Source organism: Terrabacter sp. R4-6, assembly GCF_057529065.1.
Genome location: NZ_CP197224.1, coordinates 1,025,357 through 1,140,699, shown reverse-complemented (window position 1 = coordinate 1,140,699; position 115,343 = coordinate 1,025,357). Strand labels below are relative to the sequence as shown.

At 71.5% G+C, this 115,343-nt stretch carries 97 protein-coding genes and 1 pseudogene (2 of these 98 running past the window's edge); 52 read left to right on the top strand and 46 right to left on the bottom strand.

From position 1 onward, the window contains the following. Together pulA and ACSSS0_RS05275 are read left to right on the top strand one after the other, a co-directional pair. Positions 1-4,795: the 3' portion of a pullulanase-type alpha-1,6-glucosidase gene (pulA, locus tag ACSSS0_RS05280; RefSeq protein ID WP_487230318.1), read on the top strand. It extends 1,001 nt beyond the left edge of the window; the window shows 4,795 of its 5,796 coding nt (coding positions 1,002-5,796); its start codon lies beyond the left edge, outside the window; its stop codon occupies positions 4,793-4,795. 120 nt (positions 4,796-4,915) lie between these two features. After that, entirely contained in the window at positions 4,916-5,857 is a 942-nt protein-coding gene (locus tag ACSSS0_RS05275) for an aldo/keto reductase (RefSeq protein ID WP_487231189.1), read from the top strand. Positions 5,858-6,106: 249 nt separating this feature from the next. Here ACSSS0_RS05275 and ACSSS0_RS05270 read toward each other — a convergent pair whose 3' ends face one another. Together ACSSS0_RS05270 and ACSSS0_RS05265 are read right to left on the bottom strand one after the other, a co-directional pair. Continuing rightward, the gene (locus ACSSS0_RS05270) at positions 6,107-7,450 is read right to left on the bottom strand and encodes an MFS transporter (RefSeq protein WP_487230317.1); all 1,344 of its coding nucleotides are present in this window, start codon (positions 7,448-7,450) and stop codon (positions 6,107-6,109) included. 5 nt (positions 7,451-7,455) lie between these two features. Further along, positions 7,456-8,091, bottom strand: a complete 636-nt coding sequence (locus tag ACSSS0_RS05265) for a winged helix-turn-helix domain-containing protein (protein WP_487230316.1) — start codon at positions 8,089-8,091, stop codon at positions 7,456-7,458. 285 nt (positions 8,092-8,376) lie between these two features. On the opposite strand from ACSSS0_RS05265, the gene rplM reads away from it, so the two are divergent. Together rplM and rpsI are read left to right on the top strand one after the other, a co-directional pair. Next, positions 8,377-8,820 carry a 50S ribosomal protein L13 gene (gene rplM, locus ACSSS0_RS05260; RefSeq protein WP_020143191.1) on the top strand — a complete coding sequence of 148 codons (444 nt, stop codon included), beginning with the start codon at positions 8,377-8,379 and terminating at the stop codon, positions 8,818-8,820. 35 nt (positions 8,821-8,855) lie between these two features. Next, positions 8,856-9,359 carry a 30S ribosomal protein S9 gene (gene rpsI / locus ACSSS0_RS05255; protein WP_020143190.1) on the top strand — a complete coding sequence of 168 codons (504 nt, stop codon included), beginning with the start codon at positions 8,856-8,858 and terminating at the stop codon, positions 9,357-9,359. Between the two features lie 191 nt (positions 9,360-9,550). Here rpsI and ACSSS0_RS05250 read toward each other — a convergent pair whose 3' ends face one another. Then, positions 9,551-10,702 (bottom strand): hypothetical protein, encoded by a 1,152-nt coding sequence (locus ACSSS0_RS05250; RefSeq protein ID WP_487230315.1) that lies wholly within the window; start codon positions 10,700-10,702, stop codon positions 9,551-9,553. A gap of 283 nt (positions 10,703-10,985) precedes the next feature. On the opposite strand from ACSSS0_RS05250, the gene glmM reads away from it, so the two are divergent. From glmM to ACSSS0_RS05235, 3 genes are all read left to right on the top strand, one after another. After that, positions 10,986-12,332 carry a phosphoglucosamine mutase gene (gene glmM, locus ACSSS0_RS05245; RefSeq protein WP_435984979.1) on the top strand — a complete coding sequence of 449 codons (1,347 nt, stop codon included), beginning with the start codon at positions 10,986-10,988 and terminating at the stop codon, positions 12,330-12,332. 81 nt (positions 12,333-12,413) lie between these two features. Further along, on the top strand, positions 12,414-14,465 hold the full coding sequence (locus ACSSS0_RS05240; RefSeq protein ID WP_487230314.1) for a M3 family metallopeptidase: 2,052 nt from the start codon (positions 12,414-12,416) through the stop codon (positions 14,463-14,465). 39 nt (positions 14,466-14,504) lie between these two features. Further along, positions 14,505-15,674 (top strand): low temperature requirement protein A, encoded by a 1,170-nt coding sequence (locus ACSSS0_RS05235; protein ID WP_487230313.1) that lies wholly within the window; start codon positions 14,505-14,507, stop codon positions 15,672-15,674. Positions 15,675-15,770: 96 nt separating this feature from the next. Here ACSSS0_RS05235 and ACSSS0_RS05230 read toward each other — a convergent pair whose 3' ends face one another. The 8 genes from ACSSS0_RS05230 to glpX form a co-directional block, all read right to left on the bottom strand. Beyond that, on the bottom strand, positions 15,771-16,286 hold the full coding sequence (locus tag ACSSS0_RS05230) for a beta-class carbonic anhydrase (RefSeq protein ID WP_487230312.1): 516 nt from the start codon (positions 16,284-16,286) through the stop codon (positions 15,771-15,773). Between the two features lie 31 nt (positions 16,287-16,317). Continuing rightward, on the bottom strand, positions 16,318-18,030 hold the full coding sequence (locus tag ACSSS0_RS05225) for a fumarate hydratase (protein WP_487230311.1): 1,713 nt from the start codon (positions 18,028-18,030) through the stop codon (positions 16,318-16,320). Positions 18,031-18,177: 147 nt separating this feature from the next. Further along, complete coding sequence (locus tag ACSSS0_RS05220) at positions 18,178-19,041, bottom strand: carbohydrate ABC transporter permease (protein ID WP_435984984.1); 864 nt, start codon at positions 19,039-19,041, stop codon at positions 18,178-18,180. After that, positions 19,038-20,198: a carbohydrate ABC transporter permease gene (locus ACSSS0_RS05215; RefSeq protein WP_435984985.1), complete on the bottom strand. Its 1,161-nt coding sequence runs from the start codon at positions 20,196-20,198 to the stop codon at positions 19,038-19,040. Before ACSSS0_RS05215 ends, ACSSS0_RS05220 begins: the two co-directional genes overlap by 4 nt. Then, on the bottom strand, positions 20,195-21,517 hold the full coding sequence (locus ACSSS0_RS05210; RefSeq protein ID WP_487230310.1) for an ABC transporter substrate-binding protein: 1,323 nt from the start codon (positions 21,515-21,517) through the stop codon (positions 20,195-20,197). Before ACSSS0_RS05210 ends, ACSSS0_RS05215 begins: the two co-directional genes overlap by 4 nt. A gap of 278 nt (positions 21,518-21,795) precedes the next feature. Further along, positions 21,796-23,523, bottom strand: a complete 1,728-nt coding sequence (locus tag ACSSS0_RS05205; RefSeq protein ID WP_487230309.1) for a substrate-binding and VWA domain-containing protein — start codon at positions 23,521-23,523, stop codon at positions 21,796-21,798. Positions 23,524-23,650: 127 nt separating this feature from the next. After that, the gene (locus ACSSS0_RS05200; protein WP_487230308.1) at positions 23,651-24,598 is read right to left on the bottom strand and encodes a carbohydrate kinase family protein; all 948 of its coding nucleotides are present in this window, start codon (positions 24,596-24,598) and stop codon (positions 23,651-23,653) included. Positions 24,599-24,609: 11 nt separating this feature from the next. Then, entirely contained in the window at positions 24,610-25,602 is a 993-nt protein-coding gene (gene glpX / locus ACSSS0_RS05195) for a class II fructose-bisphosphatase (protein ID WP_435984989.1), read from the bottom strand. 97 nt (positions 25,603-25,699) lie between these two features. Between glpX and ACSSS0_RS05190 the strand changes: the two genes are divergently transcribed. Further along, positions 25,700-26,512 (top strand): DUF4245 domain-containing protein, encoded by an 813-nt coding sequence (locus ACSSS0_RS05190; RefSeq protein WP_487230307.1) that lies wholly within the window; start codon positions 25,700-25,702, stop codon positions 26,510-26,512. Between the two features lie 27 nt (positions 26,513-26,539). On the opposite strand, the gene ACSSS0_RS05185 is transcribed toward ACSSS0_RS05190, so the two are convergent. Beyond that, positions 26,540-26,833, bottom strand: a complete 294-nt coding sequence (locus tag ACSSS0_RS05185; protein ID WP_435984991.1) for an exodeoxyribonuclease VII small subunit — start codon at positions 26,831-26,833, stop codon at positions 26,540-26,542. A 10-nt stretch (positions 26,834-26,843) separates the two neighbouring features. Next, on the bottom strand, positions 26,844-28,283 hold the full coding sequence (gene xseA / locus ACSSS0_RS05180) for an exodeoxyribonuclease VII large subunit (protein ID WP_487230306.1): 1,440 nt from the start codon (positions 28,281-28,283) through the stop codon (positions 26,844-26,846). A gap of 55 nt (positions 28,284-28,338) precedes the next feature. Between xseA and ACSSS0_RS05175 the strand changes: the two genes are divergently transcribed. Then, positions 28,339-29,361 (top strand): phosphotransferase, encoded by a 1,023-nt coding sequence (locus ACSSS0_RS05175; protein ID WP_487230305.1) that lies wholly within the window; start codon positions 28,339-28,341, stop codon positions 29,359-29,361. Continuing rightward, positions 29,358-30,392, top strand: coding sequence for a 4-hydroxy-3-methylbut-2-enyl diphosphate reductase (locus ACSSS0_RS05170; protein ID WP_487230304.1), 1,035 nt, complete (start codon positions 29,358-29,360; stop codon positions 30,390-30,392). The genes ACSSS0_RS05175 and ACSSS0_RS05170 overlap by 4 nt, the downstream gene beginning before the upstream one ends. Positions 30,393-30,422: 30 nt before the next feature. Here the strand turns inward: ACSSS0_RS05170 and ACSSS0_RS05165 are convergent, their stop codons facing one another. Together ACSSS0_RS05165 and ACSSS0_RS05160 are read right to left on the bottom strand one after the other, a co-directional pair. Next, entirely contained in the window at positions 30,423-32,129 is a 1,707-nt protein-coding gene (locus ACSSS0_RS05165) for a substrate-binding domain-containing protein (protein WP_487230303.1), read from the bottom strand. A gap of 119 nt (positions 32,130-32,248) precedes the next feature. Continuing rightward, a complete protein-coding gene (locus ACSSS0_RS05160) occupies positions 32,249-33,517 on the bottom strand; it encodes a DNA recombination protein RmuC (RefSeq protein ID WP_487230302.1) in 1,269 nt (422 codons plus the stop codon). Positions 33,518-33,658: 141 nt separating this feature from the next. On the opposite strand from ACSSS0_RS05160, the gene ACSSS0_RS05155 reads away from it, so the two are divergent. The 3 genes from ACSSS0_RS05155 to ychF all read left to right on the top strand — a co-directional run bounded on the left by ACSSS0_RS05155 (position 33,659) and on the right by ychF (position 36,196). Next, entirely contained in the window at positions 33,659-34,507 is an 849-nt protein-coding gene (locus ACSSS0_RS05155; protein ID WP_487230301.1) for a thioesterase family protein, read from the top strand. Beyond that, a complete protein-coding gene (locus tag ACSSS0_RS05150; protein ID WP_487230300.1) occupies positions 34,504-35,043 on the top strand; it encodes a histidine phosphatase family protein in 540 nt (179 codons plus the stop codon). Before ACSSS0_RS05155 ends, ACSSS0_RS05150 begins: the two co-directional genes overlap by 4 nt. Positions 35,044-35,110: 67 nt before the next feature. Then, the gene (gene ychF / locus ACSSS0_RS05145; protein WP_487230299.1) at positions 35,111-36,196 is read left to right on the top strand and encodes a redox-regulated ATPase YchF; all 1,086 of its coding nucleotides are present in this window, start codon (positions 35,111-35,113) and stop codon (positions 36,194-36,196) included. Positions 36,197-36,233: 37 nt separating this feature from the next. Here the strand turns inward: ychF and ACSSS0_RS05140 are convergent, their stop codons facing one another. The 3 genes from ACSSS0_RS05140 to ACSSS0_RS05130 all read right to left on the bottom strand — a co-directional run bounded on the left by ACSSS0_RS05140 (position 36,234) and on the right by ACSSS0_RS05130 (position 40,194). Beyond that, positions 36,234-38,891: an ATP-binding protein gene (locus ACSSS0_RS05140; RefSeq protein WP_487230298.1), complete on the bottom strand. Its 2,658-nt coding sequence runs from the start codon at positions 38,889-38,891 to the stop codon at positions 36,234-36,236. A gap of 199 nt (positions 38,892-39,090) precedes the next feature. Then, positions 39,091-39,294 (bottom strand): cold-shock protein, encoded by a 204-nt coding sequence (locus ACSSS0_RS05135; RefSeq protein WP_009777120.1) that lies wholly within the window; start codon positions 39,292-39,294, stop codon positions 39,091-39,093. A gap of 336 nt (positions 39,295-39,630) precedes the next feature. Continuing rightward, positions 39,631-40,194 (bottom strand): hypothetical protein, encoded by a 564-nt coding sequence (locus ACSSS0_RS05130; RefSeq protein WP_487230297.1) that lies wholly within the window; start codon positions 40,192-40,194, stop codon positions 39,631-39,633. A 136-nt stretch (positions 40,195-40,330) separates the two neighbouring features. On the opposite strand from ACSSS0_RS05130, the gene arsC reads away from it, so the two are divergent. Then, positions 40,331-40,687, top strand: coding sequence for an arsenate reductase (glutaredoxin) (gene arsC / locus ACSSS0_RS05125; RefSeq protein ID WP_487230296.1), 357 nt, complete (start codon positions 40,331-40,333; stop codon positions 40,685-40,687). 2 nt (positions 40,688-40,689) lie between these two features. Here the strand turns inward: arsC and ACSSS0_RS05120 are convergent, their stop codons facing one another. Then, positions 40,690-41,982 carry a DUF1479 domain-containing protein gene (locus ACSSS0_RS05120; protein WP_487230295.1) on the bottom strand — a complete coding sequence of 431 codons (1,293 nt, stop codon included), beginning with the start codon at positions 41,980-41,982 and terminating at the stop codon, positions 40,690-40,692. Between the two features lie 89 nt (positions 41,983-42,071). Here ACSSS0_RS05120 and ACSSS0_RS05115 point away from each other — a divergent pair, with 89 nt between their 5' ends. Both ACSSS0_RS05115 and ACSSS0_RS05110 read left to right on the top strand, forming a co-directional pair. Then, a complete protein-coding gene (locus ACSSS0_RS05115; RefSeq protein ID WP_487230294.1) occupies positions 42,072-43,226 on the top strand; it encodes an ROK family transcriptional regulator in 1,155 nt (384 codons plus the stop codon). Next, complete coding sequence (locus tag ACSSS0_RS05110) at positions 43,189-43,572, top strand: hypothetical protein (RefSeq protein ID WP_487230293.1); 384 nt, start codon at positions 43,189-43,191, stop codon at positions 43,570-43,572. The genes ACSSS0_RS05115 and ACSSS0_RS05110 overlap by 38 nt, the downstream gene beginning before the upstream one ends. On the opposite strand, the gene ACSSS0_RS05105 is transcribed toward ACSSS0_RS05110, so the two are convergent. From ACSSS0_RS05105 to ACSSS0_RS05095, 3 genes and pseudogenes are all read right to left on the bottom strand, one after another. Next, the gene (locus ACSSS0_RS05105) at positions 43,485-43,958 is read right to left on the bottom strand and encodes a methylglyoxal synthase (protein WP_487230292.1); all 474 of its coding nucleotides are present in this window, start codon (positions 43,956-43,958) and stop codon (positions 43,485-43,487) included. The genes ACSSS0_RS05110 and ACSSS0_RS05105 overlap by 88 nt on opposite strands. A 308-nt stretch (positions 43,959-44,266) precedes the next feature. Then, positions 44,267-46,309 (bottom strand): ATP-binding protein, encoded by a 2,043-nt coding sequence (locus ACSSS0_RS05100; RefSeq protein WP_487231188.1) that lies wholly within the window; start codon positions 46,307-46,309, stop codon positions 44,267-44,269. 129 nt (positions 46,310-46,438) lie between these two features. Further along, positions 46,439-46,606 (bottom strand): annotated as a pseudogene (locus tag ACSSS0_RS05095) (helix-turn-helix transcriptional regulator); the annotation flags it as partial. Between the two features lie 202 nt (positions 46,607-46,808). Between ACSSS0_RS05095 and ACSSS0_RS05090 the strand changes: the two are divergent. Beyond that, on the top strand, positions 46,809-47,225 hold the full coding sequence (locus ACSSS0_RS05090; protein ID WP_487230291.1) for a hypothetical protein: 417 nt from the start codon (positions 46,809-46,811) through the stop codon (positions 47,223-47,225). Positions 47,226-47,420: 195 nt separating this feature from the next. On the opposite strand, the gene ACSSS0_RS05085 is transcribed toward ACSSS0_RS05090, so the two are convergent. The 10 genes from ACSSS0_RS05085 to ACSSS0_RS05040 form a co-directional block, all read right to left on the bottom strand. Beyond that, positions 47,421-48,140, bottom strand: coding sequence for a DsbA family oxidoreductase (locus ACSSS0_RS05085; protein WP_487230290.1), 720 nt, complete (start codon positions 48,138-48,140; stop codon positions 47,421-47,423). A gap of 41 nt (positions 48,141-48,181) precedes the next feature. Next, the gene (locus ACSSS0_RS05080; RefSeq protein WP_487230289.1) at positions 48,182-49,348 is read right to left on the bottom strand and encodes an ABC transporter ATP-binding protein; all 1,167 of its coding nucleotides are present in this window, start codon (positions 49,346-49,348) and stop codon (positions 48,182-48,184) included. Positions 49,349-49,415: 67 nt separating this feature from the next. Further along, a complete protein-coding gene (locus ACSSS0_RS05075) occupies positions 49,416-50,552 on the bottom strand; it encodes an ABC transporter ATP-binding protein (protein ID WP_435985011.1) in 1,137 nt (378 codons plus the stop codon). Continuing rightward, a complete protein-coding gene (locus tag ACSSS0_RS05070; protein ID WP_435985012.1) occupies positions 50,549-51,562 on the bottom strand; it encodes an ABC transporter permease in 1,014 nt (337 codons plus the stop codon). The genes ACSSS0_RS05075 and ACSSS0_RS05070 overlap by 4 nt, the downstream gene beginning before the upstream one ends. Positions 51,563-51,678: 116 nt before the next feature. Then, a complete protein-coding gene (locus ACSSS0_RS05065) occupies positions 51,679-53,460 on the bottom strand; it encodes an ABC transporter substrate-binding protein (protein ID WP_487230288.1) in 1,782 nt (593 codons plus the stop codon). 45 nt (positions 53,461-53,505) lie between these two features. Continuing rightward, entirely contained in the window at positions 53,506-54,498 is a 993-nt protein-coding gene (locus tag ACSSS0_RS05060; protein WP_435985014.1) for an ABC transporter permease, read from the bottom strand. Between the two features lie 418 nt (positions 54,499-54,916). Continuing rightward, entirely contained in the window at positions 54,917-55,873 is a 957-nt protein-coding gene (locus ACSSS0_RS05055; RefSeq protein ID WP_487228131.1) for an IS481 family transposase, read from the bottom strand. A 104-nt stretch (positions 55,874-55,977) separates the two neighbouring features. After that, positions 55,978-56,991, bottom strand: coding sequence for a hemolysin family protein (locus ACSSS0_RS05050; protein ID WP_487230287.1), 1,014 nt, complete (start codon positions 56,989-56,991; stop codon positions 55,978-55,980). Continuing rightward, on the bottom strand, positions 56,988-58,628 hold the full coding sequence (locus tag ACSSS0_RS05045) for a hemolysin family protein (protein ID WP_487230286.1): 1,641 nt from the start codon (positions 58,626-58,628) through the stop codon (positions 56,988-56,990). Before ACSSS0_RS05045 ends, ACSSS0_RS05050 begins: the two co-directional genes overlap by 4 nt. A gap of 238 nt (positions 58,629-58,866) precedes the next feature. Beyond that, complete coding sequence (locus ACSSS0_RS05040) at positions 58,867-59,175, bottom strand: 4a-hydroxytetrahydrobiopterin dehydratase (protein ID WP_435985017.1); 309 nt, start codon at positions 59,173-59,175, stop codon at positions 58,867-58,869. An 82-nt stretch (positions 59,176-59,257) separates the two neighbouring features. Here ACSSS0_RS05040 and ACSSS0_RS05035 point away from each other — a divergent pair, with 82 nt between their 5' ends. The 5 genes from ACSSS0_RS05035 to ACSSS0_RS05015 all read left to right on the top strand — a co-directional run bounded on the left by ACSSS0_RS05035 (position 59,258) and on the right by ACSSS0_RS05015 (position 66,310). Beyond that, positions 59,258-59,737, top strand: a complete 480-nt coding sequence (locus ACSSS0_RS05035; protein ID WP_487230285.1) for a (deoxy)nucleoside triphosphate pyrophosphohydrolase — start codon at positions 59,258-59,260, stop codon at positions 59,735-59,737. Between the two features lie 67 nt (positions 59,738-59,804). Next, positions 59,805-61,703: a translational GTPase TypA gene (typA, locus tag ACSSS0_RS05030; protein ID WP_487230284.1), complete on the top strand. Its 1,899-nt coding sequence runs from the start codon at positions 59,805-59,807 to the stop codon at positions 61,701-61,703. A gap of 7 nt (positions 61,704-61,710) precedes the next feature. Beyond that, a complete protein-coding gene (locus ACSSS0_RS05025) occupies positions 61,711-63,483 on the top strand; it encodes an ABC transporter substrate-binding protein (protein ID WP_487230283.1) in 1,773 nt (590 codons plus the stop codon). A 54-nt stretch (positions 63,484-63,537) separates the two neighbouring features. Continuing rightward, positions 63,538-64,473 carry an N-acetyl-1-D-myo-inositol-2-amino-2-deoxy-alpha-D-glucopyranoside deacetylase gene (mshB, locus tag ACSSS0_RS05020; RefSeq protein WP_487230282.1) on the top strand — a complete coding sequence of 312 codons (936 nt, stop codon included), beginning with the start codon at positions 63,538-63,540 and terminating at the stop codon, positions 64,471-64,473. Positions 64,474-64,582: 109 nt separating this feature from the next. Further along, positions 64,583-66,310 (top strand): VanW family protein, encoded by a 1,728-nt coding sequence (locus tag ACSSS0_RS05015; protein WP_487230281.1) that lies wholly within the window; start codon positions 64,583-64,585, stop codon positions 66,308-66,310. 40 nt (positions 66,311-66,350) lie between these two features. On the opposite strand, the gene ACSSS0_RS05010 is transcribed toward ACSSS0_RS05015, so the two are convergent. Next, entirely contained in the window at positions 66,351-67,481 is a 1,131-nt protein-coding gene (locus ACSSS0_RS05010; RefSeq protein ID WP_487230280.1) for a GNAT family N-acetyltransferase, read from the bottom strand. 64 nt (positions 67,482-67,545) lie between these two features. Between ACSSS0_RS05010 and fdxA the strand changes: the two genes are divergently transcribed. From fdxA to ACSSS0_RS04990, 4 genes are all read left to right on the top strand, one after another. Further along, positions 67,546-67,872, top strand: coding sequence for a ferredoxin (gene fdxA, locus ACSSS0_RS05005; protein WP_020143133.1), 327 nt, complete (start codon positions 67,546-67,548; stop codon positions 67,870-67,872). 2 nt (positions 67,873-67,874) lie between these two features. Continuing rightward, on the top strand, positions 67,875-69,011 hold the full coding sequence (dapC, locus tag ACSSS0_RS05000) for a succinyldiaminopimelate transaminase (RefSeq protein WP_487230279.1): 1,137 nt from the start codon (positions 67,875-67,877) through the stop codon (positions 69,009-69,011). 147 nt (positions 69,012-69,158) lie between these two features. Further along, the gene (locus ACSSS0_RS04995) at positions 69,159-70,439 is read left to right on the top strand and encodes a citrate synthase (protein WP_487230278.1); all 1,281 of its coding nucleotides are present in this window, start codon (positions 69,159-69,161) and stop codon (positions 70,437-70,439) included. A gap of 78 nt (positions 70,440-70,517) precedes the next feature. Further along, entirely contained in the window at positions 70,518-70,868 is a 351-nt protein-coding gene (locus ACSSS0_RS04990; protein ID WP_487230277.1) for a hypothetical protein, read from the top strand. Positions 70,869-70,926: 58 nt separating this feature from the next. Here the strand turns inward: ACSSS0_RS04990 and ACSSS0_RS04985 are convergent, their stop codons facing one another. Both ACSSS0_RS04985 and dapD read right to left on the bottom strand, forming a co-directional pair. Next, the gene (locus tag ACSSS0_RS04985) at positions 70,927-71,799 is read right to left on the bottom strand and encodes a hypothetical protein (RefSeq protein ID WP_487230276.1); all 873 of its coding nucleotides are present in this window, start codon (positions 71,797-71,799) and stop codon (positions 70,927-70,929) included. 52 nt (positions 71,800-71,851) lie between these two features. After that, positions 71,852-72,784: a 2,3,4,5-tetrahydropyridine-2,6-dicarboxylate N-succinyltransferase gene (gene dapD / locus ACSSS0_RS04980; RefSeq protein WP_487230275.1), complete on the bottom strand. Its 933-nt coding sequence runs from the start codon at positions 72,782-72,784 to the stop codon at positions 71,852-71,854. A gap of 125 nt (positions 72,785-72,909) precedes the next feature. Between dapD and dapE the strand changes: the two genes are divergently transcribed. The 5 genes from dapE to ACSSS0_RS04955 all read left to right on the top strand — a co-directional run bounded on the left by dapE (position 72,910) and on the right by ACSSS0_RS04955 (position 77,754). After that, positions 72,910-74,034, top strand: a complete 1,125-nt coding sequence (gene dapE / locus ACSSS0_RS04975; RefSeq protein ID WP_435985029.1) for a succinyl-diaminopimelate desuccinylase — start codon at positions 72,910-72,912, stop codon at positions 74,032-74,034. Between the two features lie 22 nt (positions 74,035-74,056). After that, complete coding sequence (locus tag ACSSS0_RS04970; protein WP_487230274.1) at positions 74,057-74,830, top strand: LOG family protein; 774 nt, start codon at positions 74,057-74,059, stop codon at positions 74,828-74,830. Further along, on the top strand, positions 74,827-75,315 hold the full coding sequence (locus ACSSS0_RS04965) for a cell division protein DivIVA (protein ID WP_487230273.1): 489 nt from the start codon (positions 74,827-74,829) through the stop codon (positions 75,313-75,315). The genes ACSSS0_RS04970 and ACSSS0_RS04965 overlap by 4 nt, the downstream gene beginning before the upstream one ends. Beyond that, positions 75,312-76,526 carry a hypothetical protein gene (locus ACSSS0_RS04960; protein WP_487230272.1) on the top strand — a complete coding sequence of 405 codons (1,215 nt, stop codon included), beginning with the start codon at positions 75,312-75,314 and terminating at the stop codon, positions 76,524-76,526. The genes ACSSS0_RS04965 and ACSSS0_RS04960 overlap by 4 nt, the downstream gene beginning before the upstream one ends. A gap of 253 nt (positions 76,527-76,779) precedes the next feature. Next, positions 76,780-77,754 carry a type IV toxin-antitoxin system AbiEi family antitoxin domain-containing protein gene (locus tag ACSSS0_RS04955; RefSeq protein ID WP_487230271.1) on the top strand — a complete coding sequence of 325 codons (975 nt, stop codon included), beginning with the start codon at positions 76,780-76,782 and terminating at the stop codon, positions 77,752-77,754. 123 nt (positions 77,755-77,877) lie between these two features. Here ACSSS0_RS04955 and ACSSS0_RS04950 read toward each other — a convergent pair whose 3' ends face one another. Continuing rightward, positions 77,878-78,699 (bottom strand): enoyl-CoA hydratase/isomerase family protein, encoded by an 822-nt coding sequence (locus ACSSS0_RS04950; RefSeq protein WP_487230270.1) that lies wholly within the window; start codon positions 78,697-78,699, stop codon positions 77,878-77,880. A 152-nt stretch (positions 78,700-78,851) separates the two neighbouring features. On the opposite strand from ACSSS0_RS04950, the gene ACSSS0_RS04945 reads away from it, so the two are divergent. Further along, the gene (locus ACSSS0_RS04945; protein WP_076262632.1) at positions 78,852-79,025 is read left to right on the top strand and encodes a DUF3117 domain-containing protein; all 174 of its coding nucleotides are present in this window, start codon (positions 78,852-78,854) and stop codon (positions 79,023-79,025) included. Positions 79,026-79,136: 111 nt separating this feature from the next. On the opposite strand, the gene ACSSS0_RS04940 is transcribed toward ACSSS0_RS04945, so the two are convergent. Further along, positions 79,137-79,760 carry an O-methyltransferase gene (locus tag ACSSS0_RS04940; protein WP_487230269.1) on the bottom strand — a complete coding sequence of 208 codons (624 nt, stop codon included), beginning with the start codon at positions 79,758-79,760 and terminating at the stop codon, positions 79,137-79,139. Positions 79,761-79,832: 72 nt separating this feature from the next. Here ACSSS0_RS04940 and ACSSS0_RS04935 point away from each other — a divergent pair, with 72 nt between their 5' ends. From ACSSS0_RS04935 to ACSSS0_RS04905, 7 genes are all read left to right on the top strand, one after another. Continuing rightward, positions 79,833-80,291 carry a hypothetical protein gene (locus ACSSS0_RS04935; RefSeq protein ID WP_487230268.1) on the top strand — a complete coding sequence of 153 codons (459 nt, stop codon included), beginning with the start codon at positions 79,833-79,835 and terminating at the stop codon, positions 80,289-80,291. Positions 80,292-80,457: 166 nt separating this feature from the next. Beyond that, positions 80,458-81,105, top strand: a complete 648-nt coding sequence (gene sigE, locus ACSSS0_RS04930) for an RNA polymerase sigma factor SigE (RefSeq protein WP_156415385.1) — start codon at positions 80,458-80,460, stop codon at positions 81,103-81,105. 19 nt (positions 81,106-81,124) lie between these two features. After that, positions 81,125-81,844 (top strand): hypothetical protein, encoded by a 720-nt coding sequence (locus ACSSS0_RS04925; RefSeq protein ID WP_487230267.1) that lies wholly within the window; start codon positions 81,125-81,127, stop codon positions 81,842-81,844. Further along, positions 81,841-83,472, top strand: a complete 1,632-nt coding sequence (locus tag ACSSS0_RS04920) for a S1C family serine protease (protein ID WP_487230266.1) — start codon at positions 81,841-81,843, stop codon at positions 83,470-83,472. Before ACSSS0_RS04925 ends, ACSSS0_RS04920 begins: the two co-directional genes overlap by 4 nt. A 55-nt stretch (positions 83,473-83,527) precedes the next feature. Beyond that, positions 83,528-83,884 carry a twin-arginine translocase TatA/TatE family subunit gene (locus ACSSS0_RS04915; protein ID WP_020143116.1) on the top strand — a complete coding sequence of 119 codons (357 nt, stop codon included), beginning with the start codon at positions 83,528-83,530 and terminating at the stop codon, positions 83,882-83,884. Between the two features lie 53 nt (positions 83,885-83,937). Continuing rightward, positions 83,938-85,758 (top strand): ABC transporter ATP-binding protein, encoded by a 1,821-nt coding sequence (locus ACSSS0_RS04910; protein WP_487230265.1) that lies wholly within the window; start codon positions 83,938-83,940, stop codon positions 85,756-85,758. Next, positions 85,755-87,584 carry an ABC transporter ATP-binding protein gene (locus ACSSS0_RS04905; protein ID WP_487230264.1) on the top strand — a complete coding sequence of 610 codons (1,830 nt, stop codon included), beginning with the start codon at positions 85,755-85,757 and terminating at the stop codon, positions 87,582-87,584. Before ACSSS0_RS04910 ends, ACSSS0_RS04905 begins: the two co-directional genes overlap by 4 nt. Before the next feature lie 38 nt (positions 87,585-87,622). Here the strand turns inward: ACSSS0_RS04905 and ACSSS0_RS04900 are convergent, their stop codons facing one another. The 4 genes from ACSSS0_RS04900 to ACSSS0_RS04885 all read right to left on the bottom strand — a co-directional run bounded on the left by ACSSS0_RS04900 (position 87,623) and on the right by ACSSS0_RS04885 (position 91,424). Continuing rightward, the gene (locus ACSSS0_RS04900) at positions 87,623-88,765 is read right to left on the bottom strand and encodes an Mrp/NBP35 family ATP-binding protein (RefSeq protein WP_435985041.1); all 1,143 of its coding nucleotides are present in this window, start codon (positions 88,763-88,765) and stop codon (positions 87,623-87,625) included. A gap of 63 nt (positions 88,766-88,828) precedes the next feature. Continuing rightward, entirely contained in the window at positions 88,829-89,383 is a 555-nt protein-coding gene (locus tag ACSSS0_RS04895) for a DUF1003 domain-containing protein (RefSeq protein WP_435985042.1), read from the bottom strand. Further along, positions 89,380-90,687 (bottom strand): magnesium transporter MgtE N-terminal domain-containing protein, encoded by a 1,308-nt coding sequence (locus ACSSS0_RS04890; RefSeq protein ID WP_435985043.1) that lies wholly within the window; start codon positions 90,685-90,687, stop codon positions 89,380-89,382. The genes ACSSS0_RS04895 and ACSSS0_RS04890 overlap by 4 nt, the downstream gene beginning before the upstream one ends. Positions 90,688-90,704: 17 nt before the next feature. Then, positions 90,705-91,424, bottom strand: a complete 720-nt coding sequence (locus tag ACSSS0_RS04885; RefSeq protein ID WP_435985044.1) for a hypothetical protein — start codon at positions 91,422-91,424, stop codon at positions 90,705-90,707. A gap of 89 nt (positions 91,425-91,513) precedes the next feature. Between ACSSS0_RS04885 and ACSSS0_RS04880 the strand changes: the two genes are divergently transcribed. From ACSSS0_RS04880 to ACSSS0_RS04870, 3 genes are all read left to right on the top strand, one after another. Continuing rightward, a complete protein-coding gene (locus ACSSS0_RS04880) occupies positions 91,514-92,587 on the top strand; it encodes an HpcH/HpaI aldolase/citrate lyase family protein (RefSeq protein WP_487230263.1) in 1,074 nt (357 codons plus the stop codon). Positions 92,588-92,592: 5 nt separating this feature from the next. Then, positions 92,593-93,474 (top strand): HpcH/HpaI aldolase/citrate lyase family protein, encoded by an 882-nt coding sequence (locus ACSSS0_RS04875; protein ID WP_487230262.1) that lies wholly within the window; start codon positions 92,593-92,595, stop codon positions 93,472-93,474. A gap of 74 nt (positions 93,475-93,548) precedes the next feature. Then, positions 93,549-94,427 (top strand): GNAT family N-acetyltransferase, encoded by an 879-nt coding sequence (locus tag ACSSS0_RS04870; RefSeq protein ID WP_487230261.1) that lies wholly within the window; start codon positions 93,549-93,551, stop codon positions 94,425-94,427. A 63-nt stretch (positions 94,428-94,490) separates the two neighbouring features. On the opposite strand, the gene ACSSS0_RS04865 is transcribed toward ACSSS0_RS04870, so the two are convergent. After that, positions 94,491-95,276, bottom strand: coding sequence for an alpha/beta hydrolase-fold protein (locus ACSSS0_RS04865; RefSeq protein ID WP_487230260.1), 786 nt, complete (start codon positions 95,274-95,276; stop codon positions 94,491-94,493). A gap of 139 nt (positions 95,277-95,415) precedes the next feature. Next, complete coding sequence (locus tag ACSSS0_RS04860) at positions 95,416-97,851, bottom strand: FdhF/YdeP family oxidoreductase (RefSeq protein ID WP_487230259.1); 2,436 nt, start codon at positions 97,849-97,851, stop codon at positions 95,416-95,418. 153 nt (positions 97,852-98,004) lie between these two features. On the opposite strand from ACSSS0_RS04860, the gene ACSSS0_RS04855 reads away from it, so the two are divergent. From ACSSS0_RS04855 to ACSSS0_RS04845, 3 genes are all read left to right on the top strand, one after another. Then, positions 98,005-98,928 (top strand): extensin family protein, encoded by a 924-nt coding sequence (locus ACSSS0_RS04855; RefSeq protein WP_487230258.1) that lies wholly within the window; start codon positions 98,005-98,007, stop codon positions 98,926-98,928. A 48-nt stretch (positions 98,929-98,976) separates the two neighbouring features. Beyond that, positions 98,977-100,386 (top strand): proline--tRNA ligase, encoded by a 1,410-nt coding sequence (gene proS / locus ACSSS0_RS04850; RefSeq protein ID WP_487230257.1) that lies wholly within the window; start codon positions 98,977-98,979, stop codon positions 100,384-100,386. 87 nt (positions 100,387-100,473) lie between these two features. Next, on the top strand, positions 100,474-101,130 hold the full coding sequence (locus tag ACSSS0_RS04845; RefSeq protein ID WP_487230256.1) for a nitroreductase family protein: 657 nt from the start codon (positions 100,474-100,476) through the stop codon (positions 101,128-101,130). Positions 101,131-101,288: 158 nt separating this feature from the next. Here the strand turns inward: ACSSS0_RS04845 and ACSSS0_RS04840 are convergent, their stop codons facing one another. Beyond that, positions 101,289-102,197 carry a serine protein kinase RIO gene (locus ACSSS0_RS04840; RefSeq protein WP_435985053.1) on the bottom strand — a complete coding sequence of 303 codons (909 nt, stop codon included), beginning with the start codon at positions 102,195-102,197 and terminating at the stop codon, positions 101,289-101,291. Positions 102,198-102,448: 251 nt separating this feature from the next. Between ACSSS0_RS04840 and ACSSS0_RS04835 the strand changes: the two genes are divergently transcribed. The 5 genes from ACSSS0_RS04835 (at position 102,449) to ACSSS0_RS04815 (ending at position 110,264) form a co-directional block, all read left to right on the top strand. Next, complete coding sequence (locus ACSSS0_RS04835; protein ID WP_487230255.1) at positions 102,449-105,946, top strand: CHAT domain-containing protein; 3,498 nt, start codon at positions 102,449-102,451, stop codon at positions 105,944-105,946. A 62-nt stretch (positions 105,947-106,008) separates the two neighbouring features. Continuing rightward, positions 106,009-106,884 (top strand): caspase family protein, encoded by an 876-nt coding sequence (locus tag ACSSS0_RS04830; protein ID WP_435985055.1) that lies wholly within the window; start codon positions 106,009-106,011, stop codon positions 106,882-106,884. A 161-nt stretch (positions 106,885-107,045) separates the two neighbouring features. Beyond that, entirely contained in the window at positions 107,046-108,245 is a 1,200-nt protein-coding gene (locus ACSSS0_RS04825) for an acyl-CoA dehydrogenase family protein (RefSeq protein ID WP_435985056.1), read from the top strand. A 40-nt stretch (positions 108,246-108,285) separates the two neighbouring features. Next, positions 108,286-108,984, top strand: a complete 699-nt coding sequence (locus tag ACSSS0_RS04820) for a YflT domain-containing protein (RefSeq protein WP_487230254.1) — start codon at positions 108,286-108,288, stop codon at positions 108,982-108,984. A 122-nt stretch (positions 108,985-109,106) separates the two neighbouring features. Next, complete coding sequence (locus ACSSS0_RS04815) at positions 109,107-110,264, top strand: hypothetical protein (protein ID WP_487230253.1); 1,158 nt, start codon at positions 109,107-109,109, stop codon at positions 110,262-110,264. A gap of 115 nt (positions 110,265-110,379) precedes the next feature. Here the strand turns inward: ACSSS0_RS04815 and ACSSS0_RS04810 are convergent, their stop codons facing one another. Continuing rightward, positions 110,380-111,924 (bottom strand): aminopeptidase P family protein, encoded by a 1,545-nt coding sequence (locus ACSSS0_RS04810; RefSeq protein WP_487230252.1) that lies wholly within the window; start codon positions 111,922-111,924, stop codon positions 110,380-110,382. 192 nt (positions 111,925-112,116) lie between these two features. On the opposite strand from ACSSS0_RS04810, the gene ACSSS0_RS04805 reads away from it, so the two are divergent. Both ACSSS0_RS04805 and ACSSS0_RS04800 read left to right on the top strand, forming a co-directional pair. Further along, on the top strand, positions 112,117-113,580 hold the full coding sequence (locus tag ACSSS0_RS04805; protein WP_487230251.1) for a threonine/serine exporter family protein: 1,464 nt from the start codon (positions 112,117-112,119) through the stop codon (positions 113,578-113,580). A 29-nt stretch (positions 113,581-113,609) separates the two neighbouring features. After that, entirely contained in the window at positions 113,610-114,239 is a 630-nt protein-coding gene (locus ACSSS0_RS04800) for a MaoC family dehydratase (protein ID WP_487231187.1), read from the top strand. A gap of 68 nt (positions 114,240-114,307) precedes the next feature. Here ACSSS0_RS04800 and ACSSS0_RS04795 read toward each other — a convergent pair whose 3' ends face one another. Continuing rightward, positions 114,308-115,343 carry the 3' portion of a hypothetical protein gene (locus tag ACSSS0_RS04795; RefSeq protein ID WP_487230250.1) on the bottom strand. Its footprint extends 95 nt past the window's final position, so only the last 1,036 of its 1,131 coding nucleotides appear in the window; the start codon falls outside the window, past its right edge; its stop codon occupies positions 114,308-114,310.

The following is a 115,343-nucleotide window of genomic DNA, read 5'->3' as shown; positions in this document are numbered from 1 at the left end:
GATGGCGGCGGGCACGTCCTTCCCGTACGTCCCGAAGGTCGCCGACGCCGACGAGGACGTCAAGGTCCCGGCGTGGCTCAACGACACGACGCTCTACCACAACCGCGGCGACTCGACGTATGCCGGCGAGTCCTCGACGTACGGCGACTTCTCCGGTCTCGACGACCTCTTCACCGAGAACCCGAAGGTCGTCACGGGCATGGAGGACATCTACAAGTCCTGGGTCGACTTCGGCGTCGACGGCTTCCGCATCGACACCGTCAAGCACGTCAACATGCAGTTCTGGCAGGCCTTCTCGCCGTCGATCCTGAAGCACGCCAAGGCGATCGGCAACGACGACTTCTTCATGTTCGGTGAGGTCTACGACGGCAACCCGGCCTACACGAGCCAGTTCACGACGAAGGGCGCGCTGCCGGCGACCCTCGACTTCGGCTTCCAGGGTGCGGCACTCGGCTTCGCCCAGGGCAAGGCGACGACGGGCATCCGCGACCTCTTCGCCGGCGACGACTACTACACCGACACCGACTCCAACGCCTACGAGCTGCCGACCTTCCTCGGCAACCACGACATGGGCCGCGTCGGCGCGATGCTGCTCGCCGGCGGCGCCACGGGTGACGACCTGCTGGCCAGGGACCGTCTCGCGACGTCCCTGATGTTCCTGACCCGCGGCAACCCGGTCGTCTACTACGGCGACGAGCAGGGTTTCACCGGCCCGACGAGCGACTTCGGCGACAAGCGCGCGCGACAGGACATGTTCGCCACGCAGACGCCGATCTACCAGGACGACCTCGTCGTCGGCAGCGGCAAGCCCGCGGGCACCGGTGCGCACTACGACACGTCCGCCCCGCTCTACCGTGAGATCAAGGCGCTCTCCGCCCTGCGCGCGGCCAACCCCGCTCTCGCGGACGGCGCGCAGGTGCACCGCTACGCCTCCGACGCGGCCGGCATCTACGCGATCAGCCGCATCGACAAGGCAGCCAGGCGCGAGTACGTCGTCGTCGCCAACAACGCCACGACCGCCAAGACCGCGACGTTCTCGACCTACTCCGCCGGCTCGAAGCTCGTGCCGCTCCTCGGTGCCACCTCCGACCTGCGCGCGGCGGCCGACGGGCGCGTCACGGTGACGGTCCCGCCGCTGTCGGTGGCGGTCTACCGGGCGAACTCCACCATGGCGCAGCCGACGTCCGCCCCCGCGATCTACCCGACGTCGCCCAGCGCGGGCGGTGTCGTGGGTGGTCGTGCCGAGATCGGTGCGGCTCTGCCCGGCAACACGTTCGCGGAGGTCTCCTTCCTCCAGCGGCCGGTCGGCACCTCCACCTGGACGCCGCTGGGCACCGACGACAACGCGCCCTACCGCGTCTTCCACGACGTGTCCGGCCTCGCCAAGGGCACGCTCGTCGAGTACCGCATCGTGGCCAAGGACCTCGCCGGCCACGTCTCGGCGACCTCCACCTACGGCACCGTGGGCGAGCCCGAGACCTCCGGGGGAGGCGGTGGCGGCGGCGTCGGTCCGGTCACGCAGCCCGACAACGTCAGCGTCCCCGGCAACCACAACTCCGAGATGGGCTGCTCGGGCGACTGGCAGCCCGACTGCGCCCAGGCGCAGCTCGCCCTCGACGCCAAGGACGACATCTGGAAGGGCACCTTCGACTCCATCCCGGCCGGCGACTACGAGTACAAGGCCGCGATCAACAAGTCGTGGGACGAGAACTACGGCGCCGGAGCGGTCAAGGGTGGCGGCAACATCGCCTACACCGCCGCAGGCAAGCCCGTCACCTTCTACTACGACCACCGCACCCACTGGGTGACCAACGACGCGACCGGCCCGGTCATCACGGCCCCGGGCAGCTTCCAGAGTGAGCTCGGCTGCCCCGGCGACTGGGCGCCCGACTGCATGCGCTCGTGGCTGCAGGACCCCGACGGCGACGGCACGTACGTCTTCACGACCGACCAGATCCCCGCCGGCTCCTACGAGTTCAAGGTCGCCGTCGGTCTGTCCTGGTCCGAGGCCTACCCCGGCAACAACGTCGCGTTCTCGGTCCCGGCCGACGGCGTGCTGACGACCATCACGTACACGTCCTCGACGCACGAGGTCACGGTCAAGACCTCCAAGGCGGGCGCTGCGCCCGACCTGACGAAGTCCAAGGCCTACGTCGTGGGTCCCGACCTCGTCGCCTGGCCGGCGTCGGCCCTGCCGGCCGGCACCGACCCCGCGACCCTCGACTGGCGCCTGCACTGGTCGGCCGACGGTGGTCTCGCCGTCGACGCGGAGGCCGTCACCGGCGGCTCCGTGGCGAGCCTCACGCGTGACCCGGCGGGGCTGCCGGCCTCTCTCGTCGCCGCCCACCCCGAGCTCAAGGGCGCCGTGGCCCTGCGCCTCGACAAGGCCACCGCCAAGCTGATGCCCGAGATCCTCAAGGGCCAGGTCGCCGTCGCGATGTACGGCTCGACGGGTCAGCTCCTCGACGCGACCGGCGCCCAGACGGCCATCGCCCTCGACGCGATCTACGCCGCCAAGGCGGCCGGCCGCACCTACGGCGTGGCGTTCACGCGCGGCCGGGCCACGTTCAGCCTCTGGGCCCCCACGGCCCGGCAGGTCACCCTGCTCACCTGGCCGGCCCGGTCGGCAGACCGTCCCGTCGACACCGCACGCCGGACGCCGATGACGCGGTCGGCCGACGGGGCGTGGACGACGGGTCTCAGCACCTCGACGGCGCTCAACGCCCGCTACCTCTACGAGGTGAAGGTGTGGGCGCCGACGACGGGCAAGGTCGAGACCAACGTCGTCACCGACCCCAGCTCGGTCGCGTTGACCGTGAACTCGACCCGCTCCGTCGCGGTCGACCTCACGAGCCCGGCCCTCATGCCGTCGGTGTGGAGCCGCACCCCGTCACCGAAGCTCGCCCAGGACGTCGACTCGACGATCTACGAGCTGCACATCCGCGACTACTCCATGTCCGACGCCAAGGTTCCGGCCGCCCTGCGCGGCAGCTACCTCGCCTTCGCCGCCGACGGTGACGGCCGGGCCCACCTCAAGGCGCTCGCCAAGGCCGGTCTCAACACCGTCCACCTGCTCCCCAGCTTCGACATCGCCTCGATCGAGGAGGACAAGGCCAAGCAGCAGACGCCGCAGTGCGACCTCGCCTCCTACGCCCCCGACAGCGAGGAGCAGCAGAAGTGCGTCGGGGCCGTCGCGGCCAAGGACGCCTTCAACTGGGGCTACGACCCCTACCACTACAGCGTCCCGGACGGCTCGTACGCGTCGAGCACCACGTCGGCGGACGGCGGCGCCCGTGTGGCCGAGTTCCGCACGATGGTCGGGGCCCTGCACCAGGACGGCCTCCGGGTCGTGCTCGACCAGGTCTTCAACCACACGGCGCAGTCCGGTCAGGCAGAGAAGTCGGTGCTCGACAAGGTCGTGCCCGGCTACTACCACCGCCTCAACGCGAGCGGCGCCGTCGAGACCTCGACGTGCTGCCAGAACGTCGCGACCGAGCACGCCATGGGTCAGAAGCTCATGGTCGACTCCGTCGTGTCGTGGGCCCGCAACTACCGGGTCGACGGCTTCCGTTTCGACCTCATGGGCCACCACAGCAAGGCCAACATGCTGGCGGTGCGCGCGGCGCTCGACGCCCTGACGCTCTCGAAGGACGGCGTCGACGGGAAGGCGATCTACCTCTACGGCGAGGGCTGGAACTTCGGCGAGGTGGCCGACAACAAGCTCTTCGTCCAGGCGACCCAGGGCCAGCTCGGCGGCACCGGCATCGGCACCTTCTCCGACCGCCTGCGTGACGGCGTGCGCGGCGGCGGACCGTTCGACGAGGACCCGCGGCGCCAGGGCTTCGGCTCGGGCGAGGCCACCGACCCCAACGGTGCGGCGGTCAACGCCGACGCGGCGACCCGCCTCGGCAGCGACACCGACCTCGTCCAGCTCGGGCTGGCCGGCAACCTCAAGACGTTCACCTTCCGCAGCCAGAGGTCCGGCACGGTCGTCAACGGCACGCAGGTCGACTACAACGGGTCCCCGGCCGGCTACGCCGACCAGCCCGACGAGGTCGTCAGCTACGTCGACGCCCACGACAACGAGACGCTCTTCGACTCGCTGACGTACAAGCTGCCGGTCGCGACCTCGATGCAGGACCGGGTGCGGATGAACACCCTGTCGCTCGCGACGACCGCTCTGGCGCAGACACCGTCGTTCTGGCACGCCGGCGCCGACCTGCTCCGCAGCAAGTCGCTCAACCGCGACTCCTACGACAGCGGTGACTGGTTCAACCGTCTCGACTGGACGGGCGCCGACAACGGTTTCGGTCACGGCCTGCCGCCGCAGGAGCAGAACTCCGCCAAGTGGCCGTTCATGAAGCCGCTGCTCGCCAACCCGGCGCTCAAGCCGACGGCTGCCGACGTGCGCAACGCCGACGCGATGGCGCAGGACCTGCTGCGACTTCGCTTCAGCACCAAGCTGTTCCGTCTCGGCAACGCCGCCGCGATCAACGCCAAGGTGTCGTTCCCGGTGTCGGGCACCGCCGATGCGAAGCAGGGCGTCATCGTCATGCGGATCGACGACACGAAGGGCGCCGACGTCGACCCGGCCCTGCGGGGTGCGGTCGTCGTCTTCAACGCGAGCCCCGACGCCGTGACGCAGAAGGTGCCCGGTCTCTCCGGCAGGGCGACGCTGAGCCCGGTCCAGGCGAACGGCGCCGACAGCGTCGTCAAGCAGGCGGCATACGACCCGGGCAGCAGCTCCTTCTCGGTGCCCGCGCGCACGGTCGCGGTGTTCGTCCAGCCGAGCTGATCGCGCCGACTCCTCGGAGGCCGGTCCCCACATCGCGGGGGCCGGCCTTCGTCGGCAGGTGCGGACCTGCCGACCGGGCCGGCGCGGGCATAGGTTGGTCGGGTGACTGCGACTCCTGACATGACCTACCGGCAGCTCGGCGACAGCGGCCTCACCGTCTCCACCGTCGGCATCGGCTGCAACAACTTCGGCCGACGCCTCGACCAGGACGGCACGAACGCCGTGGTGCGCCAGGCCCTCGACAGCGGCATCACCCTCTTCGACACGGCCGACATCTACGGCCAAGGCGCGAGCGAGGAGATGCTCGGTCTCGCGTTGGGCTCCGAGCGCGAGAACGTCGTGGTGGCAACGAAGTTCGGCATGGACATGCAGGGTGCCAACGGACCCGACTGGGGCGTGCGGGGGTCGCGCCGCTACATCCGCAAGGCGGTCGAGTCGAGCCTGCGACGCCTCGGCACCGACTGGATCGACCTCTACCAGCTGCACCGGCCCGACCCGCAGACCCCGGTCGACGAGACGCTCGCGGCACTGGACGAGCTCGTCCGCGAGGGCAAGGTGCGCTACCTCGGCAGCAGCAACTTCTCCGGGTGGCAGGTCGTCGACGCCGACTGGACGGCGCGCGCCGCGGGCACCGCTCGGTTCGTCTCGGCGCAGAACGAGTACTCCCTGCTCGAGCGCGACGTCGAGGACGAGCTCGTGCCCGCGTGCGAGCACGTCGGGGTCGGGCTGCTCCCCTTCTTCCCCCTCGCCTCCGGCCTGCTGACCGGCAAGTACCGTCGCGGTGAGCCCGCCCCCGAGGGAACGCGCCTCGCCGGGATGGCCGACCGGCTCGAGAGTGCCGACTGGGACACGATCGAGGCCCTCGAGGCGTATGCCGCCCAGCGCGGTCTGCGCCCCATCGACGTCGCGATCGGCGGGCTCGCGGCCCAGCCGGCGGTCGCTTCGGTGATCGCGGGTGCGACCCGCCCGGAGCAGGTCCTCGACAACGTCCGGGCCGGCCTGTGGGAGCCCACCGCCGAGGACCTCGCCGAGCTCGACGAGATCACCACCCCGCCCGCCTGAGGAGCCAAGCGTCGAGTGAGCGCCCGGCCCCACTCGAGTGAGCGCCCGGTCCCACCCCTCCCGTCGAGTGGCCCCGTCGTCCCACCGCGCCCACGCCCGCGATCGTCGAGTGGCCCCGTCGTCACACGCCACTGGGGCTGGAGTGACGGCGGGGCCACTCGACTGTGGGGCTCGTGTGACGGCGGGGCCACTCGACTGTGGTGGGGCTCGTGTGACGGCGAGGCCACTCGACTGTGGTGGGTGGGGGGATCAGTCGACGGCGGGGTGGAGCGTCGTCTCGCTGGGCTCGCTGGGCGCGCCTGTCTTGCTCGTCACGCCTGCATCGGCCGCGCGGGCCTTCTCGGCGCGGAGCGCGTGGCGGTAGAACCACGCGCCGAGGATGCTGACGGCTCCCGCGGCCACCATGGCCACCTGCGTCGACGTGCGTTCGGCGAGCAGGCCCAGGAGTGGGGCCGCGATGCCGAAGGCCGCGGAGGCGACCATCGAGTTGATCGAGAGCACCGTCGCCCGGTTGCGGGCCTTGGCCTCCCGGTGGAGCAGTGCGGAGTGGGCCGGGCCGGCGGCGCCGTGCAGGAGGTACGTCACGCCGTAGGCCGCGATGAGCGCCGCGGGCCCCGCGACGAGCCCCATGACGACCGCGCCGATGCCGTTGAGCACACGGGCTGCGATCGCGGTGCGGGTGACGCCGATGCGACGGCTCGACCATCCGGAAAGGGCCGCGCCGAGGGCGAAGACGGCCCACCCGGCGGCCGCCACGGGGCCCATGATGGCGCCGGCGCGCTCCTCACCACCGACGAGCTCGGCGAGACGGATCGGCTGGAAGGTCTCGAAGACGATCATCGCGACCGACCAGAACACCTCCACGCAGACGATGCCGCGCAGCGCGCGGTTGCTCCGCAGCAGGCCGAGGCCGTCACGCACGACGACGGGAGCCTCCTTCGCGGACGCGAGCGCGCGTCGGGCTCCCGAGGCGTCGAGGTGCTCGGCCCCGCGGGGCTCGCGCAGCAGCACGAGGACCGCGACGAGGTGGACGACGTTGAGGACGACGAAGACCGCGACCGGAAGGACGAGCGCCGACGCGCCCGCGAACGGGTGCCACCAGACGAGGCCACCGGACACGAGGGCGCCGGCCGCGATCGCTCCGCCGAGCACCGTGCCCTGCGCAGCGAGCGCCCCGTCGACGTCGGAGCCGGGAGTGGTGGCGTGCACCGTGTCGACGAACCACGCCTCGAGGGGCCCGGAGTCGAGCGCCCGGAAGATCCCGGTGAGCACGGCGGCGGCGAAGAAGGCCCAGAAGGAGTGCGCCACGAGCAGGATGCCGCTCGCGAGGACGTTGACGACGGCCGAGACGACGAAGACCGGGCGGCGGCCGAAGGCGTCCGCGAAGCCACTCGTCGGCAGCTCGAGCGCGAAGATCGTCAGGCCGGCGGCGGACGAGATGGTCATCGCCTGCGCGACGGTGAGGCCGCGCTCGAGCTGCCAGAGGGTGAGGAGGCCGACGACGAGCCCGACCGGGAACCACCGGGTGAAGCTCAGGGTGAGGAAGACGCGGCGGGCCGCGGTGGGGGAGAGCAGGGTGTCGCGAGGGCTCATCGGGCTCACTCCTTCGTCGTCGTCGGGGGGCGGTCGAGGTCGAGCGGGTAGGCGAAGGCGTACACGGCGATGCGTCGGGCCTGCGGGTTGCCCTGGCCGACGCGTCTGTAGCGCTCGATGAGGTCCCACATCTCCTCACGCATCGCCTCGAGCGACTCGGCGGTGACGAGGACGGCCGCGTCGCTCGAGCCGCAGGCGTCCTGCCACGCGGTGGGCCACGTCGTCGAGACGTCGAGCCACTTGTCGTACTGCTCGCTGAAGTGGCGGGCGTAGTCGCGGGTCAGCCAGTTGAGGGCGGTCTCTGAGTCCTCGTCACCCTCGAAGTCGCTCGGGTGCCAGGAGTGGTACTCCGAGCTCGCTCGCCAGAGTCGTCGCTTGCCCTCGCCCTCCCCGGTATCGTGGACGAGCCCGACCGACTCGAGCTTGCGCAGGTGGTAGCTCGTGGCGCCGGAGTTGGTGCCGAGGAGGGTGGCGAGGTCGGTCGCGGTCGACGGCCCGCCGCGGCGCAGGGCCCCGAGCAGGCGCGACCGGAGCGGGTGGGCGAGGACGCGCACGCTCTCGGGCGTGAGCCAGACGTTCTCGTCGTCGGAGGGTCCGGACGATGTCCGAGGGGAGGGGGTCGTCGAGTCCTGTGCAGCCATACTGTGCACAATACCTCTGCACACTTCATATGCACAAGATGCTTGCACGATGAGCCCAAAGAGGCATCGGTGCAGGTCAGGCCCCGTTTTCGGTCCGGGTGCACATGATTTGGGCACGAGTGCCCGACCCCGTAACATGGATGAAGTTGTGCACCGGGCCGTCAGGCGAACCCATCATCCCCACGAATGGACTCCACGAGGATCCACGAGGGCGAGGCTGGGCGACGCGGACCGAGCCCAGCGGCATTCACTGCTCCACCATTTCAGAAGCGAAGGCAGACTCCATTGCGCACGTACACCCCGAAGCCCGGCGAGGTCACTCGCACGTGGCACGTCATCGACGCGACCGACGTCGTGCTCGGCCGTCTCGCGAGCCAGGCCGCTGTCCTGCTCCGGGGCAAGCACAAGCCGCAGTTCGCGCCGCACGTCGACACCGGTGACTTCGTCATCATCATCAACGCCGACAAGGTCGCCCTGACCGGCGCCAAGCTCGAGCAGAAGAAGGCCTACCGCCACTCGGGCTTCCCGGGCGGCCTGCGATCGACCTCCTACACCGAGCTGCTCGCCAAGAGCCCCGAGAAGGCCGTCGAGAAGGCCATCCGCGGCATGCTCCCGAAGAACTCGCTGGCCCGCCAGCAGCTCTCCAAGCTCAAGGTCTACCGCGGTGCCGAGCACCCGCACGCGGCCCAGCAGCCCGTCCCCTTCGAGATCACCCAGGTTGCGCAGTAAGCCCCCCGGCTGCTGCGTAGAAAGCGACAAGACACGTGACTGACATCGTGAACGAGGAAGTCCTCGACACCGACGAGCCCGAGCTGACCGAGTACACCTCGGAGTCCGACGGCTCCGTCGCCGGCGAGCCGAAGCGCGCCCGTGAGGTCTCGACCCCCGGCGCTGCCACCGGTCGCCGCAAGCAGGCCATCGCCCGCGTGCGCATCGTCCCCGGCACCGGCGAGTGGAAGATCAACGGCCGCACCCTCGACGCCTACTTCCCCAACAAGGTGCACCAGCAGATCGTCAAGGAGCCCCTGACGCTGCTCGAGCTCGACGGCTCCTACGACGTGCTCGTCCGCGTGCACGGTGGTGGCCCCTCCGGCCAGGCCGGCGCGGTGCGCCTCGGCGTCGCCCGCTCGCTCAACGGCATCGACGAGGAGCTCAACCGTCCCGCCCTCAAGAAGGCCGGCTTCCTCACCCGTGACCCCCGCGTCCCGGAGCGCAAGAAGGCCGGTCTCAAGAAGGCCCGCAAGGCTCCCCAGTACTCCAAGCGCTGATGCTTCGGCTGGCGCCGAGCATCACCGCTTGGCTCCAGTCGCGCTGATGCCTGGCGCCGAGCATCACCGCTTGGCTCCAGTCGCGCTGATCTGGCTGGCCTCAGCTGGTTGCACGAAGGCCCCCGAGCTCTGCTCGGGGGCCTTCGTCGTCCTCCGACGGCGTATGCCGTCAGGCGGGCGTCGCCGTCCCGTCAGCCCACCGTGGGGTGGCTGAGGTCGCACCGGTTGGTGTCGTTGGACCACGTCGCCTGCATCGCGAAGCTGCCGGCCGTCGTCGAGACGTTGCCCGCGCCGCCCGCGCTGCCGGGTGCGATCCACGCGCACTCGTCGGCGTTCTCCTGGCCGGAGTAGGTCCGCGACGTCGTGTTGGTCCAGCCGCCGGCGGGGTTCTGGTCGGTGATGGTCTCGGCGTACTCGTGGCCCTCGACCATCGAGTAGCCGTCGTCGGCCCCGGCGCTGCCGGCGTTGACGAAGCTCTGCCCGCAGCTCGTGCCCATGTCCATGACGTAGGGCATGTTCGTGAAGGCGATGTCGCCGTATGCGCTGCTCGACCCGACGTAGGGGTCACCGTTGTAGTCGTGCCACGCACAGAACTGGCCGGACGAGGTGTTGAAGCCGTCCGGGTGGGTGCCGGTCGGGGAGAGGATGACGTACTGCGCGTCGCGGTTGCTCGCAGCGGTCGTGTTGCCGAAATGCGCTGCGGCGCGGACGGCTTCGTCGCCGAGCTGCTTGGCCGTCGCGTTCGACGGGGCGGCGACCGACGGGTCGAACCACACGCCCGCGAGCGCCCCGCCGGTCGGGTAGGGCACGTGCGCAGAGCCCGCGGGGCAGGAGGTCGCGCCCTTGGCGACGAGCGGACCGTCGCAGTACTGCGTCATGACTCCCGACCAGGCCTCCCCGCCGGTGCCCAGGCCCTTGAAGAGCTTCTGCACGACCGGCGCCCCCGCCTTGGGGTCGCCGCTGAAGGTGAGGTTGCCGCCGGCGTCGGTGCCCTGGGTGCCCCACTGGCTGCCGTAGAAGACGAGGTAGACCTTCTCGGCGCCGCCGCTCGTGACGCCGATCCCGTCGACGCCGCCGCCGTAGGAGAGCGTCTTGGACTGGGTGGGCCGCGCGCCCTTGGTCTGGGCCTCCCACCGGTGCATCTGGGTGTTGAGCTCGCGGGTCGGCACCGCGCCGTGGCGGTAGGGGTGGCCGTAGGCCGGCGAGTACGGGTTGGTGACCCCACCGCCCCCGGTCGCGCCGGCGGCGGGCGCCGTCGGCGCCGCGCTGGGTGCCGCGGCGGACGCGCCGAACGCCGTCGCCACGCCGAGGATGGTGGCGGCCGTGGCGGTGGCTGCGGCCACGCGCCGTGAACGTCGAGTGCTCATCGAGTTCCTCTCTGGAAGGACCCGGGAAAGGCCCACTGGTGTCGGGCCCCGGGATGGGCACATCGTGGCGGTGCGCGTCTGGGAAGTGGATGGGTGCCACCTGCCAGTTCCCTGCCACTTTCTCGACCCGATCCGCCGGGTATGTCCCGTGGTGGCCCATCTGAGGCCGGTCGGATGGCCGTATGCCGCCGGGGCGGTATCGTCGTGCGAGCACATCACCCGGCCCGGGGGGCCGGACCCATCGGGAAGGCACACAAGCGTGGCTCGACTCTTCGGCACGGACGGCGTCCGTGGTGTGGCGAACAAGGACATCACCGCCGAGCTCGCGCTCGACCTCTCCGTCGCGGCGGCGCACGTCCTCGGCGAGGTCGGGGCCTTCAACGGGCACCGCCCGGTCGCCGTCGTCGGCCGCGACCCTCGCGCCTCCGGCGAGTTCCTCGCCGCCGCCACGGTGGCCGGGCTCGCCTCGGCGGGCATCGACGTGCGTGACGCGGGCGTGCTTCCGACGCCGGCGATCGCCTACCTCGTGGCCGAGCAGGACGCCGACCTCGGTGCGATGCTCTCGGCGTCGCACAACCCCATGCCCGACAACGGCATCAAGTTCTTCGCCCGGGGCGGGCACAAGCTCGCCGACGACCTCGAGGACCGCATCGAAGCCCGGCTGCGTGACGAGTGGCAGCGCCCCACGGGGGGCGACGTCGGCCGTATCACGCCCCTCGTCGACGGCGCGGACCGCTACGTCTCGCACCTGCTCTCGGTGCTGCCCCACCGGCTCGAGGGCCTGCACGTCGTCGTCGACGCTGCGCACGGCGCCGCGTCGGAGGTCGCCCCTCGCGCCTTCCGTGAGGCGGGGGCCCAGGTCACCGTCATCGGCGGCGAGCCCGACGGGCTCAACATCAACGACGGCTACGGCTCCACGCACCTCGAGCACCTCAAGGAGACCGTCGTCGCCGTCGGTGCCGACCTCGGCATCGCCCTCGACGGCGACGCCGACCGCTGCCTCGCCGTGGACGCGACCGGCCACGAGGTCGACGGCGACCAGATCATGGCGATCCTCGCGCTCGCCATGAAGGAGCAGGGCGTGCTGCGCGGCGACACGCTCGTCGCGACCGTCATGTCCAACCTCGGCATGATCCAGGCGCTCGGCGGCGCCGGCATCAAGGTGCTGCAGACCGCCGTCGGCGACCGCTACGTCCTCGAGGGGATGAAGTCCGGCGGCTTCGCCCTCGGCGGTGAGCAGTCCGGCCACGTCGTGATGCTCGACCACGGCACGACGGGCGACGGCACCCTGACGGGGCTCATGCTCGCCTCCAGGGTCGCCGCGACCGGCCGCACGCTGGCCGACCTCGCCGGCATCATGACCCACTTCCCGCAGGTGCTCGTCAACGTCAAGGACGTCGACAAGTCGGCGCTCGAGGCCAACACCGCCGTCGCCGACGCCGTGCGCGCCGCCGAGGGCGAGCTCGGCGAGAGCGGGCGGGTCCTGCTGCGCAAGTCCGGCACCGAGCCGGTCGTCCGCGTCATGGTCGAGGCCGCCGACGGCGACCAGGCCCGCAGCCTCGCGGACCGCCTCGTCGGGGTCGTCAGGGCCGAGCTGTCGCTCTGAGCCGGCCGGACGGCATACGCCCTCGGTGGGACGGACGAAACCGGGTCGAGGGCGGCGCCGCTGCTGCGTAGGGTTCGGTCCATGCCCGATGAGACCCCGGCCGCCAACCCGCTGCTCGCACCGAGCCCGCTGCCCCACGGGCTGCCGCCCTTCGCCCTGATCCGCGACGAGCACTACCGCGAGGCGTTCGACCGGGGAATGGCCGAGCACCTCGCCGAGGTCGAGGCGATCGCGGCCGATCTCGCGGCCCCGACGTTCGAGAACACCCTCGTCGCGCTCGAACGCTCGGGGCAGACGCTCAGCCGCACGAGCCTCGCGTTCTTCGGGACGTCGAGCTCGCTCGCCACGGACGCCGTCCAGGCGATCGAGGAGGAGTACGCCCCGCTCCTCACCGCGCACGCCGACGCCGTCCGGCTCGACCAGCGCCTCTACGCCCGGATCCGGGCCGTCCACGACGACGAGGCGGCGATGGCCGCCCTCGACCCTGAGTCGCGACGTCTCGTCGAGCGGCACCTCACCGAGATGAGCGTCGCCGGGGCCGGGCTCGACGAGAGCGCCAAGGACCGTCTGCGCGAGCTCAACGGCCGGCTCGCGAGCCTCGGCACCCAGTTCGAGAAGCGGCTGCTCGCCGACTCCAACGACCTCGCCGTCCTGGTCGACGACGTGACGCAGCTCGACGGCCTCACGGCGGGGGAGATCTCGGCGGCCGCCGCGGCTGCTGCCGAGCACGGCCACGAGGGGGCGTGGCTCCTCACGCTCGTCCTGCCGACCGGGCATCCCCACCTCGCCTCGCTCACCGACCGCGACGTGCGCCGGCGCCTCCACGAGGCGCAGGGCTCCCGCGGCAACCGCGACAACGCCAACGACACCAAGGCCCTCGTGCTCGAGACCGTCCGGCTCCGGGCCGAGCGGGCGCGTCTCCTCGGCTACGACACGCACGCCGCCGCAGCGCTCGCCGACTCCACGGCGCGCACCCCCGAGCGCGTCATGGACCTGCTGGGGCGCCTCGCTCCCGCGGCGGCCCGCAACATCGAGGCCGAGCGGGCGCTGCTCGAGGAGGAGGCGGGACACCCGGTCGAGGCGCACGACTGGGCCTTCTGGGCCGAGAAGGTCCGAGCGTCGAGGTATGCCGTCGACCTCGCGGCGATGCGGCCCTACTTCGAGGCCGAGCGGGTCCTCCACGACGGGATCTTCCACGCCGCCGGGATGCTCTACGGCCTGACCTTCCACGAGCGCGTCGACCTCGATGGCTACCACCCCGACGTCCGCGTCTTCGAGGTGCACGACGTCGACGGGACGCCCTTCGGCCTCTACCTGCTCGACCTGCACACCCGTGACACGAAGAAGGGCGGGGCGTGGATGAACAGCCTCGTCCACGAGAACACCCTGCTCGGCCAGTCGAGCGCCGTCGTGTGCAACAACCTCAACGTGCCCAAGCCCGGGGCGGGCGAGCCGACGCTGCTCACCTACGACGAGACCCGCACGTTCTTCCACGAGTTCGGCCACGCGATCCACGGCCTGCTCGCGCGGGTCACCTACCCGCACTTCGCCGGGACCCGCGTCTTCCGCGACTTCGTCGAGTACCCGAGCCAGGTCAACGAGATGTGGATGCTCTGGCCCGAGGTCCTCAGGAGCTACGCCGTCCACCACGAGACGGGCGAGCCCCTGCCGCAGGAGCTCGTCGACCGGCTCGTCGCGGCGCAGTCGTTCGGTGAGGGCTTCGCGACGGGCGAGTACCTCGCGGCCGCCCTGCTCGACCAGGCGTGGCACGCCATCGGCGTCGAGGAGGCCGCGGCCGTCACCGACGTCGAGGCCTTCGAGGCGTCCGCGCTGGCCGCGGTCGGCCTCGCCCACCCCCTCGTGCCGCCGCGCTACCGGTCGACGTACTTCGCGCACACCTTCTCGTACGCCTACGACGCGCAGTACTACGCCTACATCTGGAGCGAGGTGCTCGACGCCGACACCGTGGCGTGGTTCCGCGAGAACGGCGGTTTGACCCGCGCCAACGGCGACCGCTACCGCCGCCACGTCGTCGGGATCGGTGGCGCTGCCGACCCGCTCGAGTCCTACCGCGAGTTCCGGGGCGCCGACGCCGACATCCGGCACCTGCTCGATCGGCGCGGGCTCGGCTGACGGGGAGACCGGCAGACGCGCTGCTGGCAGACTCGGCCCGTGAGCCACGTCAACGTCGTGCCCCTGTCACGGCGCATGCAGCCCCGTGACCCCCACGAGCCGCATCGCGTCGCGACCCCGCTCGAGCTGCTCTTCGACCTCGTCTTCGTCGTCGCGATCGCGAGCGCCGCCGCGCAGTGGCACCACGGCCTCGCCGAGGGGCACCTCGGTGACCTCGTCAACTTCGTCATGGTCTTCTTCGCCATCTGGTGGGCGTGGATGAACTACACGTGGTTCGCCTCCTCGTACGACTGCGACGACGTGACGTACCGCCTGCTGACCTTCACGATCATGGCGGGCTCGCTCATGCTCGCCGCCGGCATCCCCGAGCTCTTCGGCAGCGGGCAGTCAGGGCTCGTCGTCGGCGGCTACGCCGTGATGCGCTTCGCCATGGTGGCCATGTGGCTGAGGGCGGCGGCCGGGCACCCGGAGGGGCGGCGCACCGCGCTGACGTATGCGGTGGGCATCGCGGTCGTGCAGCTGCTGTGGATCGCCAGGCTCCTTCTCCAGGAGCGCACGGCGCTGCTCGTGTCGTTCTTCGCCCTCGTCGTCCTCGAGCTGCTCGTGCCCATCGTGGCCGAGCGGCACGGCATCACGCCGTTCCACCCGCACCACATCGCCGAGCGCTACGCGCTGCTGACGATCATCGTGCTCGGCGAGGTCATCCTCGCCTCGGTGCAGGCGGTCCAGGGGGCGCTGGGGCAGGGCGCGGAGGTCGGGCTGCTCGCCATCGTCGTCGGCGGCCTGCTCATCGTCTTCGCGATGTGGTGGCTCTACTTCAAGCGCGAGCACGCCGGGCTCTTCGAGGGCGGCATCCGGAGCACGTTCGTCACCGGCTACGGCCACTACCTCGTCTTCGTGTCGGTGGCGGCGACGGGGGCGGCGCTCGCGGCCGCCGTCGACCTCGTCCAGGGCGAGGCGCGCACGACGGACCGGGTCGTCGGGCTCGCGCTCGCCGGTGCGGTGGCCGTCTACGTGTGGTGCCTGACGGCCATGCACGCGATGGCGGGGGCGCCGGTCGTCGAGACCCGGGTGGGCGTCGTCGTCGGGCTCGTCCTGCTGGCCGTCGCAGCCGTGGCCCCACCCGTCGGCGTGACGGTGCTGACCACGGGGCTCGTGCTGGCCGCCGCCGTCGCTCATCACGTGTGGACCACCCGCGCCGTCGTGTGACCGACCCGACAGGCCCACCCGGCGTTGTCGTCGAGCGGGCCAGTCGGGTCCGGCGGTCCGTCGGTCCGTCGGTCCGTCGGTCCGGCGGTCGGGCGGTCAGTCGACGGGCTGGAGCAGCCCGGAGTCGACGTCGTAGATGAAGCCGCCGACGAGCGTCCCGTCGGCGATGAGCGGGTGGCTACGGACCCGCGCGACGTCGGCGCGCAGCGTGCGCACCTGGTCCTCGACGACGCCGAAGCTCATCCACGACGCGTCCTTGCCGGCGCTCGCACCGACCCTCTCGCGCAGCTCGTCCTCGGAGTTCGAGGCGACGGCGCACCGCGTGTGCGGCACGACGAGGACTCGCTCGACATTGAGCAGGTGGGTGCCGAGGACGAGCGCCTCGAGGGCCGCATCGGTGACGCGTCCGCCGGGGTTGCGGAAGATCTTCGCGTCGCCGGGGGCGAGCCCGAGCATGCGCAGCGGGTCGATGCGCGAGTCCATGCACGTCACGACGGCCACACCTCGGTGGGCCACACCGTCGAAGCCGCTCAGGGCGAAGTCCTCTGCCCACGTGCGGTTGGCGGCAAGGAGGTCGTCGAATCCCGCTGTCGTAGAGGCGTTCTCGCTCATGTCTGTCCTTTCGCTCACTGGAGTATGTCGGTCACTGGAGTCCGGGTCGCTTGGAGATGGTGAAGGCCATCGGCTTGCTCACCTCGGCGAAGAAGTCGTTGCCCTTGTCGTCGACGACGATGAAGGCCGGGAAGTCCTCGACGTCGATCTTCCAGACCGCCTCCATGCCGAGCTCTTCGTACTCGAGCACCTCGACGTGCTTGATGCAGTCCTGGGCCAGCCGGGCCGCGGGGCCGCCGATCGACCCGAGGTAGAAGCCGCCGTGCGCGTCGCACGCGTCGGTGACCTGCTTGCTGCGGTTGCCCTTGGCGAGCATGACCTTCGACCCGCCGGCGGCCTGGAACTGGTCGACGTAGGAGTCCATGCGCCCGGCGGTCGTCGGGCCGAACGATCCGGACGGCATACCTTCGGGCGTCTTGGCCGGACCGGCGTAGTAGACGGGGTGGTCCTTGAGGTACTGCGGCATCTCCTCGCCCGCGTCGAGCCGCTCCTTGATCTTGGCGTGCGCGATGTCGCGCGCCACGACGAGCGGGCCGGTGAGCGAGAGCCGTGTCTTGACCGGGTGCCTGGAGAGCTCGGCGAGGATGTCGTCCATCGGCTGCGTCAGGTCGACCTTGACGACGACGTTCCTGCTGATGGAGCTGACGCCCACGGCGTCGTCCTCGTGCTCGCCGAGGTCGACGGCGCCGGCGTCGGGCAGGAAGCGCGCCGGGTCGGTCTCGAGCTGCTCGATGAAGACCCCGTCAGCGGTGATCTTGCCGAGCACCTGCCGGTCGGCCGAGCACGAGACGGCGATGGCGACCGGGAGGCTCGCGCCGTGGCGGGGGAGGCGCACCACGCGCACGTCGTGGCAGAAGTACTTGCCACCGAACTGGGCGCCGATACCGAACTGGCGGGTCAGCTCGAGCACCTTCTCCTCGAGCTCGGTGTCGCGGAACCCGTGGGCCGTCATCGATCCCGACGTGGGCAGGGTGTCGAGGTACTTCGCCGACGCGTACTTCGCTGTCTTCAGGGCGAACTCGGCGCTCGTGCCACCGATGACGATGGCGAGGTGGTAGGGCGGACAGGCGGCCGTGCCGAGCGAGCGGAGCTTCTCGTCGAGGAAGCGCATCATGGCCTCCTCGTTGAGGATGGCCTTCGTCTCCTGGTAGAGGTAGCTCTTGTTGGCCGAGCCGCCGCCCTTGGCCATGAAGAGGAACTTGTACTGCGCCTCGTGGCCCGGGAGCGTGTCGGCGTAGAGCTCGACCTGGGCCGGCAGGTTGGAGCCGGTGTTCTTCTCCTCCCACGTCGTGATGGGCGCCATCTGCGAGTAGCGCAGGTTGAGGCGGGTGTAGGCGTCGTAGACGCCCTCGCTGATCGCCTGCTCGTCGGTGCCCGGCGTCAGCACGTGCTGGCCGCGCTTGCCCATGACGATCGCCGTGCCGGTGTCCTGGCACATCGGCAGCACGCCGCCGGCCGCGATGTTGGCGTTCTTGAGCAGGTCGAGCGCGACGAACTTGTCGTTGTTGCTCGCCTCGTCGTCATCGAGGATGTTGCGCAGCTGCTGGAGGTGCGCCGGCCGCAGGTAGTGCGCGATGTCGTGCATCGCCGTCTCGGTGAGCAGCCGCAGCGCCTCCGGGTCGACCTCGAGGAAGGTGCGCCCCCCCGGCCCGTCGACGGCGCGCACGCCCTCGGTCGTCAGCAGCCGGTAGGGCGTCTCGTCGGCGCCGATCGGCAGCAGGTCCTCGTAGGCGAAGTCGGCCACGAAACGCTCCTTGCGATCACAGGTGGGCTCGAGCTGTTCGGGCGTATGCCGCCGAGCCCCACGGCATACGACAGTCCCCTCCCAGCCTAGTGACGGCCGGGAGGGGACTGGCGAGCAGGTCGGAGCGGCGGTGCGAAGGCGGGTGCCTCAGCCCTTGACCGCACCGGACGTCATGCCGCGGACCATGAACCGCTGCAGGGTGAAGAACACGATCATCGGGACGACGATCGAGATGAAGGCGCCCGCCGTCAGGAGCTCCTGGCCCTGTCCCTGCGTGCCGAGCAGCTGCTGGAGCTTGACGATGACGGTCGTGTTCTCGCTCTTGAGGAAGAGCTTGGCGATGAGCAGGTCGTTCCACACCCAGAGGAACTGGAGCGTGGCGAACGCGGCGATGGCCGGGATGGACATCGGCGCGACGAGCCTCCAGAAGGTCTGGAAGTGGCTGCAGCCGTCGATCTTGGCCGACTCGACGACGCTGCGCGGCAGGGTGCTCATGTAGTTGCGCAGCGTGTAGATGCACAGCGGCATGCCGAAGCCCGTGTGCAGCAGCCACACCGAGATGTACTCCCCGCTGATGCCGAGCCCGCGCGGCCCGAGCAGGTTGAGCATCGGCTGGAAGGCCACCTGGATGGGGACCACCATGACCGCGATGATGAGCAGGAAGAAGAACTCCTTGAACCGGAAGTCCATGAAGGTGAAGGCGTAGGCGGCGAAGGCCGCGAACATGATCGGGATCACCGTCGCCGGGATGGCGACGACGATGCTGTTGATGAAGCCCGAGCTGAGGTCGGCCCCGGTCCACGCCCCGGAGTAGTTGCTCGTCGTCCAGTCGGCGCCGAACGGGTTGAAGAGCGCCGTCCACCATCCCGAGCTGGCGGCGTCGTCGCGGGTCCGGAAGGAGGTGACGAGCAGGCCGATGGTCGGGACCGTCCACAGCAGCGCGAGGATCCCCATCGTGACCATCGAGAACGGGCTGCGGGGGCGCCCGTCCTTCATGAGTGAGCGGCTCATCGGTTGGCCTCCTCGTCGCGGAAGTGCTTGATCTGGTACCAGATGAGCGGCGTCACCGCGAGGAGCAGGACGACGACGATGGCCGTCGCCTGTCCGGCCTCGCTCGCTGCGAACAGCTTGTTGAAGAAGAGGTTCGCGATGACGTTGGTCCCGTAGGCGCCGTTGGTCGTGACGTAGACGATGTCGAAGACCTTGAGCACCGTGATGAAGACCGTGACGAAGACGGTGATGATCGTGCCGCGGATCTGCGGGATGACGACCCGCCAGAAGATCTGCAGCTCGCCCGCGCCGTCGATGCGCGCCGCCTCGATCGTGTCCTCCGGGACACCCTTGATGGCCGAGGAGAGCAGCACCATGGCGAAACCGACCTGCAGCCAGATGAGGATCACCATGAGCAGGATCGAGTTGAGCTTGGCGGTCGAGATCGCGAGCCACGTCTGCGGCTCGCCTCCGAGACCGGTCCAGATCGCGTTGAGCAGTCCGGTCTGTGCCTGGCCCGGGTTGTTGTAGGCGTAGACGAGGCCCCAGATCGCCGAGGCGCCGACGAAGGAGATCGCCATCGGCAGGAAGACGAGGCTCTTGGCGGTCTTCTCACCGGTCGCGGAGAGCTTGTCGGCGAGGACCGCGACGATGACGCCGAAGGAGACGACGATCGCCGGCACGATGAGCAGCCACAGGACGTTGTTGCCGATCGAGCTCCAGAACTCCGGGTCGGCGAAGATCGTCTTGTAGTTCTGCAGCCCGACGTAGGCCGTGCTGTCGGCGTTGGCGAACGAGTAGTTGATCGTCTGGAACGTCGGGTAGATGAGCATGAGCGCGACGAGGAGCAGCCCGGGCAGCAGGAAGGCGTAGGGGATCGCGCCCTCGGAGAGCCGCCGCGGCAGCGCCTCGACGAACATGTTGAGGAAGTAGAAGAGCAGAGCGGCGCCGCCGACCCCGCCGATGATGGCGAGCACGCCGATGATGAACTTGTTGTTCCCGAACCACTGCGGGTAGTAGGCGAAGGCGAGGAAGAGGTTCGCCAGGAACCAGACGATCGCGATCATCCCCACGAGGCCGATCCCGAGCTTGACCGGGTTGGTCCGAAGGTGTGCGTCGGGGTCGTCCCCGGTGCGCATCCGCTGTCGCGGCGCTGCCGCGCTGGTGTCGGCGGTCATGACTTGGGCCAAGCCGCTTCGATGTTGTCAGCCGTCTGCTTCGACGACTGACCGTTCTCCCACTTGACCATTTCCTTCCAGAAGACGTCCGAGCCGATGGACTTGGGCATGAGGTCCGAGCCGTCGAAGCGCAGCACGCTCGCCTTGTTGGCGATGTCGGCGATCTTCCTCGTCGTCTCGTTGGGGTAGTTGCTCACGTCGAAGGTCTTGTGCGGCGAGAGCCAGCCGCCGGCCTTGGCCCACGGTCCGCCGAACTGGTCGGACGTGAGGAACTGCATGACCTTCTGGGCGTCCGGGTCGTTGCCGTTGAAGAGCGACGCGAGGTCGCCGCCGCCGAGGATCGCCTGGCCGTCGTAGCCGCCCTCGAACTTGGGGAAGACGTAGATGCCGACCTGGTTGTCGAGGTCTGCCTGGACGTTCTTCGGGTAGAACGTCGTGGCGAAGTTGCCCTGGCGGTGGAGCATGCACTTCGGCGGGTTGGCGAAGGCCGGGGTCATCGCGTCGCCGAAGGCGGTGTTGAGCACGCCCTTCGTGCCACCGAGGACCATCTTCGGGTCCTTGTTGAACTTCGCCGCCTCGTCGAGGGCCTTGACGACCTTCGGGTCGTTGAAGGGCATGCGGTGGGAGGTCCAGTCGTCGTAGACGGTGGGTCCGTACATGCGGAGCATGAGCTCCTCGACCCAGTCGGTGCCGACCCAGCCGGTGGCCTGGTCGGACTCCCAGCCGATGCACCAGGGCGTGATGCCGGTGGCGGCGATCTTGTCGGCGACGTCCGTCTGCAGCGCCTGGATGCTGTCGGGCGCCTTGTTGTAGCCGCCCTTGTCGTAGGCGGCCTTCGGGTACCAGACGATGCTCTTGACGGCGTTGCGCATCGGGGCGCCGTAGACGCGGCCCTTGTAGCGGCCGGCGTCGAGGAAGCCGGGAAGCAGCGTGCCCTGGATCTTGTCGTAGTCGAGGTAGGTGTCGATCGGCTGGACCTTGCCCTGGGCGGCCATCTCGAGCATGCCGCCCGGCTGGGGGAAGAGGCCGATGTCGGGCGAGTCGCCCGAGCTGACCTTCTGCTTGATCGTCGTCGTGAAGTCCTGGTCGGAGGTGTACTTGACGTCGATGCCGCTCGTCTTCTCGAACTCGGCGAGCGAGGCGTTGAAGTTCTTCTCCTCGTCACCACCGAACGCGCCGAGGATCGTGACGACCTTGTCACCGTCGGCCGATCCGCCGTCGGCGAACCCACCACCGGTGCCGCCTGCACCCCCGCCACCACCGGAGGCGTTGGGGTTCTGCAGGCAGCCGGTCAGCACGAGTGCGGCGGCTGCGACCACCCCGCCAGCCCTCAGTGCACGTCTTGGGATACCGCTCATGGTCGCTCCTCGTCGTTGAGTTGTGCGTCGATCCCCACCGATCAACGTGACCATCGTCACGTGGACTACCTCATTCCTACCGCGTCGTAGCAGGTGGGTCTAGTGCGAGTGATCACCCCGTGACCTACCCCGGATCGGGCCGGACGAGACGCCCGCGAACGACAGCGACCCCCGGATGACCGGGGGTCGCTGCTGTTTCTGGTGTGAAAGGAGGGACGAACGCGTCCGGCTCGTCGGGGTCAGACGCAGCGGCCGTTCTTGCACTCGTGGTCGAAGAGCGCCCGTGCGAGGACGGTCGTCATGTCGGCCGGGGACGGCGCGGCGTAGAAGTCGGAGTAGGTCATCTTCGAGATCTGCGACAGCGCCTTGGGGTCGACGTCGGGCCCGATGCCGATGGTCGTGATGGCGATCGGCTTGGTCGGGTCGCTCGCGGCGCGCAGGTTGGCCTTGAGCTGCTCGAGCGAGATGCCCTTGGGGTCCTCGTTGCGACCGTCCGTGAGGATGACGACGGCGTTGACCCGGTTGGGGTCGTACTGCTTCTTGACCTTCTGGTAGGCCGCCCAGATGGTGTCGTAGAGGCCGGTGCCGCCGCCGACGTTCTTGGCGAGGTTGGTCGCGGCCGTGGCGACGACGGCCCGGTGGGAGTCGTCGTCGAGGCGCCCGATGGGTGCGAGCTCGCGCCAGTCCTGGCCCTTGCCTCCCTTGTCGATCGAGAAGACCCAGAGCCCGAGCTTCGTCGTCTTGGGCAGGGCGGCGAGGGCGATGCCCGCTGCCTCCTGGGTGATGGCGACGCGCGTCGTGTCGCCGACCTTCTCGTTCATCGAGCCGGAGACGTCGAAGACGGACAGGATCGAGAAGTCGGTCGTCGCCGACTGCCACACGTTGGTGGCCGCGGTGACCGTCTCGGCGTCGGGGCTCGGTCCGATCTTGACCTCGCCCACGCTGCCCTGCGGCGTCGGCATCGTGACGGGGACGGCCGTCGAGCGGATGCCGTACTGCGCGAAGATCTTGGCCGCCTTGGGCGTCATGAGGTAGGCGCGGAGCAGCTCGACCGCCTGGTCGCGGACCGGGTCGGTCGCGACGTTGACGAGGGAGAACTCGAAGGCCGGGGTGCCCTCGCTCGGCGTCACCGACACCATCTTGTGGTCGGGGTAGAGGCGGTTGTGGTCGATGAGGTCTGCCTCGGACACCGGGAAGGCGGCCGCGGTCGTGGGGTCGGCGTTGTAGGCGCTGAAGAGGTCGTCGACCGAGGGAGCCGCACCCTTGGCGAGCTTGGGGATGACGACGCGTCCCTGCTCGTTGGACAGCTCCGGCAGGGCCGAGGCCAGCGTCAGCATGCCGGCCGTGGTCGAGCGGGGGTCGCTCATCCGGATCGGGCTGTCGGACGCGACGAGCTCGAGCCACTTCGGCTGGTCCCCGAGCTTGTCGGCCTGCGCGGGGTCCATCGCGATGACGAGCGGGCTCTTGGCGAAGGCGCCCGCCGGCTTGGCGTTGAGCTTGGCGGCCTCGTTGACGCGCTCGACCCAGCGCGGGGAGTCGGAGATCCAGGCGTCGGGCCGGTCCGGCTGACCCTGACCCAGACCGATCATGGCCTCGATCGGCGCCTTGCCCTTGACGACGTAGTCGACGCACGGGGAGTCGGGGTCGGCCTGATACTCCTTGGCGAGCGCGAGGACGGCCGGCTGCGCCGCCTCGGACGCCCAAACGCTGACCGGGGTGCGGTCGGGGCACGACTTGCCCGGGGTCGCCGTGAGGGCGGCGACGGGCGCCACCTCGCGGCCCTTCCACCAGACGAAGCCGCCGACTCCGGCTCCGGCGAGCAGCACGACGCCGAGCACGGCCGCGATGACGCGGTTGCGCCGCGCCGCGGCGATCCGGGCCTCGAGAGCCTTACGGTTGGCGCGGCTCTCGATGAGACTCTGCTCGTACGGGCCGACGGGGCGTTGTGGAGGGGTGGGGTTGGACACGAGGTTTCCTCACATGAGGACGCCCCGGCACCGGGGCGTCAGGGTGAACCACCGGCCAAAACTACCCGGCGAGTCGCGCAGAATGGTGCCCGACTGCTTGCCTTCTTGTCGAATGCCCGATTTGTCCTCAGGCCAGGTCGTTTCGCGTCGGGGCATGGGCTCCGGCGCGCTCCACCGTGAGCGCTCCGGTGCGCAGCGCGCGCTCCACGGCGGGCACGACGTCGCCGAGGGAGGCCGCCTGCAGACGGGTCCTCGCGGACGGGCCGCCGAGCAGCCCGGCGTCGAGCAGGCCCGAGACGAGGCCGGCCATGAACGAGTCGCCGGCGCCGACGGTGTCGACGACGGTGACGGTGGGCGCCGGGAGCGTCTCCTGCTCGCCGGTGCGGGTGACGCGGACGACCGCGCCCTCACCCCCGCGGGTGACGACGACGAGGGCGGGTCCGAGCTCGCCCCAGGCCCGGACGACGTCGTCGATGGTCTCGCCGGGGCACAGCCACTCGATGTCCTCGTCGCTGACCTTGACGACGTCGGAGAGGGCGATCCCGCTCTCGATGGTGCGCCGGGCCTGCTCGGGGTGTCCCATGAGCGACGGCCGCGCGTTGGGGTCGTAGGACACGGTGGCGCCGAGCTCGCGGGCCGCGGCGAGGATCTCGCGCACCTGCCCGCCGCCGGGCTCGAGGACGGCCGCGATGCTGCCCGTGTGGACGTGGCCGTATGCCGTGAGGCCGGGCACCGAGGCCACCTGCCACTCGAGGTCGAAGACGTAGCTCGCGGCACCGGTCGCGTCGAGCGTCGCGTGCGCGACGGACGTGAAGGGTGCGCCCTGCGAGCCGGCCGTCAGCGCGACGCCGCGCTCACGGCATACGTCCTCGATGCGGCGTCCCCGCTCGTCCGTCGCGATCCACGTCGCGAGATCGACCGGGTGGTCGAGCGCAGCCAGCCCGAAGGCGACGTTGGCGGGGCTGCCGCCCACGTGCTCGGCGGTGGCGCCGTCGGGCGTCGTGACCGCGTCGACAAGGGCCTCGCCCACGACGAGGGTGCGGACCGGCGTCTCCTGCTGCCTGGAGTCGGACATCGTGGCGTTCCTCACTCCTCGATCATCTCGGTGCTGCCGAACCAGCCCGGACGGTCGAAGCGGTGCTCGCTGTCGATGGTGCGGATGGTGCCGCTGCGCGAGCGCATGACGAGGGAGTTGGTGCGCGCCGACTTCGCGCCGTAGCGCACGCCCCGGAGCAGCTCGCCGTCGGTGATGCCGGTCGCGACGAAGAAGCACTCGCCGACGACGAGGTCGTCGGTGGACAGGACGCGGTCGAGGTCGTGCCCGGCGTCGAGGGCCTTCTGACGCTCGTCGTCGTCCTTGGGCCAGAGCCGGCCCTGGATGACGCCACCGGTGCACTTGATGGCACAGGCGGCGATGATGCCCTCGGGCGTGCCGCCGATGCCGAGGAGCAGGTCGACGCCGGTGCCCGGACGGGCGGCCATGACGGCGCCGGCGACGTCGCCGTCGACGATGTAGCGGATGCGGGCGCCCGTGTCGCGGATCTGCTCGGCGAGGTGTTCGTGGCGCGGCCGGTCGAGCATGACGACCGTGACGTCGGCGGGAGTCTCCTTCTTGGCCTTGGCGATGCGCCGGATGTTCTCGGCGACGGGGAGGCGGATGTCGACGACGTCGGCCGCCTCGGGGCCGGTGGCGAGCTTGTCCATGTAGAACACGGCCGAGGGGTCGTACATCGCGCCCCGGTTGGCGACGGCCATGACGGCGACGGCGTTGTTCATGCCCTTGGCCGTCAGGGTCGTGCCGTCGATCGGGTCGACGGCCACATCGACCTCGGGGCCGGTGCCGTCACCGACCTGCTCGCCGTTGAAGAGCATGGGGGCGTTGTCCTTCTCGCCCTCGCCGATGACGACGACGCCACGCATGCTGACGGTCGAGATCATGGCCCGCATCGCCTCGACGGCAGCACCGTCGGCCTTGTTCTTCTCGCCGCGGCCGACCCATCGGCCTCCGGCCATGGCCGCTGCCTCGGTCACCCGGACCAGCTCGAGAGCGAGGTTGCGGTCCGGCTGGCTGTGCTTCATCAAAGGTCCTCCGTCGGCGCAGAACGAGTCGGCGCCAGCCTATCGGTGGCCACACCCGCGTTTGGACCGCGTCCGGGAGTCGGGGACCATGGGGGGCATGAGCACCCCGTCGACGCCGTCGACACCCTCGGCAGAGACCACCCCCACCCCGGCGACCGACTCGCCGGAGTCCCCGGTGTCCCCGATGTCCCCGATGTCCTCGGAGTCGACGGAGTCCACCCAGTCCACGCAGGCCACGCAGGCCGCGCACGCCACGCACGCCACGCCTGGCGTCGAGGCCACGGACGCTGCCGACGCCACGGGGTCCACCGCGCCGGCCGCTCCGCCGAGCCGCTACTCGCTCGGCACCTTCCCCAACATGTTCCGCTCGATGTTCGTCATCGGGCTGTTCGTGCTCGCGCTCGTCGCGATCGTCCCCCGCATCACCCAGGTGCAGCGCCCGGCCATCGACGCGGCGGGCAAGGCGAGCCAGGTCGCGGCTCAGACGTCCTGGCCGGTCCAGCTGCCCCAGGGTCTCGGTGAGGGCTGGGTCCCGACCGTGGCGACCTTTGCGCCGGGCACCGAGAAGGTCCGGACCTTCACGACGGTCTGGACGACCCCGAGCGGAGCCGACATCGCCCTCAAGCAGGCCGTCGGCGCGACGCAGGGCTGGGTCGCCCGCTCGGTCAACGACGGGGATCCCGCCGGCACCGTGACGGTCTCGGGTCGCCCCTTCGAGAAGTTCGTCGCCGCCGACGCGGGCCAGGTCGCCTACGTCGCTCGCGGCGACGGCGCGCAGGGGCTGACCCTCGTGGCGAGCGGCACGGCGCCCGAGGACGAGCTCAAGGCGTTCGTCGCGGCCCTGGCGCCCGTGGCGCCCGCGGCGGGCGACACGCCGGCCCCCTCGACCCCGTCGAGCACGACCGGCTGACCGGACCCGTCGGTCAGGACCCGCCGGTCAGGACTCGTCGTCCTCGTCGAAGATCTCGTCGTCGGCGTGGAGCTCGCCCGCCGGAGCCGAGGCGGCCGGCGGACGGGTCGCACGCTCGATCTCGGCCTGGGCGCCGTCGAGCCACGTCGCGCAGTGCGCTGCAAGGGCCTCGCCACGACGCCAGAGGTGCATCGAGTCCTCGAGCGGGGCCTGCCCGGCCTCGAGCTTGGCGACGATCGCGATGAGCTCCTCGCGGGCGTCCTCGTAGCGCATCCCGGCGATGTCGGGGAACGAGCCGTCGGTCGTCGTCACGTCAGCCATGGGCGTCACCCTACGACGTCGCGCCGTCGTCGCCGCCCGCCGGCTCCGGCGGTGTCCCGGGCCGCTTGCTCGCGCGGGCCGGGCGCGGCGACGCCGCCTTCGGGGGAGGGTCGCTCGGCGTCGTGAGGGTGGCGGTCCTGCGCGTCGCGCTCCTCGGCGCCGCGGTCGTCTTCGGCGTCTTCGGCGTCTTCGGTGTCTTCGGTGGCGCGTCCTCGGCGCCGGCCGTCACCGGGCGCACCCCGAAGTCGCCGCGGGCGACCCGGACCCGCAGCAGCTCGCCGACACCGACGTCGTCCTGGTCCATGACGATCCGGCCGTCGCGGTGCTGCACGACGGCATACCCCCGCTCGAGGGTCGACTGGGGAGAGAGGGCCACGACCTGGCGGCGCAGGTGCTCGGCCTGGTCGACGGCGCGGTGCAGCCGGGCCTCGATCCGCGTCGTCGCCCGCGTCCGCAGCGCCGCGACCTCCTGGCGTCGCACCCGCACCAGTGCGACCGGGTCGGCCATGACGGGACGGGACACGAGCGAGCGCAGCCCCGACCGCTCCGCCTCGACCCGACGCACGAGCGCCCGGCGGACGCGGTCGCGGGCCGCGTCGACGAGGGCGCGCTCGTGCGCGGCGTCGGGAACGACCTTCTTGCCGGCGTCGGTCGGTGTCGAGGCCCGCCAGTCGGCGACGAGGTCGAGCAGCGGGGTGTCGACGTCGTGCCCGATGGCGCTGATGACGGGGGTGCGGGCCTGGGCGACCGCGCGGACCATCGCCTCGTTGGAGAAGGGGAGCAGCTCCTCGAGCGCACCACCACCGCGGGCGATGACGATGACGTCGACGGCAGGCATCGCGTCGAGCTCGCGCAGCGCCTCGACGACCTCGGTGACGGCCGACGCGCCCTGCACGGCGACCTCGCGGATCTCGAAGACGACGGCGGGCCATCGTCGGCGGGCGTTCTCGACGACGTCCTTCTCGGCTGCCGAGCTGCGTCCCGTGATGAGCCCGACGCGGTGCGGCAGGAAGGGGATCGGTCGCTTGCGCGCGGGGTCGAAGACGCCCTCGGCGGCGAGCGTGCGCTTGAGGATCTCGACGCGAGCGAGGAGGTCGCCGATGCCGACGGGACGGATCTGGCGCGCCTCGAGCTGGAGGGTGCCGCGCTTGGTCCAGAAGGTCGGCTTGGCCTGGAGCACCACCCGGGCGCCCTGCGCGAGGGGGATCGGCATGGCGTTGACGGCGTTCATCGGCACGGAGACCGACAGGGACATGTCGACGTCGGGGTCACGCAGGGTGAGGAACGCCGTGCCGCCCCGCGGGTTGAACTGGACGACCTGGCCCTCGACCCAGAGCTGGCTCATGCGGTCGACGTAGTCACTGATCTTGAGGCTGAGCACCCGCACCGGCCACGGCTGCTCGGCCGTCGTGTCGGCGGCCTTGTCGGGCAGCGGGCTCGTCATGCTCACCCGCGTCACCCTAAAGGTGTTGCAGGGCCCGTGGCGTGCACCTAGCGTCGGCGCGGTGACTCCCGAGGCCGCCCGGACCGCACGCTGGGTGGCCGATCGATTCGCGCTCGGCCGGGTCCTGTCGATGGAGTGGGTGGCGCGCGGCGCCATGGGTGAGGTCCACCGGCTCGTCACCGACGCGGGGGCGTATGCCGTCAAGCGGGCCTTCTGGCGGGAGGACCCCGACGACGTGGTCGAGACCAGGGCCCGCTCCGAGGTGGACTTCGTCGAGCGGTGCCTGTCTGCGGGGATCACCGCCCCGAGGCCCGTGCCCACCCCGGACGGCAGGGTGGTCGCGCGCGACGCAGCGGGCACGGGGTGGCGCGTCCACGGCTTCGCGCCGGGGATCGTGCCCGACCGTGCGGACCTCGCCGCCGAGCAGTGGGTCCTCGAGCAGGGCGCCCTCATCCACCGTCTCGCGCTCGAGCCCGCCCCCGGTGACACGGTGCACGACTTCTACACGGTGTCGACGACGGACTGGGCCGAGCTGGCCCGGCAGGCCCGGGCCGACGGGACGGACTGGGCGCCGAGGCTGCAGGCCCGTGCCGGCGAGCTCGCGGACCTCGGTGGGTGGGCGAGCTCCGTTCCTCTCGGCGAGACGGTGCTCTGTCACCGGGACCTCAAGGCCGACAACACGCTGCGGCAGCCCGACGGGACGCGGTGGCTCCTCGACTGGGACGACGTCGGGGCGCACGACCCTGCCCGGGAGGTCGGCACGGTGCTCCTGCACCACGTCGCCGACCCCGCGGCACTCGTGACGGTCGCCGCGGCCTACGGCGCGGCCGGCGGCGTGCGTCTTCCCGACGGCCCGGAGCTCTTCGCGAGAGGCGTGGCGGTGTGGCTCAACTTCCTCGCCGCGCAGACGGGTGTGCTGCTCGACCCGGACAGCGATCCGAGCCACCGGGAGTTCGCGGTGCAGCCCGTGCTGGGGCTCCTCGAGATCATGCCGACGTTCGAGGTCCTGGAGCGATGCGGCCGCGTCGCGGCGCAGGCGGCGAATCGGGAACGGCGGGTGCGCCCCCGTACGATGGGGCCATGAGTGAGCCAGCCGACCAGACGTCCGCCAAGAAGGTCCTCCTCGCGGCGCCACGTGGCTACTGCGCCGGGGTCGACCGGGCGGTCGTGACCGTCGAGAAGGCCCTCGAGCTCTACGGTCCGCCGGTCTACGTCCGCAAGCAGATCGTGCACAACAAGCACGTCGTCACCACGCTGGAGAAGCGCGGCGCGATCTTCGTCGACGAGACCGACGAGGTGCCCGAGGGCGCGACCGTCATCTTCTCCGCGCACGGTGTGGCCCCCGTCGTCCACGAGGAGGCCAGGGTCCGCAGCCTCAAGACGATCGACGCGACGTGCCCGCTCGTGACCAAGGTGCACCGCGAGGCGGTGCGCTTCGCCGACGACGACTTCGACATCCTCCTCATCGGCCACGAGGGCCACGAGGAGGTCGTGGGCACGGCGGGTGAGGCCCCCGAGCACATCACCCTCGTCGACGGCCCCGACGACGTCGACAACGTCACCGTGCGCGACCCGGAGAAGGTCGTCTGGCTCTCCCAGACCACCCTCTCGGTCGACGAGACCATGGAGACGGTCGCCCGCCTCAAGGAGAAGTTCCCGGCGCTGCAGAGCCCGCCCTCCGACGACATCTGCTACGCCACCCAGAACCGCCAGCTCGCCGTCAAGCAGATGGCCAAGGACACCGACCTCATGATCGTCGTCGGGTCGCGCAACTCGTCCAACTCGGTGCGCCTCGTCGAGGTCGCGATCGAGCACGGCGCCCGCGACGGGCACCTCGTCGACTTCGCCGACGAGATCGACGAGGGCTGGCTCGACGGGGTCACGACGGTCGGCGTCACGTCGGGTGCCAGCGTGCCCGAGGTGCTCGTGCGTGACGTGCTCACCTGGCTCGCCGAGCGGGGCTACGGCGAGGTCGAGGCGGTCATCGCCGCGGAGGAGTCGCTCCTCTTCTCATTGCCCAACGAGCTGCGCCGCGACCTCAAGGCCGCCAAGGGCGAGGACGCCGGCACGGTGCGCCACGACGCCGCCTTCGAGGACTCCGGCTCGCTCCACTGACGGGGACGCGCCCGGGACCGCTCGGCGGGGTCAGCCGCCGAGTGCGCGGGTCAGCGCCGGCTGGAGGTCCTCGACCGTCTCGGTCGGGACGTACTGGCCGCCCGTGATCGCCACGACCTGGCGCATCGCGGCCTCGTCCACACGTCCACCGATGCCGAGCACGACGACGCGGACCGGTCGCTTCGGGTCCTTGGCGCCCGCGAGACGGTTCTTGAGCAGCTCGAGGGTCAGGCCGTAGTCGTCCTCGTTCGGGCCGTCGGCGACGACGACGAGGGTGTTGGCGTAGCCGGGCCGCCACGCCGAGCGGGCGCGGTCGTAGGTCGCGGCGATCGTGTCGTAGAGCCCGCTCCCACCACCGACGTAGGTGTCGAGGCGTGCGACGGCGTCGTCCAGCGCCCCGAGGCTCTTGCTCACCCCGAGCCCGCCGTAGTCGGTGAGCTGCCGGTAGTCGTCGGCGCGGCTGCCGACGTGGAGCGAGTAGATCCACAGGGAGGCGATCGTCGTGGGGGAGACGGCGGCCACGGCGCGCGCCGTCGACTTCTGGACGATGGCGAGCCGGGTCCCGTTGTCGGTGCGCTCGAGCATGGAGCCGGAGACGTCGACGGCGAGCAGGGCCTGGGTCTTCCTCGCCGCGGCGTTCCAGAGCCCCGCGGCCTTCGTCAGGGCGGCGCCCTCCGCCTCCCCGGCCACGCGGATCTCGCCGTAGAGGGGAGACGGGTCCTTCGGGTCTCCGTCGGGTGTACGGAAGCCGCTGTCCTGCAGGAGCTTTCGGGTGTCCGCGGAGGTGAGGTAGCGCTCCAGGTCGCTGACGAGACCCGCCTTGGCCGTGTCCTTCGTCAGGGACACGAGGGAGTACTCCAGGGCCGGCGCCCCCTCGGTCGGGGCGACGGCGGCGAGCGTCTCGTCGGGGTGCGCGGCGTTCCACGCGACGAGCTGGGCCTGGGAGACGACGGCCCCGACGCTGCGGTCGGCCGTCGCGATGCCGGCGAGGGACACCCCGCCCGTGGCCGTGGGCGCGGACGTCGCCGCCAGCGTGCGCAGCCTGGCGTCGGGGAGCGACGACGACGCGACGCCGAGGGCGATCCGGGCGATCGCCGACCGGTTGGGGTCGGGGATGCGCATGGGGACGGCGCCACCGAGCAGGTCGGCCCAGCCCAGGCGGCTGCCGAGGCCGGATGCGGTCTCGTCCTTCATCGCGACGAGCACCGCGCTCGAGGCGAAGGGCTCGCTGGGGGTGACCGTGGAGCGCGAGACGGCGTTCGCGCGCCCGACCCAGACGGAGGAGTCGGTGATCCAGGCGTCCGGGCGCCCGGCGCCACCCAGGGAGCCGGCGACGGAGAAGGGCTCCTCCGCGTCGATCGTGTAGGCCGCGCACGGGCCGTCGGAGCGCGCGGCGAGCGACTCCGCGGCCGCGGCGACGGCGGGTGCGACGGCCGGGGCGACGGACACCCGGATCTTGACGGGGTCCGCGCACGACGTCGGTTGCGCCGCGGTGGTGGGCAGGGCCGTGGGGACCTCACGGAGACCGACGTAGCGGTAGGCGCCGACGCCGACTCCGGCGACGACCACGAGGGTCGCGACGGTCGCGAGGACGCGGGTGCGACGGCGTCGGCGGGCATGCTGACGCGCGGCCGCCTCGACACGCTCGCGCGACTCGCGCAGGCTCTGCTCGTACGGACCGATGCGCCGGCTCGGCGCGCTGGAGTGCTCCGGACCCGGGCCCCCCGCCCCGGTCACGATCTACCCAATCCCACGCGCGTATTGTCCGTGGCGCCATTGCAGGTGTCCACTTCCCGGACAAATCGGACAGGAGGCTCCGCGACGGCCCGGGGCTAGGGAGGCCCGGGCTGGTCGGCTCAGGCCGACTGCTCGTGCGGGTCGCCGTCGGACCCGCGACCGGCATCGCTCCCGGCGGCGTCGGCGGCACCCAGGTCACCCGAGCCGGATGGGCCGGTGCGGCCGACGGCACGTCCGAGGAACGCGTCGTCCCGGGCCGTGCGCCCGAGGTCGTCGGTCAGCTCCGCGGCGCTGAGCGAGCGCGGCGCGACCTCGAGCGGCTCGAGGGTGGGCGGCGCCTCGGTGGTCAGGTGCAGCTCGTGCATCCGTCGTGCGGTGACGAGCACGCGCGACTCGAGGGTCCCGACGAACTTGTTGTACTGCTCGACCGAGCGCGACAGCGACTGGCCCATCGTCGTCACGTGCCCGCCGAGGGTCGTCAGGCGCGCGTAGAGGTCCTGGCCGATGACGAGCAGCTCGCGGGCGTTCTGCTCGAGGGCGTCCTGATGCCAGATCGCCCCGATGGTGCGCAGCACGGCGAAGAGCGTGCCGGGTGAGGCGAGGACGACCTTGCGCGACAGGGCGTGCTCGTAGAGGCCGGGGTCGTCGGAGAGGGCGGTCGCGAGGATCGCCTCTCCCGGGACGAAACAGATGACGACCTCGGGCGAGCGGGTGAAGGCCGTCCAGTACGCCTTGGCGGCCAGGCCCTCGACGTGGCGCCGGAGCGACGTCGCGTGTGCGGCGAGCAGCTCGCCGCGCTCGACCTCGGACACCGTGTCGCCGTGCGCCTGGAGGAAGTGGGCCATCGGCGCCTTCGCGTCGACGACGACGTGACGGGAGCCGGGGAGGTTGATGACGGCGTCGGGGCGCACCGTGGCGCCGTGCCTGCTGACGCGCGTCACCTGCTCGTCGAAGTCGCAGCGGGCGATGAGGCCCGCGAGCTCGAGCACGCGCCTCAGCTGAACCTCGCCCCACGCACCGCGCACGGTCGAGGCGTTGAGGGCGCTCGCGAGCGTCGCCGTCTCGGAGCGCAGCGACTCGGTCGAGCGGCTCACCTCCGTCAGGCGCTCGCCGAGCTGACCGAACTGGAGCGACCGGTCGCGCTCGAGCGCCCCCACCTGGCGCTCGACCCGGCCGATGGTGTCGCGCAGCGGGGCGAGCAGGCTGGCGGTCGTGTCGTCGACGTCGCGGGCGGCCTCGAGGTCGGTCACGCGCTCGCGGAGCACGTCGCGCTCGGCCTCGGCGCCCGCCGACCGGGCCAGCAGCGCGGAGCGGGCCGAGAGCCAGGCGAGCAGGCCACCGACGAGCGCCCCGATGACGAGCCCGACGAGCAGAGCGGTGAGGTCCATGCGAGCACCGTCCCAGAAGGCGCCGACACCGTGGGGACGCCACACCCGGCCACGCAGCGGACGGTGCCGGTCCGCGGGACGTGGCGGACGGCATACGCCCGTGGTGGGCGGTGCGTCGGGGACGTCTGTTACACCTTGTTCGTGAGCGAGTACGACGACGCGACCCGGCTCGAGACCGGCGACGACCCCACCCAGCGGCACGGCACCTTCCACGAGGAGTGGATGATCGGCAACGCCGTCAACGGCGGCCTCGTCATGACGACCGCCCTCCGGGCCCTCGGCGGGCACCTCGCCGCCGACCCGACCGAGACGACCGAGCACGTCGACCCCGTCGTGCTGTCGGCGTACTTCATGACCGCCTCGCAGCCCGGCCCGTTCACCGTGACGACCGAGGTCATGCGCTGCGGCCGGAAGCTCTCGACGGGCCAGATGACGATCCACCAGACCGGCGACGACGGCCGCCCCGTCGAGCGGATGCGGGCCATCGGCTCGTTCGGCAACCTCACCGAGCTCGACGTGCAGCGCCAGGCGAGCCCGCCCGACATGCCGCCGCCCGAGCAGTGCGTGTCGGCCGAGCAGGCGCCGCCCGACTTCCTCGCCAACGCGAAGTTCCTCGAGCGGCTCGACCTGCGCCTCGACCCGAGCACGGCCGGATGGGCGCTCGGCAAGCCCTCGATGCGCGGCGTCATGCGGGGCTGGCTGCGGCTGCGCGACGGCCGCGAGCCCGACACGACGATGCTCATGATGGCGCTCGACGCCCTGCCTCCGGTCGCCTTCGACCTCGGGCTCTTCGGCTGGACGCCGACGCTCGAGTTCACCGGCCACGTGCGCCGGCGCCCCGAGCCCGGCTGGCTGCAGGTGACACTCGGCAGCGACACCCTCGGGGGCGGGATGATGGAGGAGGACGCCAAGATCTGGGACTCCGCCGGCAACCTCGTGGCCCAGTCGCGCCAGCTCTGCGGGGTCCGGCTGCCCCGGGCGGACGCGTGAGCGTCGAGCTCGTCTACGAGACGCACTCGATCACCGAGGACAACGAGGCCGGCATCGCGACCGGCTGGCTGCCGGGTCGCCTCTCGGAGGAGGGGCGCCGCCTCGCCGTCGAGCTCGGGCAGCGCCGCCCCGCGAGCGGCTTCGACGCCGTGTGGTCCTCCGACCTCGCCCGCGCCGTCGAGACCGTCGAGCTGGCGTATGCCGGTGGCGGCGTCCCGCTGCACGTCGACGCCCGCCTGCGCGAGTGCGACTACGGCGCGCTCAACGGGTGCCCCGTGTCCGAGCTCCGACGCGTGCGCCTCGACCACGTCGACGTGCCCTTCCCCGGTGGCGGGCAGAGCTACCGCGAGGTCGTCGACGCGACGGCCGGGGTGCTGCGGGAGCTGCGGCGCGACCACGACGGTGAGCGCGTGCTCCTCGTCGCCCACTCGGCCAACCGGTGGGCCCTTCAGCACCTGCTCGACGGCACGCCGCTGGAGCACCTGGTCACCGCGCCGTTCGACTGGCAGCCCGGCTGGGAGTGGACGCTGACGTGAGCGGGGGAGGGCGGCATACGCCCTCGTGGTCGGCGGGGCCCGCGATCGCCACTAAACTCTTGTCCTCGTGGCACTCACCATCGGAATCGTCGGTCTCCCCAACGTCGGCAAGTCGACGCTCTTCAACGCGCTGACGAAGAACAACGTGCTCGCCGCGAACTACCCGTTCGCGACGATCGAGCCCAACGTCGGCGTCGTCCCGCTGCCCGACTCGCGCCTCGGCGCGCTCGCCGAGATCTTCGGGTCGGAGAAGATCCTCCCGGCCACGGTGAGCTTCGTCGACATCGCCGGCATCGTCCGCGGCGCCTCCGAGGGCGAGGGGCTCGGCAACAAGTTCCTCGCCAACATCCGAGAGGCCGACGCGATCTGCCAGGTCGTCCGTGCCTTCGAGGACGGCGACGTCGTGCACGTCGACGGCAAGGTGAGCCCCGCGGGCGACATCGAGACGATCCACACCGAGCTGATCCTCGCCGACCTCCAGACCCTCGAGAAGGCCGTGCCCCGGCTCGAGAAGGAGGCCCGGGTCAACAAGGACAAGAAGGCCGCCGTCGACCTCGCGCTCGCCGCGCAGAAGGTCCTCGAGGAAGGCCACACGCTGTATGCCGCCGGGCCGGCTGCCGGGGTCGACCTCGCCCAGGCGAAGCAGCTCGGGCTGCTGACGACCAAGCCCTTCATCTACGTCTTCAACCTCGACGAGGACCAGCTCGCGGACACCGAGCTGCAGGAGTCGCTGCGCGAGCTCGCCGCCCCGGCCGACGCGGTCTTCCTCAACGCCAAGCTCGAGATGGACCTCATGGAGATGGAGCCCGACGAGGCGCTCGAGCTGCTCCAGAGCTTCGGGGCCGAGGAGTCCGGCATGGACCAGCTCGCCCGCACCGGCTTCCACACGCTCGGCCTGCAGACGTACCTCACGGCCGGCCCCAAGGAGTCGCGTGCGTGGACGATCGGCAAGGGCTGGACCGCCCCGATGGCCGCCGGCGTCATCCACACCGACTTCCAGCGCGGCTTCATCAAGGCCGAGGTCGTCTCGTTCGACGACCTCGTCGCGGCCGGGACCATGAACGCCGCCAAGGCCGCCGGCAAGGTGCGCATCGAGGGCAAGGACTACGTCATGGCCGACGGCGACGTCGTGGAGTTCCGCTTCAACGTGTGAACCTCCGCCACGCTCAGGGGCGCGAACCCCGAGGCCGTCACACCCGTGGGTCGGCAACATCTCCGTCGCCGAGCGCGAGCAGCAGGTCCTCCACGGAGGTGCACCGTCCGGTCCGGATCTCGGCCGCCCAGTCCTCGGCGGAGATGAGCCGCTCCACCGCGGCCCAGGCCTCGGCCCGCTCCTCCTCCTGGTAGGGGTTCGGCAGCGACAAGCGCTCCCTCATGGCCTCCTCCGCGCCGATCAGGCGCGCCGCGCCCACCGGGTCGCCGAGTCTGATGAGGATGTTCATGTAGGTGTTGGCGAATGCCATCGTGAGGTTCGGGCTGCGCAGCCGCACGATCCGGTCGATCAGCGACCGGGCGCGTCGGCTGGCCTCCTCGGCGCGCCCGCTCGCCGCCAGCAGGTTCGCGAGGTTCTGGCCCTGGACCGCTGCCTCGTGCACGTCGCCGGCAGCCGTGACGATCTCGAGCGCCTCGTGGGTCAGCTCCTCGGCGCGCGCGTAGTGGCCCAGCTCCTCCTCGACCCCGGCGAGGTTGCCCAGGGCGCGAGTGAGCCTGAGCTGGTTGCCGATCCGCCGGTGCAGCGACAGGGACTCCTCGAACGTCCGACGTGCAGAGTCGATGTCTCCCTGGTGCAGCTGCGCCGTCCCGAGGACACCCATCGCGAAGGCCTCCCGCTCCTCGTCGCCGACCGCGCGCGCCACGCTCAGGCTCTGCGTGGCGAGCTCGGCGCTGCGATCCGCCTCGCCCCGCGCGATCAGGAGGTTGGCGTAGGTCCCCAGGCACTCGGCGAGGTCCCCCGACGGCGCGCTCCCTCCGCGCTCGAGGGCCAGCTCGAGCCAACGGCATCCCTCGATGACGTATCCGCCTGTGTACCAGAGCCACCCGAGCGACGTGGACAACCGGAGCGCTGTCGAGGTCGTGGTGAGATCCAGACCCTCGATAGCCCCGCCATGACGCAGCCCCCAGGTCAGAGCCTCACGGAAGTTGTCGAGCTCGGCCTCCGCCTGCTCGAGGGCAAGGAGATGATCGGCGTCGCGCCTCACCTTGAGCCGTTCGGCGAGCCTCAGGTAGTGGTCGGCGTGCGCCGAGCGTGCCTCGTCGAGCTGACCCGTGCCGCGCAGCTCCGCCAGCGCGAAGGAGCGGATCGTCTCCAGCAGGGTGATGCGGGGCTCGCCGTCGGGCGCCTCGGCCACGAGCGCGAGGCTGGCGTCGACGAGGTCGGCGACGAGGTCCAGGGGCTCGCTGGTCCGGTCGCCCGACGCGGCGGGGAGCGCGACCGCCGTCACCGCCTCGAGGTCCGCCCCACCCGCGAACACCCCCAGCCTGCAGAAGAACGCCTGATGACCCTCGGGGAGCAGGTCGTAGGACCAGGCGATGGTCTCGCGCAGTGTCCGATGCCTCAGCGGTCCCTGCCTGCTCATCGACGGCAGGTCGAGCGTGGTGTCGAGCCGGCGCAGGAGCGCCTGCGGACCGAGCAGCCGGGTCCGCGCAGCGGACAGCTCGATGGCCAGCGGCAGTCCGTCCAGTCGCCGGCAGATGGCAACCACTGCGTCGACGTTCTCCGACGTCAGCCGGAAGTCCGGGCGCACGCTGCGGGCGTGCTGCACGAACAGCTGCACCGCCGGGGACGCCTCGGCGGTCGTCGCTGTCGACCCGGTCGGCAGGTCCAGGGGCGGGACGGGGTAGAGGTGCTCACCGGGTACGGCCAGCGGTCGACGCGAGGTCGTCAGGACCACCGCCTCGGGCGCTGCCGACAGCAGGCGGGAGACGACCTCGTCGGCGTCGGTGAGCTGCTCGAGGTTGTCCAGGACGAAGAGGGCCGCCCGGTGTGCCACGTGCTCGAACAGGCGTGGCGGCAGACGGCTGCTCCGCGGCACCTCGAGCACGTCGCCGAGCGTCGTCCACGTGACCTCGGGGGTGGCGGCCGACGCCAGAGGCACGAAGAAGATGCCGTCGGGGAAGGCTGCCACGAGTCTGGTCGCCACCTCGATGGCGAGTCGCGTCTTGCCCGACCCTCCGGGTCCGCTGAGCGTGACCAGTCGGACCTCGGGCGACCGCACCATGTCGACCAGCTCGGCGACCGCCTGCTCTCGTCCGACCAGCTGGGTCGTCGGCACCGGCAGCCGGGACGCAGCGCCGAGGGTCCTGAGCGCCGGGAAGTCGTTCTGCAGGCCGTCGACCGTGAGCTGAAACAGTCGCTCCGGCTCCGGGATGTCCTTGAGGCGGTAGCTGCCGAGGTCCTTCAGTCCGACGCCGTCGGGCAGGGCGTCACGCGCCAGCTCGGCCGAGGCCGACGACAGGACAGCCTGCCCTCCGTGGGCGGAGGAGGCGATGCGGGCCGCGCGGTGCACGTCCATCCCGACGTAGTCGTCATGGTGCACCTGTGGTGACCCCGTGTGGATGCCCATGCGGACGCGCACGCGCTCGTCCCCCGGCCACGCATGGGTCTCCAGCCCGCGTTGGGCCTCGACGGCAGCCTGCACCGCGCCCCCGGCCGTCGGGAACACCACGAAGAAGCTGTCCCCCTCGGTGCCCATCTCGGTCCCACCGTGTGCCGCCCACGCGGAGCGCAGCACGTCGCGGTGGCCGTCCAGTGCGTCCGTGTACCGGCTCCCCAGACGGCTCAGCATCAGGGTCGACCCCTCGATGTCGGAGAAGAGCATCGACACCGTCCCGGACGGCAGCTCGCGCACGGGGCCTCCTTCCCACCCTGCCGTTCCGAGCGTGATGCTGGGAACGGCGGCTCGTCAAGGCGTGTGCGTCGCTCCGCACGTGGGTCGGGGCCGACGACACGGCGTCCGGGCTCGACCTCTCGAGCCCGGAAACAGCAGATCCCCGGCCAGATGGCCGGGGATCTGTGCGGGACCTGAGGTCACCGAAGGCTGTGTGGGCTCAGATGCCCTTGACCTTCTCCGCCTGGGGGCCCTTCGGGCCCTGCGTGACGTCGAACTCGACCTTCTGGCCCTCCTGGAGCTCGCGGTAGCCGCCGCTCTCGATGGCCGAGTAGTGAACGAAGACATCGGCGCCGCCGCCGTCCTGCTCAATGAAGCCGAAGCCCTTTTCGCTGTTGAACCACTTCACGGTGCCTGTTGCCACTGGTGTTGCCTCTTCTTGTCAGCGAGGCCTCCCGTGCGGAGACCTCAGGCTGCCGATGCTCACGACGGGCGCGACACGCGAACCTTCGCGTGTCAGCTTCGTCGTGCCGAGCCCGTGGAGCACGAGCCGGGACGGCAACTGGGAACGAACGTAGCAGTCGCCGGTGCTCATGGCCTCCTCTCGGTGCATGCGAGCACGACGTGTCCGTCCCTCGGGACGCGCCGGACGTCGCCGCAGAGGTGCCGTGACGGGTCCGTGGGACCCCTCGAAGCCTTCACCCCCGGGCCGGTTGCCGGAGCCGTGCGGTGCCCGCTCCGCTGTCTCGGGTGTGAGCCGTCAGTCGCCCGGGACGCCGGTGTGCCGGGCGAGCGTGGAGCCATAGGTGCCGCCGCCGGGACTGCGAGCGAAGAGCGAGGGGTCGACCTGGGCGGCCTCCGGGGAGTTGGCGAAACCAGCGAGCGACGGCGCGAGCGCTGGTGAGGCGGCCACCACGGCGGCGACCGACGCCAGGAGGGAGTGCGCGTAGAGGAGCGCGCCGTCCTGGGTGCCGCCGGTCCCGACCCCGTGTCCTTCGGTGACGCCCTGGCCCGGTCGTCGCAGGATCCGGACCAGGTGTCCGTGGTCGAGGAGCTCTGCCGCAAAGGCGGCCTGGGCCAGGTCGGCGGGCTCTGCCGACGGCGGTCGGAGTGCGGGCGGCAGGTCATGGACGAGACGCAGGAAGAGGGCCTGGCGCTGGTCTGGTGAGAGCGTGGCGAAGGCCTCGCGATGAGCGGCGCGGAGCACGTCCGAGGGAGCCACCCGCAGCAGGTAGGTGTATCGGGCCACGTCCATCGCCTGCCCGCCGGACGCCTCCTCGTGCTTCCGTGGCCTCAGCCTGCCGAGCCTGTCCCGCATCCCCATGACCGCTCCTCGAGCACCACGCCTCCTGGACGCGGACCTCCGTGATCCCCCGATCGTCCTCCGGTCTCGGTCCCCGGGACAAGGGTCCGCGTGCACCCACACTCACGGGTCGGCCCGCTTCGCTAGGGTCGCCGCCATGAGCGACGTGACGATCCTCCACAACCACCGCTGCTCGACGTCGCGGGCGGCCATGGACCGCCTCGACGAGGCGGGTGTCGAGGCCGAGGTCGTCGACTACCTGCGGCACCCGCTCGACGCCGCCGCCCTGCGGGACCTGCTCGACCGGCTCGAGGACGCACCGACCGACCTCGTCCGGCGCGACGCGCACTTCGCCGAGCTCGGGCTGACCGACGCCGACGTCGAGACCCGCGAGCAGGTCGTCGCCGTCCTCGTCGATCACCCGCGCCTCCTCCAGCGTCCGGTCCTCGTCAAGGGCGACCGCGCCATCATCGGCCGACCCAAGGAGCGGGTCGCCGCGTTCCTCGCAGGCTGACGTCAGTCGAGGCCGAGCCCGCGGCGTCCCGTGGCGTTGAGCCGCTCGGGGGCGAAGCGGTCGGGCCAGCTGCGCTCGTAGTCCTCCTCCGGGAAGTCGCTCGGGCTGGAACCGCTGAGGAACGCCTCACGCACGCTGGCGGCATACCGCTCGTTGCGCTCGCACCAGGGGGCGGCGGGGATGTACATGACGTTGCCCCAGCCCTTCTGGTCGGTGACGGGCGCGACGCTGTGGATCATGTCGCAGTGCCACCAGACGGAGTCGCCGGCGCGTACGTCGGGGATGCCGCTGAGGGCCTCGAGCAGGAGCGGGTGCCACCGCTGGCTGGCGGGGAAGACCTGGTTGGTCGTGACCCCGCACATGTCGTCGTCCGGGACGTCGTCGAGCAGGGGGCGGAGCATGAGGTAGGCCATCGCCTCGGGGATGGGCACCGTGTGCAGGACGCCCTGGTCGTGGTCCATGTCGGACAGCGCGGTCCAACCCTGGAAGGTGCGGAAGGCCGAGCACATCGTCGTGCCCGGGTACTGCGGGCCGGAGGTGCGGTGGGCCGCGTCCCACGGGTCGTACTGCTCGACGGTGCCGTCGAAGAGGTGGCGGAAGGCCTGCTGGTAGCCCTGCGTCATCCACAGGTCGAGCGTGCCCGGGTCGCAGTGCGCGCCGAGGCCGTTCGAGTCAGCGCCCGGCGGGCGGCGGCGGATGCGGTCGGGGTAGAGGGAGTCGCGGTCGGGGTCGAACCACGTGACGCCGTCGGACTCGTGCGTCCACTGGGCGTTGAGCAGCGACTGGACCGTCGCCATCCGCTCGCTCTGTCGGGCCTCCATCTGCGCCGGGGACCAGTAGACGGGGTAGATCTCGGGCTTGGAGCCGACGCTGCCGAAGAAGTCGTCACCGGGCCCTCGGTAGCTCTCGAAGAACCCGTTGCCCTCGACGTAGTCGACGATGCCGGCATCCCAGGCGAGCGCCTGCTCGCGCGGGAAGTGACCGCGGACGACGAGGCAGCCGCGACGGCGCAGCGCCTCGAGCTGCTCGGGGGTGACCGTGCCGCGCTCGATGTCGGCGTAGTCGATGACCGGCCAGACCTCCTCGCCGCGCTCGCGGGCGGCACGGATCTCGGCGACGCGCTCGGCGACGCGGGCCTCGACGACGGCGAAGACCTCGGCGACGGTGCGGCCGGACGCCTCGATGCGCGCCCGGATCGCACCCTTCACCTCGCGGATCGCCGCGGGGAGGTCGGCGGGTGGGGTCTCCCAGTGCGGGAGGGCCGTGTCGGCGGGGGTGGTGTGCGTGGTGGTCATGGACGCTTCCTTTGGTCAGGACTCCTTACGAATGTCGACGGTAGCGCGTCGCGACGCCTTTGGGCAAGAGTCCTAACTAGAATTGCGGCATGTCATCCGCGAAACCGAGCCTCGACCTGCTGCGCTCGCTCACCGAGGAGCACGTGCTGCGAGCCCTCATGGAGCACCAGCGCCTCACCCGGGCCGAGGTCGCGGCGCTCACCGGCATCTCGAAGCCGACGATCTCCGAGGGGATGCGGCGCCTCGTCGACGCCGGCGTCGTCGTCGACACGGGTGAGCGCAGCTCGGGCCGCGGGCGGGCCGGCTCCTACTACACGCTGGCGCCCGACTGCGGCTCCGCTCTCGTCGTCGGCATCACGCCGCACGGCGTCGTGGCCGAGGCCGTCGACGCGTTCGGTGCGGTGGTCGCCGCCACCGAGGTGGCGCTGGCCCGGGACGCGGGTGTCGGCGCCGTGGGCGTCGCGGTCACTCAGGCCGCCACGGCGGTCGGGACGAGGGTGGCCGGCAGGCTGCGGGTGGCCGTCGTCAGCGCGGCCGACCCCGTCGACCGCGCGACCGGCCGGCTCGTGCACCTGCCCGACGCCCCCTTCCTCGTGGGCGACCTCGACGCGCCCTCGTTGCTCGCCGCCGTCGTCGACGGCCCCGTCCTCGTCGACAACGACGTCAACTGGGCCGCGCGCGCCGAGCACGGGGCGGGCGAGGTCGGAGCCGTCGGGGGCTCCCGCGACTTCGTCTACCTCTACCTCGACGAGGGGCTCGGCCTCGCTGTCGTCTCCGACGGCGAGGTGCGGCGCGGCCACTCCGGCCTCGCCGGCGAGATCGCCCACCTCACGACGCAGGGCCCGGACGGCCGGGCGACGCGGCTGACCGAGGTCTTCGCCCAGCTCGGCCTGCGCCGGCCCGGCTCGACCGCCATCGACGTCGAGCACCTGCGCACGACGATCGCCGACCGCTCCCGCGGCGAACTGACGCTCGCAGCACTGGGGGTCGCCGTCTCGGGCGTCCTCGAGGCGGCGGTCGCACTCGCCGACCCCGAGGTGGTCGTCGTCGGCGGCGCCTGGGGGAGCGACGAGGCGTTCGTCCGCGAGCTGCGCCGCCGGGCCGCCGACCTGCCGCGGCAGGTGCCCGTCGCCGTCGCGGCCGTCACCGACCGGCCGCAGCTCGCCGGCGCCCACGCAGCCGCCCTGGAGCAGCTGCGCGAGGTCGTTGTCGCGACGGTGCGAGAGGGGCCGGCGCGGGACTGAGCGCCACCGCGCCGACCGCGCCGACCGCGCCGACCGCGCCGACCGCGCCGACCGCGCCGACCGCGCCGACCGCGCCGACCGCGCCGACCGCGCCGACCGCGCCGACCGCGCCGACCGCGCCGACCGCGCCGACCGCGCCGACCGCGCCGACCGCGCCGACCGCGCCGACCGCGCCGACCGCGCCGACCGCGCCGACCGCGCCGACCGCGCCGACCGCGCCGACCGCGCCGACCGCGCCGACCGCGCCGGTCACGCGGGTCACGCGACGAGGGACGGTCCCTCGGGTCCTGCGGACATGTCGCTCGTCAGCGTCCGGTCGCCGAAGTCGGGACGCGCCGGCGCGTAGTCGCCCGAGAGCAGGGGCGAGGAGATCATGAGGTCGGCGCTCGCGACGTTGCAGGCGACGGCGGTGTTCCAGACCGCGGCCACGCGCAGCAGTGCCTTGACGTCGGGGTCGTGCGGCTGGGGCTCGAGCGGGTCCCAGAAGAAGACGAGCAGGTCGATGAGGCCCTCGGCGATCCGGGCGCCGATCTGCTGGTCGCCGCCGACGGGACCACTGAGCAGGCGGGTCACGGGCAGGCCCAGCTCGTACTGCAGCAGCGTGCCCGTCGTGCCCGTGGCGAAGAGCCGGTGCTCCGCGAGCGTCTCGCTGTTGAAGGCGGCCCACCGGAGCAGGTCGGGTTTCTTGTTGTCGTGGGCGACGAGGGCGATCCCTCGTTCGGTCGTCGTCATGGGGTCTGGCCTCCGTGGTCGGGGCTGGTCCCACCACGGTGACCGAGCGACGTGACGCCGCTGTTGCCGGCGCGTGAGCGCCGTGTTGCGTCACGGGTGGAGCCCGGCGGAAAAAAAGTATCGGATCGCTGTAACGCCCCCGCCCGCCGCACCGATGGAGGGGTCAGAAGAGGCGCCACTCGGACCCCCGAGCGAGTGGCGCCTCTCCTCATGTGCACCGCCGCTCCTCATGTGCACCGCCGCGCCCGACCTGGGATCCTCCGAGGGGTGCGCCCCGCCACAGGTCTCCCAGTGAAGGTCCGACGTGCTCAGCGGTGCTGACGTTCGGTCCGAAGGCCGCGACCACCGCCGACCGCCACGGCGACCGCCTCCGACGGTGTCAGTGAGCGGCCGTGCGTCAGCTCAGCGACGAAGGCGTCCTCCCCCAGCCGAACGCGGGCGCCGCGCTCGGCCGCAGCGCGGAGTGCGGGGTCAGGCAGGTAGTAGCCGTACACCGCCGAGCCCACCCGGTCACGCATCGCCGAGGAGGCGCCGAGCAGCAACGTGGCGCGCGAGTGGTCGCCCATCGAGCACTCCACGACGGCGAGGCTCTCGAGGAAGAAGGCGAGGTTGGCGAGGTCACCGGTCTCGTCGGAGAGCTCGATGCCCTCGAGGAGGAGCCCACGAGCGTCCTGCGGTCGTCCGAGCGACAAGGCGGCCTGGACCAGTCCGTAGAGCGCGACGTAGGTCGTGAGTCGGTCACCCCGGCGGCGAGCGAGCGCCAAGCCCTGCTCGCAGCGCGAGATGGCGACGTCGGGGGCACCTTGCAGCAGGTTCACGGTGCCGAGCCAGACGTGGGTCAGCCCGAGGATCCAGTCGGCTTCCGGGTCGTCGGAGCTCACTGCTTCGAGGACGCGCGCGAAGTGCCGGCCTGCGCTCGTGAGGTCGCCGGCCGCGAGCGCCGCGAGACCCTCTCCGGCCTCTCCGAATGCGCGCCCCAGCGCGTCGTCGGTCTCCACCGCGATGCGACGGGCGACCTGCCACCTGAGAGCGCTCGTCTCTATGTCGCCCTGCGCGAACGCCATCGAGGCCGCCGTCAACGTCGTGCGGACGCGGATGGGCGGCGTCATGTCGAGAGCCAAAGCGCTCTCGGCCAGACGACGACCCTGCCTGAGGTGACCGCGTAGCCACCAGAAGAGCCACAACGCCCAAACCATCTCTCCGGAGCGCTGGCCGTCGCCCGTGGCGATCCAGTGGTCGACGGCGGAGACCAGGTTGGCGGCGTCTCGCTCCGACCGGTCGAGCCAGACGACCTGGTCGGACCGTTCGTAGTGACGGGCGGCCTCGATCGCCTGGGTGCGGAAGAAGTCGGCATGCCTCGACCGGGCTTCCCGTTCCTCGTCACCGCCGAGCAGCGCCGCCGCGTGCTGGTGGACCGGCTCGAGCATGGAGTGTCGCACTGACCCGTCCGGCAGAGTGGTCACTCGCACGAGCGAGTGCTCGACGAGACGCTCGAGGTGCCCGAGGACGTCGCCGAGGTCCCCGACCGCGGCCTCCACCGCGTCGAGCGACGCCCCGCCTGTGAAGACGGCGAGCCGACGGTAGAGCGCCTGCTCGGCTTCGGTGAGCAGCCGGTAGCTCCAGTCGAGCGTCCCGCCCATCGTTCGCTGGCGCACCGGCAGGTCGGCGGACCCCTGGCGGGCCATGGCGTCGTCGAGCCGGTCGAGCAGCAGGCGGGGGGAGAGGAGCCGGGCGCGCGCGGCGGCGAGCTCGAGAGCAAGAGGTATGCCGGCGAGCCGGGTGCAGAGGGCGGTGACTACAGCCGCGTCGTCCGGAGTCGTGGCGAAGCCCGGCGAGACCGCACGCGCCCGCGTTAGGAAGAGCATTCCGGCGGGCGCGGCCTCGACCTCGGCCATTCCTCCGACGCCGCTGGGGAGCGCGAGTGGCTGCACGGCATACTCGACCTCGCCGCGCACGCGAAGCGCGGCCCTGCTCGTTGCGAGGACGACGAGCTCGTCGCACTCCTCGAGCAGGTGGGTCACGGTGGCGCTGACCCCGGGCAGCTGCTCGAGGTTGTCGAGCACGAGAAGGACGCGTCGGCCGCGAAGTGCTTCGACGACGGCCTCGTCGGGGCCCTCGACCGCGTGGAGGCCGAGCGCCCTGCCGATCGTCGGCAGCACGAGGGCGTCGTCCTCCACCTCGGCGAGGAGCACCAAGGTGATGCCGTCCGGGTGGTGGGCGCGCGCCTTGCGAGCCACCGTCAGCGCGAGGTGGGTCTTCCCGACGCCCCCGGTGCCAGTCAGCGTGACAAGCCGTACGCCGGGTGCCCGCAGCAGCGAGAGCACCGCGTCGAGGTCGTCGTCACGTCCCACCAGCGGGGTGAGCTCCGAAGGTAGGGACCCACCACCACGAGCGACCCGGGACACGACCCGATCGCCGGCCCCGAGCGTGTCATCCCCCGCCCGGGTGCGGGGTCGCACCGCCGCGAGAAGGGCCGCGCGGTCCTCGGCGCCCAGCGACAAGGCGGAGCTGAGCGAGCGGACGGTGTGCGGGTAGGGGCGCGACCGCAGGCCCCGCTCAAGCGCGCTGATGCCGTGTGAGGTAAGCCCGGCACGCGCGGCGAGCTCCTCCTGCGTATAGCCCGCTGCCTCCCGCAACCGGCGCAACACCTCGCCGAACGGCTCCTGCGGTCGCGAGGAACCGGCCGGATCGGTTGAGTCAAGGGCCGCCACGCGGGGAGTCTAGGTCTCGTACACCACTCGTACAGTCGGAACCGTGCGATCGCCGTGCGTGGTGTGTGGAGCCGAGCCGCAGGACGCTTCACCGGTCGGCGCGATCACCCCGATGCGCCCGAGAACCGAAGGAACCGCCATGCTGCGCAGGACCGCTGCCACGCTCGCTCTCACCACGGCCCTCGTGTCCGTCGGTGCTGGCGTCGCGTCGGCTCACGAGTGTTTCATCGCCAATCGCTCGGCCCAGGGCAACGCCGGGGCCAGTCACTCCTCGAACTGGTACACGCTCCAGCTCGAGGAGCTCTACCGCACTGGTCACTTCTTCCTCGGCGGCGACCCGCTGACCGACGAGCAGGTGCAGACCGCACTCAGCATGACGAGGGAGCAGGGCGTGCCCCTCAGCTTCACCGTCTTCGAGAAGTTCACTATCCCGAGGTCCATCGGAGACCTCGAGGAGATCACGTCGAAGTCGTCCGACGGCAAGGGTGTCGACCACTTCTTCGTCTCATACGGGGACGCGATTGCCGGCATCTTCTTCGCGGCTCAGGCGTCCTGACTCCGAGGCCACGGCACCCGACGGGAAGGTGCCGTGGCCTCTGTGTGAACTCATCATTGCTCCGGTGGCATGAAGCCGACGCCGGCCACGGCCAGCCGGAGCAGCTCGCTCGCTACCACACCTTGGTGCGGGCCTCGCGCCGAACCCGGGGGCCGCGGAGCGAGGCGTTGTCGTCGTATGCCGTGTGGCGCGTTCTCAGCAGCCGTCGGGTCCGCAGGCGACGGCGTCGGTCGCGTCGGTGGCGACCCCGGTCGCGACGGGCTGCAGCATGACGAGGGGGTGCGACTCCCGCCACGCCTGCTCGAGCGCCTGGGTGAAGAGCTCGGTGGGCTGAGCGCCGGAGACGCCGTACCTCTCGTCGAGCACGAAGAACGGAACGCCCCTGATCCCGAGGGAGTTCGCAGCGGTGATGTCGGCGACGACCGCGTCCCGCCACGTGTGGGTCGCGAGGTCGCGCGCGATCTCGTCGGCGTCGAGCCCGGCCTCGGTGCCGATGCGCACGAGGACCTCCCGGTCGCCGATGTCCTCACCGTGCTCGAAGTGCGCCGACAGGAGCGCCTCCTTGACCTCGTCGCCGACGCCGCGATCCTTGGCGAGGTGGAGCAGCTCGTGCCCGGCGAAGCTGTTGGCCACGACGACGGACCCGAAGTCGTAGTGCAGGCCCTCGTCGGCGGCGATCGCCGTCACCTGGTCGAACATCTGGCTCACCTGGTCGCGCGACATCCCCTTGCGGTCGACGAGGTAGTCGAGCTCCGTGCCGTCGTGGTGGTCGGGCAGCGTCGGGTCGAGCTGGTAGCTGCGCCACTGCACCTCGACCTCGTCGCGGTGCGGGAACGCGGCGAGCGCCCTCTCGAAGCGACGCTTGCCGATGTAGCACCAGGGGCAGGCGATGTCAGACCAGATCTCGACCTTCATGCACCGCTCAACCACCGCGGTGAGGGATTGCTTCCCGCGGGTCAGGCGCGCGGAACCTCGCCGCCGTCGCCGGCCTCGCGGTCCTGGGTGTCGCGCTCGGGCGTGACGGGAGTGCCGGTCGCATCGGCCCGGGGGGCGTCGTCGGGGACGACGTCGCCGAGCGGGGCCCCGGCCCGGGGCGCCGGGGCCTCGGTGTTCTCGGGGAAGTGGCAGGCGACCTGGTGCAGGGGGGCGAGCTCGACGAGCGGCGGCTCCTGGGTCCTGCAGATCTCCTGCGCCTTCCAGCAGCGCGTGTGGAAGCGGCACGCCGGCGGCGGGTTGACCGGGCTCGGCACGTCGCCCTCGAGGCGGATGCGCTCGCGCTTGGTGCGTCGCTGCGTGTCGGGGATCGGCACCGCCGAGAGCAGCGCGGTCGTGTACGGGTGCATGGGCCGCGTGTAGAGCTCATCGCGCTCCGCGATCTCGACGAGCTTGCCGAGGTACATCACCGCGACGCGGTCGGACATGTGCCGGACGACCGAGAGGTCGTGCGCGATGACGACGTAGGTCAGGCCCAGCTCGTCCTGGAGGTCCTCGAGCAGGTTGATGACCTGCGCCTGGATCGACACGTCGAGGGCCGACACGGGCTCGTCGGCGACGATGAGCTTGGGCTTGAGGGCCAGGGAGCGCGCGATGCCGATGCGCTGGCGCTGGCCACCCGAGAACTCGTGCGGGTAGCGGTTGTAGTGCTCGGGGTTGAGACCGACGAGCTCGAGGAGGTCCTGGACCTCGCGCTTGATGCCGTGCTCGGTCTTGATGCCCTGCAGGTGGTACGGCGCGCCGACGATGGTGCCGACCGTGTGTCGCGGGTTCAGCGACCCGTAGGGGTCCTGGAAGATCATCTGCACGTCGCGGCGCAGCGGCCGCAGCTTGCCGGCGGACCAGTGGGTGATGTCCTCGCCCTCGAGCAGGATCGTGCCGCCCGTCGGCTCGAGCAGGCGCGTCAGCATCCGTCCGGTCGTCGTCTTGCCGCAGCCGGACTCGCCCACGAGGGAGAGGGTCTCGCCGCGCGACACGTCGAACGTCAGGCCGTCGACCGCCTGGACGGCGCCGACCTGGCGCTGCAGCAGGCCACGCGTGATCGGGAAGTGCTTCGTCAGGCCGGAGACCTGCAGGAGCGACTCGCCCGCCTGCTTGGACGCGGTCGGCTTGACGTGGGTGGTGGTCACGATGGGGCTCCTGTGCTGAGGTCGCGAGGTGCGCGACCGGACGCGGCGTGGACGGACGGTGCGGGCATCACAACGTCGGCCTGATGTCGTTCTCCCAGATGGCGGTCCGCTCCTCGCGCGTGAGGTGGCACGCGGAGTAGTGCCCCGGGTACGTCTCAGCGAACGGTGGACGCTCGGTCTGGCTCAGCCCGTTCGTGCGGTCGGCGTAGGCGCAGCGCGGGTGGAACGGGCAGCCCGACGGCACGTTGATGAGACTGGGCGGGGCGCCCTTGATCGGGCGCAGGCGCTCGGTGCGCACCCGGTCGAGGCGGGGCATCGAGCTGAGCAGGCCCCACGTGTAGGGGTGCTGGGGCCGGGTGAAGACCTCGTCGGCGGTGGCGTACTCGACCGAGCGACCGGCATACATCACCATGATGTCGTCGGAGAGCTCGGCGACGACGCCGAGGTCGTGGGTGATGAGGATGACGGCCGAGTTGAACTCCGACTGGAGGTCGCGGATGAGGTCGAGGATCTGGGCCTGGACCGTGACGTCGAGCGCGGTCGTCGGCTCGTCGGCGATGAGCAGGTCGGGGTCGCACGACAGGGCCATCGCGATCATGGCGCGCTGGCGCATCCCGCCCGAGAACTGGTGCGGGTAGTCGTCGACGCGGCTCGACGGCTGGGGGATGCCCACGCGTCCGAGCATGTCGATCGCGTGCTTCTTCGCCACGGCCGTGCTGACCTTGTTGTGGATCCGGTAGGCCTCGATGATCTGGTGGCCCACCGTGTAGAAGGGGTGCATCGCCGAGAGGGGGTCCTGGAAGATCATCGCCATCCGCTTGCCGCGCAGCTCGCGGACCCGCTCGGCCTTGGCGCCGATGAGCTCGGTGTCGTCGAGCTTGATCGAGCCCGTCATGCGGACCGTGCCGGGCTTGTGCAGACCCATGATCGACATGCTCGTCACGCTCTTGCCCGAGCCGGACTCGCCGACGATGCCCAGCGTCTTGCCGCGGGCCACGTCGAACGAGAGCCCGTCGACGGACTTCACGACGCCGTCGTCGGTGGGGAAGTGGACGCGGAGGTCACGCACCGACAGGAACGCGTCGGCGGGAGGTGCACCCAGGCCCCCGATGCCGTCGAGGGTGTTGGGGGACGGGGTGCCCTTGTCGCTGCGGCGCGTCCGGTCGTCCGCGCGGGTCGTGGTCTCGTTGGTGGACTGGCTCATGAGGTGCGCACCCTGGGGTCGAGGACGGCGTAGAGGAGGTCGACGATGAGGCTCGCGAAGATGACGAACACGGCGCCGAAGAGGGTCACGCCGAGCACCTTCGGGAGGTCGTTGTTCGTGATCGCCTGCACGGCGTAGTAGCCGATGCCCTGGAGCGAGAACGTCGTCTCGGTCAGGACCGCGCCACCGAGGAGCAGGCCGAGGTCGAGTCCGAAGATCGTGAGGATCGGCGTCAGCGCCGAGCGCAGCCCGTGCCTGACGACGACGTCGTGCTCCTTGAGCCCCTTGGCGCGGGCCGTGCGGATGTAGTCCTCGTTCATCGTCTCGAGCATGCCGGCGCGGGTCAGGCGGGCGTACGAGGCCGCGTAGAGGAACGCGAGCGTGATCCAGGGCAGCAGCATGCGATGGACGAGGTCGAGCGGACTGGTGGCGTCCATCGGACTGGCGCCACCGGCATACGTCCATTTCAGGCCGTAGCTGAAGATCGTCAGCGAGAGCAGCCCGGTGAAGAAGATGGGGAGGGACACGCCGGCGAGGGCGATGCCCATGAAGCCGCGGTCGAGCGCGCTGCCGCGCTTGAGCGCGGAGATGACGCCGGTGCCGACGCCGCCGACGAGCCACAGGAACGCGGCGCCCGCCGCGAGGATCGCGGTGACGGGCAGCCGGTCGAGGATGTCGGGCAGCACCGGGTTCTGCGTGATGTAGGAGTAGCCGAGGCACGGCGCCGGGCAGTGGTCGATGCCGGCACCGGTGTCGTAGTCGGATCCTGTGAGGACGCCCTTGACGAACCGGCCGTACTGCACCCAGATCGGGTCGGTGAAGCCGAGCTTGATCGCCTGCGCGTGGATCTGGGCCTCGCCGGCGCTCTTGCCGACGTAGCGCGAGGCGAGGTCGTCCGCCGTGGCGCCACCGATGCGGGGCACGAGGAAGAAGATCACGAAGACGACCGCGCTCACGATGAAGAGCAGCAGGACGGCGGCGAAGAGCCGGCGGATCAGGTACGTCAGCACGATGTGGTGGCCGGACGCGGCGACGAGCAGCCTGTGGCTACCCGTCGCCGCGTCACGCCTTCACCTACTTTCGATGAAATGGTTCGAACCGGAGGGCCCGCGGAAGGGCCTGAGGGTCACGGGTTGGTGACGCCCGCCGCTGCGTAGTCGTAGTACGAGTAGCCGTCGTTGACGAAGACGTTCGACACGGTGTCGGGGCGGAAGAGCAGGGACTTGCCCCACACACCCGGGATCACCGAGGCGTTGTCCATGATGGTCTTGTCGATCTGACCCCACAGCGCCTCGCGCTTCGTGGTGTCGTTCTCCGACAGTGCCTGGTCGATCAGCTTGTCCACCTCGGGGATCTTGATGCCGAGGTTGGTGTTGCCGGCGGGCCGGATGACGCGGCTGTCGACGATCTGGCTCAGGAAGCCGAAGCCGTCGGGCCAGTCAGCGCCCCAGCTCATCACCATGAGGCCGAGCTTGTTGGACTTGGCGAAGTCCGGCTTGCCCGCGTAGAGCTTGAAGTAGTCACCGGCCGGGTAGGGCTTGAGCGTCAGCTTGATGCCCACCTTGGCGAGCGCCTGCTGCATCGACTCGGCGGCCGCCTTCTCCTTCGGGCGCTCCGGGCGGTACGAGATGTTCGTCTCGAAGCCGTTCGGCTGACCGCACTTGGCGAGCGCGGCCTTGGCCGAGTCGACGTCACCGGTCGGCTTGGACTTGGCGTTGAACAGGTCCATCTCCTGGAAGCCAGGGATGATCGGGGGCAGCAGGCCGGTGGCGATGTCGGCACCGACGTTGCCGCCGTAGGCGCGCTGGTAGCCCGTCTTGTCGTAGGCGAAGATGACGGCCTTGCGGCAGTCGATGTTGTCGAACGGCGCGACGTCGGTGTTGATCTGCGTGTAGCTCGTACGTGCCGTGACGACGTTGTCCGTCTTGGCCTTGAGCGCCGGGTCGGCGAGGATCTTGCCCTGCGCGGCGGCCTGGACGCCGGTGCCGGCGAGGTCGATGTCGAGGTCACCGGCCATGAGGCGGTTGTCGAGGTCGGCGGCGTTGACGCCGATCTCGACGGTGATCTTGTCCGGGAGCGCCTTGCGGCCGGTGTCCGGGTCGGTCGCAGGGTCGTACTGGTCGTTGCGGACGAGCTCGATGCGCTTGCCCGTCTGGTAGACCGAGAACTTATACGGCCCGCTCGCGACGTAGGCCTCCTTGTACTTCGTGCCGGTGTCCTTCGCCTGCGGCACCGGGGCCGTGGCGGGGAGCTGGGCGAAGTAGTCGAAGCCGGCGAAGGGCGTCTTCAGCTTGAAGACGATCGTCTTGTCGTCGGGCGTCTCGATCGACTTGAGGTTGTCGAGGTTCTTGTCCTTGTAGACCGAGTAGTCGGCCGGGACGTCGGCGAGGAAGTCGTTGAAGTACGTCGGGCCGTTGGGGAAGGTCCCCTTGTCGAGCTGGCGCGCGACGCCGTACTTGATGTCCTTGCTCGTGATCGGGGTGCCGTCCTGGTACTTCAGGCCGTCACGAAGGGTGTAGGTCCACGTCTTGTTGTCGGCGCTCGGCTTGCCGAGACCCGTCGCGAGGTCTCCGACGAGCTGGTTGCCCTCCTGTCCCGGAGCCGCCTTGAAGGCGACCAGGGTGCGCGCGTAGTTGCGCAGGAAGTCCCACGAGAGGCCGTAGTAGGTGTCGCCCGTGTCGACGGAGTCCCAGTCGCTCGAGATGCCGAAGCGCAGCGTGCCGCCCTTCTTGTCCGTGGGACGGACGATGGCCTTGAGCGCCGCGTCCGCTGCCGGAGCCGCGCCTGCGTTGCCCCCGCCGCCGCCACCGGTGGTCGAGGTGCCCGGGGTCTGGCTGCCGGCACAGGCAGACAGCCCCAGAGCGAGGGCGGCCGCGGTTGCGACCACCATCACGCGTGTGTTCTTCATGAGTGGATGCGCTCCTTCGTGTTGCGGGATGCGGGCTGCGGTGGGTTACCGAGACCGCGGATCGAGGGCGTCACGCAGGCCGTCCCCGAAGAGGTTGAAGGCCAGCACCGTCACGAAGATGGCGAGGCCGGGCCAGAGCATGAACCAGGGGTCGATCTGGTACCACTGGGCGGCATCGGAGAGCATGCCGCCCCAGGTGGCGCGCGGGGGCTGCACCCCGACGCCGAGGAACGAGAGGCCGGCCTCGAAGAGGATGTTGCTCGGGATGAGCAGCGTCGCGTAGACGAGGATCGGCGCCATGAGGTTGGGCAGCAGCTCCTTGAAGAGGATGTAGGGCGTGCGTGCCCCGAGGCTGCGTGCCGCATCGACGAACTCGCGCTCGCGCAGCGACAGCGTCTGGCCGCGCACGATGCGGCCGATGTAGGGCCAGTTGAAGAAGCCGATGATGAAGACGATGACCGAGATGCGCAGCGCGTCGCCCTTGAGCCCGAACGCCTCGTCGGGCACGACGCCGGCGAGCGCCAGGGCGAAGACGAGGAGCGGGAAGGCGAGGAAGACGTCCATCGTGCGGCTGATCAGGGTGTCGATGGCCCCGCCGAAGAAGCCGGCGACGACGCCGAGGATGGTGCCGATGACCACGGAGAGCAGCGTCGCGAGGAAGGCGATGAGCAGCGAGATCTGCGAGCCGTAGATGACGCGGCTGAAGATGTCGCGGCCGTTGACCGGCTCGAGGCCGTAGAGGAAGTCCCACGACATGCCGCCGTAGGGGCCGATCGGGATCTGGGTGTTGGGGTCGATGAGCTCCTGGTGGAACTCGTTCGGCGGGTGCCCGAGCAGGCCGACGACGAGCGGGGCGGCGATCGCGACGACGATGAGGAAGAGGACGAAGATGCCACCCGCGAGCGCGACCTTGTCGCGCTTGAGGCGGGTCCAGGCGATCTGGCCGAGCGACCTGCCCTCGATGCGCTTCTCGCCCTGCAGGACGGACTCGGGCTCAGCCGAGGTCGCGCCGGGCTCGAGCTCAAGGGGAGTGCTCATGGATGCCGTCACCTCCGGGTCGTGATCGGTGCCGGAGACCGGGTCGGCCCTCCAACATGCTGGGTAGCAGCCGCAACCTACCGCCCCCGCGACCGCGCGCTTCATCATTCAGCGGTGCGACACGGTCAGCAACCGACTTGGCCGAATCGTGACGCGGAGGAGATCTTCCGGCGACCTGGCCCGCACGACGGGAAGATCGCCCGCCGCCGCGGCGCTGCCTCGGGAGCCGGTCCGGAGGGACGACGGCCTGCCATGAGCGGGACCGCGACAGCCCGACGACAGCGACGGAGCCCCCTCCGAGCGGGCTCGGAGGGGGCTCGTACGAGACTCCCAGCGGGTGTCCGGCGGAGCGGGTCGCGGACGCGGCCGTACGCGTGCGGCGCGCGCGGGGCGGACGCGCGCTAGGTGTACCCGGCCATCAGGTTGGTTGCAGTCGGCTGACTGGAGGGTGACCTCGTAGGGCGCTGTGGCGGCGTTCAGTGTTGTAGTGCTCGAGCCATGGCGCAAGAGCGGCGACGCGTTCGGCGTTGCTGGCGTAGGCCGTGCGGTAGGCCCACTCGGTGGCCAGGGTGCGGTTGAGTCTTTCGACCTTGCCGTTCTGCCACGGGCAATGCGGCTTGATGAACTTCTGGGTGATGCCGTGCTCGGCACACACGGCTCGTAGCGAGTACCGGTAGGCCCACGCGTTGTCGGTCATCAGCCGCTCGATCCGGGGGATGCCGTGATCAGCGAAGGCAGCGATCGCGCGTTGCAGGAACTGCGCGCAGGTCACGCCCTTCTCGTCGGGCAGGACCTCGCTGTATGCCAGGCGGGAATAGTCATCGACGAGCGAGTGGACGTAGTCGTAGCCCGGGCCGTTGACCCGGTCACGGGCGATGCCGCGACCGTGCACGCGCCAGCCACCGCCGTCAGGGATGCGGCCGATCTTCTTGACGTCCATGTGCACCAACTCACCGGGCCGTTCGCGTTCGTAGCGCACGGCGGTCTGCTTCGAAGACCGGATCACCTCACCCGTGATCGGGTCACAGTCGCGCAGGTAGGGCACCCGGTGTCGGCGCAGGATCCTTGACACCGTCCGGGCCGGCACCCCGACCTTCGGGGCGATCACGTCCGGGCCGTCCCGATGCGTGGCGCGGGCAGCCAAGACCTTCTGCTCGAGCTCCTCGCTGGTCCTGGTGGGCATGTGGTGAGGCCGTGACGAGCGCGTGATCAGACCGGCTTCGCCTTCAGCGGCGTACCGATCGATCCACGTCTTCACACACTTGCGCGAGATGCCCATCGCGGCCGCGATGTGGGCCTGGGGCCAGCCGGCCTGGTGGCGTTGGACGATCAGGCGCCGACCATGGACGGTCAGCCGGGCACTACCGTGGGACACGAGAACCTCCGGGTTGGAGTGGGCCTTAGACAAGCCACATCCCATTCGGAGGTTCTCGTTCGTTCAAGCAGGCTCGCTGCTACCAACGTCATGGCCGGGTACAGCTAGGCGTCGGTCTCGTCGTCGAACTGTCCGAGGACGCGCTCGAGGAGGTCCTCCATCGTCACGAGACCGATGGTCGCGGGCGGAGCGTCGACGAGGACGAGCTGGACGTGCTGCGCCCGCATCGCCGACACCGCGTCGAGCAGCGACAGGTCGGCGTCGACGTGGACCGCCGGCGCCGTGACGGTCGTGACGGGCGCCCCGGGAGCGGCGCGCACGATGTCGCGCACGTGGGCGATGCCGACCGGCGTGTCGCCCTCCCGGACGACGAGCCGCGAGCGACCGGTGTCGCGGGAGACGGCCTCGGCCTGCGCGCAGGTCGCGGTCGTGGCGACCCCGACGGCCCGCTCGATCGGCACGAGGACCTCGCTGACCGGTGTCGTGTCGAGGTCGATGGCGCCGGCGAGGACGCGGTGCTCGGGCTCCGCGAGCATGCCGTGGTCCTTCGAGCTCGCGATGAGCAGCTGCAGCTCCTTGGGGCCGTGGACCTGGCCGAGCTCGTCCTGCGGCGTCACGCCGACGAGGCGCAGGCAGCCGTTGGCCATGGCGTTGAGCAGGCTGAGCGCCGGACGCATGACCCACGCGAAACCGCGGAACGGCAGCGCCAGCAGCACTGCCGACCGCTCGGGGTGGGCGATGGCCCACGACTTCGGCGCCATCTCGCCGACCACCATGTGCAGGAAGACGACGATGCCGACGGCCAGCACGACCGAGACGACGTATGCCGCCGCCTCGGGGACGCGGACGAAGGTGAACACCGGGGTGAGCAGCTCCGCCACGGCCGGCTTGGCCAGTGAGCCCAGTCCCAGGGTGCACAGCGTGATGCCGAGCTGGGCGCCCGCGAGCATGAGCGACAGCTCGCGGCTGCCGCGCACGGCGGCCCGCGCCGCGACGCTGCCGCGCTCGGCGAGGTCCTCGAGCCGGTGGCGCTTGCTCGCCACGAGGGCGAACTCCGCGGCGACGAAGAACGCGTTGAGGACGAGGAGCAGGAGGGAGACGAGCAGGGCGGTCGTCATCGGCCCGCCTCCGTCCGCGTGTCGGCCGTCCGGTCGGCCGCATCGCCACCGGACGCGCCTGCCCCGTCGACGTCGGAGCCCGAGTCGAGTGCCTCGAGGTCGGACATGAGGTCGAGCACCTCGACCCGCACCGACGACGGGACGTGACGCTCGACGGCCTCGACGGTCAGGCGGACCGAGACCGGCAGGTGCCGGTGCTCGGGCTCGCGGTCGTCGCGGTCGTCGCGGTCGTCGTGGTCGTCACGGCCGGACGGTGGGCCGGCCGCCGGGTCCTCGGAGCCGCCGGCGTCATCCGGGGCCGGGGATCCGGCGTGCGCGCTGTCGAACGTGTCGTCCGTGTCGTCGGCGCCGGGCGCCTCGTCCACGTGGTCGCTCAGGTGACGGTCCGGCACGACCTCGCGGCGTGCCTCGACGTGGACCACGTCACCGACGACGGCCGTGCGGCCCAGGTCCTCGAGGATGAGCCCGCTGATGGTGGAGTACTCGTCGCTGCTCGCGAGGCGCAGCTCGGTCGCCGTGTCGAGCTCGTCGAGGCGCAGGTGGCCCGGGACGAGCCACGTGTCGGTACCGGTCTCGACGACGCCGGGCTCCGGGGTGTCGTCCTCGTCGAGGATCTCGCCGACGACCTCCTCGGCGATGTCCTCGAAGGTGACGATGCCGGCGAAGCCGCCGTGCTCGTCGACGACGACGGCCAGCTGCCGGTGGTCGGCCCGGATCTGCTCGAGGACGCGGGGCAGGGGAGCGCTCGTCGGCACGACCGTCGGGTCCGAGACCACCGAGGCGACGGTCGTCGTGGTGCGCCGTTCGGGCTCCACGGCCAGGACCTCGGCGATGCCCGCGACACCGACGATGTCGTCGCCGTCGCGGCCGGTCACCGGGAAGCGGGACCAGCCGGTGTCGAGCAGGTCGACGAGAGCCGAGACCGGGGCGTCGGCGTGGATGGTCGTGACGCGCACGCGTGGTGTCATGACGTCACCGGCGTCGAGCTCGCGGAAGCGCAGGCCGCCCTCGAGCACCTCCGACAGGTCGTCGTCGAGCAGTCCGCCCGCGTGCGACTCGTCGATGATCCGGGTGAGGTCCTCGGCCGTCGCACCCTGCTCGAGCTCCTCGACCGGCTCGATGCCGACCCTGCGCAGCAGGGTCGTGGACGAACGGTCGAAGAGCCGTACGACGGGCCCGGCGACCTTGAGGTAGAAGAGCGTCGAGCGGCTGAGGGACCGGGCGAGGGGCACGGTCCGCGCGATGGCGAGGTTCTTGGGCGCGAGCTCGCCGAAGACCATCTGCACGACGGTGGAGAAGACGAGGACGGCGGTGACCGAGAGGCTCAGCCGGGCGGCATACGACATCGAGGGGTCGAGCAGCTCGGCGATGCCGGCGCCGACGAGGGGCTCGGAGACGTAGCCGACGAGCAGGGCCGTCACCGTGATGCCGAACTGGGCGGCCGAGAGGGTGAACGACAGCTGCGACGTGACGCGAAGGGCGCGCTCGGCCGGGGCGTCGCCCTCGGCCGCGAGCTGCTTGAGGGCGTTGCGGTCGACGGCGACGTAGGCGAACTCCTGGGCCACGAAGTAGCCGGTCGCCGCGGTCAGGGCGAGGATCAGCAGGATGCCCAGGCCGATGCCGAGGGCGGTGCTCATGCGATCACCACCCGGGTGAGCGAGTGGTGCGTCTGGGGCGGCCGGATCGGGTCCGGCCAGGGACTATGGCCCTCCCGGGACTCGGCACGCGAGTCGGAGCGTGAGTGGGATCGCATGAGGCAATCCTAAGTTATGGACGCGGGCGGTCCACGGGTCGACGCCCAGCGGACGTCCAGACCACGTCCAGACGACGCCCTGCCGACGCCCAACCGACGTCCACCAGGCGTGACGACGGCGTTCAGGCGGTCGCGGTCGCGCCCCGACGCGCGGCCTCCTGGCTGATCTGGTGCGCGAGCTCGACGTCGAGCTGGGTCAGGCCGCCCTCGGAGTGGGTCGAGAGCGCGAAGGCGACCGTGCGCCACCGGATGTCGATGTCGGGGTGGTGGTCCATCGTCTCCGCGGCTGCCGCGACCTCCTGCACGAGCGCGATGCCGCCCAGGAAGTCCGGCGCCTCGAAGGAGGCCCGGATGGTGTCGTCGTCACGCGTCCAGTCGGGCAGGTCGCCCAGCTGGCGCTCGATCTCCTCGTCGGTGAGCCGTCGTGTCATGCCACCAGTAAACGCCCCACGGTGCTCGCACGCGGTCGCCCGGTCGTCGCGGTCAACCTGCTGTGGCACCATCGGTGGCGCCATGAGCAGCCCAGACCCCGTCCAGCACCCGGTTCGCCTCGTCGTCGGGGCCGCCGTCGTCGACGACCTGGAGCGCCCGACCCGGCTGCTGTCGGCCCGTCGCACCGAGCCCTCGGCGCTCGCCGGGGGCTGGGAGCTGCCCGGTGGCAAGGTCGACGAGGGCGAGTCCCCTCTGTCGGCCCTGCACCGCGAGCTCCTCGAGGAGCTCGGCGTCCGCGTGCGCCTGGGAGCGCACGTGCCCGGTCCGAGGCCGGGCTCCACGTGGCCGCTGGGCGACCGGTACGAGATGCTGGTGTGGCTGGTCGAGGTCGTCGAGGGCACGCCCGAGCCCCTCGAGGACCACGACGAGCTGCGTTGGCTCGAGAGGAACGACCTCCGAGCCGTCGCCTGGCTCCCGGCCGACCTGCCCATCGTCGAGCGGCTCGAGCAGATGCTCCAGGCGCCCCCCGCGCCCGAGCCGGACACCCGAAGCGCCTCCTGAACCACACGAGACCCACCCACGACGCCGTGGTCCGAACCACCCTCGAAACCCTGAGAGACTGTCCCTCATGCCCATGAAGACCCGCGCGGACATCCGCAACGTCGCCATCGTCGCCCACGTCGACCACGGCAAGACCACCCTCGTCGACAAGATGCTCTGGCAGTCCGGCGCGTTCGGCGAGCACCAGCACGTCGACGAGCGCGCGATGGACTCCGGTGACCTCGAGCGCGAGAAGGGCATCACGATCCTCGCGAAGAACACCGCGGTGCACTACACGGGCAAGGCCGCCCAGGACCGCGGCCTCGACGACGGCGTCACGATCAACATCATCGACACCCCCGGCCACGCCGACTTCGGTGGTGAGGTCGAGCGCGGCCTGTCGATGGTCGACGGTGTCGTCCTGCTCGTCGACGCGTCCGAGGGCCCGCTGCCCCAGACCCGCTTCGTGCTGCGCAAGGCCCTCGCCGCGAAGATGCCGGTCATCCTCTGCATCAACAAGGTCGACCGTCCCGACTCGCGCATCGCCGAGGTCGTCGACGAGGCCTACGAGCTCTTCCTCGACCTCGACGCGACGGAGGAGCAGATCGACTTCCCCATCGTCTACGCGTCGGCCAAGGCCGGCCGCGCATCGCTCGAGCGCCCCGACAACGGTGGCCTCCCCGAGGGCGAGGACCTCGAGGCCCTCTTCGAGACCATCCTCCAGACGATTCCCGCGCCGACCTACGACGACGAGGCGCCCCTGCAGGCGCACGTCACCAACCTCGACGCCTCCAACTTCCTCGGCCGCCTCGCCTTGCTCCGTGTCTTCAACGGCACGATCAAGAAGGGCCAGCAGGTCATGTGGTGCCGCCACGACGGCTCGCAGCAGCGCGTCAAGATCACCGAGCTGCTCATGACCGAGGCCCTCGAGCGCAAGCCCGCCGAGAGCGCCGGCCCCGGCGACATCATCGCCGTCGCCGGCATCCCCGAGATCACGATCGGCGAGACGCTCGCCGATGCCGAGAACCCGATCCCGCTGCCGCTCATCACGGTCGACGAGCCGGCCATCTCGATGACCATCGGCACGAACACGAGCCCCATGGTCGGCCAGGTCCGCGGCTCGAAGGTCACGGCCCGCATGGTCAAGGACCGCCTCGACAAGGAGCTCATCGGCAACGTCTCGCTGCGCATCCTCAACACCGAGCGGCCCGACGCCTGGGAGGTCCAGGGCCGTGGTGAGCTCGCCCTCGCCATCCTCGTCGAGCAGATGCGCCGCGAGGGCTACGAGCTGACCGTCGGCAAGCCGCAGGTCGTCACGCGCGAGGTCGACGGCAAGGTCCACGAGCCCGTCGAGCGCCTCACGATCGACACTCCCGAGGAGTTCCTCGGCGCCATCACGCAGATCATGGCCGCTCGCAAGGGCCGCATGGAGCAGATGACCAACCACGGGACCGGCTGGATCCGCATGGAGTTCCTCGTGCCCAGCCGTGGCCTCATCGGCTTCCGCACCGAGTTCCTCACCGAGACGCGCGGCACGGGCATCGCCCACCACGTCTTCGAGGACTACGAGCCGTGGTTCGGCACCATCACGACCCGCACGAGCGGATCGCTCGTCTCCGACCGCAAGGGCGTCGTCACCTCCTACGCGATGGTCAACCTCCAGGAGCGCGGCACGCTCTTCGTCGACCCGACCACCGAGGTCTACGAGGGCATGATCGTCGGCGAGAACTCCCGCGCCGACGACATGGACGTCAACATCACCAAGGAGAAGAAGCTCACCAACGTGCGCGCCTCCTCCTCGGACAACTTCGAGAAGATCGTCCCGCCGCGCAAGCTCAGCCTCGAGCAGAGCCTCGAGTTCTGCCGCGAGGACGAGTGCGTCGAGGTCACGCCCGAGTCGGTCCGCATCCGCAAGGTCGTCCTTGACGCCGGCGAGCGCGCCCGAACCGCGTCCCGTGCGCGTTCGGCGGCGAAGGCCGAGGGCTGACCGAGCCGTGCGCAACGTGGTGCGCGGGCTGAGGAGGTCGTCGGCCGTCGCGGTCGTCGCTGCCGTCCTGGCAGCGGGCGCCGCGGCGTGCACGGGGTCGAGCGACCCCACGAGCACCCAGGGAGCCCTGGGGGCCGCCCCGTCGGCGTCGGCGGGGCAGCCCCAGCCAGGCGGCACCCTGCAGGTCCTCGTCTCGGGCACCATCGCGACGTGGGACCCGCAGCTGATGTACGTCGGGCCCGAGGCGTTCTTCGCCCAGCGCACCTTCGCCCGCGGCCTCACGGCATACGGCACGGGTGAGCACCAGCGCGACGTCGAGGGCGACCTCGCCACCGACACCGGCACCCCGAGCGACGGCGCGCGCACGTGGTCCTTCACCCTGCGCGAGGGGCTGACCTGGCAGGACGGCTCGCCGATCACGTGCGACGACGTGCGCCACGGCGTCGCCCGCACCTTCGACCGCCGCACCCACGTCGGCGGCACGAACTACGCGAGCTACCTGCTCGCCATGCCGACGAAGGTGACGCCCGAGGGCCTCGAGAAGCCCGTCTACGCCGGGCCGTCCGACACGGCCCACCAGTCCGACTTCGACCGGGCCGTGTCGTGCAAGGGCCGCACCATCACCTTCCGGCTGCGCGACGCCGAGCCCGACTTCCCGCACATCGTGGCCCTGCCCGAGTTCGCCCCGCGCAAGGTGTCGTCCGACACCAGGAGCGACAAGGCGTCGTATGCCGTCATGTCGAGCGGCCCCTACCGGCTCAAGGAGCCGTGGGTCGTCGGCAAGGGCGGCACCTTCGTGCGCAACGAGCACTGGGACCCGCGCACCGACCCGATCCGGCAGGCCTACCCCGACGAGATCCACGTGACCTCCGGGCTGGGGGAGTCGACGGTCATCCAGCGGCTGCTCAACCAGCAGGACGACGACGCATACGCCGTGTCGTGGGTCCAGGCGAGCCCCACCCTGCGCAACCAGGCGGGCACCGCCCTCCAGGCGCGGCTCACCTTCCCCTACACCGGCAACGTCGACTACCTCGCCGTCAACATGCGCAGCAAGGTCATGTCCGACCCGGCGGTGCGCAAGGCGCTGTCCCTCTCGACGAACCGGGCGACCTACGTCACCGCGACCGGCGGCGAGGGCGCGGGCACCCCGACGTGGTCGGTCCTGTCCCCGACGGTCGATCCCGAGTCCGTCACGCCCCCGCCCGGCCTCGGGGTCGAGGGCGACCCCGAGGGCGCCCGGAAGGTGCTCCAGCAGGCCCGCGTGAAGCTCCCCGTCCCGCTGCGCGTCGTCTACGCCCGTTCCGTGCTCGGCGACAAGGCGTATGCCGCCCTCGCCGCCGGGTGGGAGCGCGCGGGCTTCGAGGTTGAGCTCACGGGCGTGCCGCCCGAGGAGTACTACGAGACGATCGAGAAGCCGACGTCGGTCGACTCCTACGACGTCTTCCGCGGGGTGTGGACGCCGGACTGGCCGTCCGCCGGAGGGGTGCTGCCCGCGCTCTTCGACCCGCGCATCAACATCGACTCGTCGGGCCCGGGCCAGGACGTCGGCTACTTCAGCAGCGACGCCGTCGACGCGCTCATCGACAAGGCCGACGTCACCGCCGACCCGGCCGCACGGGCCAAGGTGTGGGAGCAGGCCGACCGGGCGATCCGCGACGAGGGCGGCTACATCGCGCTGTCGGCGACGAAAGCCCTCTACCTGCACGGCGCCGGCGTCAAGACCTACGAGGACCACAGCGTGGGCGGCATCGTCGACCTCGCCACCGTGTCCGTGCGCTGACACGCTGACACTCTGACGCGCTGGACGCGCCGCCGACGACCCGAGAGGACCACCGTGCCCCGACTGCTCTTCGTCCACGCCCACCCCGACGACGAGACGCTGACGTGCGGCACCGCCATGGCCCACCACGTCGCACGTGGCGACGAGGTGCACGTGCTGACGTGCACCCTGGGTGAGGAGGGCGAGGTCATCCCGCCGGGGCTGGCCGACCTCGAGGGCGACCCCGACGACCGTCTCGGGCCGTACCGGCACGGTGAGCTGACGCGGGCCCTCGCGCGGATCGGGGCCGTCTCGCACGTCCTCGGCGCCGACGAGGCGTCGGGGCGGCTCTCGCGCTACCGCGACTCCGGCATGGTGGGCTCGGCCGCCGCCGCCGCCCGGCCCGAGGCGTTCGCGGCCGCGGACCTCGACGTGGCCGGTGGTCTCGTCGCCGACCTCGTGCGCGAGCTGCGGCCCGACGTCGTCGTCACCTACGACGAGCACGGCGGCTACGGCCATCCCGACCACGTCCAGACGCACCGCGTCACGCGGCGCGCGCTCGAGATCCTCGACGCCGCCGACCGGCCCGGGCGCGTCTACGAGATCCTCACGCCGGTCGGCTGGGCCCGCGAGGACCGCGCCTGGCTGGCCACCGCCGACCCCGCCGTGCTCGACACCGCCGCGTGGTGGAGCCGCCAGGACCTCGGTCCGGAGGCGCACGAGCCGCCGCGGCTCGTCGTTCCTGCCGCCGACGACCCGTTCCCGCCCTCGGTCGTCGACGACGACCGCGTGACGCACGCCGTCGTCGACGAGGACGCGCGGGCGGTCCAGAACGATGCGCTGCGGGAGCACGCGACGCAGGTCATCGTCGCGAGTGAGGACGTGCACGCCCTGTCCAACCTCGTCGCCGCGCGGACGACGGCCCGCGAGGGCTTCCGCCGCGTCGACCCGCTCACCTGGGAGACCGTGGGCGGTCCCGTCGAGCCGGGTGAGGCGGGCCTGCTCGCCTGACCGAGAACAACGATCTCGTCACGGAGCCGACACCTCGTGGTGCTTCGCCGACGTCGGACATCGGCGGCGCTACCTTCGTGCCACACGATGTCCCCTGCCCGGAGAACCGATGGCCCACGACTGGTCCGACGACACGCGCCGCGAGCGGCGCTCGACCGTGCTGCGCCTGCTCGTGGCCACGGTCGTCCTCGGAGGCGGCTACGCCGGCCTCTGCGTGTGGTCCTCGCAGCACGTCCCCGCGTCCGTGTCGGTCGGCGGCATCCGGGTCGGCGGGATGACGTCCGAGTCCGCCCGGGCGGCCATCGACAAGGGCTCGCGGTCGCTGCTCGACACGCCCATCGCCCTCACCGTGGCGGGGCGCGCCGAGCCGCTGCAGGTCGTCCCGCGCGACGCCGGCCTCACGGTCGACGCCGAGCGCTCCCTCGAGGGGCTCACCGGCTTCACGCTCGACCCGCGGGTCGTCTGGGGCAAGCTCACGGGGTCCGTGCAGGCGCCGCTCCTGACGAACGCGGACGACGAGGCGCTCACCGCCTACCTCGACCGGCTCGCACCCGGGCTGGCCGTCGCGCCCGTGGAGGGCCGGGTGACCTTCCCCGGCGGCTCCGTCGCGGTCGACATGCCGGTGCCGGGGAGCGCGCTGGACGTGGCTGCGACGAAGCTCGCGCTGCGCCGGGCCTTTCCCGACTCGACCGGGGCCACGGCCGCGGTGCGCCCGGTGCCCCCCGCCGTGAGCGCCGACGTCGTCCAGCAGGTCGGCTCGCAGTTCGGCAGCACGGCGATGTCGCGGCCGCTCACCCTCGTGTCCGGCTCGACCCGCGTCCTGGTCGCCCCGGCCGAGTACGCCCCGATGGTCTCCGTGGTGCCCGACGGGTCCGGTGGTCTCACGCCGACGTTCGACGAACCCGGCCTCGCCCGGCTCGTCGCCGGCAAGGTGACCGTGACGACCCGCGCGGCGAGCAACGCCCGCTGGGTGTTCGAGCCCGACAACGGCAGGCCGCGACTCGTGCCCTCGGTCGACGGGCTGACGGTCGACGAGGACGCCGTGGCCAAGCGGGTCGTCGCCGCGATCTCGGGCACCGACCGCACGGTCGACGTGCGCCCGGCCCTCGCCCGGCCGCCCTTCACGACCCAGGACGCCCAGAAGGCCGGTGTCACGAGTCTCGTCGTCGACTTCCGCTCGCCCTTCCCGACGAACGACACGACGCGCACCAACAACCTCGTCGTCGCGACGAAGCGCATCAACGGCACCTACGTGCCACCCGGGGGCACCTTCAGCCTCAACGGGATCCTCGGCGAGCGCACCGAGGACAAGGGGTATGCCGACGGCACCGTCATCATCGACGGCCGGCTGACGCGCGGCACCGGTGGCGGCATCAGCCAGGTGTCCACGGTCGTCTACAACATGGCGTACTTCGCCGGCGTCGACTTCCTCGAGTTCAGCCCCCACGCGTTCTTCATCCCGCGCTACCCGGAGGGTCGTGAGGCCACCGTCTACTGGCCGACGATCGACAACAGGTGGAAGAACGACACCCCCTACGGGATGCTTCTGCAGACCTGGGTCGAGGGCGGCTACGTCCACGGACGGGTGTGGAGCACGAAGACGTGGGACATCAGGTCGGTCAAGGGTCCACGGCGAAACGTCGTGCCCCCCAAGACGATTCGCACCAACAACCTGAAGTGCTACCCGCAGCAGGCCAACCCGGGCTTCGACGTCACCGTGACCCGGCAGTGGTACCGACCGGGGTCGGGCACCCTCGTCAGGAGCGAGCCGGTCAGCACCCACTACGTGCCCGAGGACCGCATCATCTGCACGAACCCCGCCGCCACGCCGCCGTGACCCAGGACCGGGTCGGGGAGGCTCCGACGCTCCGCGGCCCTCAGGCGGTCGGTCGGGCGAGGTAGGTGTACTCGTGGTGCACGCCGAACCCGAGGTCCTCCCAGAACGCGACGCCGTCGGCGTTGTCGGCCGAGACCTGCAGGTAGATCGCGGGCATGTTGTTCTCGCGGGCGACCATGGCGATCGCCGAGACGACGGTCGTGGCCAGGCCCTTGCGGCGGTGCTCGGGGTGCACCCAGAGGCCGAAGATGCCGGCCCACCCGGGGTGGATCGCCATGCGTGCCAGGGCGACGATGCGCTTGGTCTCGGGGTCGGTGACCGAGAGGAAGAGCTGCCCGTCGCTGCCCGTGAGGACCGCCTCGGTGGCGCCCGGCACGATCGTGCGCTGCTCGCCGTAGCTCATGAGCCAGTCGAGCTTGAGCTCGGCGTCGGCGGTGACCGGGGCCGACGTCTCGGTGAGCGGCGGCACGGCGGCGGACAGGCCGGTCATGACGAGCACGCGCTGCCAGTCGTCGCGACCCCCGCCGATGGCGTAGCCGCGTGCGAGCAGCGCTGCGGCAGCAGGGATCTCGTCGACGGCGAACCCGCGCTCGCCGTTGACCTGGAAGATCGGGGGGCGGTCGCGCTCGGCGTACCACCTCTCGACGAAGTCGATGGCCTTGTCGAGCGGCAGGCTCGGGTCGCCCACGACGAGCGCCGAGTTGGCGCGACCGGTGAAGCCGTCTGAGGCTCGGAGCACCCAGTCGCCGATGCCGCCGCGGTCGAGCGCCTGCCAGCCCTTGGCCATGAGCTTCTCGAGGTCGTCGACCGACACCCGCTCGTGTGCACGGCCCGGGCGGCTGGCCGGCGGCGGCACGTCCTTGGCGGCGACGACGTCAGCACGGATCAGCTTCACCCGCTCCGTCTTCGTGTCGACGATGAGGAAGTCGTCGTTGCGGGCGACGAGCTCGCCGAGGAAGTCGGTGGCGGCGGCCTCCGCGCCCTCGGCGAGGCGGTAGCGCACGACGACCCTGCTGCCGATCGTCAGGCCCGCGGTCAGGCGGTGGCCGGGGGTGTCGGTGGCTGCGGCGGGGGAGAGCGCAGCCGCCTCCGGGCCCTTCGGGGTGTCCTCCGAGGACGTCGTCTCCGGGTCGGTCTCATCCGTGGGGCCGTGCGTGGGCTCGCCGTTCATGTCCGGCATACTAGGCGGTGCAGCATCCGCTCCCGAACGCTCCACAGCAGGAGGTCCGCTCCCCATGACCTATGTCATTGCCCAGCCTTGCGTCGATCTCAAGGACCGTGCCTGCATCGAGGAGTGTCCGGTCGACTGCATCTACGAGGGCAAGCGGTCGCTCTACATCCACCCCGACGAGTGCGTCGACTGTGGCGCCTGTGAGCCCGTGTGCCCCGTCGAGGCGATCTACTACGAGGACGACGTCCCCGAGCAGTGGGCCGACTACTACAACGCCAACGTCGAGTTCTTCAACGACCTCGGCAGCCCCGGCGGCGCCGCCAAGCTCGGCGTCATCGACAAGGACCACCCGCTCATCGAGGCACTGCCGCCGCAGGAACACGACGAGTGACCGTGCCCGGCGTGCCCCTCGCCTCCGTGCGTGGGCTCGACCTGCCGGACTTCCCGTGGGACTCGCTCGCGCCGTACAAGGCGCGAGCGGTCGCGCATCCGGAGGGCATCGTCGACCTGTCGGTCGGTACGCCGGTCGACCCGACGCCCGAGGTCGTCCGCCGGGCGCTCGCCGACGCGGCCGACGCCCCGGGCTACCCCCTGACCGTCGGCACCGCCGACCTGCGGGCCGCGATCTGCGAGTGGTTCGAGCGTCGCCGCGGCGTCCCCGGCCTGAGCGCGGACGCGGTGCTGCCGACCATCGGGAGCAAGGAGCTCGTCGCCTGGCTGCCGACCCTGCTCGGCCTGCGCGCCGGTGACGTCGTCGGCATCCCGGCGGTCGCCTACCCGACCTACGACATCGGCGCGCGCATCGCCGGCGCGACGGGCGTCGTCGCGCAGTCGCTGACGAGCCTCGGCCCGCTCACGGCCGCCACGACGCCGAAGCTGCTGTGGCTCAACAGTCCGGGCAACCCCAACGGCCAGGTGCTGGGCGTCCCGCACCTGCGCAAGGTCGTCGAGTGGGCGCGCCGGCACGGCGTCGTCGTCGCCAGCGACGAGTGCTACGCCGAGCTCGACTGGCGCGAGGGCCAGGTCGGCACGGCGACGCCGAGCATCCTGCACCCCGACGTCTGCGGCGGCTCGCACGAGGGTCTGCTCGCCGTCTACTCGCTGTCCAAGCAGTCCAACCTCGCCGGCTACCGCGCCGCGTTCGTCGCCGGCGACCCGGCCCTCGTCGGCGCGATCCTCGAGGTGCGCAAGCACGCCGGCATGATCATGCCCACACCCGTCCAGCACGCCATGGCCGTCGCCCTGCGTGACGACACCCACGTGCAGGCGCAGCGGGCGGCATACGCCCACCGGCGCGAGCTGCTGCTCGCGGCCGTCACGCGAGCGGGGCTGCGCGTCGACCACTCCGAGGCGGGGCTCTACCTCTGGGCCACCCGCGAGGAGGACTGCTGGGCAACGGTTTCCGATCTCGCCGACCGCGGCATCCTCGTCGCGCCGGGCTCGTTCTACGGCGCAGCCGGCGGCCAGCACGTGCGCATCGCGCTCACGGCCACCGACGAACGCATCGCCGCCGCCTGCTCCCGGCTCTGACTCCGAGGTCGTTTCGCCCCCGTTTGGGCGCTGCGTCGTGCGGTGGTATGGGATGGACCTGTTTTCTCAGCGGACCCGGCGCTGGGGTAACGTCGCTCGCGGATACGTCCGGCGCCGTTGGGCCGGAGTTACAGGAGGCGAGGAACAGTGACGAAGGCAGTGGACGCGACGCTCAAGGTCGCAGACAAGGAACTCACGTTCCCGGGAGTCGACGCCGTCGAGGGCAACGACGGGCTCGGGGTGGGGTCCCTGCTCAAGGAGACCGGCCTCGTCACCTACGACGTCGGCTTCGTAAACACGGCGTCGTGCAAGAGCGCCATCACCTACATCGACGGTGACGAGGGCATCCTGCGCTACCGCGGGTACCCGATCGCCGAGCTGGCCGAGAAGTCCACGTTCGTCGAGGTCTCCTACCTGCTCATCTACGGCGAGCTGCCCACGCCCGAGGAGCTGACCCGCTTCGAGGACTCGATCCGCCGGCACACGATGCTGCACGAGGACCTCCGCGCGTTCTTCAACGGCTTCCCGCGTGACGCGCACCCGATGCCCGTGCTCAGCTCGGCCGTCTCGGCGCTCGGCACGTTCTACCAGGACAGCCTCGACCCCTTCGACCAGGAGCAGGTCGAGATCTCGACCGTCCGCCTCCTCGCCAAGCTGCCGACCATCGCGGCCATGGCGCACAAGAAGAGCGTCGGCCAGCCGTACATGTACCCCGACAACTCGCTGTCGTTCGTCGAGAACTTCCTGCGGATGACGTTCGGCTACCCCGTCGAGCCCTACGAGGTCGACCCGACCGTCGCCAAGGCCCTCGACCTGCTCTTCATCCTGCACGCCGACCACGAGCAGAACTGCTCGACCTCGACGGTGCGTCTCGTCGGCTCGGCCCACGCGAACCTCTTCAACTCGGTCTCGGCCGGCATCCACGCCCTGTCCGGCCCGCTCCACGGCGGCGCCAACCAGGCCGTCCTCGAGATGCTCGGCAAGCTCCACGAGTCGGGCGACGACCCGAAGAAGTTCATGGAGAAGGTCAAGAACAAGGAGGACGGTGTCCGCCTCATGGGCTTCGGGCACCGCGTCTACAAGAACTACGACCCGCGCGCGGCCATCATCAAGAAGGCCGCCGACGACATCCTCGAGAAGCTCGGCCAGAACGACCCGCTCCTCGAGATCGCCAAGGGCCTCGAGGAGATCGCCCTGGCCGACGACTACTTCGTCGAGCGCAGGCTCTACCCGAACGTCGACTTCTACACCGGCCTCATCTACAAGGCCATGGGCTTCGAGTCGAAGATGTTCACGGTGCTCTTCGCCATCGGCCGCCTGCCGGGCTGGATCGCCCAGTGGCGCGAGATGATGACCGACCCGGAGACGAAGATCGGCCGCCCGCGCCAGATCTACACCGGCGAGGCCCAGCGCAGCTACCCCGCCTGACGGTCCGCCTTCGGGTCCCGCACGATCCGTCCGATGCCCCCGCCCCTCCAGGGACGGGGGCATCGGCATGATGGGGCGATGGCCAAGTACCTCGTCAACGACGCGGCCGTCGCCCGGTGCCGCGAGCTCATCGACGCCCGCCAGTACGTCCTCGACAGCGACTGGGGTCAGGTCCAGCCGGACGCCGAGGCGCAGAACGCCTACCTCGAGCGGCACTCGTGGGACGACTACGCCGCCTGGCACCTCGGCCTGACCGAGGGCGCCAACGACGGGACCAAGGTGCGCTACGCGTTCGTCGTCGGGGACTTCCGACGCGTGCACCGCACGGCACTCATCGCCTGCGTCTACCGGGCGAGCGAGTGGCGGCACAAGGACGTCGAGCTGGCTGCGCACGATCTGCTCCAGCAGCTCGACCGCGTGTCCGGCTGACGCAGCCCCGGCCGTCCCGACCCTTCCGGGAGCGGGCGGAGGGCGTTGCCCGCCCGGCTCAGCCGAGCTCGATCGTGACCGTCGTGCCGTCCGCGCCGGCCGACCAGCCCTCGTCACCGGCCGCTCGGTCCCAGACCCGGTCACCGATGCTGACCTTGCTCGCCCCGTAGATCTCGGCCCGGGCGACGGCCCACTGGGCGACGGCCCACGCGGTCGTGCGGTCGCGGGCCGTGACGGTGAGGGTGCCCTCGCCGGGGCGGACCGACGTCACGCCCATCTGCTCGGACAGGTCGCTCGCGACGCGCTGGGGCGTGAGGCTCGACTTGACGGCGTCGAGGCGGCACGTCAGACCGGCGGGGGAGTGCCCGGTCAGCGTCGAGGCGAGCACCCGGCCCTGGCCCTCGTGGTCGCGGTAGGCCTCGGGGAAGCCGCTCTTCTGGACGCGCTGCGCGATCTTCGTGATGTCGGCCGTCTCGTAGCCCTTGTACTTCTCGAGAGCGTCGTAGAACGCGTTCGTCGCGTGGACGGGGTCGAGGATCTGCTCCTTCGTGCCCCAGCCCTGGCTCGGCCGCTGCTGGAACAGGCCGAGGGAGTCGCGGTCGCCGTAGCGCAGGTTGCGGATCTTCGACTCCTGGAAGGCCGTCGTCAGCGCGATCGTGGCCGCACGCGGCGGCATCCCGCGCTCGATCGACAGGGCGGCGATGAGGGCGGCGTTGGCGGTCTGGTCGGGGTCGAAGGTCTCGGTGATCCCGCCGGCCTTGATCGTGCACTCCGGGTTGACGACGCTCTGGATGAGGAAGCGGGCGCCGAACCAGCCGGCTGTGCCGACGACGGCGACCACGAGCAGGATCGGCACCCAGCGGCGTCGGCGACGTGCACGGGGGCGGCCCCTGGAGTCGGCAAGGGTCGGGCCCGGTCGGTTCTTCGGCATGGGGTCCTCGGGTGGTCCGGCTCTGGTCTGAACCGGTGGTGTCCGGTCTGGGTCAGTCGTTGGCGTGCAGTGCGGCGTTCAGGGTGATGCCCGTCCCCGCACGGTCGCGGGCCTCGACGGCACCGGTCACGCTGTTGCGGATGAACAGGATGTTGCTCGACCCCGACAGCTCCCTGGCCCTGACCACGGTGCCGTCGGGCAGGGTCACCTTGGTGCCCGCCGTCACGTAGAGCCCGGCCTCGACGACGCAGTCGTCCCCGAGCGCGATGCCGATGCCGCCGTTGGCTCCGACCAGACAACGCTCACCGATGCTGACGCGTTCCGTCCCGCCACCGGACAGGGTGCCCATGATCGAGGCGCCGGCCCCGATGTCCGAGCCGTCGCCGACGACGACCCCCTGGACGATGCGGCCCTCGACCATGGAGGTGCCGAGCGTGCCGGCGTTGAAGTTGCAGAAGCCCTCGTGCATGACGGTCGTGCCGGCCGAGAGGTGGGCACCGAGGCGCACCCGGTCGGCGTCGGCGATGCGCACGCCCTGCGGCACGACGAAGTCGGTCATCCGCGGGAACTTGTCGACGCCGTAGACGGCGACGTGCTGGCCCCGGGCCCGCAGCCGCATCCGCGTCTGCTCGAAGCCGTCGACGGCGCAGGCACCCGCGCTCGTCCAGACGATGTTCGGCAGCGCGCCGAAGACGCCGTCGAGGTTGATCGTGTTGGGCTCGACGAGGCAGTGAGAGAGCAGGTGCAGGCGCAGGTAGGCGTCGGGCGCGTCGGCCGGGGGAGCGTCGAGGTCGATCTCGACGAGCCGGACCTCGGTGCGCACGCGGCGTGCCTCGTCGGCGCCGACGAGGGCGTCGAGGCCCTCGGGGACGGCCGCGTCGGCCGGGCGCTCACCGAGCGCCGGCTGCGGGAACCACGTGTCGAGCACCTGCCCGTCGTCCGTGGTCGTCGTCAGTCCGTGTCCCCATGCGTTGCGCTCCGACATGGCCGCAAGGATATGGGGCCGGCGGGCGCCGGTGTCACGCGGACCCGACCCGTGGTCACCGGGACGGTCGCGGCCCGGCGGTCCGCTGCCGTCACGACGTGGTGACCTCCGGATAGCCTTCCCGTATGCCGTCCACCTCGCCGTCCGCCGACCCGACCACCGTCCCCGCCGACGCGGGTGCCCGTGGCAGCACCCTCGACCTGTCCGCCGACGTCACGTCGCTCACGGCGGCGATCTGCGACATCGAGTCGGTCAGCCAGGACGAGGCGGCGCTCGCCGACGCGATCGAGTCGGCCCTGCGGCCCCTCGCGCACCTCGAGGTCGTCCGCGACGGCGACACCGTCGTCGCCCGCACCTCCCTCGGCCGCTCCGAGCGCGTCGTGCTGGCCGGACACATCGACACCGTGCCGCTCACGGCGGTCCCCAACCTGCCCACGCGCCGGGTCGACGGCGAGCTCTGGGGCCGGGGCACGGTCGACATGAAGGGCGGCGTCGGCGTCATGCTCCGCATCGCCGCCCAGGTGCCCGAGCCGAGCCGCGACCTGACCTTCCTCTTCTACGAGTGCGAGGAGATCGACGGGAAGTACAACGGTCTCGCCCGGCTCGCCGAGACCTCGCCGGACCTGCTCGCCGGTGACTTCGCCGTCCTGCTCGAGCCGACCGACGGCGCCATCGAGGGCGGCTGCAAGGGCACGCTGCGCGCCGAGATCGTGACGAAGGGCGTCGCCGCCCACTCGGCCCGGCCGTGGAAGGGCCACAACGCCATCCACGACGCCGCCGTCGTGCTCTCCCGCCTGACGGCGTACGAGGCCGAGACCATCACCGTCGACGGGCTCGACTACCACGAGGCCCTCCAGGCCGTCGGCATCAGCGGCGGGATCGCCGGCAACGTCATCCCCGACCGCTGCACCGTCACGGTCAACTACCGCTACGCCCCCGACAAGAACACCGAGGAGGCCTTCGCCCACGTGCGCCAGGTCTTCGAGGGCTTCGACGTCACGCTGGCCGACGCGGCCGACGGCGCCCGGCCGGGCCTGCTGCTGCCCGCCGCCAAGGCGTTCATCGACGCACTGGGGGTCCCGGTCAACCCGAAGGAGGGCTGGACCGACGTCGCGCGCTTCTCGGCGCTCGGCATCCCGGCCGTCAACTTCGGGCCCGGCGACCCCAACCTCGCGCACATGGACGACGAGCGCTGCCCGGTCGAGCAGTACGTCGACGCCGAGGCCGCCCTGCTGCGCTGGCTCCGCTGACCTCTCCGCATAGGGTGGCGCTGTGACCGACCACCAGCCCGCACCCGTCACCCCGGGGAGCCCGCACGAGGACCGGCGCCAGACCGGACCGGTGACGCTGCGCCGTCACAAGGTGCCCGTGACGACGACCGACCAGCGACTGCTCGAGGCGCACCAGCCGAACGAGTGGCTGCACGCCGACCCGTGGCGGGTCATGCGCATCCAGTCCGAGTTCGTCGAGGGCTTCGGCACGCTGTCCGAGCTCGGGCCGGCGGCCGCGGTGTTCGGCTCGGCGCGCACCCGACCCGACGACCCGGCATACGCCATGGGGGTCGAGGTGGGGCGCCTGCTGGCGGAGGCCGGCTACGCCGTCATCACCGGCGGCGGGCCGGGCGCGATGGAGGCCGCCAACAAGGGTGCCTTCGAGGCCAGGGGGACGTCGGTCGGGCTCGGCATCGAGCTGCCCTTCGAGACGGGGCTCAACGAGTACGTCGACCTCGGCATCAACTTCCGCTACTTCTTCGCCCGCAAGGTCATGTTCCTCAAGTACTCGCGGGGCTTCATCGTGCTGCCCGGCGGCTTCGGCACCCTCGACGAGCTCTTCGAGGCGGTCACCCTCGCCCAGACGCAGAAGGTCACCGAGTTCCCGATCGTGCTGATGGGTGCCGCCTACTGGCAGGGCCTCATCGACTGGCTGCGCGACACCGTCCTCGACAACGGCATGATCAGCCCCTCCGACCTCGACCGCCTCATCGTCACCGACGACCCGCACGAGGCCGTCAAGGCGATCCGCACCTACGAGGAGCCGCGCGCGTGAAGTGGTTCATCCTCTTCGTCGGGATCGTCGTCCTGTGCCTCGTCGTCGCGCTCATCCTCGGGCTCGCCGGAGGCGGCCTCGGCCGCAACACGACGAGCCTGAGCCACGAGCCGCTGCCCGACGAGCCGATCCGCGACACCGACTTCGACGACCTCGTCTTCGACGTGGGCGCCCGGGGCTACCGGATGAGCCAGGTCGACGGGGTCGTCGACCGGCTGCGGCGCGAGCTGCGGGAGAAGGACGAGGAGATCGCGGTGCTGCGCGGGGACGCCCCCGCCGACCCCGCCCCCGCCGAGCCCGCCGACCCCATGCACGCCGAGCCCGCCGAGCAGAACGAGCCTGCGACCGGAGCGGCCGAGCTCGAGGCCGAGTCCGCCGAGCCGAAGGCGGAGTCCGCCGAGCCCGCCGATTCTGCCGATTCTGCCGAGTCCTCGGAGCCCACCGAGCAGTCCGATCCGACGGTCGGCCGCGAACGCACCACATGACCGAGGTGCTCTCCGTGCGTTCGCGCGGCGTCTTCCTCGCCTGGGTGCTCGCGGTCTACGCGATGGCCCGGGTCGTCACGACGACGATCCTGCTGCTCGTCATGCAGCACCAGGTGCCGTCCGGCATGACCGGCGGCGACGACGTGCCCGTGTCGTACTTCCCGTTCACCGCCCTCTGGGACGGTCAGTGGTACCAGACGATCGCCCAGCACGGGTACCCCTCCGAGCTGCCCGTCGGGCAGGGCGGCGCCGTCCAGCAGAACCCGTGGGCGTTCTACCCGCTCTTCCCGCTCATGGCCCGCGGCGGGATGGCCCTGACCGGGCTCGACTTCCCGGCCGTGGGCTCCACGATCGCCCTGCTCTGCGGCGCCGGTGCGGCCGTGCTCATGGGACTGCTGCTGCGCGACCGCATCGGCGACCCGGCGGCATACCTCGTCGTCGCCCTGTGGGCGAGCTTCCCTGCGTCGGTGACGCTGCAGCTGGCCTACACCGAGTCCCTCGCCATGCTGCTCCTCGTCGGCTACCTCTACGCGCTCGCCAGGGAGCGCTGGCTCGTCGCGACCGCCGTGGCCCTCCTCGTCGGGCTCTCGCGTCCGATCGCCGTGCCGCTGGGACTCGTCACGCTCGTCGTCGTCGTCATGCGCTGGCGCGCGCGACGCGAGCGCCCGATCAGTCCCGGCACGTATGCCGCCATGCTCGCCTCGCTCGTCGGCTGCGGTGTCGCCGGGCTGCTGTGGCCCGCCGTCGCGTGGTGGCGCACCGGCGTGCCGTCGGCCTACACCGACACCATGGCGTCGTGGCGGGGCTCGGGCACCGTCGAGCCGTTCACGCCGTGGGTCGGCATGTCGGAGTATGCGTTCGGCGAGACGTGGGGGCCGGTCATGCTCGTCGTGGTGCCGCTCGTCGTCATCGCGATGGTGGCCGGGCCGTGGGCACGCAACCTCGGCGCCGACCTGCGCACCTGGACGCTGGCCTACCCGGCCTACCTCGCAGCGGTGCTCGACCCGTTCACGAGCATCTTCCGCTACCTCATCCCGCTCTTCCCGCTCCTCGTCGTCCTGCTCGGCGCGGGCTGGGCCGACCGGCGCGGCAACACGTGGAAGCGGATGCTGTGGCGCTTCGTCCCGCTCCTCGTGCTCAGCATCGTCGGCCAGTACTACTGGACCGACATCCTCTGGCGCTTCGTCCCCCCGAGCGACTACCCGCCGTGACCTGAGCGGTCGCCGGTGCCCGTGCCACCGAGACGGCCAGCCATCGACGATCTGCAGATGGACCGCCGGATCGTCGTGCATCCGATGGTGTCATCACGCCACCAGATGCCCGACGATCGGGGAACATGGTCCCGTGGCCGCCTCCTCGCCCGCCACCGGAGACGGTCCACAGCCCTTCCGGCGCCGCCACCCCCTGTCCACAGCCGCCCTGCCGAGGAGAGCCGGCGGCGGTCAGCAGGGCCAGCCTGAGGTCATGAGCCTCCCGGACTCCACGCTCGCGCTCGCACGCTCACAGCACGGCGTCGTCACTCGATGTCAGCTGCTCGAGGCCGGTGTCAGCCGCGACACCCTCCGGTGGAGGGTCGGCCGCGACTGGCGGTTGCTGCTCCCTGGCGTCTACGCCTTGCAGACCGGGCTGCCGTCGGAGCGGCAACGCCTCGTCGCCGCACAGCTGGCCGGCGGGGACGAAGCCTGGCTCGCAGGATCGACCGCCTCCGCCCTGCACGGCCTGAGGTCGAGTTCGGTCGGCCTGCCGATCCGGGTGCTCGTACCCGCGCCCAGGCGGTCGCGTCGCGTCGCCTGGGTCGACATCCGGAGCACGACGCTGACCGGCGAGCCCGTCGTCGAGCGAGACGGGCTGCGCATCGGTTGCCTGGCTCGAGCGGTCGTCGACGCCGCGGCCGAGACGCCCGACGAGCGGAGCGCCCGGCCGCTCGTGATCGAGGCGGTCCAGCGTCGCCTCGTGCGGCTCGACGACCTCGAGCACTGGGTCGATGCGCGCGGGCGGCACGGCTCCGTCCGCCTGCGCCGCATGCTGGTCGAGGTCGCTGCCGGTGCATGGTCGGTGCCCGAGTCCGACCTGCTCGCCCTGATCCGGACGTCGCGTAGCCTTCCTGCGCCACTGGCCAACCCCGTGCTCACCGGTCCCACCGGCGAGGAGCTGACCTCGCCCGATGTGTGGTTCGACGACGTGGGCATGGCCGTGCTGGTGCAGTCTCGTGCGTTCCACTCCGACGGCCTCGACTGGGACGCCAGCGTGGAGCAGGGCTCGGACCTGTCGGCGGTGCGCGTCGTGGTGGTCGGAGTGACGCCCGCGGCACTGGCTCGCGACCCCAGCGCCCAGCTTCACCGGATCGAGCGCGCCCACGCGGCCGCCCTGCGGTCCGGGACGCGCGCTCCGGTGACAGCCACTCCACGTCTGACACTGCCGATTGCGCGGACGGGCTGAGTTCCGCCGCATGGTGCGACGGATGGTCCTGCGTCCGGTGGCGTCAGAACCCCACCAGGGGCAGGACCAAAGGACGTTCCATCAGCTGGGGTCTGGCGCCAGTCCGTGGACCCGACGCGGGCGTCAGGTGCCGGTGTAGGTGGGCTTCTCCTTGGCCAGGAAGGCGTCGACGGCAGCCCGGTGGTCGCTGCTGCCACCCGTCAGCGCCATGAGCTCGGCCTCGTGGGCCAGCGCCGCGGGCAGGTTGGCGCCGGCGGAGTAGGCCACGGCCCGCCGGATCGAGCCATAGGCCAGCGTCGGGCCGTCGGCGAGCGTCCGGGCCAGCTCGGTCACGGCCGCCTCGAGCTCGTCGGCCGGCACGACCTTCGTGACGAGACCCAGGGCCAGCGCCTCGGACGCCGACACGGTGCGCGGCAGGAGCAGCAGCTCCTTGGCCCGCGCCGGCCCGACGAGCCGCGGCAGCGTCCACGACGCGCCCGAGTCGCACGAGAGCGCGATGCCCGCGAACGAGGTGTTGAGCCCGGCCTGCTCGGAGGCGACCCGGAAGTCGCAGGCGAGCGCGAAGCTCATCCCCGCGCCGGCCGCCACCCCGTTGAGGGCCGCGACGACGGGCTTGTTCATCGTCGAGAGCGCGATGACGATCGGGTTGTAGTGGTCGGTGACCGTCGTCTCGAGCGTCGAGGTCGGGTCACCGAGGCTGCGGACGTGCTCCTTGAGGTCCTGCCCGACGCAGAAGGCCCGCCCGGTCCCCGTGAGCACGACGCACCGCACGGCGGGGTCGTCGCCGACCTCGCGCAGGGCTGCCACGAGGGCGTCCTTGAGGGCGTTGTCGAGGCTGTTCATCGCCTCGGGCCGGTTGAGCCGGAGCCAGGCGATGCCGTCGGCAACCTCGACGAGCAGGGGCTCGGGGGCCGGCGAGGAGGGGGAGGCGGGCGTCTGCGTCATGGGCGCCACTCTGTCCCAATCCGTCCCCTCGTGGAAGCGCGACCGGCCTCGCGGGGCTCTGACGTGCCCTCTGTCACATCCCCAATTAGGTCTCGCAAACGAGACACGGAATAATGGGGCCAAAGACCGAGGATTCCTAGGGAAGGGGAACCATGGCAGCAATGAAGCCGAGGACCGGCGATGGCCCGCTCGAGGTCGTCAAGGAGGGCCGCGGCATCGTGCTGCGGATGCCCCTTGAGGGCGGCGGGCGTCTCGTCGTCGAGATGACCCCCGACGAGGCTGCAGCTCTGCGTGACGCGATCCAGGGTTGTGACGGCGTCAGCTGACCCTTCCGCCTACATCCAGGTTCGACGGCCCCTGACCTCACGGTCGGGGGCCGTTTCGCGTCCCCGGCCCCACGCGAGGGTGCGTATGCCGGCCGGACGGCATACGTGGTCTCAGCGCTTGACGGCGACGAGCAGGCCCTCGCCGACGGGCAGCAGCGACACGGTGAACTGGTCGTGCTCGCGGATGGCGCGACCGACCTCGCGGAGGGTGCGCGTCTCGGCGTCACGGTTGGCAGGGTCGGACTCCTTGTCGGTCCACGTCATGACGAGGGTGCCGCCGGAGCGCAGCAGGCGGGTGGCCTGCGTGAGGTACTCGGGGTACTCCTCCTTGTCGGCGTCGACGACGACGAGGTCGTAGGCGCCGTCGGTCATCCGGGGGAGCACCTCGAGGGCGCGGCCGGCGATGCAGCGGGTGCGCTGGTGGGCGATGCCGGCCGCCGCGAAGGCGTCGCGCGCGGCCCGCTGGTGCTCGGTCTCGAGGTCGATCGTCGTGAGGATGCCGTCGGCGGGCATGCCACCGAGCAGCCAGAGGCCCGAGGCGCCCGCGCCGGTGCCGATCTCCATGACGGCCTTGGCCCCCGTCGCGGCGGCGAGCATCTGGAGCACGGCGCCGACGCCGTTGCCGACGGCCGGCGCGCCGAGCTCCTCACCGCGGTGCGTGGCCTCCTCGACGTGCTCGCTCGGGTTGACGAACTCCTCGGCGTGCGACCACGCGGCGACCTTCTGGGTGCTCATGTTCGTCACCCTACTGTGACGTGCCGGACCGATTCGGCACCCCGTCGCCCCGAAGCGGGTAAGGATCAGGTCATGGACGAACAGGACCAGCCGACCTCGGAGCACCTGCGTCCCGACGGCGTCGACGACGCCACGGTCGAGGCGCTCGGCAAGCTCTCCGAGGCGCTGGAGGTCGTCGAGGACGCCCGCGGCCACCTCTACGGCTTCCACCGGCTCACGGGGGCGGCCGACCTCGCCCTGGGTGAAGCCGTCGACCTCTTCCGCGAGGCCGGCCACACCGAGCTCGCCGACCGGCTCCAGGCCGAGCTCGTCGGGCGCAACGTCGTGCACGGGAGGTGGACCTTCCAGATCGTCGAGGAGTACGACGACGGCTACTACGCGACGTTCAAGGGCCTCGAGAAGGAGGCGCGCGACGACCTCGTGGGCGGCCGACGCCACCTCTTCGAGGCGGAGATGAAGGAGGACCGGCGCACGCACGGCCGCGTCCACCACGAGGCGGTCCCGCACGACGGCAGCGAGCAGTCCCGGTGACCGAGCCGAGGCTCGCGCGCCGAGAGCGTCCACAGCAGAACCACAGGTTCTGGCTGGCGGCCGGACAGGGCAATCCGAGACGATCGACGGGAACGAATCGAGATCTGACGGCGTTCTTGTCGTTGACCCCTCTCCGTGAAAGGCCCAGCCCCCTGTGAGCACCAGCGTGACGTCCACCTCTCCCACCTCGGTGGAGCAGGCCGACTCGACGTGGACTCCTCCCACGTGGGAGGAGATCGTCGAGCAGCACTCTGCGCGCGTCTACCGCCTGGCCTACCGCCTCACGGGCAACCCGCACGACGCCGAGGACCTGACGCACGACGTCTTCGTCCGCGTCTTCCGGTCGCTGCACTCCTACCAGCCGGGCACCTTCGAGGGCTGGCTGCACCGCATCACGACCAACGTCTTCCTCGACAAGATGCGTCGCAAGCAGCGCATCCGCTTCGACGCCCTGCCCGACGACGCCGCCGGTCGGCTCCCGAGCAACGAGAAGGGCCCGGAGCAGACCTACCACGACGCGCGTTTCGACGACGACGTGCAGCGGGCGCTCGACGCCCTCGCACCGGAGTTCCGCGCGGCCGTCGTCCTGTGCGACATCGAGGGCCTCAGCTACGAGGAGATCAGCGCGACGCTCGGCGTCAAGCTCGGCACCGTCCGCTCGCGCATCCACCGTGGCCGCGCCCAGCTGCGCGAGGCCCTCGCGCACCGGGCCCCCGAGGTCGCCGCTGCCGCCCGTCCCGCCAAGCCCGAGTCGCGCGCCGCTCGCGCCGGCCTGCGCCTTCCCGGCCGCCGAGTCGCGGCGAGCTCGCGCTGATGGGCCCGGAGGTGATGTCGTGACGCCGCACCTCAAGGGATACGTCCGTGCCTACGTCGACCGCGCCCTGCCGCCGGCGATGCTGCACCTCTACGACAAGCACCTCGTGTGCTGCACCGTCTGCCGCGCCGCGGCCGACCAGGAGCGCCGCATCGTCGCGTCGCTGCGCTCCGACACCGGCGTCCCGATGAGCCTGCGCACCTCCCTCATGGGTCTGGGCGCGGCGCCCTCGGGCGAGCCCCAGCCGGCACCGACCGCGCCGAGCCGCTCGGACGGGCCGCGCATCCCGCTGCCGCCCACCGGCTTCCGTATGCCGTCCGCGCCGTCCTACGACCCCGTGCCCACCGTGCGCCCCACCGCTCCCGCCCTGCACCGCTCACCGATGCGGGCCGCCGTCGTGGCCTCCATCGCGGCAGGGGCGTCGGTCGCCGCTGCGTGGGGCCTGGCGATCTCGCCGGTGCCCGGCTCGCGCACCCCGTCGGTCCGAGGGCCGGTCGCGAGCTTCGGCTCCAGCCCCGTCAGCGCCGTCAACTTCGGTGGCTCCGTGCTGCCCGGCAACCGGGTCGCTCCCGTCACGCGTCAGTCGCAGGGCCTCGACGACATCGCCGGCAACGTGCCCTACTGGGTCGTCACGACCCGCACGTCGGCCCGCACCGCCTCGCTGGCCCTCGGCACGACGTCCGGTCTGGTGGCCCCGGTTCGGGTCACCAACGTCCGTTCGGCACAATCAGGGCCATGAGCGACGAGTCGACGACGCCGGACCCCGATCCAACGGCAGCTCCCGAGCCCAGCGAGCGCACCCAGGCCCATGGCGCCGCAGCGGCGCCCGAGGTGGAGCAGACCGGCATCATCGACCTGCACGACACCCGCGCCATCCCGGCCGGGTCACCGGCTCCCGCCCCGTCCGCGACGGAGGCGCAGCCTCCCGCGAGCGCGGCGGGCAGCGGCTCCGGCGAATCGGGCGACGACGCGTGGTTCGACGTCTTCGGCGGCGAGCACCCGACCGAGGGGGCCGGGGTCCCCGCCCGGGCCGACGCCGCCTGGGGCAGCGACCGCGCCGACTCCCTCGCCGAGCAGGCGCACCGCTCGGCGTACGCCCCGCCGGCCCCGGCAGCGGACGCGCCCCCGGCGCCCACCCGACCCGGTGAGGCGCAGGCGAGCGCGGCCACGGCAGCCGGCGCGACGGCATACCTCGGCTCGGTGCCCCATGCACCCGCTGACGGCGACCCCGGCCCTGAGGGTGCCGTGCCGCCCGGGGGAGTCGCCCTGACCGACGCGGCGGCTCCACCCGCGCGCCGCGGCCGCGGCAAGGTGGTCGCGGCCGTCGTGGGGCTGTGCCTGCTCTCCGGCGTCATCGGCGGCATCGCCGGCCAGGTCGCCGAGGACCGCATCAACGTCGCCGGCTCGACGCTGCCCGATCCCGGGCCCGGAGCCACGCAGCGGCCGGCCGGCTCGGTCGCCAACATCGCCGCCGTGGCGCTCCCGAGCGTCGTGACCATCAAGGTCGACGGCGGCAGCGAGGGGTCGGCGACGGGCTCCGGCTTCGTCATCGACGCCAAGGGCCACGTCCTGACGAACAACCACGTCGTCGAGCCCGGCGTCAACGGCGACATCGAGATCGTGCTGAGCAACGGCGACACCGAGAAGGCGACGATCGTCGGGCGCGACGCGAGCTACGACCTCGCCGTGCTCAAGATCGACCGCACCGACCTCAAGCCCCTGACGCTCGGCGCGTCCGACCAGGTCGTCGTCGGCGACCAGGTCATCGCCGTCGGTGCGCCGCTCGGTCTCGACCAGACCGTGACCACGGGGATCGTCAGCGCGCTCAACCGGCCCGTGCAGCCGGGCGACCCCGGTGAGTCGTCCTACATCAACGCCATCCAGACCGACGCGGCCATCAACCCCGGCAACTCCGGCGGCCCGCTCCTCGACATGACGGGCAAGGTCATCGGGGTCAACAGCGCCATCGCCCGCGTGCCGGGCACGAGCGGGTCGAGCGGCGGCAGCATCGGTCTCGGCTTCGCGATCCCCAGCGACCAGGCGAGGCGCACGGCCGACCAGCTCATCGCGACCGGCAAGGCGACCCACCCGGTCATCGGCGTCAAGCTCAGCCGCACCTTCGCCGGTGACGGCGCCCAGGTCGTCGACGAACCCGACGCCGTGACCTCCGGGGGACCGGCCGCCAAGGCCGGCGTCAAGGCGGGGGACGTCATCGTCGGCTTCGAGGGCAAGCGCATCCGCACCCCCGACCAGCTCATCGTCTCGATCCGCGCGCGGGCCGTCGGCGACACCGTGAGCCTCAAGGTCGAACGTGACGGCAAGGAGCTCGAGCTGCAGATGACGCTGGAAGCGGATCCGGCCAGCTAGAGCACGAGGCGCCACCGTAGGATGGCGCAGCCGGTACGCGTGGAAGCGAGGGACTGTGTTCGACATCAACGGGTGGGAGCTGCTCCTGCTCGGTCTGCTCGCGATCCTCATCCTGGGTCCGGAGCGCCTGCCCGAGTACGCCGCCAAGTTCGGCAAGTTCGTCCGTCAGGCACGCGGCATGGCCGACCGGGCCAAGCAGCAGCTCAAGGACGAGATGGGACCGGAGTTCTCCGACGTCGACTGGCGGGCCTACGACCCGCGCCAGTACGACCCCCGCAAGATCGTGCGCGACGCGCTCTCGGCGCCTCCCGACGAGGACGACCAGCCGTCGCCCGTCGTCGACAAGCCGGTGAGCACCCCGCGGGGCCACGACCCGTCGGTCCCGACGCCCTGGGACAGCGAAGCCACGTGAATCTCTGACCCAGAGGTATCTCTGTCGGAGGTCGGGGTTATCGTCACTGCTTGATGCCTGCTGATCCTGCCTCGCAACCGCCCGCCTCGGTCCGGTCCCTGTGGCGCCTGCGCGGCTACCTGCGCCCGCACCGCTGGGCCCTCGTCGTCATGTTCGCCGCGTCGCTCGCCGGCGTCGGCCTCTCCATCGCCATCCCGCTCGTGACGCGGGCCATCATCGACGGGCCGATCACGAGCCACGAGCTCGCGCCGGTGCTGCCGCTCGGCCTGCTCGCCCTCGCCCTCGGCGTGCTCGAGGCCGTCCTCATCTTCGTGCGCCGGTGGGTGCAGTCCAACGCCGTGCTCGGGCTCGAGACGGAGCTGCGCCGCGACCTCTACGAGCGGCTCCAGGCGCTGCCGATGAGCTTCCACACCCGGTGGCAGTCGGGGCAGCTGCTCTCCCGGGCGACGACCGACCTCTCGGCGATCCGACGGTTCAGCGGCTTCGGCCTGCTCTTCCTCGTCGTCAACGTCCTGCAGGTCACCGCCGTCACGATCGTGCTCCTGACGATGTACTGGCCGCTCGGGCTCGTCGTCGCCGCGACGGCGGTGCCGATCACCTGGCTCTCGATGCGGTTCGAGAAGGCCTACGTCGTCGTCTCCCGCCGGGTCCAGGACCAGCAGGGCGACCTCGCGACCCAGGCGGAGGAGGGCGCGGTCGGCATCCGCGTCATCAAGTCGTTCGGTCGCAGCGACCACATGGCCCGTCGCTACGACGAGGCGGCGCTCGAGCTGCGGGCGACGAGCCTCGACAAGGTGCGCCTCTCGGCGAAGTTCTGGACCTTCCTCGAGGTCATCCCCAACCTCGCCGTCGTCGTCGTGCTGCTGCTCGGCGCCATCGGTGTCGGCCACGGAGACCTGACGCCGGGCGAGCTCGTCGCCTTCATCACCCTGATGCTCTCGCTCGTGTGGCCCGTCTCGTCCCTCGGCGTCATCCTCGCCATGGCCCAGGAGGCCATGACCGCGGCCGCACGCGTCCTCGAGATCTTCGACACCGAGCCCGACATCGTCTCCGGCCCGCACGAGGTCCGCGCGCGCCGCGGTCACCTGCGCTTCGAGCACGTCGACTTCGCCTTCCCCGACGCACCCGACCAGCCGGTGCTGCGCGACGTCAACCTCGACGTCCCTCCCGGCGAGACCCTCGCGCTCGTCGGTGCCACCGGGTCGGGCAAGACCGCCCTCACGGCCCTCGTCCCGCGCCTCTTCGACGTCACCGGCGGACGCATCACCATCGACGGCGTCGACGTGCGCGACCTCGAGCTCGCCGCCCTGCGCAGCCTCGTCGCGACCGCCTTCGAGGAGCCGACCCTCTTCTCGATGAGCGCCCGCGAGAACGTCACCCTCGGCCGCGCCGACGCTCCCGACGACGACGTGCTCGCGGCTCTCGAGATCGCCCAGGCCGGTTTCGTCCACGACCTTCCGTGGGGCCTCGACACCCGCATCGGCGAGCAGGGGCTGTCCCTGTCCGGCGGCCAGCGCCAGCGCCTCGCCCTGGCCCGCGCCGTGCTCTCGCGGCCGGCGGTCCTCGTCCTCGACGACACCCTGTCCGCGCTCGACGTGCACACCGAGAAGCTCGTCGAGGAGGCGCTCTCGAGCGTGCTGTCCGAGACCACCGGCCTCGTCGTGGCCCACCGCGCCTCGACCGTCATGCTCGCCGACCGGGTCGCGCTGCTCGAGCACGGGACCATCACCCACGTCGGCACCCACCGCGAGCTCCTCGACGGCGTCCCGGCCTACCGCGAGCTGCTCGCCGCCGACGCCGCCGACGCCGTCGACGACGTGGGGGCCGGCTCCGGTGACTCCACGAGCGACACGATCGAGGAGGTGCGGGCATGACCGCCCCGGCCCAGCAGTGGCGCGGCGTCGCCGCCGACGACATCGAGGGTGAGCTGACGGCCGAGACCTCGACCCGGCTCGCCGGCCGCTCCCGGCGGCTGCTGCGCGACGTGCTCCGGCCGTGGCGCGGCGCCCTCTGGTGGCTCATGGTCGTCGTCGTCATCGAGAACGCCGCCCGCCTGTCGATCCCGTACCTCGTCAAGGAGGGCATCGATACCGGCATCCCGCCGATCCGCGAGTCCGGTGACCTCGGCCCGCTGCTGCTCGTCGTCGGACTCGTCCTCGTCGCGACCGTCACCCAGGCGATCTTCCGCAACCTCTTCCTCGTCCGGTCCGGCGTCATCGGCCAGGACATCCTCCTGTCGATCCGTCGGCGGGTCTTCCGGCACTTCCAGCACCTGAGCCCGGCGTTCCACGACCGCTACACGTCCGGACGCGTCATCTCCCGGCAGACCTCCGACGTCGACGCCATCTACGAGATGCTCGAGACCGGCTTCGACGGCCTCGTCACGGCCGCGCTGACCCTCGTGGGCACGTCGGTGCTGCTGCTCGTGCTCGACGTCAAGCTCGGCCTCGTGGCGCTGCTCTGCGGACCCGCCCTCGCGCTGCTGACCAACTGGTTCCGCAAGGAGTCGGCCAAGAGCTACCGCGCGACCCGCGAGAACGTCGCGCTCGTCATCGTCCACTTCGTCGAGTCGATGAACGGCATCCGGGCCGTCCAGGCCTTCCGCCGCGAGCCGCGCAACCAGGCGATCTTCGAGGACGTCAACGACCAGTACCGCCGGGCCAACCTCGTCGCGTTCCGGCTCGTCGCGTGGTTCATGCCGGGCATCCGGCTCATCGGCAACGTGACGATCGCCGTCGTCCTGCTCTACGGCGGCTACCTCGCCTACCACGGTGAGGTCACCGTCGGGGTCCTCGCGGCGTTCCTGCTCTACCTGCGCCAGTTCTTCGAGCCGATGATGGAGATCTCGCAGTTCTACAACACCTTCCAGTCGGCGTCGGCCGCTCTCGAGAAGCTCTCCGGGGTGCTCGAGGAGGTGCCCGACGTCCCCGTGCCCACCGACCCCCTGCCACTCACTGCGGCCCGCGGCGAGGTCCGCTTCGACGACGTCCGCTTCGAGTACGTCCCCGGCACCGCGGTGCTCCCCGGCCTCGACCTCACCGTGCCGGCCGGCCAGACGCTCGCGCTCGTCGGCACGACCGGGGCGGGCAAGACCACCGTCGCCAAGCTGGCGACCCGCTTCTACGACCCGACCGCCGGGACGGTGACCCTCGACGGGATCGACCTGACGCGGCTCGCGGCCGACGACCTGCACCGCGCCGTCGTCATGGTGACCCAGGAGAACTACCTCTTCAGCGGCACCGTCGCCGACAACATCCGCTTCGGCCGTCCCGACGCCACCGACGACGAGGTCGAGGCTGCGGCCCGCTCGATCGGCGCCCACGACTTCATCACGGCCCTGCCGGAGGGGTATGCCACGCCGGTCTCCAACCGGGGTGGGCTGCTCAGCGCCGGCCAGCGCCAGCTCGTCGCCTTCGCGCGGGCCTTCCTCGCCGACCCGGCGGTGCTCATCCTCGACGAGGCGACCTCGTCGCTCGACGTCCCCTCGGAGCGGCTCGTGCAACAGGCGCTGGGCACGATCCTCGCCGGGCGCACCGCCATCGTCATCGCGCACCGGCTCTCGACGGTCGAGATCGCCGACCGGGTGCTCGTGCTCGAGCACGGCCGCATCGTCGAGGACGGCGCGCCGAGCGAGCTCGTCGCGGCTGGTGACGGCCGCTACTCGGACCTGCACCGCGCCTGGGTCGACTCCCTCGCCTGACCCGAGCCAGCCGAGGGCAGCCTCGGCCGACGCGTCGGTCAGCGGCCGGCCGGGGTGAGGCCGAGCGAGCGGCCGGCGAGGCCTCGGGCGCGCGAACCGAGGTTGCGGGCGATGCCACGCAGCGCGACGGCCGCAGCGCTGTCGGGCTCGCCGAGGACGACCGGCGTGCCGTTGTCGCCGCCCTCGCGCAGGCGCGTGTCGAGGGGGATCTGGCCGAGCAGCTCGACGGGGGCGCCGATGCTCTTCGTCAGCGAGTCGGCGACCGCCTGACCGCCGCCGGAGCCGAAGATCTCCTGGCGGGTGCCGTCCGGCAGCTCGAGCCAGCTCATGTTCTCGATGACGCCGACGACACGCTGGTGGGTCTGCAGGGCGATCGAGCCGGCACGCTCGGCCACCTCGGCGGCGGCCTGCTGCGGGGTCGTCACGACGAGGATCTCGGCCGTCGGGATGAGCTGGGCGACCGAGATCGCGATGTCACCGGTGCCGGGCGGCAGGTCGAGCAGGAGGACGTCGAGGTCGCCCCAGAAGACGTCGCCGAGGAACTGCTGGAGCGCCCGGTGCAGCATCGGGCCACGCCACACGACGGGCTGGTTGCCGGGCACGAACATGCCGATCGAGATGACCTTCACGTCGTGGCTGATGGGCGGCAGGATCATGTCGTCGACCTGCGTGGGCCGCTGCTCGACACCGAGCATGCGCGGCACCGAGAAGCCGTAGACGTCGGCGTCGACGACGCCCACGCGCAGGCCCTGCTCGGCCATCGCGGCGGCGAGGTTGACGGTCACGGACGACTTGCCGACGCCGCCCTTGCCGGAGGCGACGGCATACACCCGCGTCAGGCTGTTGGGCTTGGCGAAGGGGATCTCCTTCTCCGGGGCACCACCACGCAGCTGCGAGCGCAGCTCGGCGCGCTGCTCGTCGCTCATGACGTCGAGCTCGACCTCGACCGAGGTCACGCCGTCGAGGGCGAGGAGGGCGTTGCTGGAGTCCTTGGTCAGGGTCTCCTTCATGGGGCAGCCCGACACGGTGAGGAAGATCGCGAGGTCGACCTTGCCGGCGTCGTCGATCTCGACCGACTTGACCATGCCGAGCTCGGTGATCGGCTTGCGGATCTCGGGGTCGTTGACCTTCGACAGCGCCGTGAGCATGGCGTCACGGCTGGGCAGTGCGGCGACAGACATGTGTTCCATCGTATGCCGCCGTGCGGGGCGCCCCGACCACGGCCGGGGTGCGCTCGCTCACGGTCAGTGCCGGTTGTCCCTGGGCTCGTCGTCGGCGCTGCGGACGATCCCGCGGTCCTCCATCTCCTCGAGCAGCGAACGCAGCTCGGAGCGCACGAAGTCACGGGTGGCCTGCTCCCGCAGGGCGAGGCGCAGCGAGGCCACCTCGCGCGTCAGGAACTCGGTGTCGGCGAGGTTGCGCTCGTCGCGGGCCCGGTCCTGCTCCAGGGCCACGCGGTCGCGGTCGGCCTGGCGGTTCTGCGCGAGGAGGATGAGCGGGGCGGCATACGACGCCTGGAGGCTCAGCATGAGCGTCAGGAAGATGAACGGGAACTCGTCGAAGACGAGCGACGGCGGCGCGAGGACGTTCCAGGCGATCCACGCGGCGACGAAGACCGTCATGCCGATGAGGAACTGGGCCGTGCCCATGAAGCGCGCGAACTGCTCCGACAGGACGCCGAACGCCTCCTGGGTCAGGGTGATCCGCGGCAGCACCCGGGCGCGCTTCTCCTGGGGCTGGTCGAGCTTGTCGCCGCGGACCGCCCGCGCGCCCGTGCGACGCTCGGCGCGCTCGCTCACGGCTTCACCCCCAGCTCGTGCCGCTCCTCACGCCAGTCCTCCGGGAGGATGTGGTCGAGCACGTCGTCGACGGTGACCGCTCCGATGAGGCGTCCGTCGTCGTCGACGACGGGCAGCGAGACGAGGTTGTAGGTGGCGAGCGTCCGCGTCACCGTCTCGAGCGTTGCCGTCGCGACGACCGGCTCGATCTCCTTGTCGATGATCGACCCGACGGCGCCGTGCGGCGGCTCGCGCAGCAGGCGCTGGATGTGCACGAGGCCGAGGTAGCGGCCGGTCGGAGCCTCGAGGGGCGGGCGGCAGACGTAGACCATCGAGGCGAGCGCGGGGGCGAGCTCCTCACGGCGCACCGTCGCGAGGGCCTCGGCGATGGTCGCCTCGGGACCGAGGATGACCGGCTCGGTCGTCATCATGCCGCCGGCGGTCTTCTCGTCGTAGGCGAGGAGACGACGCAGGGGAGCGGCCTCGTCGGGCTCCATGAGCTGGAGCAGCTCCTCGGCCTGCTCGGGCGGCAGGTCGGCGAGCAGGTCGGCGGCGTCGTCGGGCTCCATCGCCTCGAGGACATCGGCCGCGCGCTCGTTGGCGAGGCCGGCCAGGATCTCGACCTGGTCGTCCTCCGGCAGCTCCTCGAGGACGTCGGCGAGCCGCTCGTCGTCGAGGGCGGCGGCCACCTCGGCGCGGCGCTTGGGGTTGAGGTCGTGGATGACCTCGGCGAGGTCGGCGACCTTGAGGTCGTCGTAGGTCTCGAGGAGGCGCTCGGCGCTCTGGGCGCCCGCCTGCTCGTGCAGGCCCACGACGTCGCGGATGTCGACGAGCATCGTCTTGCCCGACCGGCGACGCGTCAGCCGGGACATCGCCTTCGACGCCGACGAGACCCCGGCCGGCGCCTGCCGGACGAAGACGCGCGTGCCGATCCAGTCACGGCGCGGACCCTGCTCGATGGCGAGGTCCTCGACGAGCGCGTCGGCGAAGCCGGCCTCGACGGCCTCGGGCGTCGTGACGCGGACGGTGCGGTCGAAGAGCTCGGCGGCGACGAGCACCTCGTTGGTGCGCTGCTCGAAGCGGCGCATGTTGACCAGGCCCGTCGTGATGACGGCGCCGGCGTCGATCGAGGTCACCCGGGTCATCGGCACGAACACGCGGCGGCGACCCGGCACCTCGACGACGAGTCCGATGACGCGCGGCTCGGGCCGGTTGACCGAGAACATCACGACGACGTCGCGGACGCGCCCGACCTGGTCACCGAGCGGGTCGAAGACGCTCAGTCCGGTCAGGCGCGCGACGAAGACGCGGGTGCTCGCACTCATGGGGCAAGGCTATGGGGTCAGCGACCGCGGCGACGGGTGCCACGTCGCTGGCGCTTCTTGCGCAGCTTCGCCCGCTCCTTCGCGGCGCGACGACCGGCCTTGGCCTCGTCCCGCGCGCGCTTGCGCTCGGCCTTCTCCTCACCGCGCCCGCCCCAGTGCCACGGGCGCCACGACGTCGTCGTCGCGGCAGTGCGGGCCGGGGGCTCGCGGTGGTCGTGGGCGGCATACGCGCCGGGCGACTCGAGCGGGCTGTCGAAGGGCACGAGCGCGGTGACGGTGCACTCCGCTGCCCAGCGGGTCAGCGAGTCGTCGACCGAGTTGAGCCGCGACGCGCGGAGCAGCTCGGCAGCGCGCTGCCACTCGGGGGTGCCGGGCTCGAGGACGTGGACGTGCGCGCGCACGGTGAGCAGGCGGCCCCCGGTGTCCTTGCTGCGCAGGATGACCCTGACCTCCTTGGGCAGCCAGGGGAGCGGCTGCTCGCCCGGTCCGCTCACGACGAGGGCGGCGCCGTCGTCCCACACGTGCCAGGCCGGCCACGTGCGGTCGTCGGCGACCTCGATCCAGAGCAGGCCGGACTTGGCCATCGCCTCGCCGAGCAGGGCCGTGGCAGAGGCCGCGGCCGTCGCGGACTGCGGGTCGGTCTGCCCGGTGGCCGCAGAGGTCACCTGCTCCGCCCCTCGGTCGGTCCCCGTCTCGCCCGCCTTCTCGGCCACGGGCTCGGTCGCACGCTCGGTCACATCGCCACCTTAGTGATCCCGCCCTCATCGGCGACGTGCGTGACTGTCGTCATAACGCGGGCCGTCCGGCCGTTGCTACGTTGGCGCCCATGCGCAGCGCCAAGGACTTCTTCCGGCCGCTCGCGGTGGGGGCGCCGACGCCCCTGACGCAGGTGCCGGCCCGCCCGTCACGGGTCATCCACTTCTTCGACCCGAGCAACCCGAAGATGGCGGCCAAGGTGCCCGACCTCGTCGGCACCGTCGACGTGCTCCTCGGCAACCTCGAGGACGCCGTCAAGGCCGACCGCAAGGAGGCGGCCCGCGCCGGGCTCGTCGACATCGCGAAGGCCACCGACTTCGGCGAGAACACCCAGCTCTGGACGCGCATCAACGCGCTCGACAGCCCGTGGGCCCTCGACGACCTGACGACGCTCGTCACCGAGATCGGCGACAAGCTCGACGTCGTCATGGTCCCGAAGGTCCAGGGCGCCGAGGACATCCACTACGTCGACCGGCTCCTGGCCCAGCTCGAGGCCAAGGCCGGGCTGACCCGTCCGATCCTCGTCCACGCCATCCTCGAGACGGCGCGCGGCATGGTGAACGTCGAGGAGATCTGCGGGGCCTCGCCGCGCATGCAGGGGCTCTCGCTGGGGCCGGCCGACCTCGCCGCCGACCGCCGGATGAAGACGACCCGCGTCGGTGGCGGCCACCCCGGCTACCTCGTGCGCACCGACCCCGTCGACGGGGACATCACCGGCCCGCGAGCGACGGCGCAGCAGGATCTCTGGCACTACACGATCGCCCGCATGGTCGACGCGTGCGCGATGCACGGGATCTACCCCTACTACGGCCCCTTCGGCGACATCCAGGACGTCGTCGCCTGCGAGGACCAGTTCCGCAACGCCTTCCTCCTCGGCTGCGTCGGCACGTGGTCGCTGCACCCCGTGCAGATCGAGATCGCCAAGCGCGTCTTCAGCCCGTCGGCCGACGACGTCGCCCACGCGCGCCGCGTCGTCGCCGCGATGGGTGACGGCACGGGCGCCGTGATGCTCGACGGCAAGATGGAGGACGACGCCAGCCTCAAGCAGTGCCTCGTCATCGTCGAGCTCGCCGAGCGGCTCGCGCGCACCGACCCCGCGCTCGCCGAGCTGTATGCCGCCGAGCCCGCCTCGCAGGAAGGCTGACTCCCGTGACCGCCTCGTCCACGGCATACCGTCCCCGCCGCTCGGTGCTCTACATGCCGAGCTCCAACGAACGTGCGCTGGAGAAGGCGAAGACCCTTCCCGTCGACGCGCTCATCCTCGACCTCGAGGACGCCGTCGCCCCTGACGCGAAGGAGGCGGCGCGCGAGAAGGCTTGTGCCGCAGCCCAGTCCGGAGAGTACGGCCGTCGCGAGCTGACGATCAGGGTCAACGGCCTGGGGTCGCAGTGGCACGACGCCGACCTCGCGGCTGCCGCAGCGGCCGGCCCGGACGCGATCGTCGTGCCCAAGGTCGGCTCGGCCGACGAGGTGCGCGCCCTGGTCGCCGCGATGGAGGCCGCGGGCGCCCCGCAGCACACGAGGCTCTGGGCCATGGTCGAGACGCCGGTGGCCGTGCTGCACGCCGAGGAGATCGCGCGCGCGTCCGACCGCCTCGCCTGTCTCGTGCTCGGCACCAACGACCTCTACAAGGAGCTCGGGGCGAGCTTCGCCCCCGGCCGCGCCGCGATCCAGACCTCGCTCCAGCTCGCGGTCCTCGCGGCCCGCGCCGCCGGGGTGGCCGTCCTCGACGGGGTCTACAACGACGTCTCGGACGCCGAGGGCTTCCTCGCCGAGGCGCACCAGGGCCGGGAGATGGGCTTCGACGGCAAGACGCTGATCCACCCGGGGCAGGTCGGGCCGTGCAACGACGTCTTCGCGCCGAGCGCCGCGCAGGTCGAGCAGGCGCGGGCGGTCATCGCCGCCTTCGAGACCGCCCAGGCCGAGGGCAAGGGCGTCGTCACCCTCGACGGGAGGCTCATCGAAAGTCTCCACGTCGACACGGCGCAGAAGGTGCTCGCGACCGCCGACGCCATCGCCGCGCTGACCTGATCTGACCGGCCGGGGGAGACCCCGACGTCGAGAACGGGGTGTGGTCTCGCTCGGTGACCGTGTTGGATCGGGGCATGGCGGTCGAGCTGGTCACACCGGGAGTCGAGGGCCTCGTCGAGGCGGTGCGCGTGCTGCGCGGGTGGCAGCAGGACAGGATGCCGGTCCAGCTGCACCCCGGCGACCTCGGCTGGAACTGGAGCCTCGGCGCTGCGACGACCGCCGCGGCGGTCCGCACGTGGAGCCGCGACGGGAGCCTCGTCGCACTCGGGTTCCTCGACGAGCCGCGCGTGCTGCGGATGGCGGTCGCGCCCGAGGCGGGTGACGACGACGAGCTCGCGCGGCAGCTGGTCGCCGACGTGTCGCGTCCCGAGCGTGGCGTGCTCCCGGCCGGTGAGGCGTCGGTCGAGGCGCGGTACGGCGACGCCTTCCGCGCGAGCCTGGCCGCCGACGGGTGGACCGACGGCGAGCCGTGGACGCCGCTCGTCCGTGACCTCACCGAGCCCGTGGAGGACTGCGGACTGCGGGTCGAGGTCGTCGGACCGGACCCGGCGCCGGAGCGGCTCCGGGACCGTGTGGCCCTGCAGCGTGCGTCGTTCGAGACCTCGACGTTCACCGAGGAGCGCTGGCGGACCATGGCGTCCGGGCCTGCCTATCGCGACGCGCGGTGCCTCGTCGGTTACGACCAGTCCGGGGCGGCGGTCGCGACGGCCACGGTGTGGTCGGCCGGCCGGGGCCGTCCCGGTCTCATCGAGCCGCTGGGAGCGCACCGCGACCACCGCGGCCGCGGCCACGGACGGGCGATCACGCTGGCGTGCGCGGCGGCGCTCCGGGACCTCGGCTCGTCGAGCGCCCTCGTCTGCACGCCGAGCGCCAACGTCGGCGGTGTCGCGGCGTACCTCTCGGCCGGCTTCCACCGCCACCCGGACGCGCACGACCTGCACCGAGCCGATTGAGGCCCTCCGCGCGCACCCGCACCTCGACCCGGGGAGCTGTCGAGGGGAGGCGCTAGAGAGGTCTCAGGTCCGGGCGGCAGCCCAGGTCATCTCGGCCCTGACGTTGCTGCTCCAGAAGTCGTCGTCGTGGCCACCTGGGATGAAGTAGCCCTCCGCGCCCGGAAGTCGCTGGGCCAGAACGCGGTTCGCGGCGATGAACGGGTCGGACGTGCCGCAGTCGAGCCGGACCGGGATGCCCCGCAGCCGGTCGAGACGGTTGAAGATCGAGTGCCGGTCGAAGTCGGCGCGCCCGTCGTAGGCCCGGGCGGGCGTCTCGCTGCCCCTCTGCCACAGCGCGGCACTCGCGGCGACGACGCCGCTGACGCGCGAACGCCCGAGCTCGCTCGCGATGAGGAGCGCACCGAAGCCACCCATCGACCAGCCGAGCAGGGCCACGGGTGAGGTCGCCGGCAGCCCGGAGGCCTCGAGCGCCATCGGCACGAGCTCGTCACGGACCATCGCCCCGGTGTCGCTGCCGTCGCGGCGCGGGTGCCAGTAGCCGTTGCCGCCGTCGACGGAGACGAGCGCCATCCCCGAGGGCTCCACGGCATCGCCGAAACCGAGGTCGAACGCGTCGTCGGCGCCCCCTCCGAAGCCGTGCAGCGCGACGACGAGACCCGTGGCACGGCCCGACCGCGGCACGGCCAGACGCCAGCGTGGCGCCTCGACACCGAAGCGGTCGGAGAGCACGCCGTCGCTGAGGGTCGGCCCGTCGGCGGCGGAGCACCCGGCCAGCCCGGTCGTCACGGTCGCGAGGCCGAGGGCGCCGAGCAGCACGGCGCGTCGTGACGGGCCGGTGTCGGAGGACATGCGGGGAGCGTAGGACCCCAACGGCCCGGTGGCGGGGCGACGCGCGCCGCGAGCACACGGCATACGCACGCCGCCCCGACCGGGTGTGGTCGGGGCGGCGGCGCGGTCCTGGGACGGTGGCGTGGGTCGGGGTGCTGCGTCAGCTCAGGTGGTGCGGCTTGACCTCGCTGCGCTTCTCGGAGTCGTCGCCGGCCTCGAGGTCGTCGCTCGCCGAGTGGGGTGGCGCCTGACCGGCCGGGACGAGGCGCACGATGACCGCCTTGGACACCGGGCAGTTGCTGCCGACGGCCGTGGACTCGAGGGCCACGAGCGGGTTGACCTCGGGGTAGTAGGCGGCGACGCAGCCACGCACCGTGGGGTAGGAGACGACCCGGAAGTCGCGGACGACCCGCTGGGTGCCGTCGGGCCAGGGCGCGATGACGTCGACGTGGTCACCGTCGGAGAACCCGAGGGTGGCGAGGTCGTCGGGGTGCACCATGACGATCTCGCGCCCGCCGGAGATGCCCCGGTAGCGGTCGTCGTGGCCGTAGATCGTCGTGTTGAACTGGTCGTGGCTGCGCAGCGACTGGAGCACGAGGTGGCCCTCGGGCGCCGACACCATCTGCAGCGGGCTGACCGTGAGCACGGCTCGCTGCGACGGCGTCTCGAACGTCCGCGAGTCCCGCGGCGGGTGCGGCAGCACGAAGCCGCCGGGGCGGTGCACCTTCTCGTCGTAGGCCTCGCACCCGGGCACGACGCGCTCGATGTGGCGCCGGATGACGGAGTAGTCGTCGGCCATGGCAGCCCAGTCGATCTCGCCGGCGGCCCCCTGCCCCGCCAGCGTGGCCGCGGCGATCCCGCTGATGATCGAGACCTCCGAGCGCAGCTCCGGGCCCGCTGGCTCGAGGCGGCCGTGCGAGAGGTGCACGCTCGACATGCTGTCCTCGACGGTGACGCCCTGCAGGCCGCTGCGCTGCTCGTCGCGCTCGGTGCGCCCGAGCGTCGGCAGGATGAGCGAGGTGTGCCCGACGACGACGTGCGAGCGGTTGAGCTTCGTCGAGATGTTGACGACGAGGTCGACCGACCGGAGGGCGTCGTGTGTCACCTCGGTGTCGGGCGTCGCCGCGGCGAAGTTGCCGCCGAGCCCGACGAGGACCTTCGCCTCGCCGTCGCGCATGGCGCGGATCGAGTTGACGACGTCGAGGCCGCGCTCGCGCGGGACGTCGATGCCGAACTCGCCCTCCAGGGCGTCGCCGAAGTGGGGCGGGAGCTTCTCCCAGATGCCCATGGTGCGATCGCCCTGGACGTTCGAGTGCCCGCGCACGGGGCACAGGCCGGCCCCGGGCTTGCCGATGTTGCCCTGGACGAGGGCGACGTTGGCCATCTCCTTGATCGTCGCGACGGCGTGCCGGTGCTGCGTGACGCCCATGGCCCAGCAGAGCACCGTCTTGCGCGAGGTGGCGAAGAGCTCGGCGACCCGCTCGATCTGCGCGCGGTCGAGCGAGGTCGCCTCGTCGACGAGGTCCCAGTCGAGCTCGCGCATGTGGGCCGCCCACTCCTCGAAGCCGGCGGTGTGGCGCTCGATGAAGTCGGTGTCGAAGACGTCCTCGCCGGCGTCGTGGCGGGCCACGAGGAGCGAGCCGATGGCCTGGAAGAGCGCGAGGTCGCCGCCGAGGCGGATCGGCAGGAACTCGTCGGCGAGCTCGGTCCCGAGACCGACGAGACCCTTGACCTTCTGCGGGTTGTCGAAGCCGCGCAGTCCGGTCTCGGGCAGCGGGTTGACGGCGATGATCGTGGCGCCGCCCCGCTTGGCGATCTCGAGCGCGGTGAGCATGCGCGGGTGGTTGGTGCCGGGGTTCTGTCCGGCGATGAGGATGAGCTCGGCCTCGTGGATGTCGTCGAGGCTCACCGAGCCCTTGCCGATGCCGATGACCTCGGCGAGGGCGACGGAGGTCGACTCGTGGCACATGTTGGAGCAGTCCGGCAGGTTGTTCGTGCCGAAGGCCCGGGCGAAGAGCTGGTAGGCGAACGCCGCCTCGTTCGACGCGCGCCCGCTCGTGTAGAAGACCGCCTCGTCGGGGGACGCGAGCCCGCGCAGCCGCTCGGCGACGAGGGCGTACGCGTCGTCCCACGAGATCGGCTCGTAGTGGGTGCCGCCGTCGCGCAGCACCATCGGGTGCGTGATGCGCCCCTGCTGCCCGAGGAGGTAGTCGGTCCAGCCGGACAGCTCGGCGACGGGGTGCTCGGCGAAGAACGAGGGGTCGACCCGGCGCAGCGTCGCCTCCTCGGCGACGGCCTTGGCGCCGTTCTCGCAGAACTCGGCGAAGCTGCGCTCCTCCGGGTGCGGGTCGGGCCACGCGCAGCCCATGCAGTCGAAGCCGTCGGCCTGGTTGATGCGCCGCAGCGTCGCGAAGGACCGGCGGGCGCCCATCTGCTCCATGCCGCGCTGCGCCGTCACCGCGATGGCGGTGAGGCCGGCAGCCTTCGACTTGATCTTGCCGCGGTCGACCTGGGTCGGGTCGACGTCGTGGGTGGGAGCCGCTGTCGGCCGCACGGGCACGATCGGGATCATGGTGCGGCGCCGGTGCTCGGACATTGGTCTAACCCCTCGTCGGATCGGTTGTCACAAGACTCGTTCCCCGTTCGTCCCCGCACGTCACCACGTGGGACTGGCAGTTTCCTGTGAGTCTGCCCCATCCGCTTCGTCCCCTGCGGGATACCTCCGGCCGCCTCGAGCGTTGGAGCAGGCATGAGCCAGGACACGCGGACGGGGGAGCCGTCGCCGCCCGTGCCCGACCCCGCCGACCCCGTCGCGCCGGACGCGTCGGCAGGGGCGCCGCGCGGCGGCCTGACCCGCCGTCGCCTGATCACGCTGGGCGCGGTGGGTGCCGTCGCCGCCGGAGGCGCGTATGCCGTGTCGCGCGGTCCCGGCCTCCCGTCTCTCCCGCAGCTGTCGCGTCTCGGGGAGCCGGCACCGCCGGAGCTGCGCATCGACCCGCAGCCGGTGGGCTTCTCCGACCTGCAGGCGAGGCGGCGCATCGGCAACGCCACCTACGTCTACGAGGTGAACGCGCGCCCCGCGACCTACTACGTCACCGAGCCGTTCGGCGCCCGCCTCGACCGGTGGCTCGCGCTGCACCGGCGCCACGTTGGACAGGTGCCCGACGAGGTCCGCTCCTACGGCGCGTGGGTCCGCGGCTCGTCGACGTCGTGGCACAGCTCGGGCGAGGCCATCGACATCGCCCGGCTGCGCGCCGACGGCCGCGACCTGACGAGCCTGCGCTACGACCGGTGGCGCGACGCCCCGGCGCCCGAGCTGCGCCGTCGCCTCGCGCTCTACTGGCGCACGGCCGCCGGACTGCACCACGAGTTCGCCGACGTGCTGACCTACCTCTTCGACGCCGCGCACAGCAACCACATCCACGTCGACCTCGGCCGGTTCGGGCCGGAGCGGCCGCGGCTCATCCGCCGTTCCGACGCGCAGGTCCAGGCCGTCCAGGCGATGTGCCGCCACGTCTGGGGCCGCACCGACGTGGAGGTCACCGGCGACTTCGACGACGTGACGCGGGAGGCGACCACGCGCATCCTCGAGCAGGCCGGCGGGCCGGGGGAGCTCGGCGACAGCCGCGAGACCTGGCAGGCGTTCATGGTCGCGACGATGGAGCGCGCCTAGGTCAGACGACGTGACGGCGCCCCCGCGCCCGATCGTAGGATCGGGCCCATGGCCAAGACCGTGCTCACTCCTCAGTCAGAGGACTTTCCCCGTTGGTACCAGGACGTCGTCGCGAAGGCGGAGCTCGCCGACAACGGACCAGTGAGGGGCACGATGGTCATCCGACCGTACGGCTACGCGATCTGGGAGCGGATGCAGGCCGACATGGACCGGCGCATCAAGGAGGCCGGCGCGCGCAACGCGTACTTCCCCCTCTTCATCCCGGAGTCCTACCTCAGCCGTGAGGCCGAGCACGTCGAGGGCTTCAGCCCCGAGCTCGCGGTCGTGACCCACGCCGGCGGCAAGGAGCTCGAGGAGAAGGTCGTCGTGCGCCCGACCTCCGAGACCGTCATCGGCGAGTACATGGCCAAGTGGACGCAGAGCTACCGCGACCTGCCGCTGCTGCTCAACCAGTGGGCCAACGTCGTGCGGTGGGAGCTGCGCCCGCGGATCTTCCTGCGCACGAGCGAGTTCCTCTGGCAGGAGGGCCACACGGCGCATGCCACCGAGGAGGACGCTCGCCTCTACGCCAAGCGCATCCACGAGGAGGTCTACGCGCCGTTCATGCGCGAGATGCTCGCGATGCCGGTCGTCCTCGGTCGCAAGACGAAGCGCGAGCGCTTCGCCGGTGCGACGAACACCCTTGCGCTGGAAGGGATGATGCGCGACGGCAAGGCCCTCCAGATGGGCACGAGCCACGAGCTCGGCCAGAACTTCGCGAAGGCGTTCGACATCACCTACCTGTCCGAGCAGGGTCGGCAGGAGACGTGCTGGACGACGTCGTGGGGCAGCTCCACCCGCATGCTCGGCGGCCTCATCATGGGACACGGCGACGACCACGGCCTGCGCGTGCCGCCGAGGCTCGCTCCGGTCCAGGCCCTCGTCATGGTCGTCAAGGAGGGCGAGGGTGTCGTCGAGGCGGCACGTCAGGTCGTCGCCGACCTCGTCGCGCGCGGCGTGCGGGCCGAGCTCGACGCGCGCGTCGACACGCCTTTCGGACGCCGCGCCGTCGATGCCGAGCTCAAGGGCATCCCGGTCCGGGTCGAGGTCGGCCCCCGTGACCTCGCCGACGGCTCGGTCACCGTGGCCCGGCGCATCGCCGGAGGCAAGTCGTCGGTGCCGCTCGGCGCCGTCGTCGACACGGTGACGGGCGCGCTCGACGAGGACCACGACACGCTGTATGCCGCCGCGCTCGCCCATCGCGACGCGAACACCGCCGCCGTGACCACCCTCGAGGAGGCCGCCGAGGCGGCCCGCACCGGGTGGGCCACCATCCCGTGGGCGACCCTCGGGGACGAGGGGGAGGCCGTGCTCGCGGAGTCGGCCGTGACCGTGCGGTGCCTGACGATGCCCGACGGCACCGTGCCGACGTCGGAGTCCGGCGACGGGGTGCTCGCGGTCGTCGGCCGCGCCTACTGACCGGGAGGTGGTCCCGCCCACACCCTCGGGCGGGAAGACCACGGACTGCGGCATGGTTGACGAGTGCGTGAGGACGGCGAGCGAGACGTGAGCGACGAGACCGTGGACAGCGGACGGCATACGCCCGCGGTGCCGACGGCGCAGCCGGAGACGCTGACGCCCCTGCTGCGCGACCGCGAGAGCGTCATGGTCTACGACCGCTCGCACGTGCTCGGCGCCGAGGCCCTGCGCGCGATCCTCGAGGCCGCGAGGTGGTCACCGTCGGCCGGCAACTCGCAGCCGTGGGGCTTCGTCGTCGGCCTGCGCGGCGACGACACGCACGCCGCCATGGTCGACGTCCTGTCGTCGGCCAACCAGGTGTGGGCGCCGTCGGCCTCGGCCATCATCCTGACGCTGCACCAGGTCGCGACCGACGAGGACCACGAGCTCGCCTACAGCGACTACGCGATGTTCGACCTCGGGCAGGCCGTCGCGCACATCACCGTGCAGGCGCGTTCGATGGGCCTGCAGGTGCGCCAGTTCGGCGGCTTCGACCACCGGGCGGCGACCGAGCGGTTCGCCGTCCCGCCGCACTGGGCGGTGACGACGGGGATCGCGCTCGGGCTGCCCGCCGGCCCCGACGGCGACGGTGAGATGCCGGAGTGGGTGCGCGCCCGGGCGCGGCTCCCGCGGTCGCGCCTGCCGCTCGAGGCGTTCGTCCACTCGGGGAAGTTCGGCCACCCGGCGGACAGCCTCACCGACTGACCACGTCGAAAGGCCACGAACCGGGGGACCAGAGTGCCCGCGGGGTCGCGGGACGGCCCGGTTCGTGGCCTTTCGACGGTTGGAGGGACGATGGAGCCCACCCCACGAACGGGTGGCCTCCATCTGGTCCGTGGCCCTCGGCGTGACGACGAGCGTCCTCACCAGCGCGACGTCGCCGCCGCGATGAGGTCACCGAAGAGCAGGCCCTCGTCGACCGCATACCCACGACGGGTGAACCAGTCACACATGTTGTGGGTGTCGCGCTCGAGGAACTCCGGGCCGTGCGGGTTGCCGATGACGTCGACGACCTGCGGCCAGTCGATGAGGACGAGCCGTGCGTCGTCCCCCTCGCCCTCGAGGAGCACGTTGTAGGGGGAGAGGTCGCCGTGCGCCCAGCCGAGCTCGGCGAGCCGGAGCATCGCCTCGCGCAGCTGCTCGAAGAGCACCGGCAGCAGGTCCGGGTCGGGACGCACCTGCGCCAGACGCGGCGCCGCCTGCCCGTCGGGGGTGCCGATGAACTCCATCAGCATCTCGTCGTCGGACATCTGCACCGGGTAGGGCACCGGCAGCCCCTCGTGCCAGAGGCGGACCAGCGTCTCGAACTCGGCGAAGGCCCAGAGGCCGCTGATCAGCTCCTTGCCGAACGAGGTGCGGGTCCGCATGGCCCGCGTCTCGCGCGACTTCCGCACGCGCCGCCCCTCGAGGTAGCCCGAGTCGCGGTGGAACATGCGGTGCTTGCTCGACCGGTAGCGCTTGCCGGCCATGAGCACGTCGCGGTCGGGGGAGCCGGGCACCCACCGGCGCACGAGGTGGACGTCGGCCTCCTTGCCGGTCTTGAGGACCCCGAGGTCGGCCTCGACCGCGCCGAGGTCGGTGATGACCCACTCCGGACGGGGCTTCGGGCCGTGGGTGGCTCCGTCCCAGCTCGACCACCGGTCGCCCTCGGGAGGGCCGTCGGGGTCGGTGTCGACCGCGTACTGCTCGTCCTCGAGGCCGAGGCCGCGTCGTGCGGTCAGTCGGTTGCCGACGACTGTGAGGTCGTCGTCGTGAAATGCGTTGAAAGACAAGAGAACTCCAAGGAAGAAGAGATGTGGGCGGGCATGCCCGGGGCCGTGATGGTCATGTCACCCTCCTTGGGTCCTGGCGTGCGGCCGTGTGCCGCTGCGCTCGCGAAGAGACTGGCGCATCCACCGGGTCCCGCGCAACGGAATTGATGTCGCGACGTCGGTCGAGGCGTTTGCGGATCTGTATCACCGAGCCCTCCGTTCACCTCTACCGTGGCAAGGAGCAGGGGAGACGTCTCGGAGGGAGCCCAGGTATGCCGTCCGCGTCCTTCGGCGGGGGAGCGGTGCGCGTGCGCGCGCCCCGCGGCTACGACACGTCCGCCGCGACGGACCGCACCGACCGCGACCTGCCCTCGGGTGACCGACGTGTGGCCGAGCGAGCCGCCCTCGTCGAGGCCCTGCGCGCCGACGACTTCGTCGTCGTCGACCGGATCGACCTGACACCACGGCGTTCTCGCGACCTGGGCGGTCCGGCACCGGCGAACCGTCCCGGCACCGTGAAGCTCGACGTCGACGTGCCGGCCGGCAACGACGCCGTCGTCCTGCTCGAGCGCGACGGGGTCTACTCGTGGCACCTGCCGGTCGATGCAGCCGAGCGCACGCGCTCGATCGACCCCGGCCCGCGCACCGTCTCGTTCGCCCTGTCGGTGCAGCCCGAGAGGCCGCGGCGTCCGAGGCCGCGGTCGCGCGGCATCGACTCGCCGAGCGCAGGACCGGCCCCGGCCGACCGTGGGCTGCTGGGCGACCTCGCCCACGGCGTCCTCCAGGCGATCGTGCTGCGCTTCGCCGCCCCCGTCATCGTCGACAAGGTCGTCGAGCGACTCGAGTCGGGCGTGCGCACCGGCCTCGTCCACGTCACCGGGGGAGCGCTCGAGGCATGGAAGCCCGTCGGCTCCCTCTCGGAGGTGGGCCTCCCCACCGACCGCGCGGCACGGGTCCTGCTTCTCGTCCACGGCACGTTCTCGTCGACGACCGGTGCCTTCGGGGCGCTCGCCGTCACTCCCGGTGCGGAGGGCTTCGTCGACACCCTCGTGTCCGCGTACGACGCCGTCATCGGCTTCGACCACCGCACCCTCAGCGTCGACCCGGAGCGCAACGCCCGCGACCTGCTCGCCCTGCTCGCTCCCCACGACGGCGAGCTCGTCCTCGACGTCATCACCCACAGTCGCGGTGGGCTCGTCACCCGGTCGTTCGTCGAGTCCGTGCTTCCGGGCGCGGGGCTGCGGATCGCCGTCGACTCGATCGTCTTCGTCGCCTCGACCAACGGCGGCACCCACCTCGCCGACCCGGAGCGCTGGCACGATCTCGTCGACCTCTACACGAACCTCGTCATGGTCACCGCGACCGGGCTCTCGCTCGTGCCCGGCGGTGCCCCGTTCGCGGCGGTCGTCGGCGGGGTCGTCCGTGGCGTGGGTGCGCTCGTGAAGTACCTCGTGTCGTATGCCGCCGGCGACGACGGCGTGCCCGGCCTGGCCGCGATGGTGCCCGAGGGGCCGTTCGTGACGAGCCTCAACGAGGACCAGCCGGGACAGCCCCGGCCGGGGACGAGCTGGTACGTCGTCTCGTCCGACTTCCACGTGTCGCTCTTCGACGACCACCACAACCCGCCGGAGTTCCCGCGCGAGCTCGCCGTCCGCCTCGCCGAGGGCTTCGTCGACGGGATCTTCGAGGGCCGCAACGACCTCGTCGTCGACACCGACTCGATGTCGGCGATCGGGCTGCCGGCGGGAGGCTTCGTCCGGGACACGTTCGCGCTCGGCACCAACGACGTCGTGCACCACGTCAACTACTTCTCGCAGCTCTCGGTCATCGGCGCGATCTCGCAGTGGCTGCCGCTCGGGCTCGGCGCGTCCGACGAGGAGGCGCACCTGCCCGAGTGGATGACGGCCGGGCCGGTCCTCGGCGCCGACGGAGGAGGCGACGAGCGGGGTCTCGAGATGGTCGAGCTGGAGGAGCCGGCCACGTCCGCCCGTCCCCCGACAGCCACCCGCCCGCCGACCGCGGCTCGTCCGCCCGGCACCCACGCCCGGCCGCCGGCGAGACCGTCGACGGGCCCCCGGGCCGAGGCGCCCGCGAAGAAGGCGACGGCACAGAAGGCGACGGCGAAGAAGGCGACGGCGAAGAAGGCGACGGCGAAGAAGGCGACGGCGAAGAAGGCGACGGCGAAGAAGGCGACGGCGAAGAAGGCGGTCCGCCGTGATCGCCAGAAGCCTGCGGGTCACGGACCGACGAGCCCTCTCGAGGGCACGACGGAGGCCGAGCTGGCTGCGGAGATGCCGTCGACGGTGACACCGGGCGCCGACGCCACCGTGCGCGTCCGACTGGCCCGGCAGGCGCTCGCGCCGACGGAGGGCACCGTCCACGTGTCGAGGACCGTCCACGTCGACGCGGAGCGCGCGATCAGCGTCCAGGTCTACGCGAAGGACAACGTCCAGGTCCTCGAGACCGAGGCCAAGGTCTTCGGGCTCCCGAGCGGCGACTGGGCCAGCGAGCTGACCTTCCGGGTGCGTGCCCTCGCGCCCGGGCCCGTCCGCGTGTCCATCGTCCTGCGACAGGGCTGGGTGCCCGTCGCGACCGTCACCCTCGAGTCGACGGCTGCCGCGGCCGGCATGGTCGCTCCGGCGCCGGTCACCGCCACCGTCCACACCGGCATCGACGCTCCGGAGCTCGACGGCCTGCCCTGCCTCGACATCGTCGAGTGCCGCCGGGTCACGGGCGAGCGCGTCTACAGCTACGCGCTCCGGCTCGTGCCGGGGGAGGCCGAGCGGGTGTTCGAGTCGGCGCCGATCGTCGGGCGCGACGAGTTCGTCCGCGACCGGATCGCCGAGGTCGAGCAGGTCATCAAGGACCCCGACCTCACGCCGCGCCAGCGGATGTCACAGCTGCAGAACACCGGCACGATGCTCTTCGACCAGTTCTTCCCCGAGGACATGCAGGCGTACCTCTGGGAGCACCGCGACCTCGTGCACGACCTCATCGTCTACACCGACGAGCCGTTCGTGCCCTGGGAGCTCGTCCACCTCAAGCCCGCGCGCGGCAAGCGCGGCACCACGCCGCGCTTCCTCGCCTCCGGCGGGCTCGTGCGCTGGCAGCTCGGCAGCTTCCCGCCCCGGGCCGTACGCGTGCGCCGGGGGCACGCCCGGTCGATCTGCCCCGTCTACGCCAACCCGATGTTCAAGAACGACGTCGGCGTGGCCGAGGCCGGCTACCTCAAGGACCGGTTCGGGGCCAAGGCCGTGACCGCCACCCCGAGCGGCGTCGAGCGGCTCCTCCGCGGCGGGGGCTTCGACCTGCTGCACTTCTCGGGCCACGGCGCGGCGCGCTCCGACGACATCGCCGAGGCGAAGGTGCTGCTCAAGGGGCAGCGGCGTGGCACGACCGTGCGCGAGCAGTACCTCACGTCGACCGACGTCTCCGCGAACCTCGACTGGACCGAACCCGACAGCGTCGGGCCGCTCGTCGTCCTCAACGCCTGCCAGACCGGTCGGTCCGGCGAGCTCTTCACGACCGTCGGTGGCTTCGCCAAGGCCTTCCTCGACGCCGGGGCCTCGGCCTTCGTGTCGTGCCTGTGGTCGGTCCAGGAGGAGCCGGCGCGGGTCTTCGTCGAGACGCTCTACGAGGAGCTCCTCAAGGGCACCCCGATGTCCCGGGCGAGCGCGCTCGCCCGGGAGGCGGCACGGGACGCGGACGACCCGACCTGGCTCGCCTACGTCGTGTACGCGAGACCCGACGCGGTGCTCGAGACAGTCTGAAACGGCATACACCCCAGTCGAACCCGCTCACCCGAGTGGGTTCCGAGAAGGAAGGAACGGCCATGGCAAACAGGGCTCTGTGCGTGGGGATCAACGAGTTCGAGTCACTGCCGCAGACGAGCTGGCTGAACGGCTGCGTCAACGATGCCGACGACATCGCCAAGGCGCTGCGGCCGCTCGGCTTCACGGCGCGCGCGACGACGGTGCTCACCGACGCCGACGCGACGAAGAAGGCCGTCATGGCGGCCCTGACGAAGCTCGTCGACTCCGCGAAGGCGGGTGACCACCTGGTCTTCACCTTCTCCAGCCACGGCACGCAGGTGCCCAACGAGCCCGGTGGCGACGTCGAGCCGGACGACCTCGACGAGGCCTTCGCCTGCCACGACATCCGGCAGAAGGGTGACCAGTGGGACCGCGACACCGTCATCGTCGACGACGAGCTGCGCGACCTCTTCGCCCGCGTACCCGCCGGCGTCCTGCTCGAGGTGCTGCTCGACACGTGCCACAGCGGCACCGGCCTGAAGGACCTCGACGAGATCCTCCAGGCCCAGCTCCTCGGTCGGAAGCCGCGCTACCTCCCGCCGCCGACGCGTCGGGGCATCGACCAGTCCCGGGCCATCCGTGCCGTCACCCCGGTCCGCACCGTCGACCGCAAGGCCCTCGTCGAGCTGACGAAGAGCCGGTCCACGGCGTCGAAGCCCGTCCTCTTCGCGGCCTGCAAGCCGAACCAGACGGCGTCCGACGCGACCTTCGACGGCCGCTCCAACGGGGCCTTCACCTACCTCTTCCTCAAGGCGATGAAGGCGAGCCCGACGGCGACCCGCACCGAGCTGCTCCGCACCGTGACGGCAGGCCTCAAGGACGGCGACTTCAGCCAGCGCTCGACGCTCGAGGGCCCGGTCAAGGCCAAGAAGGTCGCCTTCGGCCAGCTCTGGTAGGCCGCTGCCGACGCGGCGCCGACGCCGCTGCCGACGCCGATCCGGTGACCGAGGACACAGGTGTCGACACTCACACGCGAGCGCGCTGACCGCGTGGCCGGCGCGACGGCATACTCGGTCGCAGTTGTCCGAGAGCCCAGACGCAAGGTGGCGATCCGAGCATGTCCCGACTGCAGCAGACCGACGGCCTCACCGAGGAGCAGACCGAGCTGATCAAGCTCGTCCGTGAGTTCGTCGACGAGCAGATCATCCCCGTCGCCATGGAGCTCGAGCACAAGGACGAGTACCCCCAGGCGATCGTCGACGGCATGAAGGAGATGGGGATCTTCGGGCTGATGATCCCCGAGGAGTACGGCGGTCTCGGCGAGTCCCTGCTGACCTACGCGCTCTGCGTCGAGGAGATCGCCCGCGGCTGGATGAGCGTCAGTGGCATCATCAACACCCACTTCATCGTCGCCTACATGGTGCTCCAGCACGGCACCGAGGAGCAGAAGCAGCACTACCTGCCGAAGATGGCGACGGGCGAGATCCGCGGTGCGTTCTCGATGAGCGAGCCGGGCTGCGGCTCGGACGTGGCGGCCATCAAGACCAAGGCGGTCAAGGGCGACGACGGCGAGTGGTCGATCACCGGACAGAAGATGTGGCTCACCAACGGTGGCTCGGCCAACCTCGTGGCCGTCCTCGTCAAGACCGACACCGGCGCCGACTCGGTCTACAAGAACATGACGACCTTCCTCATCGACAAGGAGTCTGGCTTCGGGGAGACCGCCCAGGGCGTCACCGTGCCCGGCAAGATCGACAAGATGGGCTACAAGGGCGTCGACACGACCGAGCTCATCTTCGACGGGCACCGCACCACCGACGCGCAGATCCTCGGCGGCGAGCCGGGCAAGGGCTTCTACCAGATGATGGACGGCGTCGAGGTCGGTCGCGTCAACGTCGCTGCGCGCGGATGCGGTGTCGCGAGAAGGGCTTTCGAGCTCGGCGTCTCCTACGCGCAGCAGCGCGAGACGTTCGGCAAGAAGATCGTGGACCACCAGGCTGTGCTCTTCCGGCTCGCCGACATGGCCGTCAAGGTCGAGGCCGCGCACGAGATGATGGTCAAGGCCGCCCGCAAGAAGGACTCAGGCCAGCGCAACGACCTCGAGGCCGGCATGGCGAAGTACCTTGCGTCCGAGTACTGCTCGCAGGTCGTCGAGGACAGCTTCCGCATCCACGGCGGCTACGGCTACTCCAAGGAGTACGAGATCGAGCGCCTCTACCGCGAGGCGCCGATGCTGCTCATCGGCGAGGGCACGGCCGACATCCAGCGGATGATCATCGGCCGTCGCCTCGTCGAGGACTACAAGCTCAAGGCCTGAGGGTCCCTCGCCACGCGGGCGGGGATGCGAGGATGGGCGCATGAGCCTGCAACCGAAGGGTCCGGGGGGACGCCAGGGATTCGCGACACTCTCCCTGGAGTACCCCATGTCGCTGGGTGTGTTCGAGCAGTACGTCGACGCGCAGAAGGCCGTCGACACGCTGTCCGACAACCAGTTCCCGGTCGAGAACTGCCTCATCGTCGGCACCGACCTCAAGCAGATGGAGCGGGTGACCGCCCGCCTCACGTGGGGTCGTGTCGCCCTCGGCGGTCTGCTGTCCGGAGTGTGGCTCGGGCTCTTCGTGGGCCTGATCCTCTCGCTCTTCTCCCGCCCCTCGAACCCGATGACGCTGCTGCTCTACACCGCCCTCTACGGCGCCGTGTTCGGCCTCATCTGGTCGCTCGTCGGCTACGCCTTCACGCGCGGTGCGCGCGACTTCTCGTCCGTGAGCCAGGTCGTGGCGACGCGCTACGAGGTCTTCTGCGAGCACAAGTTCGCCCAGCAGGGTCGCCAGATCCTCGCCGACGCAGGCATCGGCGTTGGCGCCAGGGCGGGCATCGGCCACGCCCCCGTCACGCCGACGCAGCCCCCGACCCAGCCCCCGACGCAACCCCCGACCCAACCCCCGACCCAACCCCCGACCCAACCCCCGACCCAACCCCCGACCCAACCCCCGACCCAACCCCCGACCCAGCCGCCGGGCCCCGACCAGCCGGGCCCGCCGCCGGCCGCCGGCTGACTCTCTGCAACGAAAGCGGGCGCCCACGTGTCCTTCCCGGTGACGGATCCCCGACGAAGGAGCGCCTGATGCAGCCCAGCAGGTCGAGAAGGTATGCCGCCGGTCGTGCTCTCGTGGTCGGCGTGGCCGCCGCGCTCACCCTCGCCGCGTGCGGGACCGCCACCGCGCCCGAGCCGGGGCAGACCTCGCTCGTGGCCAGCCCCGTCCGGCCCGTGACGGACCAGCCCGTCGAGGCCGACGGGGCCCTGCAGTGCCCCGCGACGGTCGACTCCGTGGACCTGTCCGACCCGGCACCCGTGCCCCAGAAGCCCCAGGGCGTCGACGGCGCCGCTCGGCTGCTCCCCGACCGCGACCCGACCTCGCTCGTCGTGTGCAGCTACCCCGTCGCGGACGTCATGGCGACCAAGCCGCTCTCGGCCCCCTTCCGCCTGGCGAAGCGCAGCGTCGCGAGCGCGTCGCAGCGGGCGGCGCTCGTCGAGGCCATGGCGTGGTCGCCGCGGGTCTCGGGCGGGCCGCGGGTGTGCACGATGATGGCCGGCAACGAGACGGCATACGTCGTCGGTGCCGCCTACGGCGACGCCATCGTGTGGGTGAGCTCGCTCGCCGACGCCAACGCGTGCTCGACCTCGACGAACGGCGACTTCCGCTCGGGTCCGGGGCCGGCGGTCCTGCTCGACCAGATGTTCGGCACGCGCACGCCGCCTGCCGAGCTCCCTGCCCCCTGCTCCCGGCTGTCCTGGGGGCGACTCGGCGACGACCGGACCCTGGCCCCCGAGGGCGACCCGACGGTGACGGTGTGCCGTGACGCCGTCGACGGCACGGTCAAGGCGACCCGGCTGGACGCGGCGCGCTCGGCGCAGGTCGCCGCAGCGCTCCGTGCCCTGCCGACGAAGCCGACGGACCAGACCTGCCAGGGCTCGGGCAAGACGAGCGACGCGCGGTTCGGGCTCGTGCTCGCGTATGCCGTCGGGCCGGCCGTGCGCGTCAACGTCGACCCCGCGTGTGCGCCCCCCGTCATGGGCTCGAACCTCCAGTCGGACGACGCGGGGTCGCTCGTCGACCTCGTCGAGCAGTGGAGCCCTCCGATCCCGGCCCCCGACCCGAACGGCTCGGTGTCGTCCGACGGCTCGGTCGGCTCGCCTGCCACCGGTCCTGCCGCCCCGCCCGACGCGACGGCCCCGAGCGAGGTGCCCGGCTCGACCGGTGGTGGCGCGCCCGGCAGCACGGGCATCGAGCCGGCCCCTGCACCCCCGCTGACCGAGATCCCGATGACGAGGTGACCCCTCCCGCCGACGAATCGTCCTGACACATCGGACGCGGCGCCCGGTCTCGACAGCGGTGCGACGCCGCTGGGCTCGAGACCGGACGCCGCGTCCGGTCAGGTGGGGGGGTCGGTCAGGCCTCGGCGCCCGCCCAGATGCGGGCGATCCACTCCTCGACCTCGGCGGAGCTGCGCGGCATCGCGGCCGAGAGGTTCTCGCAGCCGTCCGCGGTGATGAGGATGTCGTCCTCGATGCGCACGCCGTTGCCGCGGAACTCGTCCGGGACGAGCTCGTCGTCGGCCTTGAAGTAGAGCCCCGGCTCGACCGTGAGGACCATGCCCGGCTTCAGCTCGGCGTCGGAGTACTCCTCGCGGGTCGCGAGCGCGCAGTCGTGGACGTCGATGCCGAGGTGGTGGCTCGTGCCGTGCACCATCCACCGGCGGTGGTACTGCCCGTGGTCGGCGTCGAGCGTGCCCTCGACGTCGACGCCCTCGGGCAGCAGGCCCCACGCGTGCAGGTGCTCGGCGATGACGCGGATGGCCGCCGCGTGGACGTCGCTGAACCTGTTGCCCGGCCTGCAGGCCGCGATGCCGGCCTCCTGGGCGGCGTACACGGCGTCGTAGATCTTGCGCTGCGCGTCGGTGAAGGTGCCGCTCACCGGCAGGGTCCGGGTGATGTCGGCGGTGAAAAGGGAGTCGACCTCGACGCCGGCGTCGAGGAGCAGCAGGTCGCCGTCCTTGATGTCGCCGGTGTTCTTGATCCAGTGCAGCGTGTTGGCGTGGTCGCCGCTGGCGCAGATCGAGTCGTAGCCGACGCCGTTGCCGTGGTGGCGGGCGTGGAGGCCGAAGACGCCCTCGACCCAGCGCTCGCCGCGGCCGCGGCGGACGGCCTCGGGCAGGTCGGCGATGACGGCGTCGAAGCCCTTGTGGGTGCCGTCGACGGCGTCGCGCATCTGCTCGACCTCCCACTCGTCCTTGACGAAGCGAAGCGTCGAGAGGAAGGCCGCGAGCTGCTCGTCGGCCTCGCGCTGGCGGTCGACGCGGGTCTCTGCCTCAGTGGTCTCCTGCGTCCCGGCCGCGGCGTCGCGGGCCTTGTCGATGCGGGTCGCGACCTCGGCGTCGGCGTCGCGCACGACCCGGATCGTCACCTCACCGGCGTCCTTGCCGACGGCCTCACCGAACTCGTCGATGTGGCGGGCGGTGACCCCGAGCTCGGACTCGATGTCGGCGAGGGTGGGGCGGGCTCCGACCCAGAACTCGCCGTAGCGCGAGTCGCCGAAGAACTCCTCGGTGCCGCGGTCGGCGAGCGGACGGAAGTAGAGGACCGCCTCGTGCCCGCCGCTGCCCTCGCCCTCGGCGGACGGGCGCGGCTCGAGCACGAGCACGGCGTCGGGCTCGCGGTCGCTGCCCAGGCCCGTCAGGTGCGCGAAGGCGCTGTGCGGGCGGAAGACGTAGTCGCAGTCGTTGCTGCGCACCTTGAGGCCGCCGGCCGGGACGACGAGGCGCTCACCGGGGAAGGCGGCACTGACGGCGTCACGACGACGGGCTGCGTGGTCGGCGACCTCGGCCCGAGGGGTCACCTCGGTGCCGCGCGGTGCCCAACCGCTCGCGACGAAGGCCCGGAACTCGTCGGTCGTCGGGCGCTTGCGGCTCGGAGAGGTCTTCTGCTCTTCACTCATCACCCCGCCATGGTGCCACGCGGCACGAGGACCGCCGAACCCGGTTTCCGCGCCTGCCGGGCACCCCGGTGGGGTACCCCGGGGACCGGGGCGGTGGCATACGGTCTGGGAGTGGCCCGCACCGACCGACCCGCCCGGCCGACCACCGCCCACCGGAGCCTTCCCTCGCTGAGGGCGAGCACCCGGCGGGCCATGAGACCGAGCGGGCCGCCGACCGACGAGATCCCCATCTGGACGACGCCGGACGGGGTCGACTCGGTGACCGCCCAGGCCGTCATCGACCTCGCCATGCGCGCCGGCGTCGCGATGATCGCCACGGGTGCCGCAGCGGCGGACGTCACGGCCACCGTGCTCACCCTGACCAAGGCGTACGGCCTCAGCTCGGTCCACGTCGACGTCACGTACACGTCGGTCACCGTCTCCTACCACCGTGGCCCGAACGCCGACCCGATCACGGTGATGCGCATCGTGCGCTTCCGCGTCCAGGACTACACGCGTCTCGAGCGCCTCCGGGGGCTCATCGTCGACCTGTCGCAGGACCCCGTCCCGGTCGACGAGGCGCGGGTGCGCTTCGACTCGGTCATCACGGCGCCCCACCCGTACCGCCGCTGGCTCGTCACCGTCGCCGGTGGGGCGCTCGCGGCCGGCGCCGCCGGGCTCGTCGGCGGGGGGCCGTTCATCATCCTGCTCAGCTTCCTCACCGCGACGGTCGTCGGCCGCGTCCTCAGCTGGCTCACCGGCGCTGGCGTCGCGGCCTTCTTCGCGCAGTGCGTCGGCGCGGCCATCCCGACCGCGGTCGCGACCCTCGTCGTCGCGGCCCAGTCGGCCGGCATGACCTTCGTCGGCGACGTGTCGCCCTCGCTCGTCGTCGCGTCCGGCATCGTGCTGCTGCTCTCGGGGCTGTCGGTCGTCGGTGCCGCCGAGGACGCGCTCGAGGGCTACTACGTGACCGCCGGCGCGCGGGGGTTCGAGGTCATCGTGCTCTCGCTCGGCATCGCCGTCGGGATCTCCGTCGTGCTCTCCCTCGGCAAGCGGCTCGACTACCCGATCGCGATCAGCTCGCAGACCCTGCTCAGCGACGACGTCGTCGTCCAGGTCGTCTGCGCCGTCATCATCTCGGTCGCCTTCGCCGTGATGTCCTACGCGAGCGGCACGGCGGTCGTCGTCGCGGGCTTCGCCGGCGGCGTCGGGTGGGTCATGCTCGCGCTCGCCGAGCGGGCGCTCCAGCTCGGCGCCGTCACCGCGTCCGCGACCGCAGCGCTCGTCATCGGCTTCGCCGCCCGGCTCGTCGCCCGGCGGCTCAGCATCTCGGCGCTCGCCGTGACGACGGCCGCGATCGTCCCGCTGCTCCCGGGGCGGATGGCCTACGAGGGCATCTCGCAGCTCGTGACGAACCCCGAAGGCAACGGCTTCGCGGTCGGCGTCCCGACGCTGCTCCAGGCGTTCGGTCTCGGCCTCGGCCTCGCGGCCGGGGTGTCGCTCGGCACCTACTTCGCGAGCCTGCTCGTCGCCAAGAGCCAGGGCGTGCGGCCGCGTCCCGCCGCCGGCGCGACCCTGCCCGCGGACCCCGACCCCGAGGCGACCGGCAGCACCGCGCCGGTCCTCTCAGAGACGAGCGACCTCGCGGCCACGAGCGACGCGGACGCGCAGGCGTGAGCAAGCACACGGCATACGAGCATGGGCGTATGCCGCCCGCTCCGGCAGGCTGGGAGCCGCTCGTCCCAGCGGGGCCGGGTGACCACCTTCGACGAGGAGCGGGCATGCAGTTCGGACGCAGCTACGAGGAGTTCGAGGTCGGTGCGGTCTACCGGCACTGGCCCGGCAAGACGGTCACGGAGTACGACGACCACCTCTTCTGCCTGCTGACGATGAACCACCACCCGCTCCACCTCGACACCCACTACGCCGCGGGGTCGACGCAGTTCGGGCAGAACGTCGTCGTCGGCAACTACGTCTACTCGCTGCTGCTCGGCATGTCGGTGCCGGACGTGTCGGGCAAGGCCATCGCCAACCTCGAGATCGAGTCGCTGCGCCACGTCGCTCCGACCTTCCACGGCGACACGATCTACGGCGAGACGACGGTGCTCGACAAGTGGGAGTCGACCTCGAAGGACGACCGCGGCGTCGTCCACGTCGAGACGATCGGCTACAAGCAGGACGGCACGGTCGTGTGCATCTTCCGCCGCAAGGTCATGGTGCCCAAGGACAAGTACCTCGAGGCGCGCGGCGGCGAGCAGCCCGGCCGACCCGTCCCCGTCCCAGACAAGAACTGGCCCGGCCGCGACGCCACGCCCGAGGCGCCCGCCCAGGCCTGACCCTCGTGGCCTTCGTGGAGATCCTCCGGCACCTGGTGCCGGGGGATCTCCACGAGCCGGCCGCCCGTTCAGCCCTTCCGCGCCTGGGCGAAGCCGACGGTGGTCGAGGTACCGCCACCCTTGACCGTCAGCTCACCTTTGACGTGCTGGGTCGAGGTGGGCGCGACGACGAAAGCCGTTCGGCCGTCAACCTGCTGGGTCGACACCACGACGTCGTCCGTGGGGTCCGACGACGTCACGCTGACCTCCTTCGTGCCGTCGGCCCACCCGAAGACGAGGTCGGGCGTCGGCTCGACGCCGGTCCGGGCCGGGACGGGCAGGATGCGCAGCGGGGCCGCCCCGCTCGGACCCTCGATCGCGCCCGGGACCCAGAGGAGGCCGCTCTGCTCGTCGTCCGTCCACAGGACCCGCATGGTGCCGTCCGGGGTCGTGAGGACCGCCCGGTGCAGGTCCGTCCGGGCATTGGTCGTCAGCGCTGCCCGGTATCCGACCTTGGTCGGGTCGGCGTCGTCCAACGCATCGGTCCACACGACCCCGACCAGCTGGGCAGCATCGAACCCCGCGACCTGCCTGACGAAGAGGTAGCGCGTCGGGGCAGGGCCGCCTCCGGCCGGGACGAGCCGGGTGGTGGCCCCCGAGCCGCCGGACATCGTGACGTCCGGCGCGAAGACGGGGCCGGCATTGATGGTGCGCGGCGTCCCGGTCTCGACCCACCCGGCGACGACGCCCGGCAGGCCGCTCTCCGCCGGCAGCAGCAGGCTGGACCCGCCCACCTGCGGGCGGGGCACCTCCCGCCGCACGGTCTTGACGCGCGTGGCGCCGTCGAGGACGAACCATGTCTCCCGCACCTTGCCACCCGCGGCGCTCGCGATCTCGACCCGGATGCCGGACGCTTTGGTCGACTGGGAGGAGTCGTCTGGGTAGAGCTGGGCGGACTCGTCCAGGGCCGCCGCGACGGCCGTCTGGCTCGAGCTCGGGTCGCCGGCGGGCAGGGCACGGGGCCGGCCGGCGCCGAGCTGGACGGCGACGACCGCGACGACGGCGGTGGCGGCCGCGACGGCGGCGGCCGCCGCGATCCGCCGACGACGCACGACGCGGTGACCC

Coding starts and splice junctions, on each gene's coding strand:
- dapE (WP_435985029.1), top strand. CDS start 72,910: ATGCCGTCCACCTCGCCGTCCGCCGACCCGACCACCGTCCCCGCCGAC.
- ACSSS0_RS05215 (WP_435984985.1), bottom strand. CDS start 20,198: ATGACCGCCGACACCAGCGCGGCAGCGCCGCGACAGCGGATGCGCACC.
- ACSSS0_RS04870 (WP_487230261.1), top strand. CDS start 93,549: ATGGCGGTCGAGCTGGTCACACCGGGAGTCGAGGGCCTCGTCGAGGCG.
- ACSSS0_RS05200 (WP_487230308.1), bottom strand. CDS start 24,598: ATGTCCGACTCCAGGCAGCAGGAGACGCCGGTCCGCACCCTCGTCGTG.
- ACSSS0_RS04950 (WP_487230270.1), bottom strand. CDS start 78,699: ATGACGCAGACGCCCGCCTCCCCCTCCTCGCCGGCCCCCGAGCCCCTG.
- ACSSS0_RS04940 (WP_487230269.1), bottom strand. CDS start 79,760: ATGAGCACCCAGAAGGTCGCCGCGTGGTCGCACGCCGAGGAGTTCGTC.
- ACSSS0_RS05075 (WP_435985011.1), bottom strand. CDS start 50,552: ATGAGCCAGTCCACCAACGAGACCACGACCCGCGCGGACGACCGGACG.
- ACSSS0_RS05170 (WP_487230304.1), top strand. CDS start 29,358: ATGAGTGAGCCAGCCGACCAGACGTCCGCCAAGAAGGTCCTCCTCGCG.
- ACSSS0_RS04880 (WP_487230263.1), top strand. CDS start 91,514: ATGCGCAGCGCCAAGGACTTCTTCCGGCCGCTCGCGGTGGGGGCGCCG.
- ACSSS0_RS04935 (WP_487230268.1), top strand. CDS start 79,833: ATGGACGAACAGGACCAGCCGACCTCGGAGCACCTGCGTCCCGACGGC.
- ACSSS0_RS05115 (WP_487230294.1), top strand. CDS start 42,072: ATGTCATCCGCGAAACCGAGCCTCGACCTGCTGCGCTCGCTCACCGAG.
- ACSSS0_RS05090 (WP_487230291.1), top strand. CDS start 46,809: ATGCTGCGCAGGACCGCTGCCACGCTCGCTCTCACCACGGCCCTCGTG.
- ACSSS0_RS04960 (WP_487230272.1), top strand. CDS start 75,312: ATGACCGAGGTGCTCTCCGTGCGTTCGCGCGGCGTCTTCCTCGCCTGG.
- ACSSS0_RS04985 (WP_487230276.1), bottom strand. CDS start 71,799: ATGCCGAAGAACCGACCGGGCCCGACCCTTGCCGACTCCAGGGGCCGC.
- typA (WP_487230284.1), top strand. CDS start 59,805: ATGCCCATGAAGACCCGCGCGGACATCCGCAACGTCGCCATCGTCGCC.
- ACSSS0_RS04905 (WP_487230264.1), top strand. CDS start 85,755: ATGACCGCCCCGGCCCAGCAGTGGCGCGGCGTCGCCGCCGACGACATC.
- ACSSS0_RS05160 (WP_487230302.1), bottom strand. CDS start 33,517: ATGGACCTCACCGCTCTGCTCGTCGGGCTCGTCATCGGGGCGCTCGTC.
- ACSSS0_RS05060 (WP_435985014.1), bottom strand. CDS start 54,498: ATGAGCACTCCCCTTGAGCTCGAGCCCGGCGCGACCTCGGCTGAGCCC.
- proS (WP_487230257.1), top strand. CDS start 98,977: ATGGCCAAGACCGTGCTCACTCCTCAGTCAGAGGACTTTCCCCGTTGG.
- ACSSS0_RS04890 (WP_435985043.1), bottom strand. CDS start 90,687: ATGAGTGCGAGCACCCGCGTCTTCGTCGCGCGCCTGACCGGACTGAGC.
- ACSSS0_RS04910 (WP_487230265.1), top strand. CDS start 83,938: ATGCCTGCTGATCCTGCCTCGCAACCGCCCGCCTCGGTCCGGTCCCTG.
- ACSSS0_RS05275 (WP_487231189.1), top strand. CDS start 4,916: ATGACCTACCGGCAGCTCGGCGACAGCGGCCTCACCGTCTCCACCGTC.
- ACSSS0_RS05045 (WP_487230286.1), bottom strand. CDS start 58,628: ATGAGCACCGCCCTCGGCATCGGCCTGGGCATCCTGCTGATCCTCGCC.
- ACSSS0_RS05035 (WP_487230285.1), top strand. CDS start 59,258: ATGAGCAGCCCAGACCCCGTCCAGCACCCGGTTCGCCTCGTCGTCGGG.
- ACSSS0_RS04855 (WP_487230258.1), top strand. CDS start 98,005: ATGAGCCAGGACACGCGGACGGGGGAGCCGTCGCCGCCCGTGCCCGAC.
- ACSSS0_RS04820 (WP_487230254.1), top strand. CDS start 108,286: ATGAGCCTGCAACCGAAGGGTCCGGGGGGACGCCAGGGATTCGCGACA.
- ACSSS0_RS04945 (WP_076262632.1), top strand. CDS start 78,852: ATGGCAGCAATGAAGCCGAGGACCGGCGATGGCCCGCTCGAGGTCGTC.
- ACSSS0_RS04810 (WP_487230252.1), bottom strand. CDS start 111,924: ATGAGTGAAGAGCAGAAGACCTCTCCGAGCCGCAAGCGCCCGACGACC.
- ACSSS0_RS05065 (WP_487230288.1), bottom strand. CDS start 53,460: ATGAAGAACACACGCGTGATGGTGGTCGCAACCGCGGCCGCCCTCGCT.
- ACSSS0_RS05270 (WP_487230317.1), bottom strand. CDS start 7,450: ATGAGCCCTCGCGACACCCTGCTCTCCCCCACCGCGGCCCGCCGCGTC.
- ACSSS0_RS05120 (WP_487230295.1), bottom strand. CDS start 41,982: ATGACCACCACGCACACCACCCCCGCCGACACGGCCCTCCCGCACTGG.
- fdxA (WP_020143133.1), top strand. CDS start 67,546: ATGACCTATGTCATTGCCCAGCCTTGCGTCGATCTCAAGGACCGTGCC.
- ACSSS0_RS05040 (WP_435985017.1), bottom strand. CDS start 59,175: ATGACACGACGGCTCACCGACGAGGAGATCGAGCGCCAGCTGGGCGAC.
- ACSSS0_RS05130 (WP_487230297.1), bottom strand. CDS start 40,194: ATGGGGATGCGGGACAGGCTCGGCAGGCTGAGGCCACGGAAGCACGAG.
- ACSSS0_RS04900 (WP_435985041.1), bottom strand. CDS start 88,765: ATGTCTGTCGCCGCACTGCCCAGCCGTGACGCCATGCTCACGGCGCTG.
- glpX (WP_435984989.1), bottom strand. CDS start 25,602: ATGAAGCACAGCCAGCCGGACCGCAACCTCGCTCTCGAGCTGGTCCGG.
- ACSSS0_RS05240 (WP_487230314.1), top strand. CDS start 12,414: ATGCCCGATGAGACCCCGGCCGCCAACCCGCTGCTCGCACCGAGCCCG.
- ACSSS0_RS04825 (WP_435985056.1), top strand. CDS start 107,046: ATGTCCCGACTGCAGCAGACCGACGGCCTCACCGAGGAGCAGACCGAG.
- ACSSS0_RS04835 (WP_487230255.1), top strand. CDS start 102,449: ATGCCGTCCGCGTCCTTCGGCGGGGGAGCGGTGCGCGTGCGCGCGCCC.
- ACSSS0_RS05050 (WP_487230287.1), bottom strand. CDS start 56,991: ATGACGACCGCCCTGCTCGTCTCCCTCCTGCTCCTCGTCCTCAACGCG.
- ACSSS0_RS04865 (WP_487230260.1), bottom strand. CDS start 95,276: ATGTCCTCCGACACCGGCCCGTCACGACGCGCCGTGCTGCTCGGCGCC.
- ACSSS0_RS05230 (WP_487230312.1), bottom strand. CDS start 16,286: ATGAGCGAGAACGCCTCTACGACAGCGGGATTCGACGACCTCCTTGCC.
- ACSSS0_RS04800 (WP_487231187.1), top strand. CDS start 113,610: ATGCCGCCCGCTCCGGCAGGCTGGGAGCCGCTCGTCCCAGCGGGGCCG.
- ACSSS0_RS04955 (WP_487230271.1), top strand. CDS start 76,780: ATGAGCCTCCCGGACTCCACGCTCGCGCTCGCACGCTCACAGCACGGC.
- ACSSS0_RS04860 (WP_487230259.1), bottom strand. CDS start 97,851: ATGTCCGAGCACCGGCGCCGCACCATGATCCCGATCGTGCCCGTGCGG.
- ACSSS0_RS05190 (WP_487230307.1), top strand. CDS start 25,700: ATGAGCACCCCGTCGACGCCGTCGACACCCTCGGCAGAGACCACCCCC.
- ACSSS0_RS04990 (WP_487230277.1), top strand. CDS start 70,518: ATGGCCAAGTACCTCGTCAACGACGCGGCCGTCGCCCGGTGCCGCGAG.
- ACSSS0_RS05265 (WP_487230316.1), bottom strand. CDS start 8,091: ATGGCTGCACAGGACTCGACGACCCCCTCCCCTCGGACATCGTCCGGA.
- ACSSS0_RS05185 (WP_435984991.1), bottom strand. CDS start 26,833: ATGGCTGACGTGACGACGACCGACGGCTCGTTCCCCGACATCGCCGGG.
- ACSSS0_RS04830 (WP_435985055.1), top strand. CDS start 106,009: ATGGCAAACAGGGCTCTGTGCGTGGGGATCAACGAGTTCGAGTCACTG.
- ACSSS0_RS04920 (WP_487230266.1), top strand. CDS start 81,841: ATGAGCGACGAGTCGACGACGCCGGACCCCGATCCAACGGCAGCTCCC.
- ACSSS0_RS05010 (WP_487230280.1), bottom strand. CDS start 67,481: ATGAACGGCGAGCCCACGCACGGCCCCACGGATGAGACCGACCCGGAG.
- ACSSS0_RS05085 (WP_487230290.1), bottom strand. CDS start 48,140: ATGAAGGTCGAGATCTGGTCTGACATCGCCTGCCCCTGGTGCTACATC.
- ACSSS0_RS05220 (WP_435984984.1), bottom strand. CDS start 19,041: ATGAGCCGCTCACTCATGAAGGACGGGCGCCCCCGCAGCCCGTTCTCG.
- ACSSS0_RS05105 (WP_487230292.1), bottom strand. CDS start 43,958: ATGACGACGACCGAACGAGGGATCGCCCTCGTCGCCCACGACAACAAG.
- ACSSS0_RS04805 (WP_487230251.1), top strand. CDS start 112,117: ATGAGACCGAGCGGGCCGCCGACCGACGAGATCCCCATCTGGACGACG.
- dapD (WP_487230275.1), bottom strand. CDS start 72,784: ATGTCGGAGCGCAACGCATGGGGACACGGACTGACGACGACCACGGAC.
- ACSSS0_RS05015 (WP_487230281.1), top strand. CDS start 64,583: ATGGCCCACGACTGGTCCGACGACACGCGCCGCGAGCGGCGCTCGACC.
- arsC (WP_487230296.1), top strand. CDS start 40,331: ATGAGCGACGTGACGATCCTCCACAACCACCGCTGCTCGACGTCGCGG.